The organism is Synechococcus sp. CS-1328, from assembly GCF_025128095.1.
GTDB lineage: Bacteria > Cyanobacteriota > Cyanobacteriia > PCC-6307 > Cyanobiaceae > CBW1002.
This window is the reverse complement of the sequence record NZ_JAHLYT010000031.1, coordinates 1-106,747: the sequence shown is the minus strand read 5'-3', so window position 1 is coordinate 106,747 and position 106,747 is coordinate 1. Positions and strand designations below refer to the sequence as shown.

Sequence of the window (106,747 nt, the reverse complement as noted above, 5' to 3'; positions counted from 1 at the left end):
CGGCGCAGCAGGCGCCGCGCGCTGGCAGTGGCATTCATCGCATCGGTGAAGTATTGAAAGGTGTTGCCGCCCTGGCTCTTGATTCCGTACATCGCCGCATCGGCGGCGCGCAGAAAGTCGTCCACCGTGGTGGCGTCTTTGCCATAGATCGCCACCCCCACACTGGTGCCCACCTTGAGTTCCACATCCGCCGCCAGAATCGGTCGACTCAGTTCCAGCATCAGACGTTCCAGGATGGCGTCGAGTTCGTGCTGGTCGGCATAGCCGGCGATGATCACACCAAATTCATCGCCGCCCAGCCGGCCCACGTAATCCTTGCCGCTGCGGATTTCTTTCTGCAGGCGGGTGCCGATCGCGCACAGCACCTCATCGCCAGCGGCGTGGCCGTATTGGTCGTTGATGTCTTTGAAGTGATCCAGATCCACCCAGGCCAGGGCCAGGGGCAGCATCTCCCTGGAGGCCCTGGCGATCTCGCGATCGAGGGCTTCCGAGAAGCTGAGTCGGTTGAGCAGTCCGGTCGCGCCATCAAAGCGGGCCATCTGCTCCAGTTGCAGGGTCGATTCCCGCAGGCTGGTCACGTCCTGCAGGATCACCAGAACCACGGCCGTGGCGATGGTTCGCGGCAGCCGCCGCACCTCGGCGGTCACCCAGGGGGTGTCGCCATCCTTGCCCTTGAGCTGCAGGGTCCGGGTGGCGGCAAGGTCGTTGCCGCTGAGCACGTCTGCGGCGGCGGAGACAATCTCCTGCTCAAACCCCGGTGAGGAGATCAGGCTGATCGGAATGCCCTGGATCAACTGGGAATCCAGATTCACCAAGCTGCAGAGCGCTTCGTTGCCCATCACGACGCGATGCTGGTCATCGAGGATGGCTACACCGAAGACCTGGGTCTGGAACACCGCTTCGAAGATCGCGGACATGTCATGGGCCCGTTCTTCGGTGGCGCGCTGTTCGCTGATGTCGGCCAGGGTGCCCACCACGAAGGCGCTGTGATCGGGATTGGGGGTGTTGCTGGGGGCGTCCTTGCTGCCGGCGGCCTGCGGCTCAGCGTTGATCACCTTGGCTGTTTCGAGCACCCAGAGGGGCTGGCCATCGCGCCGGATCAGCTGATAGCGCACACTCCACTCATCGGGCGCTTGCCTGGCCTGGCTGACGCGGTCGCGGTCGGCTGGATCGATCGCCTCATCCAGCCGTTCAGGCTGCTCGAGCAGCTCGGCCATGCTCCAGCCGGTGAGGCTCTGCATGCGCTGGCTCACATAGCGAATCTCCTTCATATTTTGACCTCGCTTCCACACTGCCTCCTGCAGGGCATCGGTGAGCTGAGTGAATTCCTGCAGCGCTGATTCAGCGCTCTGGCGCAGAGAAACCAGCTCCGTCACATCGGTGAGCGTCACGATGGCGCCATGGCGGCCGCCGCGGTGGTCCTGATAGGGGAGGATCTGGGCGAGGTAGGCGATGCTGTTGCCTCGGGCTTCAATCGTCTCCCTGACGCCTCCATGGATCACCCGTTCAAGCGCCTCGCGCAGGTTCGGCAGGGGCACCGTGGTGGGAACACCGGGCAGCATCTGGCCGATGTCGCTCTCCACCAGGGCGAACACCCGCACGGCCAGCGGTGAGAAGCGGGTGACGCGCAGATTCTGGTCCACGATCACCATCCCCTGGCTCAACGACGACTGGATGTTCTCCATGTCGCCGTTCACCGCCTGCAGTTCGTCGGTGCGGGATCGCAGCTGCTGGTTGAGGATCCCCAGGGCCTCATTGGTGGCCTGCAATTCCTCGTTCGAGGCCTCCAGCTCCTCATTGGAGGATTGCAGCTCCTCCGACGACGCCTGCAGCTCCTCGGAGGAGGCCTCCAGCTCCTCGTTGGCGCTTTCCAGCTCGGACAGGGAACGGCGCAGCGAGTCCTGGCTGCTGAGCAGCTCGTTCTCCAGCCGCTCCACCTCTTGATCGAAGCTGGTGTCCCGTTCGATCAGGCGGCTCGGCAGCGGAGCCATGCTGCTGTCGGCGGGATTGTCCGCGATGAAGCTCAGAATCGTGAGGTTGCGATCCCCCGCCGTCAGGGGGCGGGCCTCGAGGCGCACCTTTCCCTCCAGTCCCTCCAGCTCCAGCGCCTGGCCGGTCACCGGCACCCCGTCGGCGCGGACGATCAGGAACAGGGCCCGCGCTTCAGCCTGCAGCTCCGGCCTCAGGTAGGAGCTGGCGGCGGTGGTGACCTGCCCCTCCGGCAGGCGGCAGTAGGGGGTGACGTTCCCCTGCACCTCCACCAGGTCGTGGTGTTCGTCGAGGATGAGGCAGGGATGGCACAGCTGGCGGAGCATGGCCTCCAGCAGGGTGACGTGCTGCTCCGGCACGTTCTCCCGCATGATCGCGACCCGGTTGCCGGCCGCGCCGCTGAACGCGGTCAGCACCCGTGGCTGGGTGCTACTGGTCAACGGCGGCAGCAGCCGCGTTGGATTGTCTCCTTCCTGCGTACGTCGATAGAGGTGCTGTTCGGCGCTGGCCACCTCAAAGCCAGGGGTGCGGCTGCTGAGCGATTCGGAGTTCCCCAGAAACAGCAGGCCGCCGGGCAGCAGGCCGTAGCGAAACAGGCTCAGCACCCGATCCCGCAGGGGGGTCGTGAAATAGATCAGCGTGTTGCGGCAGCTGATCAGGTCCAGCCGCGGGAAGGGTGGATCTTCCCCCACGTTGTGACGGGCGAACACGGCGCATTCACGCAGCATTTCGCTCAGCGCCATCTCGCCGTCGGAGAGGGTCAAGAACCGCTTGCAGAGGTCTTCCGGGATCGCCTTGGAGGCTGAGAGCGGATAGGTGGCCCGGCGGGCGATCGAGAGGCTCGCCTCATCGAGATCTGTGCCGAAGATCTTCAGATGGCGCGACAGATCGGCGGGGTGATCCAGCACCTGGCTCACCACCATGGCGATGGAATACACCTCCTCTCCGGTGGCGCAGCCCGGTACCCAGACGCGCAGGGGGTAGCCATCCACCTGCTTGGCGAGGTAGTGCCGCAGCTGAAGGCCGAGCTCGTTGAAGGCGTCGGGGTCCCGGAAAAACGCCGTCACCGTCACCAGGAGGTTTTCCGCCAGGGCGTGCGCCTCCAGCGGATCGGAACCCAGCAGGGGCAGGTATTCCTCGATCGAGCTCACCTGCCGGATCGCCATGCGCCGCCGCACCTGCCGGCGCAGGGTGGATTCCTTGTAGCGGGAGAAGTCGATGCCGATGGCGTGTTTCAGCTGCCGGCTGATCGTCGAGAGCATCACCGGCTCCGGCTCCGGCAGGGAGCGGCCGATCCAGTCGGCGCCGCTGCTCACCAGGGCGGCGAGGCGCTGGCCGATCTCGCGGGCGCTGAGCACCAGCTCGGCGCCACCGAGGGAGATGGCGGCCCGTGGCATGCCATCGAAGCGGGCGTTGTCCAGGGTCTGCACCAGGGTGAGCCCGCCGGCGGCCCGCACCGCCCGTAGCCCGCGGGCGCCATCGGAGCCGGTGCCGGAGAGCACCACCCCCACTGCCCGCTCCCCCCAGTGCTCGGCCAGGGATTCGAAGAGAACGTCCACGCTGGGGCTGGGCCCGAAGCGCGGCAGCGGGGCGGTGACGACCAACCGGTTCTTCTCCACCGCCACGTCGTGGTTCGGCGGACAGATGGCAATCGTGCCGGCCTGCAACGGCATGCCGTCCTCGGCCGCGACCACCTTGAGGGTGGTGGTATGGGCGACCAGATCCACCAGGAGGCTGCGGTGGTCGGGGGCGAGGTGCTGCGCCACCACGTAACTCACGCCCCCGCCCACCAGCAGGTACGTCACCAGCTCCTGCAGCGCTTCGAGGCCGCCGGCGGAGGCGCCCAGGCCCACCACGTAAGCAATCTCCTCATTGGCTGGCGCGGGCGAGGCTCCTGGAGCCTCAGGGGCGTCAGCGTTCTCCGGAGTGTCGGGCGTGGACGACGATCCAGGCAGATCAGGCTGCTCAGCTGGCTGCTGGTGGGAGGTTGGGTCGGCTGGCTGCTCGGATGAGGTTGGGTCCTCCTTGGGTTCGGATGTCTGCCTCGATCCCACTGAACCCGCCTCTTTCACGAAGCCTATGCAATGTTGCCATGGCTGGCATGGGGTTGTTGCAGACACTCAGATCTGGCCGGCGCTGAGTTGTGGTCGGGCAAGCAAGGCTCAGATCAGAGCCGGATCGGCGCCATCGGGGCGTTCGGCCAGCGGCAGATCAGCCAGCAGGTTGAAATCGGCGAAGTCGAATCCCGGTCCCACGCTGCAGTAACTGAGGCTCCAGTCCCCCATGCTGCGCGCCGCCTGCCACCAGTCGGCTGGGATCAGCTGCACAGGCTGCTGCTGGGGGTCTGCTGCATCGAGGCGGCCCAGCCGCAGGTGCTCGGTGCTGCCGCCCTGGGGCGGCAGGCGCAGCAGGTCGAGCGGTGCGCCGCCGCCGTGATACCAGAGCTCATCCGCCTGGCGGACCCGGTGCCAGCGACTCGATTCGCCCGCCTGCAGCAGGAAGGCGATCAGCGTGAGGCCGGCCCGCGGCTGGCCGTCGTCCTGCCGCACCACCCCCACCGCGGAGCGGTGCAGTTCCCGGTACCAGCCCCCCTCCGGATGGGGCTGCAGCTCCAGCTGGCGGATCAGTCGTGCCGGATCGGATGCCATGGGCGCCGTGGTCTTGCCCTGCCTAGCTTGCCGCTCAGGCCCCAGGTTGCAGGAGCGTTCCATGCCAGCACTCCCCCTTGCTGCTCGGCGGCCTCACGGCCCCCCTGCTGCGGTTTCAGGGGCCGTCGCTCCGATCACCAGGTGGTCTGAGGTGTCGGAAGGTGGCCTGGATTCGTTGCGGCGGCTGGGGATTGTGCTGGGGCTGGTGGGCCTGGTGGCGCCGCTGGCTGGTGCTGCTGCGGCTTCAGCGGCAGTGGCTTCAGCGGCAGCGACTTCAACAGCTCCGGCTGCACTGGCGCCGGTTTCAGCGTTGCCCATCTCAACGGTGCGGCTGGACCTGCCGGCTACCCCTTCCGGCTCCCATCCGGTGCTGGCTGCAGCACTCGCAGCCACAGCTCCCGTAGCCGCAGCGCCTGCAACGGAAGCCCAGGCGCAAGCGCAAGCCCAGGTGCAAGCCCAGGCCCAGGTCCAGGCGCAAGCCCAGGCACGCCTGGTGGCCGCCCTGGCTCGCCTCGATTCCCTCGCGGCCGACACGCTGCGGCGCACCGGCGTGCCGGGCCTGGCGATCGTTGTGGTGGCCGATGGCGAGGTGGTGTTCGCCAAGGGCTTCGGGCTGCGCCAGGTGGAGCGGCCCGATCCGGTGGATGCCGACACCGTGTTCCAGCTCGCCTCCCTCTCCAAGCCGCTGGCCAGCACCGTGGTGGCCGCCCTGGTGGGAGAAGGGCGCCTCTCCTGGGATGCGCCCGTGCGGCGCTATGTGCCGGAGCTGCGGCTCGGCCCGCCGGCCATCGCCGATGCGGTGACCCTGCGGGATCTGTTCAGCCATCGCAGCGGCCTGCCGGACCATGCCGGCGACGACCTCGAAGACATCGGCTTCGGCCGGATCGCCGTGATCGAGCGCCTGCGGTTCCTGCCCCTGGACAACCGCTTCCGCGCCAGCTATGCCTACACCAACCTCGGCTTCACCGCAGCGGCGGAGGCCGCGGCCCGCAGCGCCGGTCGCTCCTGGGAGGAGATCTCCGCCGAGCGGCTCTACCGGCCCCTCGGCATGGACCGCACCAGTTCCCGCCATGCCGACTTCCTGGCCCAGCCCAACCGGGCTTTGCTGCATGTGCGGCAGGGGGAGCGGTGGCAGGCCCTGTTCGACCGTGATGCGGATGTGCAGTCGCCGGCCGGCGGGGCGAGTGCTTCGGTGCGGGATCTGGCCCGTTGGATGGCGCTACAGCTGGCCGATGGACGCTTCGCGGGCCAGCAGGTGGTGGCGACCGAGGCGCTGGCCGACACCCATCGGCCCCAGATGGTGAGCAAGGCGCCGGCCGATCCCGCCCGCGACCATGCCGGCCTCTACGGACTCGGCTGGGGTGTGGGGTACGACGACCAGGGCCAGGTGCAGCTGAGCCACTCCGGTGCCTTCTTCCTCGGGGCCGCCACCACGGTGGTGCTGCTGCCGGCGCAGAAGATCGGCATCGTGGTGCTCAGCAACGCCCAGCCGGTGGGGGCGGTGGAAGCGTTGGCGCGCAGCTTCGTGGATCTGGTGCGGACGGGCACGATTCGGCGCGACTACCTGCCGGAGTTCGGCAAGGCCTTCGCCGCGATGATGGCCCAGCCCTATCCAGCGGTGGTGATCCCCCAGCGCCCGCAACCGGCGCGGCCGCCAGAGGCCTACACCGGTAGCTACGCCAACGATTACGTGGGCACCGCGGTGGTGCGTCTGGCAGGCAACGGTGCGGCGTCTGGTGGTGCCGCTGGCGCAGGCCGCGACCTGGTGCTGGAGCTGGGTCCTGCCCGCCGGCCCTTTGCCCTGGAGCACGTCAGCGGCGACACCTTCCGCTATCAGCCCACCGGTGAGAACGCCGACGGGGCCAGCGCCGTGGTCTTTGCGCCCGGACCCGGCGGCCGTGCCACCAGCGTGCGGATCGACAACCTCAACCTCCAGGGTCAGGGGACCCTGCGGCGCCAGGATCCCTGAAGAGCCGCGCCCAGCCGCCGTGACCTCCTCCTCCGTTCTGCAGGGTCCGCCCCTGGCCTGCCACACCCCGCTGGAGCAGTTGCTGCACCGCGGGCTCCAGCACCCTGATCCCAAGCGGCCGGCCCTGATCAGCCGACGGGGGGTGATCGGCTGGCAGGAGCTGGATAGCCGCAGCGCCCGCCTGGCCAGCCACTACCTCCACCTCGGCCTGCAGCGCGGCGACCGGGTCGCGTCGCTGCTGCCAAACCGGCTGGCGGTGATGCTGCATCTGCTGGCCTGTCTGCGGGCCGGCCTGGTGGCCACCCCGCTGAACTACCGCTACACGCCGGCGGAGCTCGATTACGCCCTCGAGCTCAGCGGCGCCCGGCTGCTGCTGTTCCATGCCGAGCGGCTCGCCGATGTGGCCGCCAGTGTCCAGGTCGCTGCCCTGCCCCTGGGCACTCTGATCTATGGCGCGGAGTCGGCTGGGCTCGGTCGCGGTGGGGGCGACGGTGGCGGTGGCGAGCCGCTGGTGGTGGCGGGTCTGAGTCGGCCGCCCCGTTGCTTCGAGGATCTGCTGCCCCCTTCGCCGGCTGGCCTGCAGCCGGAGGTCGCTGGGGCAGGTGCGCCGCCGCACGACGACGACCCGGCCATCCTCTATTTCACGTCCGGCAGTACGGCCCGGCCCAAGGGCGTCACCCACAGCCGCCGCAGCCTCGCCGCCGTGCTCTCCAGCACCGCCCAGGGCCTGGGCTTCACGCCGCACGACACCTACCTGGCCGGCACCTCCATGGCCCACATCGGCGGCTCCACCAGTGCCCTGGCCGCCCTGCTGGCGGGCAGCACCGTGGTGCTCGCCCGCAGCAGCGACAGCGAAGAGATCCGCTGGCTTCTTGACCAGACCAGCCCCACGGTGCTGAAGCTGCTGCCGGCGGCCCTGTTTTCCCTGGTGCGCGATCCGGCGATCCGCCCCACTGATTTCACGGGCCTGCGGCTGTGCGTATCCGGGGGGGATCACATCCCGTCGGAGCTGCAGACGGAGTTCCGCGCCGTGGCCGGTTTCCCGGTGAATGAGCTCTACGGCATGAGCGAGGTGGGCATGGTCATCCTCAATCCGCCCGGTCAGGCCCTGCGGCCCGGCTCCCTCGGCAGGCCCGGTCCTGGTGTGGCGATGCAGCTGCGCCGGCCCGATGGCAGCTCCTGCGCCACGGGGGAAGCCGGCGACCTCTGGATCCGCACCGACGGTTGCATGAGCGGCTACTGGAACAATCCCGAGGCCACCGCCGCCGTGCTGGTCGACGGCTGGCTGGCCAGCGGCGACGTGATGCAGGCAGACGCCGACGGCTACCTCTGGTTCGACGGCCGGCGCAAGCAGATCATCGTGCACGACAGCTCCAACATCTGCCCCCAGGACGTGGAAGACGTGCTGCTCGAGCACCCCGCCGTGGCCGGCGCGGGCGTGGTGGGGATCCACGATCTGGTGCACGGCGAAGACGTGCGCGCCTACATCTGCCTGCGCGGCCCCGTCGCCGATCAGCAGGCCCTGGAGCGGGAGCTGATCGGCTTTGCCCGCGACCGCATCGGTTACAAGGCTCCTGAGCAGATCGTGGTGCTCGACGACCTGCCGATCAACGCCACCGGCAAGGTGGACCGCCTCGCCCTCAAGCGCCTGGCGGAATCCGAAGCCAACCCCCGATCCGAGGCCACCCCCAGATCCGGCGCCACTCCCATCGATCAGGTCGCGCCGACGGGCCTAGCCTCCACCTAAACGCCCCCTCCATGCGGTTTCTGGCCCTGGCCATCCTCCTGGCATTGCTGGCCTTTTTTGCTGCCGGGGAGCTGGCCCTGATCCGTCTGCGGCCCAGCCGGGTGCAGCAGCTGATGGAGGCCGGTGAGCCGGGCGCCGCCGCGGTGGGGCGACTGCAGCACCGGTTGCGCCGGGCGCTGGTCGCCACCCAGCTCGGCACGGCTCTGGCCCTGGTGGCCCTGGGCTGGACCGGCCGCGATCTGGTGGATGGGATGCAGCCCTTCGCCTCCGCTGCTCCGGAGCTGCGGCCCTGGCTTCTGGCCGTGGTGTTTCTGGTGCTGGTGCTGCTGGCCACCCTCCTGGGCGGCCTGGTGCCGAAGGCCTGGGTGCTGCATCAGCCCGAGCTCTCCGCCCTGCGCCTGGCGCCGTTGCTGGAATCGGTGAACCGCACCCTGGGGCCGCTGCTGCTGCTGATCGAGCGCCTCGGGGGCCTGCTGCTGCGCCTGTTCGGCCTGCCCCGCAACTGGGATGAGCTGGTGCCGGTGCTGTCGGCCGGGGAGCTCGAGACCCTGATCGAGAGCGGCAGCGTCACCGGATTGCAGCCCGATGAGCGCAACATCCTCGAGGGGGTGTTCTCCCTGCGGGACACCCTGGTGCGGGAGGTGATGGTGCCCCGCTCCGGCATGGAGACCCTGCCGGTGGGCGTCACCTTCGGCGAGATGATGGATGCGGTGCATGCCACCCACCACGCCCGCTTCCCGGTGATCGGCCAGTCGCTCGACGACGTGCATGGCCTGCTCGACCTGCGGCGCCTGGCCGAACCGATCGCCCGCGGGCTGCTGCAGCCCGATTCGCGGCTGGATCCCTTCGTGGTGCCCGTGCAGCTGGTGCAGGAAAGTGCCTCCCTGGCCGATCTGCTGCCGCTGATCCGCAGCGGCCATCCGCTGCTGGTGGTGGTGGATGAGCACGGCGGCACCGAGGGGCTGGTCACCGTGGCCGATCTCACCGGCGAGATCGTGGGGGAAGAGGATGGCTCCCAGGCCGATGCCAACGACCTGATGCAGCTCCAGGACGACGCCTGGTCGGTGGCGGGAGACCTGGAAATCTTCGAGCTCAATCGCCAGTTGGGGCTGCGCCTGCCTGAGGCGGAGGGGCATCACACCCTGGCGGGCTTCCTGCTGGAGCGGCTCCAGCACATTCCCGCCCCCGGCGAGGGTCTGGGCTGGAAGGGCTACCAGTTCACCGTGGTCACCATGGATGGCCCTCGCATCGACCGGGTGCGGATCAACCGGCGCCCCGGCTGAGTCCCGGATGCCCTGCGATGATCCCGCTGTGGTGAGGCCTGCCGACATGAAGCCCGTCAAGGTTGGTGTGATCGGCATCGGCAACATGGGCTGGCATCACGCCCGTGTGCTCAGCCTGCTGCGCGACGCCGAACTGGTGGGGGTGGCCGATCCTGATGAGGCCCGCGGGCAGCTCGCCGTGGAGCAGTTCGGTTGCCGCTGGTTCGCGGATTACGCCGACATGATCGAGCACGTGGAGGCGGTCTGCATCGCCGTTCCCACCCTGCTGCACCACCGGGTCGGTCTCACCTGCCTGGAGGCGGGGTTGCACGTGCTGATCGAGAAGCCGATCGCGGCCAGCCAGGAGGAGGCGGCTGAGCTGATCCAGGCCGCCTCCGCCACGACCCGCCTGCTGCAGGTGGGTCACATCGAACGCTTCAATCCCGCCTTCCGCGAACTGCTCAAGGTGGTGGCCAACGAGGAGGTGGTGGTGCTGGAGGCCCGCCGCCATAGCCCCAACGCCGATCGGGCCAATGATGTGTCGGTGGTGCTGGATCTGATGATCCACGACATCGACCTCGTGCTGGAGCTGGCCGGTGCTCCGGTGGTGCGCCTGGCGGCGGCCGGCGGCCGCAGCGCCGATGGGCCGATCGACTACGTCAACGCCACCCTCGGCTTCGCCAATGGCGTGGTGGCCAGCCTCACGGCCAGCAAGATGGCCCATCGCAAGATCCGCAGCCTCAGCGCCCACTGCCGCCGCAGCCTGATGGAGACCGACTTCCTCAACCACAACCTGCGCATCTATCGCCGCTCCCACGGCTCGGTGAGCGCCGAACACGGCGAGCTGGTGTATCGCAACGATGGCTTCATCGAGGAGGTGAGCACCACCTCGATCGAACCGCTCTACGCCGAGCTCGAGCACTTCCTCCAATGCGTGCGGGGCGTCGAAACCCCTGCAGTCGATGGCCTGCAGGCTTCCCGCGCCCTGCAGCTCGCCGATCTGATCGAGCAGTGCGTCGAACAGCCCAACCTCTGCATGGCGCTGGACGCGCCGATCTGAGGCTCAGGCTGGCTGTTGGGCTTCAGAGGGCTTTTCGCCTTCAGAGGGCTGTTCGGCCTCAATCCTCTGTTCGGCTTCGGTGAGTTCCCGCAGGGCCTGCAGCTGCCAGCGCCGGCAGGCGGCCGGCGAGGCGTTGTAGAAGCGATCCCAGGCATCGGCCTTGTGCAGGCCGTAATCGGTGGCGGGCACATCGGGATGGTTCTGCTGCCAGCCGACACGCACCGCGTGGCCGATCACCACATCGAGGGCGAGGGCGTCGTCGAAGTGAACCTGGGGGTTGGCCCCCACAAAGGCCATCAGGGTGATCAGGGTCTCGATGCAGAGGCGCCGGTATTCAGTCGCCTCGATCTTGCTGAGCAGGTGTTCCACCAGGGTGGCGAAGTTCCGTTCGCCCGGGGTCTTCTCGCTCAGCAGTGGGGCGCTCTCCAGCCGGTTGCGGCGCTCCAGCTTGTCGCCGATCACCAGGCCGTCGCAGTGGTGCAGCAGATCCCAGATGCCGGCATAGAAATCGCGCGGCACCCGCTGCAGCGTCCCCATCCGCTGGCGGTGTTGCAACCAGCTTCCGCCCTTGGGCAGCTCCTCGAGCGGATCGGGCGCTTCCCAGCGCACGCGGCCTCGCACATGCAGGTGTTCCTTGCGTTGCAGGGAGGCGCGGGCGTGCTCCACATCGGCGAGCAGATCCCGCAAGCGGCGACGCAGGCTGTGGGGCGGCAGGCTGCAGAGCGCCTCGAAGGCATCGCTCTGGTTGAGCTCGTGCTCCGTGGCCAGCTCGCCGGTGAGCAGCAGCAGCAGCTGGCCCAGCTGCAGGGTGAGGCTGCCGCTCAGCAGGGTCGGCTCCAGCCGTGCCAGCCCGTCGAGGGCGAGCAGCAGTTCCTGCTGCAGCATCCATTCGCGGCCGTCGTCGCCGCTGTAGCGGCGGATCCGCTCGCCGATCACCAGGCTGCTGGCCGGTTCGGTGATCAGGGAGTCGTGGGTGTAGTTGCGCCCCACCACCAGCTGCTTCTGCCGCACCAGCAGGTCGGTGAGGGCATCCTCGAGCTGGGGATGCACCAGCCCCATCACGCCGGCGCAACGGCGCACCACATTCCAGTTGCCCTCGGCCAGGGCCCGCCTGTACACCTCGTCCACCAGCAGCGGCAGCCGCAGGGGCGCGCCGCGGCCAGGCCCCTGCAGCACGGCGTGATTGCCGAGTCGCCGCACCAGCTGCTCCAGCACTTCGCTCTGCTCCTCCAGGGAGGTGCTGGCCCAGAGCCGCTCCGCCAGGCTGGAGATCGGCGTCTGCTGCAGTTCCAGCTCCTGCTCCTGCTGGGCGGTGAGCGGCTGCCGGCTGGTGCTGGCGCGCAGGGGGAGCTGGCTCGGGGGCGCCGGTGCCAGGGGGGTGGGGAGATCGGCGGGGAGCTCCACCAGGTTGAGCTGGTCCAGCACGGCCTCCAGGGGAGCGAGCTGTACCGGCACCCCCTCGATCTCGCCCGACTGGAGGGCGCGCCCCAGCCGCAGGAAGGCCTCCGGGTCGCGGTGGAAGGGGCCGGCGGCGACAGGCACCAGCAGCAGCGGCAACCGCTGGCTGCGCCAGTTGCGCTGCAGCAGCCGCAGCTCGCTGCACACCGCATCGGCCAGCTGCTCGGGATCATCGGCCAGGTAGAAGGTGCCCTCCTCCAGCACGGCCGGCAGGTAGGCGTGCAGCATCCCGGCCTGGCGGTAGAGCCGGGCCGTGGCCATGGTCTCGATCCGCACCGGCGGATGGCCGCTCAGCCCCAGCTGGGGGTTGGCGCCCACCGCCGCCAGCTGGCGGCCCAGCTCCCGCGAGCTGCCCAGCCGCACGCTGTCGTTGCTGCGGGTGATCGGCAGGCCCGCCTGCTCGAGCGCGGTCGCAATCGTGGCATCGGCCGGCACCAGGCTGACCAGCACCCGCTCGGCTCCGAGCGGCTGCGGCTGGCGGCGGCCGCTGGGGTCGAGGTCTGCGGGGGTGATCAGCCCGTGCAGCAGCAGGTCTCCCAGCCAGGTGAGGCTCTGGGTCCAGAGCAGCGGCACGTTCTCGTTCGGTTCGCGTTCCTGGCTGCCGGGGATGGCCCGTTCGGCCTGGATCGCCTGCTTCGGCACCAGGTAGAGCTCCGGCAGCAGCAGCACCCCGTCCACCTCCACACTCACGGCCCGCAGGCGCTCACGCCAGCTGCGGGCCTCCTCCCAGCGGCCTTCGCAGCAGGCCGTGACCAGCTCGTAGGCGAGGAACAGGGGCCACTCGGATTCGATGTGCTCGAACTGGGCCAGCTCCTCGCGTTCGTAGTGCAGGCGGGTCACGTCTTCCACCACCGTCTGATGGCCGTCGCGGCGAAAGCGCTTGTAGCCGTAGGCGCCGCCCAGGTCGCGGCGGATGCGATGGCGGGTCCGTTCCACCAGGTCTGGATCTTCCACCGCCCAGGCGGGATAGCCGATCACCGACAGGCAGGCGCTGTCGGCCTCCTTGCTGGCGGATTCGCGCGGCAGCAGGTTGAGCAGCGCCTGACGCAGGCGCACGATCGCGTCGTGGGGAATGGTGAGGCGGCAGCTGCCGTCGCCGTGCGGACCGTACAGATCGAGATCCTCCAGGGCTTCGAGGGCCGCCTTGACCAGGCCGATCGAGCTGGCGTTCCGTTCCGGCAGGCCGTGATTGCCCTTGTCACCCCGCTCCCAGATGCCGTAGTCGGCCACGCGGTAGGCCCGCGCCACGTAATACACCAGGTTCTGGATGAAGTCGCGCTCGTGGCTGGTCTGCACGATCACCAGGCCCGAGCGGGTCAGCTGGGCCAGTTGCAGCAGAAACAGGGCGGTGGCGTCCAGCTGCAGATGGCCCCAGCCGTCGTCCGGCACCACCGGCTCGCCGCTGTTGGTGTCGAACTTGGCGTGGATGGCGTCGAACCGGTCGAGGCTGGTCTTGAAGCGCTCCACTTTTGCCGCCTGCCGCAGCATCACGTTCAGCAGGCCGCGCATCAGCTGCAGCACCCGTTGCTGGAGTTCGTGGCTGCGGCGGCTGCTGCCGTGCAGGCGCTGGTGGGCCAGGGCCAGTCCCCAGACGCACTGGATCGAATAGACGCAATCGCGCACCCAGGCATCGCCGTAGTTGCCGTGCACGGTGTTGGCGGTGCTGGCCGGCAACAGTCCGGTGATCGGATGCTGGCGGCGCAGCACCACCTGTTCGATCTGCTGATCCAGTTCCTTGAGAAAGGCCTGAGCCTCCAGGCTGGCCTCCTCGCCGTTCGCGTTCGGCGGCAGGGGCTCTGGCATCAGGAGCCGGTCGGAGGAGGCGCTGGAGATCGTCATGCTGGGCCCTCAGCGGGTGCCGCCTCTGAATCCCCACAGGTGGGTTTCAGGCGTGAGCCATAGATTCTCTCGCGCAGCGAACCAGGCCCATGGCAGCGAAGGCGACCGATCCCCGCCGCACCCGGGTGCTGGACGTGCCGGTGGATGTGTGCCCGGATGTGTTTGAGGCGGCTCTGGCGCTGCTGCCGCGGGGCGGCGGCCAGATCGTCACCCTCAATGCCGAGATGACGATGGCGGCCCTGGCGGATCCGCAGCTGGGGGCGGCGATCGAGGCGGCGACGCTGGTGATCCCCGATGGCGCCGGCGTGGTCTGGGCGCTGGGGCGCCAGGGCTTGCGGGTGCGCCGCGCCCCGGGCATCGAGCTGGCCCATCGCCTGCTCGTCCACGCCTCCACCCATGGCTGGCGGGTGGCTCTGGTGGGCGCCAGCCCGGAGGTGATGGAACGGCTGTGCGAACGGCTCCGCCGCGACCTGCCGGCTCTGCAGCTGGCCTTTTCGGTCCATGGATTTCAGAGCGCTGAAGCGTGGCCGGGCCTGCAGCAGCAGTTGCTCGACGCCAGGCCGGATCTGGTGCTGGTGGCCCTGGGGGTACCGCGCCAGGAAACCTGGATCCAGCACGTTCCAGGCCGCAGGGGTGGCCTGTGGATGGGCGTCGGCGGCAGTTTTGATGTCTGGGCCGGGGTCAAGACACGCGCACCCCAGTGGATGGGAGCGCTTCACATCGAATGGCTCTACCGGCTGATTCAGGAACCGAGCCGCTGGCGGCGGATGCTGGCGCTGCCGGCCTTCGCATGGGCCGTGCTGCGCCATGGAGTGAAGCGGCCGCCGGGGTACTGAACGCCCGTGGCGATCTGCTCAGTGGCGATCCGTTCAGTGTCGATCCGCTGGATCAGCGGAAACCCACCGAGGCTTGCCACACGAAGGCAAGCAGCAGGAAGAACAGGGGGATGATCGGCAGGATGTCCACCAGGGGGCCGAACGCCTGGTAGGCCTCGGGCAGCTGGGCCATGGTGTGGAGGGCGGAGCCGGCCAGCAGCGAGGAGAGAGCCATCCCTGAAACAGTGTGGTGGTCGGAACCTACCACGTGTGTGCGGCCGGGGAATTCGGCTCCCACGGAGCGAAATCCTCTGCAAAACAACCGTCCTGGATCGCCTGCGCCATGGCGGAGGTGAAGCGGATCAAGGTGGTGATGTTGTGCAGGCTGAGCAGCGTGCGGCCAAGCATCTCGCCGCTGCGGATCAGGTGGTGCAGATAGGCGCGGCTGTGTTGGCGGCAGGCCAGGCAGCTGCAGCTCGGATCGAGGCGGGTGTGGTCGTGGCGGAAGCGGGCATTGCGCAGATTCCAGCGCTCGCCCCCCACCAGGGCGGTGCCGTGCCGCCCCAGCCGGGTGGGCAGCACGCAGTCGAATAGATCGAAGCCGTGGGCCACCGCGATCGCCATTTCCCGCAGGCTGCCCACGCCCATCAAGTAGTGGGGCTTGGCTTCCGGCAGCAGCGGCGCCACCAACCGCACGATCCGGTGCATCTCCTCGGCCGGCTCGCCCACGCTCACTCCGCCCACGGCGATGCCGGGCAGGTCCATCGCCGCCACCACCCGGGTGGATTCCTGGCGTAAGTGCGGGTAGCAGCCCCCCTGGGCGATGCCGAACAGGGCCTGATCCGTTCGGTTGTGGGTGCTCAGGCAGCGCTCCAGCCAGTGGTGGGTGCGGCGGCAGGCCGCGGCCACCTCGGTTTCACTGGCCGGATAGGGAGGGCACTGGTCGAAGGCCATGGCCACGTCGGCCCCCAGGGCCATCTGGATCTCGATCGCCCGCTCGGGGGTGAGCTGGATGCGGGCGCCGTCGCGGGGGGAGCGAAACACCACGCCGCTGTCATCGATCTTGTTGATCGCCCCGAGGCTGAACACCTGAAAGCCGCCGGAATCGGTGAGCAGGGGGCCGTCCCAGGCCATGAAGCGGTGCAGCCCACCGGCCTCGGCCACCACCTGCTCGCCCGGCTGCAGGTGCAGGTGATAGGTGTTGGCCAGCACCATCTGGCTGCCGGTTGCGGCCAGCTGGGGTGTGGTGACTCCCTTCACGGTGGCGGCGGTGCCCACCGGCATGAACCGGGGCGTCTCGACGACGCCGTGGGGGGTGTGGAAGCGGCCGCAGCGGGCCCGGGTGCACGGGCAGCGGGCGGTGATCGCGAAGGAGAATGGGGGCTCGATGGCGCCGTGGTGGTGCTTCGCCGACGCTACGTGCCGCGTTCTTCACCTCCCGCCTCGGCACCACAACCCAACCCCGCCGGACGAGATGGCTGGCTGGCGGATCTGGCCGGCGCCTGGATCTTCTATTCGGTGTTGCCGGCCTGGCCCTGGCTGCGGCCCAGCTTCAGCCGGATCGCCCGCTTCGCGCCCTGGATCGGACTGGTGCTGGGCGGGCTGCAGGCGATGGTGTGGCTGCTGCTGGCGGGGCGGGCGCCGGCCCTCACCCAGGCGGCCCTGGTGATCGTGCTGGGCCTGGCGCTCAGCGGCGGCCTGCACAGCGATGGCGCCATGGACACCGCCGATGGGCTGGCCGCCGGCGATCGCTGCCTCGAGGCCATGGCCGACAGCCGGGTGGGGGCCAGTGGCGTGCAGGCCTTTGCCCAGCTGCTGCTGGTGCGGCTCGCCGCCCTGGTCTGGCTGGCTGCCGCCGCCGCGGCCGCTGCCCCGGCCGCCCTGGTGTGGGCCGCCTTCTGGGCGCGGCTCTCCCCCCTGATCGCCATGGACCGCTTTCCCTACCGCAGTGCCCGCGGCACGGGTGCGTTCCACCGCCATCACTGGCGCGGCCTGGCGCTGGAACTGCGGCCGTCGCTGCTGGTGCTGGCCGGGGTTGTGCTGTTGTTGGCGGCCGCTGGGGCGGCGGGAGTCAGCCCCGGCGAGGCCCCGCACCCCTGGCTGCCCCTGCTGGCCGGAGCGGTGGGGGTGCTGCCGGCGGTGCTGGTGCCCCTGCGGCTGGGCCGGCGGCTCGGCAGCCATAGCGGCGACAGCTACGGCGCCTGTGTGGAGTGGGTGGAGGCCCTCAGCCTGCTGCTCACGGCTGCGCTGCTGGCGCTTCTGCCGCTGCGGGCAGGCTGAGCCGGAAGCCGTTGCCCTGCGGCGGCAGGGCTGGATCGACACGGCACGGAGGGATCAGCAGCTCCAGGTCGCCGCCGATCTGGCGGGCCAGGTCCTGGCCCAGGGCCAGGCCAAGCCCGGTGCCGGGGAGTTGCTGGCCGGCCTGGCCGCGCACGCCGCGCCCGAAGATCGCCTGCCGCTCCGGCTCGGGAATCGCGGGGCCGGAGTCCCACACGGTGAGGCTGAGTCGCCCGTCGCTCCGGCCGACATGCAGGCCCACGGCCGCTCCGGCGGGGCTGTAGCGGAAGGCGTTTTCCAGCAGGTTGGCGAGGATTTCGGCCACGGCACCGCTATCTCCGCGCCAGCTCGGCAGCGACGTCGGGCCCTGCCAGGGCCGCTGCTGCAGTGCCGCCGTGGCGGCGGCCCGCTGCAGCAGCGGCTCCAGCACCTCCTCCAGCGGCTGGCCTTCCGGTCCGGCGAGCCCAGGCGGCAGCAGCAGGGGCGTGGTGCCGCTGCTGCCTGCCAGGGCCTCCGGTGGCGCCAGGGCACTGATCGCTTCCACGTAGCGGTTCAGTTGGCGTTCCTCCGCCAGCAGGCCGTCCACCAGGGGGCGGCTGCTGCTGTCCTGCTCAAGCCGGCGCCGCAGCAGCTGGGCGAAGGTGCGCAGGGCGGCGAGGGGATTGCGCAACTGATGGATCAGCAGCCGCAGCTGTTCGTCCTGGCGCTGCTGGCGCTGCAGAAGATGTTGCCGTTCCAGATCGATCCGCAGGGCTTCGGTGAGGCAGTGGGCCACCGCCTCGAGGCGCTCCACCAGCGGCATCGGCCAGCTGAGGCTGCGACTCTCCACCTGCAGGGCCCCAAGCAGGGCCCGGTCGTGGCGCAGGGGCAACCAGCGGCGGCCTTCGGCGGGCATCTGCAGGGTGCGATCCGAGGCCACCGCCGGCAGGGCTCGGCCATCGCGGGGCCATTGGCCCACCGGCATCAGGCTGAGGCGGCCGTCTGCCCCGGGCAGGGCCAGATACACCACCACGGACCGCAGGTCGTCCCGGTCGGCGAACTGGGCCAGCTGGCTGGTCAGCAGGGCCAGAAACCGCTCGGAGACCTGCATTAGCAGAGGCGGCGAGGGGGTTCGCGGAAGAAGTCTGGGAGGGACGTTGAAAATCCCAGAAAAAGTCTTAAGATCCTGGTATCGACCAATACTTCCCAGTCCGCGAGCGGACGGTAAGTCGCAGTCGTCACAGCCAACATGTTGCGCTTCTCCGCAAATGAGGCTACAGCAGAGCCAGGTTCGCCTCCCTCTCCTGGTCTGAGCTCCGCCGCCGCGGGTTCAGGCGTTGTTGATGACGCGACCATTGCAGGCGTTTTCCCGAAAACGTCTGCGGTGATCCGTTCCGGACGACAGACGTTTGGGCGTCTTCCGTGGCTTCCTCTTCGGAGCCGCGGATGACACGGTTCAGCTCGGCTTGCCGGCTGGATCTGTCGTCCCTCCTTCCCTCCTCTCTCAGCCTCCCGCCCGCCGGGAGCCGTGTCATGTCGAAAAAGCGCAAGCGGATCAGCCGTCGCCGCCTCGCCGGCCAGCGTGTTCTGGCCCATGTCTCCACCCACAACCTCGAAACCGGCTCCCACAAGCCGGTCACCGCGGCGCGTCGCTACATCGCCGAAGTGGGACTGGAAGCTCCGGCCATCCTCAACGTGCGCCGCAACGAGCACACCACGGACCGCTTCTTCTGGGGTGAGAAGGGCCTGTTCAGCGCTCAGTACGCCGAAGAGAACCACTTCCTCTTCCCCTCCCTGCGTCTGATTGTCGATCAGATCGGCGAGGAGGTGCTGTTCGAGGGTCTGGAAGCCATGGCCTCCGACGACTGGGAGGAAATGGAGGAATACGAATACGCCTTCGTTTGAAGGTTGCCCGTGCACGTGGCCATTGAAGCTTGCCCGCTGATTCGAACCATTGGCCCCTGAGGGCTAGCGACTGCTGAGGCCCTCCCTGGTGGAGGGCCTCATGTTGCTTGGGGGGACTTCGGTTTGCTCTGGGCACCAGTTTGAGTTTCGCGCTCTTCCCAACAGGCTTGCTCGGAGCGGCCGGCGCCCTCGCTTATTGGCGATGCGGCTCCCTTGAAGCCTCCGCTTCTGCTGGGGCCCTGGATGCTCGCGAACCGGGGTCGGAGCATCAATCGGTTGTTGAGGGCTTGAGGTGCTGGGCCAGGAAGGCACGGATCCGCGGCAGTAGGTCTGCCTCGATCGTGTGACCGCCGACGAAGGCCAGGCGCCGCACCGGCTGCGTTGGCTGGGCCACCCGGGCAAGCTGCCGTTCCAGTTCGAGGCTGGCCGCGAAGGGCACCACCGGGTCCTGTTCGCCATGGGTGAGCAGCACAGGCGTGTGCAGAGGGCCTGGCTGCCAGCCGGGATGGGGATAGCCGCTGCAGCTCACCAGCGCCGCCAGTGGCAGCCCCTCGGTGCTGGCGCTGGTGGCCACATCGATCGCCATGGCGGCGCCCTGGGAGAAGCCCAGCAGCGCGGTGTTCGCCAGGGGAACAGTGGTCGCCAGTTGCTTGAGCCGCTGGCGCAGATCGCTGCGGGCCTGGGGCAACTGGGGCCATTCCGGTTGCTGCAGGTCGTACCACTGCCGCCCCTGGCCAGCCGGATGAGGGTCGGGCGCCCGCAGCGCCACCACGCTCACCTCCGGACCCACCAGCAACTCGCCCAGATCGAGCAGGTCGTCGGCATCGGCCCCCCAGCCGTGCAGCAGCACCAGCCGCGTGGCCGCCTGCTCCGGGCCGAGGCGGAGCTGCTCAGGGTCAGAAGAGAAGGGGCTGGTCATGGCGGCGGCGGCAGGAGCGTTCCAATCATGCGGAGAGGCCATGCACTGCTGCCTCTGCGTAGGTTGGGCCTTACGCCCCCTCCCCTGCCGCCATGGCGCCCACGGCCCTCCTGAGTGTGTCCGACAAGCGGGATCTGGTGCCCCTGGCTCAGGGCCTGCTGGAGGCGGGCTACCGGCTGATCTCCAGCGGCGGCACCGCCGCGGCCCTGGCCGCCGCTGGCCTGAGCGTCACCAAGGTGGCCGAGCACACCGGCGCTCCCGAGATCCTCGGCGGGCGGGTCAAGACGCTGCACCCCCGCATCCATGGCGGCATCCTCGCCCGCCGCTCCGAGGCCTCCCATCTGGCCGACCTGGCCGCCCACCACATCGAGGCCATCGATGTGGTGGTGGTGAACCTCTATCCCTTCCGCGAAACCGTGGCCGATCCGGCCGTGGCCTTTGAGACGGCGATCGAGAACATCGACATCGGCGGGCCGGCGATGGTGCGCGCCGCTGCCAAGAACCACGACGACGTGGCGGTGCTGACCGATCCGGACCAGTACCCCAGCTTCCTGGAAGCCCTGGCCGCCGGCCGGGTGGACCGGGCCCTGCGCCGGCAGCTGGCCCTGGCGGCCTACCGCCACACCGCCGCCTACGACGCCGCGATCAGCACCTGGCTGGCGGAGCGTCTGGCGGCTGAGGAGCTTGCGGCAGCGACCTCTGGCACGAGCGAGCCTGCGGCGGCCGCGCCCCTGCGACTGGACCTGCCAGCGCGCCAGAGCCTCCGTTATGGAGAGAATCCCCACCAAAGCGCCACCTGGTACAGCGCGCCCGCTGCCGGCTGGGGCGCGGCAAGCCAGCTGCAGGGCAAGGAACTCAGTTACAACAACCTCATCGACCTGGAGGCCGCTCTGGCCACGGTGCGGGAGTTCGGCTACGGCGAGCAGCGCCAGCAGCCGGCGGCGGTGGTGGTGAAGCACACCAACCCCTGCGGTGTCGCCACCGGCAGCAGCAGCGCCGAGGCCCTGCTGCGCGCCCTGGATGCCGATCGGGTGTCGGCCTTCGGCGGCATCGTGGCGCTGAACGGCCCGGTGGATGGCGCGGCCGCGGCCCATCTCACCGGCCTCTTCCTGGAGTGCGTGGTGGCACCGGCCTACGACGCCGAGGCCCGCGCCGCCCTGGCGGCCAAGGCCAACCTGCGCTTGCTGGAGCTCAGCCCGGCCGCCATCGCCGCCGCGCCGCGTCAGCAGTTGCGCAGCGTGCTCGGTGGCGTGCTGGTCCAGGCGTTCGATGATCAGCCCGTGGAGGAAGACGCCTGGCAGGTGGCGAGCCGCCGCCAGCCCACGGAGGCGGAACTCGACGACCTGCGCTTTGCCTGGCGGGTGGTGCGCCATGTGCGCTCCAATGCCATCAGCGTCGCCCGTGGCGGCCAGAGCCTCGGCATCGGTGCCGGTCAGATGAACCGGGTGGGATCGGCGCGGCTGGCCCTGGAGGCGGCCGGCGAACGGGCCCAGGGTGCGGTGCTCGCCAGTGATGGCTTCTTCCCCTTCGACGACACGGTGCGCCTGGCCGCGGCCCATGGCATCAGCGCCGTGATCCAGCCGGGCGGCAGCGTGCGGGATGGCGACTCGATCAGCGCCTGCGACGACCTCGGCCTGGCGATGGTCTGCACCGGCCGGCGTCACTTTCTGCACTGAGTTGGCGGTGAGTTGTAGCTTCGCTGCCATCCCCCGAGCCGCCCCTGAGCGGCCGACTTCCGCCATGCCCATCGCCCTTCCCAGCTCCCTGGCCTTCGGCCTCAACTTCCTGCATCCCCTGTTGATGTGGGGGCTGCTGGCCCTCTCGGGCTACGCCATGCTGCTCGGCATCAAGGCCAAGAAGACCCGCACCGCCGCCGCCGAAGATCGCAAGGAACTGATCAAGGGGCAGTTCGCCCGTCGCCACTACCAGCTGGGCAGTGTGGTGCTGGCCGTGATGGTGCTGGGCACCTTCGGTGGCATGGCCGTCACCTACCTCAACAACGGCAAGTTGTTCGTGGGGCCGCACCTGCTGGTGGGGATCGCCATGACCTCGCTGATCGCGCTGGCTTCGGCGCTCTCGCCGCTGATGCAGCAGGGCAATCTGATCGCCCGCAAGGTGCACGTGGGTCTGAACATGAGCGTGATGACCCTGTTTCTCTGGCAGGCGTTGAGCGGCATGCAGATCGTCAACAAGATCTGGACCAGCCGCTGAACGCTGAGCCGTTGCGATGCCGCCTCAGAACTGGGCGCGGCGCCGCGGCGGACAGTCGAGCCCGTGGGTGGCGTGGAAATCCTCCTGCACCTTCCAGGTGAGCCGACGTGAGATCTGCCGCACGATCTGGCGCAGCAGATGGTCGCCGCTGCTCTGCACCAGGGAGTCGGGCAGCAGGCTGATCACCTTGGGCAAGCGGATCCAGACACTCAGATCCAGCTCCCAGCGCACCAGGGTGAGTGGGCCCTCCTCCTCGGTTTCTGGCGAGGTCTCATCCAGCCGCAGGGCTGCGTTGAAGTCGACGTCGTAGAGGCCCTCCAGCCCCGTTCCGGCCGTGACCTGCGGCAAGGTCACGATCCGGTAGACGCCTTCAGCCTGGGGAAGCAGTTCCAGGCCGATCGTGGGCTCCACCTCGAAGCCGAAATTGCCGAAACGCCCCAGGGTGAGCACATAGCCGTTGCTGCCGTGGGGCTGAACGGTCATGGGGGCGGCGCAACGCCGGAACCAGCCTTCGTGGCGATCCAGGTAGCGGCCCACCTGCTCGGCAGGAGCGCGCATTTCCATCAGGTCGGCGAAGGTGGAGGCGTAGCGCCGCACCCGATCGTCGTCGCCATCACGCAAGCTCACCCCTGGGACCATCGGCTCGGAACCCTCGGCGGCAGCTCCGTCGCTGATGGGGCTGGAGTGGAGATCGCTCAGGGCGGTCGTCGTCAAAGCGGGACAGGCAACGGACGAAGCGGCAGCCCCACCGGCCAAGCCATCAAACAATGTAAAGGAATCCTTGCCACGAAGGCCCTTCTGCGGTGGTTTCCCGATTCAGGGGCCGCTGCAGCACGCTGATCGAGTGATCAGGTGATCAGGTGATCAGGCCGGTCAGGAGGTCAGGCCGATCAGCCGCTCGATCACGTCTTCCACCACCCGGTCTGGCGTGGAGGCGCCTGAGGTGATGCCCACCCGGATCGGCCCGTCCGGCAGGAACGGATCCTCCACCGCCAGCTCGGCGCCGAGGGGCATGTGCTCGATCCGGTTGCCCGGTCCGATCCGTTCGGGGGTGTCGATGTGAAAGGAGCGGATTCCGCGGCTCACCGCGATCTCCTGCAGGTGGGTGGTGTTGGAGGAGTTGTAGCCGCCGATCACCACCATCAGATCGAGGGGCTCATCCACCAGGGAGAACATGGCGTCCTGCCGTTCCTGGGTGGCGTCACAGATGGTGTTGAAGGCGAGGAAGTGCTCGTTCAGTTCCACCGGACCGAAGCGCTCCAGCATGGTGCGCTCCACCAGGCGGCCGATTTCCTCGGTCTCGCTCTTGAGCATGGTGGTCTGGTTGGCGACCCCCACCCGGATCAGGTCACGGTCGGGATCGAAGCCGGGGGAGCAGGCCTTGGCGAAGCGGGCCATGAAGGCGTCGCGGTCGGCGGTGCCGCGGCCGAGGATGTAATCGCAGACCATCTGGGCTTCGGCCAGGTCGAGCACCACCAGGTAGGTGCCCGCAAAGGAGCTGGTGGCCAGGGTCTCCTCGTGCTTCACCTTGCCGTGGATGATCGAGGTGAAGGCGTGCTTCTTGTGTTTCTCCACCGTGTTCCACACCTTCGACACCCAGGGACAGGTGGTGTCCACGATGTGGCAGCCGCGCTCGTTCAGCAGCTGCATCTCCTGCACGGTGGCGCCGAAGGCGGGCAGGATCACCACATCGCCACGGGCCACATCGGAGAAGTCCTTGACGCCGCCCTCGACCGGGATGAACAGGACGTTCATCTGGCGCAGGTGATCGTTCACCGAGGGATTGTGGATGATCTCGTTGGTGATCCAGATCCGTTCGCTCGGATAGTGGCGCCGGGTCTCGTAGGCCATGGCCACGGCCCGCTCCACCCCCCAGCAGAAGCCGAAGGCTTCGGCCAGCCGCACCGTCAGGCGGCCGCGTCGCAGGGTGTGGCCGCTCTCGCGCAGGGTGGCGATCAGATCGCTCTGGTAGGCCGTCTGCAGGCTGCCGGCCACCTCCTCGCCGAGGCCGAAGCCGCGGCGGTTGTAACGCTCCGAGTGATGCAGTGAGCGTTTGAAGGCGCGGGTATCCACAGCGGCCTGGCACGGGGGGCCCAACTCTATGGGGGCTGCCGCTGCCCCGGTGGGGCCGCGGACTTGTGGGTCGACTCAGAGGGCGACGTCGCCCCGGTCGCCTGTGCGGATCCTCACCACGGTGTCCACCGGGGTGACGAAGATCTTGCCGTCACCGATCTCGCCGGTGCGTGCCGCCTCGGTGATGGCGGCAATGGCCGCCTCCACCTTGTCGTCGGCCACCACAGTGGTGATCCGCATCTTCGACAGGAATTCCACCTTGAATTCATTGCCGCGATAGCGCTCCACCTGGCCCTTCTGGCGGCCGAAGCCCCGGACGTCGTTGATGGTCATGCCCACCACATCGATGGCGACGAGGGCGGTCTTGATGGCATCGACCTTGGAGGGACGCACCACCGTTGTGATCTGTTTCATGGTTGTTCGTTCCTCAGAATCAGTAGGTCATGGGGTCGTAGGCCTCTTCGCCATGGACCACGAAGTCGAGGCCGCGTTCTTCGGTCTCTGGGCTGACCCGCAGGCCCACGATGGACCCCACGAACCAGAGAATCAGCGCCGTGCCGAGCCCCACGAAGCCGTAGGTGATCACCACAGCCTTGAGCTGAGCCAGGAACAGGGCGCCGTTGCCGCCATCGGCAAGGAGCTGGGCGGAGACAGGAAAGTAATCGGCCGGCACCAGGGCCGGCACGGCGAGCAGGCCGGTGAGCAGGGCGCCAACCGTGCCGCCCACACCATGCACCATGAAGGCATCGAGGGAATCGTCGATCTTCATGTGCGGCTTGATCCGTACGGCCGCGAGGCACGCGGCCGAGACCACCGCACCGATCAGCAGCGCCTGGGGGATGTAGACGAAGCCGGCGGCGGGGGTGATGCCCACCAGGCCGGCGACGGCTCCAGTGGCGGCGCCCACTGCCGTGGGTTTGCCGTCCTTGAACCACTCGATCAGGCACCAGGTGAGCATCGCCGCCGATGCTGAGGTGGTGGTGGTGAGGAAGGAGAGGCCGGCGGCGCTGGCGGCGAAATAGCTGGCGCCGTTGAAGCCGAACCAGCCGAACCAGAGCAGGCCGGCACCCAGCAGAATGAACGGCACATTGTGGGGTGGCCGGTTGCTTTCGGGCCACTGGGTCCGAGGCGCCACGATGGCGGCGGAAACCAGGGCGGCAACCCCGGCGGCAATGTGGACCACGGTGCCGCCGGCGAAGTCGATCGCTCCCAATCCGAGAGGGCCAAGAAAGCCTCCGCCCCACACCATCTTCGCCATGGGGCAATAGATCAGCAGGCTCCAGAGCAGGGAAAACCAGAACCAGGCCTTGAAGTTAATGCGCTCCACCAGGGCCCCTGAGATCAGGGCGGGGGTGATGATCGCGAACATGCCCTGGAAGAGGGCAAAGGAGGTGGCGGAAATAGCAAAGCCATCAGCAAGCGGGGCATCACCCAGTTCGCCACCCAGGCCCGTGAGCCACATGGCGCCAAGTCCGCCGATGAAGGGGCTCTGGAAGCCGGTGTCGAAGGCGAGGCTGTAGCCGATCACCACCCACACCACTCCGATCAGCCCCATCAGGAAGAAGCTCATCATCATCGTGTTCAACACGTTCTTCGCCCGCGTGAAGCCGCCGTAGAAGAACGCCAGGCCGGGGGTCATCAGCAGCACCAGGGCTGAGCCCATCAGCATCAGCAGAGTGTCGGCGCCATTGGTGGGAACCTTCTGCAGGGCGGCCTGGGCGGGGGAGGCGAACAGCGGCAGCAGCCCTGCACCGGCGGCCAGCAGCACCAGGGCGGAGCGGCGCAATTGTGGTTCGTGAACACCGGCGAGGATCCGGCTGCGGACGTGATCGAAGACGGCGGTGGGGGAGGATGCCCCCCGCGCCCCAGGAACATGGGCCATGTGAAGGAGAATCCTCTCCAGCGATCTTGCTTACCTTGACGCTGGCTGGAAGCGTCGACGGTAGTGATCGGTACCGAGTTGATTCCCGTGGGCAAAAGGTCATAAAAGCCCGCGAATGATTAAGGTTTCCCCCTCGTCAGTGGCGCACTCCACTGAGGGATTGACGAATTGCAGGGGCAGATTATTGAAGGTTGGTTTATCTCCTGACGGATGACATGTTGGCTTCGCCTGAGTCGGGGCTGCCCGTCTCGGAGCCGCCCGCCTGGGGCGCGCCATCCAGGGCCTGTTGTGCTGTTTGCCCCGGATTGCTATCCCCGGACTGAATGTTCCCGGAGTGTTGGCCTCAGGGTTCGGGGCTGGCGCCCGGTGCTCACTCCCCGGCTTCGCTGCTGGGCTGCACCGCGGCCAGGCCGCGCCAGCGCACGCCATCGGCCTGGATGTCGTAGATGCAGGGCAGCACCTCCACCCCCGCGGCCAGGGCCTGGCGGAACAGCTCTCCGTAACGGGGATCGGCTGAATCGCCCGGGGCGAAGCGGCGCACGTCGGAGCGGCTCAGGCAGGGCAGCAGCACGGCCCGCGCCGCGGGCAGCACCCCGATCAGTTCCTCCAGGTGCTTCTGGCCCCGCTCGGTCACGGTGTCGGGGAAGAGGGCCAGATCGCCGCGGGTCCAGGTGGTGTTCTTCACTTCCAGATAGATCGGGCGGGGATCGGCGCTGCCCTCAGCCGGGCTGAGCAGCAGGTCGATGCGGCTGCGCCGCCCCTGGCCGTAGGGCACCTCGGCCCGCACCGCCCCGATCGGCCCCAGCCAGGGCTCGAGCAGGCCGGCTTCGATCGTGGCCCGCACCAGGCGGTTGGGCAGGGCCGTGTTGATGCCCACCCAGAGCGGCGTTCCATCGGCGCCGGGCACCTCGGCCTGCTCCCAGGTCCAGGCGAGCTTGCGGCTGGGGGACGGGGCATAGCGCAGCCGCACCCGGCCACCGGGAAGGAGCACGCCGGTCATCGGGCCGGTGTTGGCGCAGTGGGCCGTGACCACCGTGCCGTCGTCGAGTTGCACGTCCGCCAGGAAGCGCTTGTAGCGCTTCAGCAGCACCCCCTCCCGCAGATCCTCGAAGGGCAGCACCAGCTGGTCAACTCCCCGCGTTGGCAAAGCAGGCGAGGTGGCGGGCGCCAGGGCAGGCGACGTGGCCTTCGACACCGATTGCTTCGAAGTCAAGGGTTGCGCTGCGATTGCCCGGATTCTGTGCCGGCCCCCTTGCCGGCGCGGCCCGGGGGGGTGCCGCAGGACAGCGATGGAGAATCCCGAGCAGTTCTGGCCGTGGATCGAACCGGATGGCGAAATCCCTGCGCCGCATCGCCCTGATCGTGGCCGTGGCCACGGCCCTGAGCAAAGTGGCGGGGCTGGTGCGGCAGCAGGTGATCGCGGCCGCCTTCGGCGTGGGGGCCGCCTACGACGCCTACAACTACGCCTATGTGCTGCCCGGCTTCCTGCTGATCCTGCTGGGCGGCATCAACGGACCCTTTCACAGCGCCATGGTGAGCGTGCTGGCGCGCCGGCCCCGCCAGGAGGGGGCGCATGTGCTGGCGGCGATCAACACGCTGGTGGGTGTGGGCCTGCTGGCGGTGACCCTGATTCTGGTGATCGCAGCCAATCCTCTGATCGACCTGGTCGGGCCGGGGCTGGAGGCCACCCGCCACGACATCGCCGTGCAGCAGCTGCGTTGGATGGCGCCGATGGCCCTGTTCGCGGGTCTGATCGGCCTCGGCTTCGGCGCCCTGAACGCCGCCGATGAGTTCTGGCTGCCGGCGGTGAGTCCGCTGCTCTCCAGCGTGGCCGTGATCGGCGGCATCGGCCTGCTCTGGTGGCAGCTGGGGGCGGCGATCACCCTGCCGGCCACGGCCCTGATCGGCGGCATCGTGCTGGCGGGCAGCACCACGCTGGGGGCGGTGCTGCAGTGGTTGATTCAGCTGCCTGCCCTGGCCCGTCAGGGCCTGGGCCACTTCCGGCTGGTGTGGGACTGGCGGGATCCGGGCGTCCGCGAGGTGCTTCAGGTGATGGGGCCGGCGACCCTCTCGTCGGGGATGCTGCAGATCAATGTGTTCACCGATCTGTTCTTCGCCTCCGGGATCGTGGGGGCCGCGGCGGGCCTGGGGTACGCCAACCTGCTGGTGCAGACGCCCCTGGGCCTGCTCTCCAACGCCCTGCTGGTGCCGCTGCTGCCGGTGTTCGCCCGGCTCACCGCTCCCTCCGACCGGACTGAGCTGATCGCCCGCATCCGCCAGGGTCTGATGCTTTCCAACGCCAGCATGCTGCCCATGGGGGCGCTGATGGTGGCCCTGGCGGGACCGATCGTGGCGTTGATCTACGAGCGCGGCGCCTTCGATGCCGGTGCCGCCGCCCTGGTGGGCGGACTGCTGATGGCCTACGGCGTGGGCATGCCGGCCTACCTGGCTCGCGATGTGCTGGTGCGGGTGTTCTATGCCCTGGGCGACGGCACCACCCCGTTCCGGTTCTCGATGGCCGGCATTGGCCTCAATGTGGTGTTCGACTGGCTGCTGGTGGGTGGCCCCAGCCCCTGGGGACTGCAGCTGCCGGCCCTGAACTTCGGGGCACCGGGCCTGGTGCTCGCCACGGTGGCGGTGAATCTGATCACCAGCGCCGGCCTGCTGCTCGCCCTGCAGGCGCGGCTGGGGGGGATGCCGCTGCGCCTCTGGGCGAGAGACACTCTGCTGTTGCTGCTGGCGGCCCTGGCTGCCGCTCTGGTGGCCTGGGCCCTGTCTGCGTGGGTGACCTGGCCGGCGGGCCTGCTGGGACGCCTGCTGCAGACCTGTCTCTGCGCCGGGCTGGGGCTCGCCATTTATGGACTCACGGCCAGTGCCGCTGGGGTGCCGGAAGCGCGCCAGTTGCAGCGCCAGCTGCTGGCGCGCCTGCCCGGTGGTGGGGCCCGTTGACGCTCAGTCGGGATCCGGCAGCCGCACCTGTCGCTCCTCGCGCACGTGCAGGGGGATCTCCAGGCGGGAGCGCCCCACCATCTGGGGCCCGTCGATCGAGAAGATGCGCGCCTCAATGCCGAATTCCTTGAAGGCGGTTTCCAGTTCCTGGATCAGTACCTTCTCCACCTGGGCCTCGGCATCCACCACCTTGCCGATCAGGCGGCTTCCGAGGCGGCCGATGCGCTGTCGCACCACGTCGCGGGCGTTGGTGACCTCAATGACCAGCACGTCCCGTCCGCAGGAGCGGCAACCCTATCGGCCTCGGCTGGATCAGCCAAACTCCTGCAGCACCTCTTCCAGATCGCGCAGCTGGCCGGGGGGGATCAGGCGGGCCAGGGGCAGGCGGGTGCTGCCGCCACCGATCGGCACCTGCACGGCCTCCAGGGCCTGGCGGGCACAGACACCGGGCCCCTGCTCGAGCCGGGCCACGCATTCGATCGCCAGGGTCTCGGCCAGGCCCGCATCGCCGAGATAGAGGTGCCAGCCGGCCACCTGCAGGTAGAGCCGCTCGGACAGAGCCTCTGTGAGTTGTCGGATCGTGGCGGCGTCCATGCCCATGGCGGTGTGCGGCGATGTGGGGAATCGGTGGCGGGGTGAAACAAACGCAGCCGCTGAGGGCGCTCAGGCCGGGTCCTGGTGGGGTGGTCGCAAGGCGATCACCACGGCGCCATGCACCAGCAGCATGGCGCCCCAGGTGAGCGTCACCAGATCGAGGTGGGTGAAGGGATGGCGCAGCTCCTGCAGGAACCAGAGACCACTGTTCACCGCCGCGAACACGGCGCCATGCAGGGTGATATTCACGATCCGCTCGAAATGGCAGTAGGTGGGATCACCCGGGTCGGCGGGGCCGTACCAGCGGATCGGCATGGGTCTGGGGGAGGGCGAAGTTCCGCCCTGGTGGGTCGGAACGGGATGGCCCGATTCTGGTGGTCGCCCTTGCGCCCCGCTCCGGCGCCTCGGCGGGGCGGCTGGTTGGGGGAGGCTGCTTGGGGGCGCTTGGTTGGGGGCGCTTGGTTGACGGAGGGGCCCCCTGTGCGGTCAAAATGCCTGCACACGCGCTTGTAGCTCAGCGGATTAGAGCATCTGACTACGGATCAGAGGGTCGGGAGTTCGAATCTCTCCAGGCGCGCTTCTTCACCGTCCCGAATGGGGCGGTTTTTTTTGGCCGGGCTCCGGTCTGGCTGGGGTCTGCCGCTGCAGGTCTGCCACTGAAGGTTTGCCGCTGCAGACGAATCCCTCCGTTTCATTACGATGAGCAACCCCCGCATCCGGCCCATGGCGGACACCTCGGCAGCGCTCAACCAGCCCCTGGTCGCCGGGGATCCGGCCGTGGCGGCTCTGATCGGCAAGGAGCTGCGGCGCCAGCAGACCCATCTGGAGCTGATCGCTTCGGAGAACTTCGCCTCCCGCGCCGTGATGGAGGCCCAGGGCTCGGTTCTGACCAACAAGTACGCCGAGGGTCTGCCCCACAAGCGCTATTACGGCGGCTGCGAGCACGTTGACGCGATCGAGGAGCTGGCGATCGAGCGGGCCAAACAGCTGTTCGGTGCCGCCTGGGCCAACGTGCAGCCCCACAGCGGCGCCCAGGCCAACTTCGCCGTCTTCCTGGCCCTGCTCCAGCCCGGCGACACGATCCTGGGCATGGACCTGAGCCATGGCGGCCACCTCACCCACGGCTCGCCGGTGAATGTGAGCGGCAAATGGTTCAAGGCGGTGCACTACGGCGTCGACCCCGAGACCCAGCAGCTCAACTACGACACCATCCGCACCCTGGCGCTGGAGCACCGGCCCAAGCTGATTGTCTGTGGCTATTCCGCCTACCCACGCACGATCGACTTCGCCGCCTTCCGCGCCATCGCCGATGAGGTGGGTGCCTGGTTGCTGGCGGACATGGCCCATATCGCCGGTCTGGTGGCGGCCGGCGTGCATCCCAGCCCGGTGCCCCATTGCCATGTGGTCACCACCACCACCCACAAGACCCTGCGCGGTCCGCGGGGCGGCCTGATCCTCACGGGCGATGCCGAATTCGGCCGCCAGTTCGACAAGGCCGTGTTCCCCGGCAGTCAGGGAGGCCCGCTGGAGCATGTGATCGCCGCCAAGGCGGTGGCCTTCGGTGAGGCGCTGCAACCCGAGTTCACCACCTACAGCCAGCAGGTGATCGCCAATGCCCAGGCGCTGGCGGAGCGCATGCTCGAGCGTGGCATCGATGTGGTCAGCGGCGGCACCGACAACCATCTGGTGCTGCTGGACCTGCGCAGCATCGGCATGACCGGCAAGGTGGCCGATCTGCTGGTCAGTGACGTGCACATCACGGCCAACAAGAACACCGTGCCCTTCGATCCCCAGTCGCCCTTCGTGACGAGTGGCCTGCGGCTCGGCACCGCCGCCTGCACCACCCGTGGCTTCGATCAGGAGGCCTTCCGGGAGGTGGCCGATGTGATCGCCGATCGCCTGCTCAACCCGGAGGATGGCGCCATCGAGCAGCGCTGCCGCGACCGGGTGGCGGTGCTGTGCGATCGCTTCCCCCTCTACGCTTCCGAGCGTCAGCTGCAGCACGCCTGAGCACGGGCTGCGCCCATCAGGTGGCCCGCGAAGGCCCTTTTCTGCCACCCCCACAGGCCCCGCTGCTGTGACCCTCGCCTACAGCCCCAACGCGGCGGCCCTGCTCACCTTCTTCGCGGCGTCGGTGCTCACGGCTCTGCTCGTGCCCGTTGTGCGGCGCCTGGGTCTGCGCTGGGGACTCACCGATCAGCCGGATTCGCGCAAGCAGCACACCACACCGATGGTGCGCCTCGGTGGCATCGGCATCGTGGCGGGCTTCAGCCTCGGCCTCACCCTCACCTGGGCTTTCGGTGGCTTCGCCGAACTGCCCGTCAGCAAGGACACGGCGATCTGGACCACCCTGGCCGGCTCGCTCTGCTTCTTCGTGATCGGCCTGGCGGACGATCTCTTCGCCCTGCCGCCCCTGCCGCGTCTGGTCGGTCAGGTGGCCGTGGCCACGGTGGTCTGGGGGGAAGGGGTGCGGATCGGCACGATCGAGCTGCCCTTCGGCTTCGGCGATGCCCTGGCGCCGGTGCTGGTGCTGCCCGAACCGCTGAGCCTTTTGGCCACCGTGATCTGGCTGGTGGGGATCACCAATGCGATCAACTGGCTGGATGGCCTCGACGGCCTGGCCGCCGGGGTGAGTGGCATCGCCGCCATAGGCCTGCTCTCGGTGAGCTTCAGCCTGCATCAGCCGGCGGCGGGTCTGCTGGCCGCGGCCCTGGCGGGGGCCTGCCTCGGCTTCCTGCGCCACAACTTCAACCCCGCCCGCATCTTCATGGGCGATGGCGGCTCCTACTTCCTCGGTTTCGCCCTGGCGGCGATCAGCATCGTGGGCCCGGCCAAGGGCCTCACCAGCGTCAGCCTTTTGCTGCCTCTGCTGATCCTGTCCCTGCCGCTGGCCGACATGTCGGCCGTGATCATGGGGCGCCTCAGTGAGGGGCATTCGCCCTTCTATCCCGATCGCCGCCATCTGCACCACCGCCTGCTCAGGGCCGGCTTCAGCCATCGCCGCACCGTGGTGCTGATCTATGCCTTCACCCAGTGGCTGGCCTCCCTGGCCCTGGTGCTGGCCAATGCCGAGCTGCGCTTCCTCTGGCTGGCCCTCGCCACCGCGATCCTGATCGGGGTGGTGGTGGCCAGCCGCCGCCTGCAGGAGGAGCCGTGGGATGGGGCGGAGCCGGGCGAGCCCTCTTCTCTCCCCGAGCATCCTCCCCATGGCCAGCGCTGAGGTTCTCTGCGTCGGGACTGAGCTGCTGCTCGGCAACATCACCAATGGCAATGCCCGCTGGCTGGCCGAAGCCCTGGCCGGCCTGGGCATCCCCCACTTCCGCCAGGGGGTGGTGGGCGACAACAGCGAGCGCCTGATCGCTGCGGTGCAGGAGGCGGCGGGTCGCTGCCGGTTGCTGATCACCACCGGGGGGCTCGGCCCCACCCCCGACGACCTCACCACCGCCGCGATCGCCGCCGCCTTCGGGGCGCCGCTGGTGGAGCATCCCGAGGTCTGGGCTGACATCCAGGCCAAGGTGGCCGCCCGGGGCCGGCCCTTGTCTGACAGCCTGCGGCGCCAGGCCCTGCTGCCCCAGGGGGCAGCGGTGCTGCCCAATCCCACCGGCACCGCGCCGGGGATGATCTGGACCCCCGATCCGGCCAGGCTGCCGTTCCCGGTGCAGCCGGGTTTCACGCTGCTCACCTTCCCGGGGGTGCCCAGCGAGCTGCACGCGATGTGGGAGCAGACCGCCATCCCCTGGTTGCGGCAGCAGGGCCTGGCCGCCGGGGTGTTCGCCAGCCGCCTGCTGCGCTTCTGGGGGATCGGTGAATCCACCCTGGCCGAGCAGGTGCATGACCTGCTGGCCCTGGAGAACCCCACGGTGGCCCCCTACGCCGGCACCGGTGAGGTGAAGCTGCGGCTCACGGCCTGCGCTGCCACGGCCAGCCAAGCCGAAGCGCTGCTGGCGCCGGTGGAGGCGGAGTTGCGCCAACGCACCAGCACCCTTTGCTACGGCGCCGACAGCGACAGCCTGGCTTCGGTGGTGCTGGATCTGCTCCGTAGCCGCGGCGAGACCCTGGCCGTGGCCGAATCCTGCACCGGCGGCGGGATCGGCGCGGCCCTGGCGGCGGTGCCGGGGGCATCTGAGGCCTTCCTGGGCGGGGTGATCGCCTACGCCAATCGCGTCAAGCAGGACCTGCTCGCGGTGCCGGCCGCCTCGCTGGAGAGCGATGGGGCGGTGAGCGATCCGGTGGCGATCGCCATGGCCGAGGGGGTGCGCCGCGCCACCGGGGCCACCTGGGCGATTGCCGTGAGCGGCATCGCCGGTCCGGGCGGCGGCAGCGCCGACAAGCCCGTCGGCCTGGTCCACATCGCCGTGGCCGGACCGGATGGCAGCAGCAGCGAGGGGGTGCGGTTCGGCGCCAGTCGCGGCCGCGGCTGGATCCAGGCGCTCACCGCCGGCGAGGCCCTGAACCGTCTGCGGCTGCGGCTGGAGCTGCCGGGGGGTAGAGCCAGCGCTTCAGCAGGCGCGTGAGCCGGGGCATGACGCCATAGGTGAGCAACAGCACGGTGAGGCCGCTGGTGATCAGCAGGGCCAGCCAGGCCGGCAGGGGATGGAGCAGCGGGGCCAGCACCTGGCTCAGCAGGCGGATCAAGGTGTACACGGCCACCCAGGTGACCAGGGCCATCTTGTGGCGGGGCGGCGGCGGCAGCACCTCCCCCGGCAGGGAGAACCAGGCCTCCAGCCCCCAGATGTGCCGGATCTGGGGATCGCTCGCCACCAGCGGCTTGGCCCGCTCGATCCAGCACCGGCGCGCCTCGGAGGTCATCCAGGCGCGGAAGTGGTCGTAGGTGTCGAAGCGGAAGATCACCACGTACTCCGGCCGCACCCCGGGCTGGGGCCGGATCACGTGGGTCCCCATGTGGCCAGTCCAGGCGCTGCTCTCGCGGATGATCCCGCTGATCCAGGCCTCGTAGTCGTTCTCCCGACCCGGCCGCACCCGCTGGGCGATCACGGTGGTGATGGGGTCCTGCGGCTGCACCGGCAGGCGGCTCCGATGACCAGTGGAATTGCGGCACCGTACCGCGACAGACTGGGGGGCAACTGCCCTTGGAGCCCTTGGAGCGCTGATGGACAGTCCTTCGCAGCGCTTGGTCCGCTGGCGGCATGGATGGGCCCCCTGGGCCCTGCTGCTGCTCTTGCTGCTGCTGGTGGCGCTGATCCTGCTGACGCTGCAGGGTGCCGCTCGGGCCGGAGGGCCGCAGCCACCTGCAACGGCTGGCCCAGGCCCGCCGCTACCTGCATTTCGATCTGATCGGCACCGCTGCCTTTGCCCTCGCCGGTTTCCTGCGGGCGCTGCAGCGCCGCTACGACCTCTGGGGCAGCTTCGTGCTCACCCTGTTGCCGGCCGTGGGCGGTGGCGTGATCCGGGATCTGATGATCGGTGGGGATCGCCTGCCGCTGGTGCTCTTCCGCGAGCCCATCTATCTGGTGATCGTTCTGCTGGTGCTGCTGCTGGGCACCGTTCTCTCCAACCTGATCAGCCCGAGGCGGTTGGCGTCGCCCGTCTGGAATGCCGTGTTCACCGTGTGCGACAGCATCGGCCTGGCCAGCTTTGCCGTGATCGGCACCCGGGTGGCGCTGCTGGCCCAGCTCGACTGGTGGTGGCTGCCCCTGTCGGCGGCCCTCACCTGTTCCGGCGGCGGCGTGATCATGGATGTGGTGAGTGGCCGCGAACCACGCAGCTTCCAGGGTGAGCCCTACGAAGAGCTGGCGATCCTCGGCAGCCTGGTGCTGATCCTGCTCTGGTCCTTCGCCGGCCGCTTCGAGCCGCTCACCTGGCCGATCACCGCGGCGATGGGCTGCACTTGGTGGCTGGTGTTCCTGTTGCGGTTGCTGGTGGTGCGCTTCGGCTGGCGTTCCTGGCGTCTGGGGCCCAGCCCCTGATCCTGCTGTGTTCCCCAGGATCCCCCAGGCTTCCTAGCGTCGAAATCCTTCTGTCTTCTCCATGCCGCGCGTTTCCCTCCGCTGGCCTGGCCGTTCGGTTGACCGGCTCCCTTGTCCTGGGCCGCGGCTGCTGGCGGCTTCGCTGCTGGCCAGCTCGCTGCCAGTGATGGTCGCCCTGCCCAGCCAGGCGGTTCCCCAGCCAGCGCCATCAACGGTGATCCTGCGGGGGCTGCAGAACGGCGATCGGGCCTGCTACGCCGAACTGGAGGACGGCAAGGGCGTGCGGAGCAGCGCCGAGGCCGCGTTCGAGCTGTGTGAGCGCACCGACCTGATCGGTCGGAAGGTCCGGCTGGTGCGCCGCACCGCCCGGGTGCAGGCCATGTCCTGCCAGGGCGACCCCACCTGCAGCCGCAGCGATGTGGTGGAGCTGATCGTGGAGTTGGTGCCGCTGCCCTGAAGGCTGCACCCGCCCGTCTTAGGCTGGTCTTTCTATGGAAACAGGCACACCCTTGAGCGCCGGCACCCTCTACGACAAGGTCTGGACCCTGCACCAGGTCGCCGAGCTGCCCGGTGGTTCCACCCAGCTGTTCATCGGTCTGCACCTGATCCATGAGGTGACCAGCCCGCAGGCTTTCGCCGCCTTGCGGGATCTCGGCCTGGGCGTGCGCCATCCGGAGCGCACCGTCGCCACGGTGGATCACATCGTGCCCACCACCTCCCAAGCGCGTCCCTTCGCCGATCCGCTGGCCGAGGAGATGCTCGCCACGCTCGAGCGCAACTGCAGCGACTACGGCATCACCCTGCATGGCCTCGGCAGCGGCCGCCAGGGAATCGTGCACGTGATCGCTCCGGAGCTGGGTCTCACCCAGCCCGGCATGACCGTCGCCTGCGGCGACTCCCACACCTCCACCCACGGTGCCTTCGGGGCGATCGCCTTCGGGATCGGCACCAGCCAGGTGCGCGATGTGCTGGCCAGCCAGAGCCTGGCGATGGGCAAGCTCAAGGTGCGCCGGGTCTGGGTGGATGGAGCCATGCAGAACGGCGTCTATGCCAAGGATCTGGTGCTCCACATCATCCGCAGCCTCGGCGTCAAGGGCGGCGTGGGCTACGCCTATGAATTCGCCGGCCCGGCGATCGCGGCGCTCTCGATGGAGGAGCGCATGACCCTCTGCAACATGGCGATCGAGGGCGGCGCCCGCTGCGGCTACGTCAACCCCGACGCCACCACCTTCGCCTACCTCCAGGGCCGTCCCTGCGCCCCGAGCGGCGAGGCCTGGGAGCGGGCCGTGGCCTGGTGGAGCTCCCTGGCCAGCGGGCCTGATGCCGTCTTCGACGACGAGGTGCGCTTCGATGCCGCCGCCATCGCCCCCACGGTCACCTGGGGGATCACGCCGGGCCAGGGCATCGGCGTGGATGAAGCGGTGCCCACCCTGGAGCAGACCGAGCCCGACGAACGCCCCCTGGCGCAGGAGGCCTACCGCTACATGGACCTCACCCCCGGCGCCCCGATCGCGGGCCTGCCGGTGGATGTGTGCTTCATCGGCAGCTGCACCAACGGTCGCCTCAGTGATCTGCAGGCCGCTGCCGCGGTGGCGAAGGGACGCCACGTGGCGCCCGGCATCAAGGCCTTCGTGGTGCCTGGCTCCGAGCAGGTGGCTGCCGCCGCCGAGGCCGAGGGCCTCGATCGGGTGTTCCGCGAGGCGGGCTTCGAGTGGCGCGAGCCCGGCTGCTCGATGTGCCTGGCCATGAATCCCGACCGGCTGGAGGGTCGCCAGATCAGCGCCAGCTCCAGCAACCGCAACTTCAAGGGCCGCCAGGGCTCGGCCTCCGGGCGCACCCTGCTGATGAGCCCGGCGATGGTGGCCGCCGCCGCCATCAGCGGCCGGGTGAGCGATGTGCGCACCCTGCTGGACGCGGCCGGCGCCACGGCGCCGGATCGGGCACCGGTTCCGGCGGCCGCGGGCTGAGGGGATCCGGCCGGAGTGCTGCCGAGCCGGCCCGCTCCAGCCGCCTCCCCTGCTGCCGCTGGCCGTTCTCCTGTCCCGACGGCTGCCGCCCGGTCGCTGCCCCTGAGCAGCACCGTTCCTCCTTTCCCTGCCTCCAGGCCTCTGGCCGGCACCCTTGCTCCGCCCTGTTCCGCTTTCGCTCGCTTTGCCTGCCGCCATGACCAGCCCCAGCGCCCCCTTCCCCTTCGGAGCGATCGCCTCCGTGGTCGGCACCGCCGTGGCGGTGCGCGGCGACGACATCGACACCGACCGGATCATTCCGGCCCGCTTCCTCAAGTGCGTCACCTTCGACGGCCTGGGCGAGCAGGCCTTCGCAGACGACCGCGCCGAGCTCAACGGTGCCCATCCCTTCGATCACCCCGAGCATCAGGGGGCCACGGTGCTGGTGGTGAACCGCAACTTCGGCTGTGGCTCCAGCCGTGAACATGCGCCGCAGTCGCTGATGCGCTGGGGGATCCGGGCTGTGATCGGTGAGAGCTTCGCCGAAATCTTCTACGGCAACTGCCTGGCCCTGGGGATTCCCTGCCTCAGCGTCAGCCACGCCGACGCCCTGGCACTGCAGGCCGCAATCCAGGCCGATCCCGCTGCCAGCGTTGTGGTGGAGCTCGAGACCCTGCGGGTCAGCCTGAACGCTGCTGCCGACTCCGCTGCGGTGGGCTCAGCAGGCGCTTCCTGGCCCCTCACCCTGGCCGATGGACCCCGCCGCATGCTGCTCAGCGGCCAGTGGGATGCCACCTCCCAGCTGCTCGCCCACGATGGCCAGCTGCGGGCCACCGCAGTCCGGCTCCCATATCTCACGGCCTTCTCGGCGGTCTGAGCGCCCCTGGCTTGGCTCGGCAAGCTGCCTTTGCTCGGAAAGCCCCTCCGCAGAGCGAGCTGCCCTTGCTTGGCGATCAATCTTTGCTCCGCGAGCCGTTGTTGCTCGGTGAGCCGGTGTTATTCAGGCGATCAGCAGTTCAGGCGATCAGCATCAGCAGCTGGTAGGCGGCGTGAATCCGCTGGAAGGAATCGGCGTTGCCGCCGCGATCGGGGTGATGGGTCTTCACGAGGCGGCGGTGGGCCTGCTTCACCGCTTCGCGGCTGGCGCCCCACCCCAGCCCCAGCAGCTCCAGGGCCTCAGCCCTCTGCCGGTCAGAGGTCCGATTGCCCACCGGTTGCCTCTGCGTCTGTTTCTGTCCCTTTTCAGGCTCTGCCTGCTCCTGCTCCTTCTCCTTCTCCTTCTCCTTCTCCTTCTCCTTCTCCTTCTCCTTCTCCTTCTCCTTCTCCTTCTCCTTCTCCTTCTGCGCTTGCTTCTGCTCCTGCTTGGTCTGCGTTTGCTCCTGCCGTCGCGCGTTCTGCTTCTGCCTCTGCGACTGTTCCTGCCTGTCCCCATGCCGCTGCGTCTGCTGCTGCTTGGTCTGCGTTTTCTCCTGCTGCCCTGTGCGCGCGGTGGCCTCCAGCCTGGTGATCCGATCCAGCAGGTCGTCCACCACCCGCATCGGGGCTTCGTTGAGCCACTCCGGCGCGCGCACGCCGTAGAGAGCGAAGGCGGCCTTCACCGCCAGTCGGGCCTTGCTCTGGGGCCCACGCAGGGCCTGGTGCAGCTCGGTGCCGAGCCCTGGGGAGCGGCGATTGAGCTCCTGCTCCAGATCGGCGCGGGGATTCTGCCCGTGGCGGCGACGCTCCTCGATCAGGCCCCTCAGGCCGCTGAACACCAGCGTGTCGGCCTGGCGCAGAGAGGTGCCGACACGCAGCTCGCTCCAGCGGGGATGGCATGCCATGGCCTCACCCCAGCGCCGCACCTGCTCCACCGTGAGGCGGGCTGACGGTCCGGTGGTCACCTCCGGGCGGGATGGATTCACCCCGGAGCGGAACCCCCGGGTCTGCAGCTGGGCGAGCTGCTGGCGCAGCAGCAGTACCTCCTGCCGCAGGGCCTCGTTCTCGGCCAGCAGGGAGTCGATATTGCAGGTGACCTGACGGCCCGGAGCGGGTGTGCGGGCCCAGCTGCGTGGATCGAAGCCCATCGCTCAGGGTTGGTGGGTGGCGGTGGCGGTGCGGGGAGGCGCTGACAAGCTGTGCTGAAAGGCGGGGCTGAATGGCTCTGATGGCCGGCTCTGATAGGGCGGATCCGCTGGCCGGCGCTGCGGACGGGATCCGTGCGGTGCGGACGGGCTCAGAAGGGTCTGCGCGGAATGGCCTGGGCTGGATGGAAGGGCACGAAGGGGGTGCCCGGGCCCTTGAAATTGAAGTCGTTCAGCTTGACGCGGATGCCGCCGAGCTGTTCGTAGGGGCTGTAGAACACGCCGATTTCGTAGGCGCGGCGTTGCCAGCGCAGCTCCACATAGGACCCGGTCACATCACCGTAGAACTCGGAGTTTGGATCCACGTTGTAGCCAATTCCTCCACTCAACACCAAGGGACCGACAATCTGCTGGGTGAGGCCGATGCCGAGCGTTCCCAGGTCCACCGCCCGATCGAAGCTGAGCGGGCTGACCCCTTCGCGCAGGGTGCCACCACCGGTGATCGAGAATTCGGTGTAGTCGAAGAAGGGCTTGCTGAAGTGGCCCAGGGTGAGGGTGGGGCCGCCTGAGAGGCTGATCGTGTTCTGGTTGCTACCGTCGCTGAAGTACGCGACCGTGCCGGTCAGGTTGGTGTTCAACCTCAGCCCCGGCACCACCGGCACGGCGGAATACTGATTCGCCTGGCCCGGCAGAGGACCTGGGGGCAGCGGCTTGCCGGTCCACAGGGGCAGGCTGGCGTTGATCGCGGCGATCGCGTTGCCGCGCCATAGGTCGGCCAGGTTGCTGGTCTGGAACACGTTGCTCTGATAGCGCCCCACGCCGAAGCGCCAGAAATAGTTGCCGCTCAGCTGTCCCCAGGCAGGCAGCATGCCCTTGTCCTCCAGAGAGATGCCGTAGGCGCTGTAGATGTCCTGCTCCCCCAGCGATCCATTCCAGATGCGGTAGCGGTAGGCGCCGAACAGTCGCAGCGTGCTCTCGCCCAGCAGCGGCAGGGTGAGCTTGCGGTTCAGGTCACCCCAGCTGCGGGTGCCATCGGCGATGTTGTCGGGGTTGAAGGTGGAGATGTCGAGATTGGCATTGGCCTCAAAGCCGCCAATCCGGCTGTTCAGTATGGCTTCGAGTCCGAACATGTCGGCCCCGGTGATGTTCTGCTCCTGGGGCGAGGCCCCTGCAGATTCGCCCGGGAGGGGATAACTGTCTGTCCGGCCCTCGATCGCACGCTGCATCAGGAACTGGGGCTGCAGTTCCAGGGTGGTTCTGGATCCGATCTCGATCGGTTGGATCTTGTAGCCCACATAGAAGCCATCGCGATCCTCGCCGTCGTTGCCCAGCACCCAGCGGTTCTCCACCTCTTCCTCCTTCTGGATCCGCGTCTGGCGCGTCACCGGGATCGGCAGCCGGTCTTCGAGGATCAGGCGGTTGCGATCCGCCTTGATCAGCGTGTCGCCGTTCGGTTGCAACGTGGCCACCACACCCTCCGAGTCCATCCAGTTCTGGGCCGGCGTGTAGGGGTCGTTGGTGAAGCTGGCCCGATCGGCCCGCAGTTCGCCCGGCGCCAGCTGCACCTTTTTGGCCTGAAACCGCCAGCGGCTGATGGTTCCCTTCACCAGCTGGCGGTTGCTCCTGGCGTTGAGATCCCGGAGCTGCACCGGCCGCACCGCGCCGAAATCATTCACCAGATTGGGTGTGTCCGGGTTGCTGGTGCCGGCACCGCGGCGCCGCTCCGCCGACAAGCTCTGCTGGAATTGCACCTCACGCACCCGCTGATCGATGCCGGCGATCACCCGGCGCCGCTCCGCCTCCCGTTGTCGAGCCTCCTGCCAGACATTGGCCGGCGCCTTTCGGTTCAGCGGCGTGGCAGCGGTGTTCTCGGGAGTGTTGCCTTCGAGAGTGTTGCTTTCGGGGGCTGTGGCGTTGGGATCGGTGGCGCCCACATCCTTCACCTGGGTGGTGCCCATGGCCACATCCTCGAGGCTTTCGGCCAGTCCCGGCGATTGATCGCCACTGGGCGGTGCGCTACCGGGGCAGCCCAGGGAGGGCGGCATCGGCACATCCAGCCGTGCGAACTGGCGGGAGGGATCCCGCTGGCCGAAGCGATAGCGGAAGCCCAGCAGGTAGGCGTTGCTGCCCTCCTTGACGCCGCTGTAGGTGCCGTAGGCACCGGAGCGGTGGTGGATCCGTCCCACCACCGACCAATGGGGATTGATCAGGGCTTCCGCCTCGAAGGCGAGGTAGTTGAGGAACTGGGCGTAGTTCTCGCGGAAGGTCTTCTCGTAGTTGCTGGCGCTCGTGTTGAGGCTCACCCCCTCCACGAAGTAGAGGTTCAGCCAGGGCTGCAGCCAGAAGCGCAGGCCGATGCCGGCCGTGATCTCGCCGAAGCTCTGGGAGGGCGTATCGGCGAAGGGCACAGCCTGGTTGAAGCCGCCGCCCGGCTGCTGGGAGGCGCGGTGGCCCATCAGGTTGGTGTCCAGCTCCAGGGCCAGCGGCCCGCCATCCAGCAGGCGCCGCTGCAGCCCCAGGCCCACGAGATACTCCGGCCGCCAGTTGCCTTTGAAGACAAAGGTGTCGCCGAAGTTGGCATTCACCATCTGGCCTCCCCAGGCGGTCACGGCCCAGGGGTAGGGGTGCCAGTCCGGCAGCGGCGGCATCTGGGGTGAGCAGCTCACCGGCTCCGCCGGCGGCAAGGGTGCAACTGGCGGCGTCTCCAGGTCGAGATCCTGCTGGCTGCTGTCGAGATCGAGCACGCCGTACACGTCCTCCAGATCGCCCACCAGTTCCAGCAGGTTGTATCGCAGCCGGCTGGCCTGTAGATACTGTTGCCCGCGCTGAAAGCGGACGCTGCCGATCGCGTAGAGGGTGCGGCCGTCGATGTCGTATTCGATCCGATCGGCCAGCACCCGGCCTCCGGCGATCAGGGCGCGGGCGTTGCCGATCGCCACGAAGCGGTTCAGTCGGGAGTCGTAACCCTGCTCATTGGCGCTCACCTGCAGTTCAAGGGGAGGCTCCTGGTCGGCAGCGGCTGGGCCGTCGATGCGAGCGGGGCCTGGGGCGGCCGCGGCGGGAGGCGCCCCGATTGCCTGGACTGCGGGAGCCGGGCCAGCGGCCGCCTCCTGGGCGGCAGCGGGCTCTTCGTCACCGCCAGTCAGGAGGGCGCCGGATTGTTCGGGGGCCTGCCCAACTGGCGCGGCCGGCACCACCATCTTCTCAACTGCCTTCGCCATCGGCTCGGCCGGAAGCGCCATTGGCTCGGCTGGCAGCGGCGGGCTGGCGGCTGGTTCAGCGGCCAAGGCGGCGGGCAGGCCGGCGCTCAGCCACAGAACCACCGCACCGCTGGCGCCACGGGCCCATTGCACTGGCCGGGGGGTGGGCGCCACGGGGTATTGCGAAACGGGGCAGATCCTGACACGGGGGAGCGGTCGCTCAGGCTGCGCGGCGGCCGGTTGGTGTCACGGCAGGAGGAGCGGCCCCAGGGCTCGCCTCAATCCTCGAGGTCCTTGCGGCTGGGGGTCCGGCTGGGATCACTCGCCAGGAAGCCGAACACGAAGATCCCGATGAAGAAGAAAACGACGGAGTAAACCGAGATCTTGAGGGCGAGCATGGGCTGACCTGCTGGGGCAGGGGCGAGGGAGACGACGGGTGACAGGGAGTGACAGGCTCCGGGAGGTGCCTCGCAGGCCCTGCGGCAGCCGCATCATCCTATGGGTCCTGGCTTGCTATCCAAAATGCCCGAGGGCCCTGAGCAACAGGAATCCCCCCGGATTGAAACGTTTCAGTCACGTTCGCGCCGGGAGCTCCAGCCCCTCTGGCTCTGCCCCTGGCCCGATGGCTCCGAAGCCCCGGCCCTCACCCATCCGTGGGCGCCGCAGGCACGGCCCGATTGGACAGCCCGCGGCCTGATCGTCTGGCCGCGGGGCCAGCAGTGGTGGCGGCTGCGGCTACGCCTGAGCTGCCCCTCCGCGTGGGGCGATCTGGCTGGGGCAGCCGAGGCCCGTCTGGTGTTGCGCTGGTGGGCCGATCGCGCCGAGCTGTGGGTGAACGGCAGCTGCCGGCACCGCGGTGACCTGTTCGACACCGCCTGCCGCTGGGTGCTGCCGCACTCCTGGTGGCGGGGCGAGCCGCTGGATCTGGAGTTGCGGCTGCGCAGCCCCCTCCACGACGACGGCGCCCTGATGCACAGCCGCCTCGAACTGGAACCGACCGACCCGGCCGATCCCCTGGGGCTGCTCGCCGAGACGGCTGCCGCCCTGGTGCGGCTGCGTCAGGATCAGCCCTTGTCGCCTGTCGCCGCGCCTCCCCTGGCGGCGGGCCAGCCCAGGTTTCATGTGCTCGGTCATGCCCACCTCGACCTGGCCTGGCTGTGGCCCGTGGCGGACACCTGGCAGGCGGCTGAGCGCACCTTCGCCTCGGCCCTGGATCTGATCCAGCGCTTCCCGCAGCTGCATTTCGGCCATTCCACGCCTGCGCTCTACGCCTGGCTGGAGCGGCACCGCCCGGCCCTGTTCGAGCGCATCCGCGCCGCGATGCGGGCCGGCCGCTGGGAGCCGCTCAACGGTCCCTGGGTTGAGACCGACTGCGTGCTGGTGAGCACGGCCTCCCTGCTGCGCCAGTTCCAGGAGGGGCAGCACTACAGCCAGGCCACGTTCCCCGAGTGGGAGCACAGCCTCGCCTGGTTGCCGGACAGCTTCGGCTTCGGGGCCGGTCTGCCAGCGGTGGCGGCCGCCACCGGAGTGCGCTGGTTCTGCACCCACAAGCTCGCCTGGAATGCCACCACTCCCTTCCCCCACCGACTGTTCCGCTGGCGCAGCCGCGGCGGCGCTGAGGTGCTGGCGCTGATGACAGCGCCGATCGGCACCGATGGCGATCCGGAGACGATGGAGCGCTACCGGTTGGAGTGGCAGCAGGCCACTGGCCTTGCGACCGCCCTGTGGCTGCCGGGGGTGGGCGACCACGGCGGCGGCCCCACCGCCGAGATGCTCGAGCAGCTGGCCCTCTGGCAGGCCCAGCCCGAGGCGGCGCCCCAGCGCCACGGCAGCCTGCGCGAGTACCTGGCGGATCTGGCGTCGCTGGCGCCGACGCTGCCGGTGTGGCGCGACGAGCTCTACCTGGAACTGCACCGTGGCTGCCCCACCAGCCGGCCAGACCAGAAGCGCCACAACCGCAGCCTGGAGCGGTTGCTGCGGGAGGCGGAGCTGGCCCAGGCGCTGCTGCAGGGAGGCAAGGTAGACAGAATTCAGGCAGAGAGAGGCCAGCTGGAGGGGGACGAGACGGACCGGCCCGACTGGCGCGATCTGCTGTTTCAGCAGTTTCACGACATCCTTCCCGGCAGCTCGATCCCGGAGGTGTTCGAACAGGCGGAGCCCCAGTGGCGCCGCGCCCGCCGCAGGGCGCGCCGGCAGCGGGATCAGGCCCTGGAGCGCTGGCTGGGGGCTGCAGTGGCGGGGGATGCTGTTGGGCTTGTCGGCTCGGCCACTGGAGCAACGAGTCAAGACTCGGCGGCAGCCGGCCAGAGGGACGACCAGACGGCCGGCCAGACCGATGACCAGAAGAATGACCAGCCGGCTGACCAGAGGTGGTGGATCGCCCAGCTCCAGCCCCTGGCGGCGGCCTCCTGCACTGTTCGGTTGCCTGCGGGCCAGTGGAGCCTGCTTGCCCCGGCGGGCGATCAGCCCCTCGCCAGCCAGCCGGCCGCGTCCGGTGGGGTGTGGGTGCAGCTGCCCGTCCCGGCGGGCGTGGCGGCCCTGCCCCTGCGGCGAAGGCCACCGGGGCGAAAGCCACCGGGGCGCAGCACGATCGGATCGGACACCGCCCCGAGCCCTGGCGCCTCCGGTGGCGAGTCGCTGCCCCTGCGGGATCCCGTACGGCTGGAGCCCGATCCGGATCGGGGGCACGACATCTGGCGGCTCTCCAATGGACTCCTGAGTGTGGCGATCGGGCCCGCGGGTGTGGAGCAGCTCTGGGATGCCAGCGGCGTCGCCCAGCTCGCTGCGCCGCTGGCCTGGCGGCACTACGGCGATCGCGGTGAGTTCTGGGATGCCTGGGATCTGGTGGCCGACTACCGCGACCATCCCCTGCCCTGGATCTGGGACGGGCCGCCGCAGTGGCTGGAGCGGGGGCCCCTCTGCGCGGCGTTCCGCTGGCGGGGCCGCTGCGGCACCAGCCCGCTGAGGCTCGATGGGCGCCTGCGTGCCGGCAGCCCCTGGCTGGAGCTCAGCCTCGCGGTGGACTGGCGCCTGCGCCATGAACTGCTGCGACTCGAGGTGCCGCTCGCCTGGCCTGCCGTTCGCTGGGCCACCGACACCAGCGGCGGCGTGATCGAGCGTCCAGCCGAGCCCCAGACCAACCGCGAGCGCAGCCGTTGGGAAGTGGCGGCGATCAGCTGGCTGGCGGCGATCGGTGCATCGGCTGATGGCATGGCCGAGCCTGGGCTGGCGGTGCTCCTCGATGGACCCCAGGGGGTGTCGGCCAGCCCGCAGGCGCTGGGGGTGTCGTTGCTACGGGGCCCCACCTGGCCCGATCCATCCGCCGACAACGGCTGGCAACGCCAGCGGCTGGCCCTGATGCCCTGCGCCGGTGGCTGGCGCCCTGGCATTGTGCCCGCGGCGGCTCAGCGTCTGCGCGAGCCCCTCTGGCGGCGTCCCACCGCTGCGATTGGAGCCGCCCATCCGCTATCCGGCTTCCCTGCCCTGGCCGAGGATGTGCAGCTGATCTCCATGGCGCCGGATCCCGAGCCCGGCGTGGTGCGCCTCACCTTGCAGAACCTGGGCCCTTGCCGGCGGCCTCTCGAGCTTGGAACCGGCTGGCAGCTGCTGGAGCGGGTCGACGGTCTGTTTCAGCCGCTGTCGCGGCAAAGAGGAGGTTCTCAGGCGGCAGCGGTGCTGGGGCCCTGGGAGTTCGGTTTCTGGCGGATGTGCCGGCGTGCCTGAGCGTCACGGGTCCCCCGGCGGACTGCGTTCGCTACAGGCCTGGTCGCCAGCTCCCTTTGGCGATGTGCCAGGACCGGTCCGGTGCACCCGATCCAAAGCATTGCGCCAAACAACCTTTCAGCGTTGTTTGGAAAGGATTCGAGAAGCCGCTCAGTCCTCGTGATCGTCGAAGGGATCGGTGAGCTGCTTCGAGGGCGGCCCGAAGGCCTGATAGACGCCGAAGCCGGTGAGGGCCAGCAGCACCGCCAGCACGGCGAGGGCAATGGAGAGGGCGGGCGAACCTGTGGATTCCATACAAGTGTCGACAGCTGTCGCAGGCTGCCCAGGCGTGACGTTTACAGTAGACGCCACGCTTCCTTGATCGAGAGGATCGAGCTCCATGGCCCAACGCACCCCCCTGGGAAATCTGCTGCGCCCGCTGAATTCCGAATACGGCAAGGTCGTTCCAGGCTGGGGCACCACCCCGGTGATGGGGGTGTTCATGCTCCTCTTCCTGGTCTTTCTGCTCGTGATCCTGCAGCTCTATAACAAGTCGCTGCTGCTCGAGGGCATCACTGTCAACTGGAATGGCGCCGGCTGATTCCTGACCCAGCCGCTTCTCCTGCATGAATTTCTTCGGTATCGGTTTGCCCGAACTGGCGGTGATCGCCGCCATTGGACTCCTTGTGTTCGGGCCCAAGCGGCTGCCTGAGCTGGGTAAAACCCTGGGTCGCACGCTCAAGGGTTTCCAGTCGGCCTCCCAGGAATTCGAGAAGGAGTTCCGCTCCGCCATCGCCACCGAGCCGGAGCCGGTGGCCACCCCTGTGTCACCGGTTCTGCCTGAGGCCGCTGCGGCGCTGGAAGCTTCAGCCCCATTGCCTGCGGCTGTTTCTGAAGCGGGTACTGGAGAGGTTGTCTCTGCGACAGCCATTGGCGAGCCGGCCACCCCAACGACCTGAAGCCTCACCACTCCTTTTCACAAGGCTTTCGAAGGGTTTCGACGCGATTGAAAGTAGCTGAGTCGTGTTGCCCAGCGCCCGCGCCTTAGCCTCGGGCAGTCCTTCTCGGGTGATTTTTCCCTACAGCCCGTGAGCCCAACGCCTCCGGTGACCACTGAGATCCCCCTACCTGGAGTGGACCTGCGGCTGCTGGTCGGCCTGGGCAATCCCGGCTCCAAGTACGTCGAGACGCGCCATAACGTGGGCTTCATGGCCCTCGAACGCCTGGCTCGCGAGCTGGGAGCCGGGTTTCGTCAGCAGACGAAGCTCCATGGCCTGCTGGCAGAGGTGGGCCACGGCGATCGGCGCCTGAGGCTGCTCATGCCGCAGACCTTCATGAACGACAGTGGCCGCTCGATTCGTGCCGCCCTGGACTGGTTCGACCTGCAACCCTCCCAGATGCTGGTGGTGGTGGACGACATGGATCTGCCCTTCGGTCGTCTGCGCCTGCGTGCCAGCGGAAGTGCTGGTGGCCACAACGGCCTGCGCAGCACCATCCAGCACCTCGGCAGTCAGGAGTTTCCGCGGCTGCGCATCGGCATCGGCGCTCCGGCAGAGCATCCCGTCGAGCGCCGCGCCCGCACGGTGTCCCACGTGCTGGGGCGCTTCTCGGCGGACGAGCAGCCTGGCCTTGCGGCCGTGCTCGATGAGGTGGTGGGCGGCATCGACCTGATCCGCCGGCTCGGGATCGAGCGGGCCGGCAATCGCCTGAACAGTTTTTCGCTTCAGGCTGCGGCAGCCTGATCTCTGCCATGGGCTTTTGTCAGCCTTGATCTGCTTGTCGTGAGCCCTTCGCCGTGATCCATCCCTCGTGAGCCGTCTGCCCGCCACCACCGCCCAGCTGCGGGTCCTGCGCCAGAGCTTCAGCCAGCGGGTGCTGGAGGGTGAGGTGTCCGCCGGCGGGTTCCAGTGGACCTTCTGCTGGGCCTTCGATCGTGGTGAACTCAACGTGGAGCCCTCCCTGGGCCGCGCCCTGATCCAGGACGCTCTGCTGCGCTTCCTGCTCCAGGCCGATTACCAGCTCGAAGCCGGCGGCGACTACGCCTTCACCGTGCGAGCCAGCCTCTGAGATCGGGCTGGGCAGCGCGGGCTCGGCGCGGAGTCGGGCCTGCTGTTCTGGCTCAGGGTCGCGGCAGGGTTCGCCCCAGGAACCGTTCCAGCAGCAATTGCGCCACCACATCGTCCCAGTCGCGCGGGGGTTGTCGCAGTCCGCGGGGCAGGCAGCGCCGCCAGCCCCGCGGCGGGAACAGCTCCCAGTACCGCTGCCGCGCCGCCAGGGTGCTGCCTCGCTCATCCACCAGATGCACGGCCGCGATCGGCGCGAGTCTCGTCTGCCAGCGCTGGCTGCCGGTGCCGTTGCCCAGCACGATGTCCGCCACCAGGCCCTCGGCGCACCATGCGCTCAGCTGCTGCCAGGCCGCCTCCGGGGTCAGCACCGCCGCTTCCACGATCCGCTGGCCCGTGGCATCGGTGCGCACCAGGCCGCACTTGTTGCGGCCCGGATCCAGCCCCGCCAGCCCGGCTCGACGTGGCGGTGCATTGCCGTGGGGGAATCGATCGCCCTGCTCGGGTGAGGCGTGGGTGGCCATGGCACGGCGTTCAGGGGCGTCCGTTGCGCGGCCGGATCCAGCGGAGCTCCACCACGATCGGATCCGGGGTGTCGGCATCCTGCACGGCCACGGCTTCCAGCTGGGCCGCCTGATCCTCCGGGCGCTCGCTCAGGGAGCGGGCCAGCTGGTTGAGCAGGGCCGCATCGAACTGCAGGCCATCGGTGATCGAACCCAGGCGCTGCACCTTGGCGTAGGCGGCAGCCAGCAGCAGGTTGAGTCGGCTGTTGACCTGCTGGGGGTTGTGCACCTCCGGCTCGAGGCTGGTGGTGGCCAGCACTTCGCCTGCCCGGGCCACCGTGCGGTTCGGCCGCAGGTCCGGAAAGGCCAGCACCTGCTGCTCGCCGCGCAGCACGTTGGCGGCCGAGAGCAGGCTCACCACCCAGGAGCCGGGGCGGGCCAGCAGGGTCTCCAGCTTGGCGATGTCGTTTCTCGGCACCAGCAGGATCTGGCGGTTCGGCGGCTCCCCCGGCAGCACCCGCTGGAACGCCAGCCGGTTCGCCTGCTGCAGCAAGGTGTTGATCACATCCCTGGCCTGCTCGGGCCGCTCCAGGGTCACCTTGGCGGTGGCCAGGGGCTGGCCGCTGCTGATCACCACATCGCCGCGGCGCAGGGCGATGATCTTGGTCTCAAGGCCCTGGAGTTCCTTCTCCCCCTCCTTGATCTGACCTTGCACCGCCGCCAGGGCGGTTTCGGTGCGGCGGATCTCCTGGTCCCGGTTGGCCACATCACGGCTGAGCCGATCGCGTTCGGCCTCCAGCCGGGCACGCTGCTGCTGCAGGGGCAGCAACTCGCGGCGCAGTTGCTGCAGTCGCTTCTCCGCTTCATCCCGCTGGGCCTGGGCCCGTTTTCGCTCTCCTTCCACCCGCTTGGTGGCCGCCTGGGCGCTGCGGCTGGCCTGCTGAGCGGTGGCGCTGGCGGTCTGGGCACCGACCAGGTCGCGGCGGCTGCGCGCCAGATCGTCGCGGCTCTGCTGCAACCGCTGCTCGAGCTGGTCGAGTTCGAACAGGCCCACCCGCAACCGTTGGCTGACCAGCAGCATCAGCCCCAGGGACATGGCACTGATCAGCGATCCGGTGAGCACCGTGATCAGCACAGCGGTGCGGCGCGGTCGCAGGTTGAACAGGCTGAGGCGCGCCTTGCCCACGCGGCTGCCGAGCCGATCCCCGAGGGTGGCGAGCACGCCGCCCAGCACCAGCAGGACCAGGATCAACAACCAACCCGTCATCGCTGCCTCGCCACGCCGTCGTTCTGCTGTCAGGGGCCGGATCCCGCAGGCTTCCGGAGGCTGCATCCTGCAGCACAATCCCCATCGTCCGGCGCGATGCGGACAGTCTGGGGAGGCGTCCCGCCGGTCTGCTCCGTCGTCCTGTGCCGGGGGGCCTGGTGGAGCGGACGTCCCAGGGTCGTTTAACCTCCGGTCCGCCCGGCTTGCGCCTCGATGGTTCCCGACTTCATGGTGATCGGGGCGCAGCGTTCCGGCACCACCTGGCTGCATCGGGTGCTCAGTCAGCATCCGGATCTGTGGCTCACGCCGGTCAAGGAGCTCCACTACTTCGACAAGCCCCGGATCCGGTTTGGCGTGCTCGACGCCGATGAGCGACGGCGCGCCAAGTTCTGGGACCTGAAGCGCTTCGGCCGCGATCCCCGCTGGTACACCCGCTACTGGTTCCTGCCGCGCAGTGATGCCTGGTACGGGCGACTGTTTGGTCAGGGGCTCCGCCAGGGCAAGCGGGTCGGCGAGATCACCCCCGCCTACGCCACCCTGGAGCGGCCAGTCTGGGAGCGGATGCAGCGTCTGGCGCCGGAGCTGAAGCTGGTGTTCGTGATGCGCGATCCGGTGTTGAGAGTCTGGTCGGCGATCCGCAACCGGGTTCGCAAGGGCCAGTTCGATGGTGATGCCGCCGTTGCTGCGCTGCTGGAGCAGGCCCGCCTGCCCGGGGCCGCGAGCCGTTCCGACTATCTCCGCACGATCGAGACCGTCGAGGCGGTGTTCCAGCCCGCTCAGCTGCACTGCTGTTTCTTCGAACAGCTCAGCAGTGAGCCGGCCGCCCTCGCCGACGACCTGTTCGGCTTCCTGGCCGTGCCGTCCTTGAATGAGGGGCTGCGTCTGCCGCCGGCCGTGAACGTGGCGGCCGGTGGCCATGAACCCCCCCTGGCCTTCCAGCGGGAGATGGCGCGCGACTACCTGCCGATGGTCGACCGTCTGGCGGAGCGCTTCGGTGCGGTGCCGCAGGGCTGGCTGGAGCGCTACCGCAATCTGCTCAGCTGAGCGGCTGAGCTGAACCGCTCAGCTGAAGCGTTTGGCCAGGGCGATCGGGTCGAAGACCGTGATCTTCTTGCGATCCACCTGCACCAGTCCGTCGTTGCGCAGGTCGCCCAGCAGCCGCGTGATCGTCACCCGGGTGGAGCCGATCGCCTCGGCGATCGCCTGGTGGGAGAGGCGCAGGTCGATCGTGATGCCCTCCTGGCTGGGCACACCGAAATCACGGCAGAGCACCAGCAGGAAGCTCACCAGCCGCGAGGACATGTCGCGATGGGTGAGGGTTTCGATCATGGTTTCGGTCTGCAGGATGCGGGAGGAGAGGCCCTGCAGCAGCAGCAGACCAACGCTGGCATCGCGCTCGATCGCCTGGCGGACCGAGGTGGCCGGAGCCGTCACCATCTCCACGCGGGTGAAGGCGATGGCGTGATAAAAGCGATCGGAGCGCTGGCCGGTGAGCAGCGACAGCACCCCGAACAGGCTGTTCTCCCGCAGCAGTGCCACGGTGATTTCCTCCCCGGATTCGTAGACCCGCGATAGCCGCACGGCGCCGCGGCGCAGCAGATAGACCCGCTCGGCTGGGTCTCCGGGGAAGAAAATCGTCTTGCCACGCTCCACGGTCTCGACGCTGCTGCCGCCGAGACCCCGCATGACATCCAGCAGGGTGGCGCCGGCGTTGCCGGACACGCCCGTTCCGGAGCCAGCGGAGCCGCCGGGAGGTGGGGGGGCGTAACGGCTGAAGCCGCGAGTAGCGCCGACCATGACGGCGGGGCAGGAACTGGGAAGCTACGGAGCGACCCTGCTCTTTCTTGTAGCAACAAACACGGTTGCTGTCAGGGGCTCCGCTTCCGCTCCCGCTCGCCGGCCTCCTGGCCCCTGGTGCCGCGCGGCTGTTGACGCCTGCCACAGCCTGCGCGGCCATGGCCAGTGAACTCTCTGTTCCCACCAGGGATGGTGTGCATCGCTTGTCCAGGGCGCCGATGCCGCTACATTCAGGTTCCAGCGCAGCATCCGATCCCGTCGCTTCGGTGCCTGCGCCGGCCGGCCGGCTTGATCTGCTCGCCCGGTCCCATCGCCCTCCGGGATGTCCATGACCGCCAGCCTTGTCAGTCCCCAGGGCAGCCATCGCCCCTCCCAGCGGAGTGAGAGCTCTGGGCGGGGTCAACGGCTGGAGACGCGGCCCGATCTGCGCTCTGATCTGCGGCCCGATCCGCGATTCGAACCGGTTTGCCCAGCGGCTCGGGCTGTGGTGCCACTGCGGCCCGTTCCCCTGGCCGAGGGGCTGCTGCAGGTGCACACCGCCCCCTTCCGCGGCAGCTTCGGCGCCGTGTTCAGCCAGGCCCTGCGCACGGCGGGTCTGGGCAGTCGTGTGCTCGTAAGCCAGTTTCTCAAGGGTGGCGTGGACCAGGGGCTGGGCCGCAGCCTCTGGCTCTGCGGCCGCCTGCAGTGGCTGCGGCCGGCCGTGCCCTCCTGCCTCTCTGCCCCCCTGCAGGCCGAAGCCGAGCCGGAGCTGGCCCTGGCGGCCGTCCGGGAGGTGTGGGACTTCAGCCGCCAGCAGCTGTTGACCGGGGCCGTGGATCTGATGGTGCTCGATGAACTGGGGCTGGCGATCGAGCTGGGTTACCTGTCGCTGCTGGATGTCACCGAGGTGCTGGAGCAGCGGCCGGCGCAGTTGGATGTCATCCTGACGGGCCCGGCGATGCCGGCCGCTCTGATGGCCATGGCCGATCAGGTCACCCAACTGCGCCGCGGCTGATGCTCAAGAACGACCGCTGGATCAAGGAGCGGGCCGAGGCCGGCATGATCGAGCCCTTTGAGGCCCGTCTGGTACGGCATCTCGAACCCGAGACCGCCAGCGCGCCGGTGCTCAGCTTCGGATGTTCCTCCTATGGCTACGACCTGCGTCTTTCGGCGCAGGAGTTCCTGATCTTTCGCCATGTGCCCGGCACGGTGATGAACCCGAAGAGGTTCAATCCGGCCAACCTGGAGCCGGCCCCCCTGCACGAAGACGGCGATGGCGCCTATTTCATCCTGCCGGCCCATTCCTATGGCCTTGGCGTTGCCATGGAGAAGCTGAAGGTACCGGCCAATATCACGGTGATCTGTCTGGGCAAGAGCACCTACGCCCGGCTCGGCATCATCGTCAACACCACCCCTGCCGAAGCGGGCTGGGAAGGCCATCTCACGCTTGAGTTCAGTAATTCTTCCGGCGCCGATTGCCGGATTTATGCCAACGAAGGCATCTGTCAACTGCTGTTCTTCGAAGGCGATCCCTGCGACACCACCTACCAGGATCGCGCCGGTAAGTATCAGCATCAGCCGGAGCGGGTCACGCTGGCCAGGGTCTGAACCGTCGTCCCTCTGCGTTGGCAAGCCTCTGAGTCAGTAACGCCAGCCTCTGGTGTAGGGCCGTCCGCCCAGTCCCATGGCCCGCTGCAGCACTCCGAGGCAGGGAAGGCCGCTGCTGCACAGGGGTACGGGACGGTCGTTGATCACGAAAGCAGCCACTGCTCCCGTGGCGGGCGCACCAGCCGCCCCTGAGCCAGCCGCGACAGGGTTGCGGCCCCCGCCTGAGTCTGCGGTGGCTGGAGTGCCGCCGGGTGCCGTCCCGGATCCGCCGGACAGGCGCTGGCGGGTCTGCTCCAGCAGCTTGCCGTAACTGGCTCCACTTTGCTGCTGCAGGCTGTTCTGCACCGATCCGGCCGCCGCCGCATCCAGCAGCATCTGGGCCCGGCCCGCCGGTGCGGTCAGCCCGCCGGCGGCCACAGCCGCCCCGATCAGGCTCAGGAGCAGCGAGGCAGGGGCGGCAGGGAACACGGGGAGCGCCAGGTTGTGGCATGAAGACAGGCCCCAGCTTGCCGAAAGATCGGCGCTCAGGGGGCCAGGCGGGCCTTGTGCAGCCGGCTTTTGGCGTACCAGTCCGCAAATTCCGGCGCCCAGTGCTCCAGATGGGGCCACATCAGATCGCAGAGGGCGCGGATTTCCTGTTGGGCATCGAGCTTGGCGCGCAGGTCGAGAAAGTGCAGGAAGGCCCGCAGCGAAAAGCTCACCACAAAGTGCTGGCGGTAATCGAACGGCAGGATGCCGCGGGCATGCTCCTCGGCAAAACCAGCCGCCAGCAGATCGCGATAGCGCTCAGCGGCCTGCTGGCAGAGCTGCAGATCGATCGCCCGCTGCTCCTCGCTGTAGAGGTAGCGCTTGCCCTGGCGGTCGCTGTAGGAACCCACCGGCCGCAGGTAGAACACCTCCTCCAGCTCCATCGCCCCATTGGCGGCGCGGCAGATGCGCTCGCCCGTGTAGCGCATCGATTGCACATCGAAGCTCACACCCACCCGATGGGTGCGGGCCTGCTGCATCACCGAGTGGGGGAACCAGCCCACATTGAGCACGATCTGCGCATGCTCCAGCGGTCCGAAGTGGCCGCGCTCGCCGGCCAGCAGGCGCTTGATGCAGATCTCGCCGGCCTTGGCTTCCTGCGGCCAGCTGCTGGGGTCGGCGGCGACGAAGCCCTCGCTGTAGTCCTGATGCATCGCCGCATAGATGCACCGCTGCGGCTCGGGAGTGGCGGCGATCAGGGCGACCCGGAAGCGGGGATCCATGGGCAGGGGAGTGGATGCGTGGGTGGGAAGGGCGTCAGCCGTGGCTGCGGGGATCGGCCATCACGGCCGGCGCCTGGGCCGTGTCGGCCAGGCTGCTCACGGCGCCGACACCGGCCAGGCGCGGCAGCGGCGTGCCATCGATCAGCGCCTCGACCAGGGCGTTGAGCTCAGGGGCGCTGCGGGCTCCGAGGGAGCGGCCCACGGATTGGCCGGTTTTGTCGAACAGTTCCAGCTGGGGAATGCCGTTCACCTCGTAGCGCTCGATCTCCGGCAGCCAGCGCGGATTGTCGACATTGAGCAGCACCACGTTGAGGCGATCACGATGCTGCCGCTCCACCGCCTCCATGGCCGGCGCCATCGATCGGCAGGCCTCGCACCAGTCGGCGTAGAACTCCACCAGGCTGGGGCGGCCGTTGCTCAGGGCCACCGGCAGATCCAGCGACCGGCGGGCCAGCTGCTCCAGCGGTGCCTCTGGATGGAGCCCTCCTCGCAACCACACCAACGCCACCGCCAGCGCCGCGGCGATCATCGCCAGCAGCACTCGCTCGCGGCGGCCCAGGGGGCTCGAGGGCGGGGAAGGATCGCTTGGGTTCGCCATCTGCCGCAGGGAGCCGACCGGCACTCTGGCAGTTCCGCGTCAGCCCTGACCTGTAGAGCTTGCTAGCGTCCGACTCGGAGGATGCGGCACCGTGAAACGACGTCTCACGCTGCATTTCCCCCGGGAAGCGGTGCACCAGCCGATCACCTACCGGCTCGCTGTCGACTTCGACATCGCCGCCAAGATTCTGCGGGCCCAGATCGCGCCCAACCAGAGCGGCACCATGGTGGTGGAGCTGTCCGGTGACATCGACGAACTCGAGGCCGCTGAGGTCTGGCTGGAGAGCCAGGGACTGGCGCTCAACCGAGCCCCCGGAGAGATCCGGATCGATGCGGAACGCTGCGTCGATTGCGGCATCTGTACCGCCATCTGCCCCAGTGGAGCCCTGCGCTGCGAAGCGCCGGCCTGGAGGCTGCAGTTCGAGGCGGATCGCTGCCTCGTCTGTGAGCAGTGCATCCCCAGCTGCCCGCTCGATGCCATCGCCCTGGTGCTGGATCAGCCATGAACCTGGATCAGCCATGAACGATGTGCTGCGCCTGATCTCGATGCCGTTCCGGGCGCCCCTTGTGCTCCTGCTGATCGGGGTGAGCGTCTATCTGGGGATGCACTGGACCCTCACCCTGCCGCAGCTGAGCGAGCGCTATTCAAGCCCCGGCCATTTCATCCTGCTGGTGGAGTACCTGCACGCCGTGGTGGTGGTGGTGATCTGCACGATGCCGGATCTGCTCCTGTTCCGTCTTTCACAGCTCATGGCCGCCAGTCGGGTGGTGAGCCTGGTGGTGAGCCTGCTGCTGGTCACCCTGGCCGGCCTGTACCTGCTGCACCTCAACATCCTGGCCAACGTGCTGATCCTGGCGCCGGCCGTGCTGCTGGCCCGTCTGGATCTGGTGCGGATCCGGGTGGTGCCCTCCTCGTTGACCATGGTCCTGGTGTTGAACATCCTGGTGTTGGGCGGGCTCATGGCAGGACGCTGGCTGGGCAGCCACGGTTAGGCGATGTGGGCGCAGGCGTGATCGGAACGGGTGCCTGGCTGTAGCTCCAGAGGTTGCCCAGCACCTTCTTCACGTAAAGCCGCGTTTCCGGATAGGGGATCGCCTCCACCCAGAGTTCCGGCTCGTCGCGCAGGCGACGGCGTGCGGCAGGCTCGGCCAGCCAGCCGGTCACGGCCCCCGGGCCGGCGTTGTAGCTGGCCACGATCGGCAGGAGCTGCTGATCCCACTGGCGAGCCAGTTGGTGCAGATAGAGGGCGCCGAGACGGGCATTGAGGCCGGGATCCTCCAGCTCCCGGCTGCTTGTGGGTCGGCCAGCCAGCTCAGAAGCGGTACTGGGAAGCAGCTGCAGCAGTCCCACGGCGTCGGCGGGAGAGTGCACCGTCGGCGTGAAGCGTGATTCCTGCTTGGCCACCGCCAGCAGCAGGCTCACCGGCAGCCCCACGGGCGCTGCCGCCTTCTGGAACTCCGGCAGGAAGCGCTGGGGGTGGAGGCTGCGCTCCAGCAGGGGCTGCAGCCCGCAGGGATCCGGGGCAAGCCGCAGCGAAGCCAGCTCCAGCTGCCCCAGGCCGGTCCAGTCATCGCCGACTCCCTGCCGGAGTCGCCCCTCCACCAGCAGGGTGGCGCTGTCGCCGGGCGGCACGTTGCCACGCCGCTGGCGCCACTGCTCCCAGGCCTCGAGCCGTTGATCGAGGCGCCAGAGGGTATCGAGCCCGGGATCGCCGCTCTGCAGCGGCCACCAGGGCTCGCCGCTGGCGGCAGGTTCGTCGGGGTTGGCAGGGGCGATGGCCTGTTCTTCCAGCAGGGTGTCGGCGGCGGGATCTCCCAGCTGCACGGCGGCCCGCCAGGCGTAGTAGCCCCCGGGCCACTGCCGACGCAGCTCCTGCCAGCGGCTGAGCCCCGCCTGGCGGTTCCCCTGGCGGACCTGGGCATAGGCCAGCCAGAAGCTGGCCCGGGCCGCCAGCGGTGCCGGCAGGGTTTCCGGGGTGATTGTGCTCAGCAGCTGGCTGGCGTCGGCCCATCGCCCCGCCAGCAGGGCGGAGCGGGCCAGCTCCCACTGCAGATCCCAGCTGGCCCGATCCGTGGGCCAGCGCTGCAGCACCGCCAGGGCGCCACGGCCTCCCCCTGCCAGGGCCGCGTGGGCCTGCACCGGCGCACTGGAGCGCCAGCGGGGTGGCAGCTGCGCCAGCAACGCGTCGGCCTGCGGCTGCAGGACCAACAGCCGCACGGCTTCATCGGCCTCGGGGACCTCCGGGGCGCGGCGGACCAGTTCCAGCAGGCGCCCCTGGCCCAGGGCGTTGTCGGCGGCAGTGCCCTTCAGAAGGGCCTGGGCCAGGCTCAGCTCGGTGGCGTTCGAACCGCGGCCACCCCTCAGGCAGGCCAGGGCGGCCTGGCCGTCGCCCAGCTGGGCGAGGCCGGCGGCAAGCTGATCCCGCTGGCCCGCGTTCGGCGCTGGATCCTTGAGGGCACAGGCCGCGCGGATCGGCTGCATCGCGCCGGGCCAGCGGGCTCCCCAGCGGGCCAGATGGCTGGCGCCATCCAGCAGGGCCTGGCCCTGATCGCCGGCCTCGAGGGCGGCGGCCAGGGCGGCTGGATGGGCGGGGAAGCGCTGCCGCAGCCGTTGCCGCTGGATCGGTTGCTCCCTTCCGAGGGCGTAGAGGGCATCGGCGCTGCTCGGCGCGTCGGGGAAGCGGCGCAGTTGTTGCTGCCATAGCTGGGTGGCGGCGGTGCTGTCGCCCAGGGCTTCGGCGGCCAGGGCGTCCTGCTTGAGCACCACGGCGGCGAGGGGATCGGCTCCCCAGCCCTGGTGACGCAGGAGCTGCCGCCGTTGGCGTGGCTCCTCGCCGAGGCGGGCGTGCAGCAGCAGCGCCGCGTCCCGCCGTCGCCAGGGATCCGGGTCCCAGCGTGCCGCCCTGGTCAGTGCAGCACTGGAGACGGCGGGAGTCAGGGGGGGGCGCAGCCACTGCAGCAGGGCGCCGCCACCGAGGAGCGCCGCACCGGTCCCCAGGGTGGTCGCGGCGATCAGCAGGGGGAAACGGGGCACGGCGTGCGGGCCAGGTGCCGGCATTCTGGGGAGCCCTCCGCCGCCGGTGCCGCCGGCTCGGTCGATGCCGCGGTTGCCGTCCCTGCCGCCCTTGCCGCCGTTGCTCACCACCCTGCCGGGAGCGGCCCAGCGCCGCCGCACTCTGCAGATCTGGGCGGCGGCAGGGGTCGTCCTGCTGCTGCGCCCCTATCCCCCCTTCCGCTGGTTGCCGGGCTGGAGCGTGGGCCTGCTGCTGCTCTGGGCGGTGGTGGAGCTGCTGCGCTGGGCCTGCTGGCCGCGGCGCTGGCGCTGACACGGCGCTTAACCTGCTGCCCGCCATCGATTGCGTTGCCATGCCCGGGCCGCTGCCCCCTCCGATCGGTGCGCCCCTTGGTGACGCCGTCACCGGATTCGGCACGGACGGCATCCGCGGTCGCGTCGGCACCTGCGTGACCCCGGCCCTGGCGCTGCAGGTGGGCTACTGGTGCGGGCGGGTGCTGCGCACCGCCGGCCCGGTGGTGATCGGCAGTGATTCGCGCACCAGTGGGCCGATGCTGGTGGCGGCCCTCACCGCCGGTCTGACCGCCGCGGGTCGGGAGGTCTGGAACGTGGGTCTCTGCCCCACGCCGGCGGTGCCCGGCACGATCCGCCGCCTCGGCCTGGCCGGTGGGCTGATGGTCTCGGCCAGCCATAACCCACCCCACGACAACGGCATCAAGGTGTTCGGGGCCTCCGGCGCCAAGCTCAGCCGCGACCAGCAGGAGGCGATCGAGCGCGGTCTGCGGGGCACGCCCGAGCCTGAGGCCGGAACTCCGATCGGCGGCAGCAGCGGCAGCGGCGCCGCTGCGAGTGCCTCCCGTGCAAGCGGCAGCAGCGCCGGCGACTTCCAGACGTTCGGCGCTGCCTACGAGCGGGGCGACCTGCTGGAGGTCTATCGGCAGGGTCTGCTGGCCAGCGTGGACGGGCGACGACTGGATGGGTGCCCGGTGGTGCTTGACCTCTGCTGGGGATCAGCCGCCGCCTGTGGGGAGGCGGTCTTCCGTGACCTCGGCGCCGCAGTGACGGTGCTGCACGGCGAGCCGGATGGCCACCGCATCAACATGGGCTGTGGCAGTACCCATCTCGAGCCGCTGAGACAGGCCGTGCTCGCCAGCGGTGCCGCCATGGGATTCGCTTTCGATGGCGATGCCGACCGCATGCTCGCTGTCGATGGCCAGGGCCGGGTGGTGGACGGCGATCAGATCCTCTACCTCTGGGGCACGGCCCTGCAGGAGGCCGATCAGCTGCCCCAGAACCGCATCGTGGCCACGGTGATGTCCAACCTGGGCTTCGAGCGTGCCTGGCAGGCCCGCGGCGGGGTGCTGGAGCGCACCGCCGTGGGGGATCAGTACGTCCACCAGGCGATGGAGGCGCTGGGGGCGGGGCTCGGTGGTGAGCAGTCGGGTCACATCCTCTCGGCCCGCCATGGCATGAGCGGCGATGGCCTGCTCACCGCCCTGCAGGTGGCCACCCGCCTGCACCAGGCCGGCCTGAGCCTGGCCGATTGGCTCGAGAGCAGCTTCCGGCCCTACCCCCAGCGGCTCGTCAACGTGACCGTGCCCGATAGGCAGCGGCGGCAGCAGTGGCAGCAGTGTGAGCCGCTGCGTCGTGCGGTGGAGGCGGCCGAGCAGGCGATGGAGGGTCAGGGACGGGTGCTGGTGCGGGCCAGCGGCACCGAGCCCCTGCTGCGGGTGATGGTGGAGGCGGCCGAACAGGGGCAGGTGGATCACTGGACCCACCACCTGGCGGCCCAGGCCGAAGCGCACCTCTGCGCTGTCTGAGGGCTCAGGCCGCCTGATCCGCCAGCTGCTGGGCGAGCTGGAGGGCACCGGCGCAGGCATCGCCCTGCGGGTCCACCAGATGGGCGCCGCCCAGCCCCTCCTGCAGCCGCTGGGCGAAACGCTGGTGCAGGCCCTCCAGGTGGCGCAGGGCCCCGCCGCTGGTCACCACGGCCGGGTTCTGCAGCTCCAGGGCCGCGGCCACCGCCACGACCATCGCCGCCAGGGCGGCGGCGTTGGCCTCCAGGATCGCCGCCGCCTCGGCATCGCCGCGCCTGGCCAGGTCGTTCACCACCGGCGCCAGGGCGGCGAAGCCAGCGGCGCCGAACTGCGGCTGCACCACCAGGGTCTTGATCCGCTGCGGTGCCTGGGGGTCGTCCACGCCCAGATCCAGGGCCTGCCACAGGGCCCGGCGCAGATCGGAGTCCGGGCTGCGGCCATCGGCCATGCGCAGACTCAGGGCCAGGCCGTCCCGGCCGATGTCCATCGCCGAGCCGGCCCCATCGAGCAGCCAGCCCCAGCCGCCGCAGCGGTGGCTGCGGCCCTGGCCGTCCTGGCCCACGGCGATCGTGCCGGTGCCGCTGATCACCAGGATGCCGGCCCCACCCGCGAAGGCGCCGTGCAGGGCGGTGCGCTCATCGCCGGTCACCTCCAGCCGTTCCAGGGGCAGTTGCAGGGCCCTGGCGGCGAGGCGTCGCCCCTCCTCCTGCACGGCGGTGCCCTGCTCGATCCCGCTGGCGCCGATCGCCGCTGCAAGGAGGGGCTCCGGACCTGCCTGGGCCTGCGCCTCTGCCGGCAGCCGTTCCAGAGCGCTCTGAAGGCTGAGCTGCAGGGCCGCCCGGAAGCGCTCCGGACCATCCGGTGCCGCCAGGTGGCAGACGCCCGGCCCCTCGCCTTCCGCTAGGACCACACCCGCTGCCGGATGGGGCAGGGCAAGGCGGCAGCGGGTGTGGCTCTGGCCCGCGTCGAAGCCGGCGATCAGGCCCTGAGGCTGCGGCGCCGCCGCTGCTGGCGAGCCGGTCATCAGGGGCGATCCGTGGCCCGGCTCGGCCGCGGCGCGGCCGCGAGGGTGGCGAGGCAGAACCAGGCGATCAGCTGCACCTCCGGCCGGAAGAAGATCGTGTCGGTGAGGCCCTGCACGATCAGCCCGGCGATCACCGCCACCGAGGCCAGGCAGGGCAGGGCCAGCAGGCCGGGCTGGCGCCACTGGGCCAGCCCGGCCCTGATGCCCGCCAGCGCAAGGCCGACGCCGGCCAGCAGGCCGGGAATCCCCGCCTCCACGGCAAGCTCCAGGGGGATCGAGTAGGTGCTCAGGGCGTTGAACTTGGGTTGCTGATAGAGCGGGTAGATCAGGTTGAAGGCCGTGTTGCCTGGCCCGATCCCCAGCCACGGCCTGTCGCGGATCATGTCCAGGGCCGCCATCCAGACGTTGATGCGGAAGTTGTTGGAGCTGTCCTCGCGGCCCACCAGCAGGCTCATCGCCCGCACCCGCAGGGGCTCCACCTGGGTGACGAGCAGCACCAGAATCAGCGCCCCGCCGCCCAGCAGCAGCAGCGGAAACAGGCGCCGCCACAGCAGGGGCCAGGTCTGGGTCTGGCGGATCGCCAGCAGCATGCCGATCACGGCCATGGAGACGACCATCCCCATCCAGGCGCCGCGGCTGTAGGTGAGCACCAGGGCCGCAGCGCCCAGCACCAGGGAGGCCAGGGCAAAGAGCTTGCGGGCCAGGCCGGGCCAGCGCAGCAGGGCCACGATCGCCAGGGGCAGGATCGGCAGCAGGTAGCCCCCCAGCAGGTTGGGGTTCTCCAGGGTGCTGTAGATCCGCACCGTGCCGCTGGCCACCGAGTTCGGATCGGCCCAGCGGGCCAGTTCGCTGGTGTTGGCATAGAGCTGCCGCAGGCCGATCACGCTGGTCACCAATCCGCCGGCCAGCAGCGCTGCCACGATCCGGTCCCACCACACCGGCGCGGCGGCCAGCAGCTGGCGCATCAGGGCATAGACGGCCATGTAGCTGAGCAGTTTCAGCAGCCCCTTGGCCGCGGCGGCCGGCACTGGCGAGAAACCCGTGGCCAGCACCGCCAGGGCCAGCACCACCAGCAACCAGCCATTGATCGGGCCCAGGCCCTGCGCCGGCGTGCGCAGGGCCCACACCAGCCAGAGCAGGCCACTGGCCAGGATCAGCAGGCTCAGACCTTGGCGGGTCACCAGGGGCAGGCCGGCCATCAGGGCGCAGAGCACCACCCCGGCCACCAGGGGCAGCCGGCTGCTGAGGGGGCCGGCGGGGGTGTTGGCCAGGACCCCCTGCCAGCGCAGCAGCCAGGGGGTGGGGGCAGGGGAGGTCAAGGGGCTGGTGGCTCCGCGGCGCAGGAGTCGGTGGTGCTCACCGGCTCAGTGGCGGGATTATCGGCGGCCAGCGCCACCAGCTCCTCCAACCCGGGGGCGGGCGTCAGGGCGCGTTGATAGAGCACGCGGTAGACCGGAAGCCCCTGCTCCAGCACCAGTCGCTCCCGTTCGGTCGGCACCGGCAGGGGGTTGTGGTCGCGCCAGGGGCGCCGGTCCTGCGGCGGACGGCTGAAGCAGGCACTGGCCTCGATCAGGGCCACCATCGGCTCGATCACGGCCAGCACGTCGCTCTGGATGAACAGCTCCCGGCCCGGCGCCAGGGCGGCCGCGATCGCGTGCAGCAGGGCGGGCTGCAGCACGCGTCGCTTGTGATGCTTCGTCTTGAACCAGGGATCGGGGAACTGGATCGTGACCCGCTCCAGCCTCCCCTCCGGCAGGGCCCTGAGCCAGTCCTGCAGGCTCACGTTGGCGTTACAGAGCAGGTAGTGCAGGTTGCTGAGGCCCAGGGCCTTGCGGTCGGCTTCGGCGGCCTCCACCAGGGGCCTGCGGATCTCGATGCCGAGATGGTTGCAGCCCGGATCCGCCTGCGCCAGGGCCTGCAGGAAGCGGCCGCGGGCCGAGCCGATGTCGAGCCTGAGCGGGAGAGCCGGATCGGCGAACAGCTCGTTCAGCGGTGGCAGGGGCCGCGGCAGCAGGTGGCGGCGGCTGAGGGGATTGACGTGTTGACGCACCATGGCGGCAGTGTCGCTCCCGGCGTTCAGGCCGCGGCTTCGGCTGCTGGGGCGGGTGGGTCCACGGGCTCCTGGGGCACGAGGAAGCCGATGCTGGCGGTGTAGCCATGCAGGTGGGTGTTGCCTGCCACCGGCCCGATCTCGCCGTTGCAGAACGCCCCGGCGATCGGCACCGTCGCGAAGGCGGCGCGACAGAGGCTCACATCCCCGTCCGGGCGGCCGTAGAGGCCCTGGCCCCGGCCCAGGCAGGCAAAGACCAGCGCCGCCAGCGGCTCCGGCTCCCGTTCAGCCTGGTTGGCCAGCAGCTGGCGCAGCTCCTGGCTGGAGGCGGCGGCATCGCGCAGCTGGAATTGCACCTGCTGGCCCACCCGCATCCGCTCCGCCACGGCCACGGCGCCATTGCGGGGATCGACGCCAATCAGGTTGCGCACCAGGAAGGCGGCAGAGTCTTCGCTGCTGCTGCTGAGGCTGAAGTTGCTGCGCCCCACACCCAGGAACAGGGAGTGCTTGACCAGCTCCCGCTCCTCTGGGGTGAGGGCCGTCAGAATTTCCTGCAGGGCGGCCACGGGGGTGTTGCGCCGCTGGCCGAGGCTCACTTCCAGCACCACATTGCGCTGGGCCTGCTCCACTTCGAACACCGGGCCGATCGGCCGGCAGCCCTGTGCGACCACCGCATCGAGCCGCCAGGCTCCATCGATCAGGCAGCCCACTGCGCCGGTGCAGACCGCGCCGTCGAACAGCAGGGAGCCATGGCTGGCGCTGTGCTGTCCGGCGATCCCTCCCACCTTGTCGACCCCCGCAAAGGCGTAGTCGAGGCCACTGATCAGGTCGTTGATGGCCGGACTGGAGGGATCCACCAGCAGCAGCATCGAGGCCGACGCGCCTGCGGCCGTGCCGACCCGATCGATCCAGGGTTCAGCGGGGCCGTCCAGATCCGGCAGTTGGCTCGTGTCGATCTGGAATGGATGCAGCCGGGCACCGGGCAGGCGCAGCAGGGTCACGCTCAGGGCCGGCTCGCGTTCCAGCTCCCGCGGCACCCCGGCAGGGTCGGTGCCCACCACGCCGCCGCCGACACAGCCGAGCCAGTGGCTGGAGCGAAGGCGTTGGCTGAGCAGCGGCAGCAGGCGCGGCAGGTCACTGGCGTAGGCGCTCGAGACGAACACCAGGGCCAGATCCGCTTCCTCCTTGCTGCTCAGTTGGCCGGCGACGGCCTCCACTGCGGCCTCCAGGGAGGCCTCCTGGGAGAGCGCGCTGCGACACCAGGCAGCCGGCTCAGCTGGCTCGAGCCAGCGCAGGAATGGAAATGCGGCCATGGGCGGACCCTATCGCCTCAGGCAGGCTGCGGATAATGGCGTCTTCCCGTACCGCCGCCGTGTTCGAGTCCGATCTCCTGTATCGCTCGCTGGTGTGGCTGGATGTGAGGCTCGCCAGTGTGTTCGCCCTGGGTCTGCCGCTGGTGCTGCTGATCTGGGCGGCCCTGCGTCGGGAGGCGGCCCTGGTGCGGCTGCTCACGATCTACTGGAAGGTGGCCAGCTTGCTGCTGGTGGCTCTGCTGCTGCTCACCGATCGCCGTCCGCTCGGCTACGCCCTGCTGGTGATTGCACCGCTGTTGATCGCGGCGTCCCTGTGGTTCTGGGTCGATCTGAACGAGGAACTGGCCGACCTGCCGCCCTGGCGGCCCTTGCCGCTCACCCTGCGCCTCTGGCGCTGGAGCCTCACGGTGCTGGCCCTGCTCGGGGCGGGCCTGGCGGCAACGGCGCTTCCCTGTCTGGGGGGTGGCGTGGCTCTGGAGCGCACCCTCTGCCGTGCCTGGCTGGAGGCGCCGCAGGGCATTCATGGGGGCGTCGACCGGGTCTTTGACTTCGTCTTCGGTGCCGATTGGACGCCGGTGGTGGCGGCCTTCGTGGGCTACCTGGGCCTTGTGGGCTATGGCGTGGGGATGTTGCAGTGGCTGGTGGTGCGGCTGCCCAAGCAGGGGAGGGTGGCCGGTGAGTTCTGAGACGGGCGCTGCCGGCTCCCAGGTGCTGGCCCGGCTTGAGGAGATCAGCCGGGACCGGCCCGATCGGGTGCTGCGGCTGCGGGGTGTCCTCGGCGAGGACCCGCTGGAGTTGCTGGTGTTCCGCGGCTTCTCCAGCAGCACCACCCACCCCACGGAGGTCGATCCCGACCAGTCGGTGCTGCCACCGGGCGCCCGGATCGAAGCTGCCGAACTCCTGGTGGGACCATTGCGGCCCGGTGCCGAGCAGGTGCTGGTGGGGCCGGTGCCGATGGATCAGTTTCTGGATCCGGGCTGCTGGTGCTGACGCGCCTGGCGGGCTGACCGCAACCCGAACTCAGGGGGTCAGCACCGCCACGCAGCGGCCGCAGAGGCTGGGGTGCCGCACGTGCTGGCCGATGTCGGTCTCGTAGTGCCAGCAGCGCGCGCACTTCTCGCCCTCGGCCCTGGCAATCCGCACCTGGAGGCCGCCTGTGCTGGCCTCGGCCAGCACCGCGTCAGGGGGAGCACCGCCCAGCTGCAGAGCCGAGACCAGCAGCCAGTCGGCCAGGTTGTCGACGCTTGGCGCGGCTGAATCCGCCAGCCAGTCGAGGCAGGGTTGCAGGGCCGCTGCGGCCTCGCCGTCGCTGAGCTCCAGGTGCACCTGGGCCTCGAGGGAGGCACCGAGCTTGCCTTCGGCGCGGCAGCTCTCCAGCTGGCGGTTCACCAGGGCGCGCAGCTCGAGAATCCGCTCCATGGAGCTCTCCAGTTCGGGTGCGGCCCAGTCCGGTGGCGCCGTGGGCCAGCCCCGCTCAAACACCGAGACCTCGGCCACGGGGTAGGGAAGGTTCTGCCAGATGTCTTCGGCCATGTGGCAGAGCACCGGTGCGATCAGGCCCGCCAGACGCTCCAGCACCAGGCTCAGCACGGTCTGGCAGCTGCGGCGGCGGAATTCGGCAGCGCCGCTCACATAGAGCCGATCCTTGGCGATGTCGAGGTAGACGTTGGAGAGATCCACCACGCAGAAGTTCTGCAGCGCCTGAAAGAAGCGGTAGAACTCGAAGCGCTCGAAGTCGCCCGTCACCGAATCGATCAGAGCGGCGGTGCGCTGCAGCATCCAGCGGTCCAGCAGCGGCAGCTCGGCGTAGGCGATCGCATCGCCGCCCTCGGCCACGGGCCGCGGATCGAAGTCGTGGAGGTTGCCCAGCAGATAGCGGGCCGTATTGCGCACTTTGCGGTATACATCCGCCAGTTGCTTGACGATTCCCGGACCGAGGGGCACGTCGGCCGAATAGTCGACCGAACTCACCCACAGCCGCAGCACATCGGCGCCATAGGCGGGATCCTGCTTGGCGTTCTTGCCGCCCTCGACCAGCACCGCCGGGTCAACCACATTGCCCAGGGATTTGCTCATCTTGCGGCCCTTCTCATCCAGGGTGAAGCCGTGGGTGAGCACCCGCCGGTAAGGGGCGTGGCCATGGACAGCCACCGAGGTGAGCAGGCTGCTCTGGAACCAGCCGCGGTGCTGGTCTGAGCCCTCCAGGTAGAGGTCGGCGGGGTAACCCAGGGGCGAGGCCTCCGCCGGTTCGTCAGCGGCGACGAGGCCGCCAAGCACTCCGGCCCAGGAAGAGCCGGAATCGAACCACACATCCATGGTGTCGCTTCCCTTGCGCCATTGATCGGCCTGGTCCGCATAGGCGGCTGGCAGCAGGCCGGCCTCATCGCGCTCCCACCAGACGTCGGAGCCGTGCTCGGCGATCAGGGCCTGGATGTGGTCGAGGGTGTCGGCGTTGAGCAGCACCTCACCACTGCTGCGGTGATAGAAGACGGGGATCGGCACACCCCAGGTGCGCTGGCGCGAGATGCACCAATCGCCCCGATCCCGCACCATCGCCTCGATGCGGTTGCGGCCGCTCTCGGGCAGCCAGTCCACGGCGGCGATCGAGGCGAGGGCCTGGTCGCGAAAGCCGTCCACCGAGGCGAACCACTGTTCCGTGGCCCGGAAGATCGTCGGTTTCTTGGTGCGCCAGTCGTAGGGATAGCGGTGCTCGTAGCGCTGCTCCGCCAGCAGGGCGCCGGCATCCCGCAGGGCGGTGATGATCGCCCCGTTGGCCTCTTTCAGCACGTTCAGGCCGGCGAATGGACCGGCTTCGGCGGTGAGGTTGCCGGCCTCATCGACCGGGCAGAGCACCGCCAGGCCGTACTTGCGGCCGGTGTTGAAGTCGTCCACGCCATGGCCGGGGGCGGTGTGCACCAGGCCGGTGCCTGCCTCGGTGGTGATGTACTCGCCGCCGATCACCACCGGGCTGCTGCGATCCAGCAGGGGGTGCTGGTAGGTGATGCCCTCCAGCTCCGCGCCCTTGACCTGCAGGATGGGTTCGAGACTCAGCCCCAGGGTGTGCTCCAGGCTGGCCGCCAGATCGGCCGCCACCACCAGGTGGGCAGCACGGTGTTGGCTCCCCCCTCCGCCCTGGCCGATGCGGCAGATGGCGTAGTCGAGGCGGTCGTTCACCGACACCGCCAGGTTGGCCGGCAGGGTCCAGGGCGTGGTGGTCCAGATCGCCACCGCCAGGGAGCCAGCGCCTTCGAGGGTCACGCCGGCGCCGTGCAGGCGCTGGCGCAGCGGCTCGGGCAGCTCCACTACCGGAAAGGCGACGTAGACGCTCGGGGAGGTGTGCCCGTCGGGATACTCCAGCTCGGCCTCCGCCAGGGCGGTGCGGGAGCTGGGGCTCCAGTGCACCGGTTTGAGCCCGCGGTAGATGTGCCCGGCCAGTACCATCTGGCCGAACACGCCGATCTGGGCCGCCTCGTACGCCTTGTGCAGGGTCAGGTAGGGCTGGTCCCAGTCGGCCCAGATGCCCCAGCGGCGGAACCCGGCCTTCTGGCTTTCCACCTGCTCGAGCGCATAGGCGTGGGCCTTGCGCCGCAGCGCGATCGGCGTGATGGCCTGGCGTTCGCTGCTGCTGAGGCTCTGCAGCACCTTCAGCTCGATCGGCAGGCCGTGGCAGTCCCAGCCAGGCACGAAGCGGCAGCGCTTGCCCTGCAACAGCGCCGTTTTGTTGATGATGTCCTTGAGGATCTTGTTAAGGGCGTGACCCACGTGCAGGGCCCCATTGGCGTAGGGCGGCCCGTCATGCAGGGTGAAGCGTTCGCCCGGGTTCTCGCGGCTGAGACGCTCGTAGATCCTCTGCTCGGCCCAGAAGCGCTGCAGCTCCGGCTCCCGCACCTTGGCATTGGCCCGCATGCCGAAGGGCGTCTGCAGCAGGTTGAGGGTGTCCTTGTAGGACACCTCTGCGGTGGGGCCCGCGGCCGCAGCCGGATCGGAGGGCGAGGAGGAGGCCGGGCTGGCGGTCACGACGCCTCGGTGCAGCAAGGCGCGATTATCCCGTCCCGCTGCATTCGCCCCTGCGTGAGGGCGTCTTCGGCGTCAGGGCGCCTCTGGCGTTGAGCGCAGCAGCGCGTCGACATCGTCGAAGCTGCGCACCACTGGGGCCGATCCACTCTCCGATTCGCCTACTTCGCCTTCGCGAGCTTCGGCTTCGGCTTCGGGAGCTTCGGGGCCGGCTTCAGCTGCTGGTTCTGCCGGCGCCTGAATCGAAGACTGGTCCTGAACCGAAGCAGGCTCTGGAACCCAAGCTGTCTCCGGAACGGAAGCAGCCTCCGGAACCGAAGCAGGTGTCTGGGGTTCTGAGTCCTGTTGCGTGAGCTCGGAGGGGTTCAGGCCGTCCTCCGGGGCAGGGCTGGGCGCTGCCGCTGTCCCCGCCGGCAGGGTTTCGGCCTCATCCCTTGGGGCAGTCCGCAGAGGGCTCGATCTTTCTGGCTCGGGGCTTTGCTGGGGCGCGGACTCGAGGCTCGACAGGGAATCAGAACCGGGCTCCAGCTGGTCCCCTGGGTTGGATCCTGTTTCGGCCAGGGCTTCCCTGTCCGTCCCTGGCTCTGACTGGACCTCCAGGGGTGGCTGTCGTTCGGAAGCTGGTTCTGGATTGCCAGCAGCGGCTTCACCCCCGGCCGCTTCAAGGCTTGCAGCGACTGTAGTTTCAGGGTCAGAACTGACCTCTGAGCTGTCCGTGGCCGCAGGCTCCTGACGCACCCAGCGCTTGGTGACGCTGCGCGGTTGGCGCCGCTCCTGGATCCAGCTGGCCAGTCCCGTTGCCAGGCCCGTCGCCAGCTCAAGCAGCTTGCCGACCGCGACCAGCAGTTGCTCCAGGCTGGTGCGCCACCGCTCCAGCGACCAGAGCCGCTGCTGCTCCTCGGGGGTGAGCTGACGCCAGCGCGCCTGGCCCACCTCGCTGCCGAGGCGGCCGATCAGCAGACCGCCGCAGAGCACGGCCACCATCGGCGCCCCCACCAGGCGGTCGGCGCTGGTGACCAGCACCAGCCCCAGCAGCAGCACCACGGCCCCCCACACCGTGTCGCGGGGGCGGCTCAGCTCCTGGGCCAGCAGCGGCAGCAGCAGAACAGCCAGCCCCAGCAGCAGGGCCAGGCTTCCCCCCAGGGTGGCGAGCATGGCGGTGTGGCGAACGGCCCCCATTGTGGAAGCTGTTCCCCGACACTCCCTAGAGTTTCCAGACGCCCACCTGGCGGAATTGGTAGACGCGCTGGGTTTAGGTTCCAGTGGCTCAGGCTGTGGGGGTTCAAGTCCCCCGGTGGGCATCCCCAGTTTTTTAGGCTGGGTCGACCTTTTGGCCTCAGATGCATCGGCAGGGGATGACGGACGTTGCGGTTGCGCCTGAAGCGCTTTCCATCCAGCCCCCCGCCGGCCAGGTGCTGAGCCGTTCCCCTTCCAGTGCGGTGCCGCGCCGGTTCCTGGACCCGCCGGATGCCTGGAATCCAACCGTGGGGTTGTTTCTGGGGGGCTATGCCCTGGCTGGGCTCACCATCTGGGGCTGGTTCGGCGCGGGTTGGCCCCTGCCGGTGCTGCTGGCCCTCGGCTTCCTGGCCCTGCATCTCGAGGGCACCGTGATTCACGATGCCTGCCACAATGCCGCCCACCCCAGCCGCTTCTGGAACGCGGTGATGGGCCATGGGGCAGCGTTGCTGCTCGGCTTCAGCTTTCCGGTGTTCACGCGTGTGCATCTGCAGCACCACGCCCATGTGAACGACCCCAAACACGATCCCGATCACATCGTGTCCACTTTTGGACCGCTGTGGCTGATCGCACCGCGTTTTTTCTATCACGAGGTCTTCTTCTTCCGGCATCACCTCTGGCGCCGCTATGAATTATTTGAGTGGGGCCTGGCTCGCGGTATCTTCTTCGCGATCGTGCTGGCGTCGTTCAAGTATGGCTTCCAGGATTTCGTCTTCAACTGCTGGTTCGCGCCGGCGCTGATGGTGGGTGTCACGCTTGGGCTGTTTTTTGATTACCTGCCCCATCGGCCCTTTCAATCGCGCAACCGCTGGCACAATGCCCGCGTTTATCCGGGCAGGTTGATGAATCTGTTGATCATGGGGCAGAACTATCACCTGATCCACCATCTCTGGCCGTCGATTCCCTGGTTTGAATACCAGGGGGCCTATCACGCCACCCGTCACATTCTCGACGCCAAGGGATCACCTCAGCGCCTTGGCTTGTTCGAGACCCGCACGGATGGGCTCAATTTCCTCTACGACATCTTTCTCGGTGTCCGCAGTCATAAGAAGCGTCGCAGTCGGCTTAGGCCTCTGGCTGCTCTGATGCCGACCCGCCATGCCCGACGCAGGGTGCTTGAGCTGCTGCATCGAACCGCGGTGTCGCCGGTCCGCTGAGGGGTTACTCGGCCAGGATGCGCGGCACCCGGAAGAAGTCGCCTTCGCGCTGCGGGGCAAGATCCAGAAGGTTCTGCCGCTCCGAGGTGACTTCCACCGCATCAGCCCGGGTCACATTCACCACTTCCACGGCCCGGGTGGTGGGCTCAACGCCTTCGGTGTCCACCTGCTGGAGATGGGCGACGTAATCGAGGATGCGCTCCAGCTGACCGGTGTACGTGGTGATCTTCTCCTCGGGGAGATCGAGGCGGGCCAGGTGGGCCACCTTGCGCACATCGTCGGCCGTGATCCTGCTCATCGCTGCACCCGGGTGGGGGGGAAGGCTGGAGGCGAACCTACTCGGCCAGGAAGGCGGTGAGATCCTCCGCCAGGGCCGTGGCCGCCAGATCCAGGAAGGTCTGGCCGTGGTCGGCACGGGCAAGGAAGGGATCGGACCCCATGCGGCCATCGGGATGGCGCCGGCGGAAATCGGCGGGCCCATGGATCGGGCCTGCCGGCGCCGCTTCGGGCAGGGGCCGCTGCTTCTCGGCCAGGCTCGGCTCCAGGTGCAGGGTCAACGCGATTTCGCTGGGGGTGGCGTGATGGCCTTCCCGTTCGCCATAGCGCTGCCTGGCTTCACGCATCACCGGTGCGGCGGTGAACCAGTTGGCCAGGCGGCAGCGCAGCCGTTCCGGGTGGGGTAGTCCCCGGGCGGCAGCGGTGCCGTAGGCCTGGGCGAAGGCGGCCCGGGCCGTGGCGATGTTGCCGCCGTGGCCGTTGATCACGAAGATCCGCTCAAAGCCGTGGCGCGCCAGCGACAGCACCACGTCGTGGAGCACAGCCAGCAGCGTGGCCGGCTGCAGGCTGATCGTGCCGGCGAAATCGAGGTGGTGCTCCGCCATGCCGAAGGCCTGGGTCGGCGTGACCAACACACCGGTGCGGCGGCCCACCTCCAGGGCCACGGCTTCGGCGGTGAGCGCATCGGTGCCGATGGCCCCGGTGGGTCCGTGCTGCTCCGTGGAACCGAGCGGCACGATCACCCCCTTGCAGTGCTCTAGGTAGGCCTCCACCTCCGGCCAGCTGCGCAGCTGCAGGCGAATGGCTTCGGTGCTGGGGGAGATGGTCATGGTGAACAGCGGCAACCTGGATGGATCTGCTTAGGATCAATGGGCCTGCAGCCCGGAGGGACCATGCTGCACCGCAAGCTCCAACAGTTTTGCTCTGAGAAGCGCCCGGTGTGGGTGTTTCTGCGCGATCAGCAGCGCTGGATCGAAGAGGCGCGCATCCTGGAGATCGACGGCGATCTCGTCACCCTGCGCTACGACGCCGAAGACGACGACGAGCTGCACAGCTGGGAGGAAAGCGTGCGCCTCGATTCGATCGGCGCCGTCAGCACCCGCCTGGCCTACGTGTGCCGCACCAACACGGCCGACGATCTGCTGACCTCCGAGGACTGCCCCGAAGCCGAACGGCTCGGCAGCCAGGGCTCCTGAACAGCTCCCAGGTGTGGTCAGTGGGCCGTTCCGTTGCCGTCGTAGGCATCGGTGTCGTAGTAGCCGCCCTTGGTGCCGAAGAACAGGGTGGTAAGGCAGAACAGCACGCTCACGACCAGCACCACGATGGCTGGGTTGAAGCCGGAGCTCGGATCGGGCACGGGGGCATTCACTCGTTGATGGCCCCAGTCTGTCGACAGACGCTGCCGCTGTGGGGCCTCCGGTCAGGATGGTGGCGTCTCCTGACCTCGCGCCTGTGATCCGGCTGCCGGCACCCCTGTCCCAGGGGTTCTTCGCGCGCCCGGCCGAAACGGTGGCGCCGGAGCTGATCGGCACCCTGCTGGTGCGGCACCTGCCGGATGGAACCGTGCTGCGGGGGCTGATCGTGGAAACGGAGGCCTACTGCCAGAGCGAGCCGGCCTGCCACGGGCATCGCCGCCGCACGCACAGCAACGACACCCTGTTTGGTGAGCCTGGGCGGTTTTATGTCTATCTCACCTACGGCCTGCATCACTGCGTCAACGTGGTGACCGGCCGCAAAGACTGGGCCAACGGCGTGCTGTTGCGGGCGGTGGCGCTGCCTGGCGAACCGGAGCGGCTTGCGGCTGGTCCCGCCCTGCTGGCGCGCCGTTTCGGCCTCGATCGGGCACTGGATGGCTGCTCCGTGGCGCCGGAGTCGGGGGTGTGGCTGGCGCCGGTTCCCCCGCGGCTGCAGGGCTGGCTCGATCAGTGCCGCAGCCGTGGGGAAGACCCGCTGTGCCAGTGCCCCCGCATCGGCATCTCCTCTGCTCAGGAGCTGCCCTGGCGCTGGTATCTGCGCGCCAGCCGCAGTGTCAGCCGCCGGGTGCGCGGTGATCGGAGGCCGCCGCTGGCGCTTGCCCTCGATCCGGCCGTCCTTCTGGACGGCTGAGCCAGGCTGGTCGGCTGAGCCCTACCTTGTGGAGTGTTCTGCGCGACCGCGGCCCCTTGAGCGGCTGGAACCACCGCCACGTGATCGACCTGGCGGCGTTTTCGCTGCAGGATTTCGCCACTGTGCTGGAGCTGGCTCAGCGCTTCCGTTCCCTGCCTGACGCCGGCGCTCGCAAGCTGCCGGCTCTGCAGGGCCGGTTGATGACCACCCTCTTCTTCGAGCCGAGCACCCGCACCCGCAGCAGCTTCGAGTTGGCCGCCAGGCGCCTCTCCGCCGACGTTCAGAGCTTCTCCCCCTCCTCTAGCTCGCTCAGCAAGGGCGAGAGCCTGCTCGATACCGCCCGCACCTATGTGGCGATGGGGGCCACGGTGCTGGTGGTGCGCCATCGCTGCGCCGGTGTGCCTGCCTGCCTGGCGCGGGATCTTGATGGGGCCGGCGAGCGGGTGGCGGTGCTCAATGCCGGCGATGGGCTGCACAGCCATCCCAGCCAGGGTCTGCTGGATCTGTTCACGCTTGCCCGCTACTTCGATCCTCGGGCCCCAACACCCGAGAGCCTGCGGGGCCGGCGGGTCGTGATCGTGGGCGATGTGGTGCACTCGCGCGTCGCCCGCTCCAACCTCTGGGCCCTCACCGCCTGTGGCGCCGATGTGGTGCTCTGTGGTCCACCCACCCTGGTGCCCGAGGCCTTCGCCGATTTCGTGGCGGCCCCGCCCCCGGGCCAGCCTGAGGATCCCGTGGCCCGGCGTGGTTCGATCCGGGTGGTGCGCTCCCTGGAGGAGGCGCTGCCAGGGGCCGATGCGGTGATGACCCTGCGCCTGCAGAAGGAGCGGATGCAGGAGCAGCTGCTGTCCAGCCTCGACACCTACCACCGTCTCTATGGCCTCAGCCGCGATCGCCTGGCCCTGTGTGGCCAACCCGTGCCCCTGCTCCATCCCGGCCCGGTCAACCGTGGCGTGGAAATGGCCGGCGACCTGCTCGACGATCCCGGCGCCAACCTGGTGGAGGAGCAGGTCCGCAACGGTATCCCGGTGCGCATGGCCCTGCTCTATCTGCTGGCCGCTGGTGAGGCCGCCGCTGCTCAGAACAGCTTGAAGCCGTCCAGCAGCAGGCCGTAGAGCAGGCCGATCCGCCCCATGTCCAGCAGTTCCAGCCCCAGATGATCGCCGCGCTGCCGCAGCAACCAGCGGCGGGCCCGGATGGCGAATTCCATCGCGATCACGCAGAACAGGGCCGCCAGATGGTCGATGAAGGCAAGGGCGCCGCAGATGGTGCCGACGCCACCGCCGATCACAAAGCCCAGCAGCAGCACGATCAGCAGCAAGGCCAGCCGCCGCCAGGGATTACTGGCCCAGCGGCTCAGGGCTGCGCCGGAGTCGACCACCTGGCGTTGCAGGCGCGTCGGTTGTGGCTGTAGCGACCCTGAGCCGAGGGCGGGCTCGATGGGCGGGGACGGGTTGGCGCGGCGAGCCGGAAAGGGAGTGCGCATCAGGCGGCCGGTGCCAGGGCCAGTGAGCCGGAGCCCAGTGAACCGCACGGCGGAGCTGGAGGACAGCCGTCGCGCGGGCGGACCTCAGGCTTGGACCTGTCCTGCGTGCTGACGGGCTTGTCGCTGGAAGCCGGGAATCAGCCCTCGCTGTCTTTCTTGCGGGAGCCCTTGCCTTCCAGCAACTCAAGCAGGGCCTCCATCTGGGCCATCACGCCCCGCACCTCACCGGCTTCGGGCAGGAGTCCGTCTTCCATCACACCCTGGTGCATCTCGCGCAGTTCCTGGCGGATGTAGCGCAGATGACTGACCACCTGTTCACGCTTGGACTGCGACATCGCAATGGTAGGGAACGGATCAGACCTCTCTTTTACCCCATCGCCCTTCCAAGCCCGGCTCGGCGTGAGGGAGCCGGGATCGGATCAGCGTGGGCGAGGGTCCGCTCACTTCTGCCCGAACTGGGCCTTGGCCTGCTCGTAGAAGGCCAGGTCGATCCGCTCCAGACCCGCATCGCCGGCCAAGCGTTCAATGCGTCGACGCACCGCTGGCCGCACGAAGAAGGGGACCTCCTTCAGCTTGGTTTCGGCGTCGCTGTTCCATTCCATGCAAGCCAGTCTGACTGACTGAATGCTGGCTGGGAGCGGGCCACGCCACAGCGGATGCCCTCAAGAGACCGTCGTTAAAAGAAGGGTTGCGCAGGGAGGTTCAATCGTTAAGTCTTACCTGATAGCCCCACGGCCGCTCCCGGGGCTGACTTGACGCGGACTGGCTCAACGGGAATCGTGGCAACGACAATGTTAATGGAGGGGCTGATAATGATGTCGTTCGAGGCGGCGACGACGTCGATAATCTTTCCGGCGAGGCGGGGGACGACATTCTTGTCGGTGATCTGGGCAAGGATTTCTTGGCTGGTGGAACAGGGAATGACCGCTTTGTGCTGCGGACTGAGGCTGGCAACACCTCGGCCAATGCTTCCGAAGTTGATGTGATCACTGATTTTGCCATTGCCGCCGGCAATAAGGACAAAATCGTGCTGCCCGGCGTGACCGCCTTTTCGCAGCTTGATTTCACGAACACCACGATTGACGGGTTTGCCGGGACATTGATCAGTTTCGTTGGGGGGGGATCGCATCGGCTTCGTTCGCAATATCACCGCTGCAAACCTCAGCGCCGGCGGCGGTTCCAACTTGGTGCTTGGCGCAACGGCAGACGATTTCTACTCAAAAATCACTCCCGATTTCTTCCTGCAGAACCCGACCATGGCCACGACACTGATCCCCGTCTGAACCTGCGCGGCGAAGCAGGGGGTGTTCTGGTGCCCCCTGCCCAGCTCAATGTTGCAATGGAGAATAGGGGACTCGAACCCCTGACCTCTGCGGTGCGATCGCAGCGCTCTACCAGCTGAGCTAATTCCCCGTTCCGCACCCTCAGGGTGTGCGGCATTGGTCGGTGATCGCCTCACAGCGGTCACCGATACCAACAGTTTTACCATCGCCGGCTGCGGGATCCCTGGCAGGATCACGGAGTCGATTTGTTTTGCGCCATGGGCCCGGCTTCGATCACCCACGAGCAGCTCGAGGCTTTCGACGAGGTCGGCATCGCTGAGCTGGCCCGGCGCCTCGAGGAAGACGACTACCCCACGGCCTTTGCGGGCCTCGGGGACTGGCATCTGCTGCGGGCCCTGGCGATCCATCGCCCCGAGCTGGCACGGCCCTACGTGCACCTGGTGGATCAGGAGCCCTTCGACGAGGAGTGAGCGCCTCGACTGTCGCTTCTGTCTGCGTCGTGCTGCTCCACCCCTGTGCCGGCCCCCTTCCCCCACCCCGCCGTGGCTGCGCTCCCAGGGCTTGACCCGCTCGAGGGTCGCCGGATCCTGGTGCTTATTAGCGGGAGTATCGCCGCTGTGAAGCTGCCGCTGGTGGTGAGTGCCCTCGCCAAGCGGGGCGCCCAGGTGCGCTGTGTCTTGAGCCCCAGTGCAGCCCAGCTGGTCAGTCCTGTGGCCCTGGCCAGCCTCAGCCGTCACCCCTGCTTGCTCGAGGCCGATGCCTGGAGCCACCAGTCCTCCCGGCCTCTGCACGTGGAGCTGGCCGAATGGGCGGAGCTGGTGCTGTTGGCTCCCCTGAGCGCTTCCAGCCTGGCCCGCTGGGTGCACGGCCTCGGCGACACCTTGCTCTCCAGCGTCCTGCTGGCCTGCGAGGCGCCGGTGGTGGCCGCTGCGGCCATGAACACGGCGATGTGGGGTTCTCCGGCGGTGCGGCGCAACTGGGAGATGCTCCAGGGGTTCGAGCGGGTGTTGCCGTTGGGCCCCGCAGCCGGTTTGCTCGCCTGCGACCGGGTCGGTGACGGGCGTATGGCCGAACCGGCCCAGCTGCTGCTGGCGCTTGAATCGCTGGCCCTGCATGGGTGGCGGCGTGACTGGCAAGGCCGCCAGCTGCTGGTGACCGCCGGCCCCACGCGGGAGTTTCTCGATCCGGCCCGCTGCCTCACCAATCCCAGCACCGGCCGGATGGGGGTGCTGCTGGCCCAGGCAGCCCGTCTGCGGGGGGCGGCAGTGACCCTGCTGCATGGTCCGCTGGCACTGGATCCGCAGCTGCTTGATGGGCTCAACTGCCGGGCCATCACCACCGCCGCCGAGCTGGAGCAGGAACTGGCGGCTCTGCAGGCCAGCCATGACGCCATTGCCATGGCGGCCGCCGTGGCCGATCACCGCCGCGCCCAGCCCCTGGCGGACAAGCCGGCCAAACACGAGCTGGAGGCGCTTCTCCAGGGCGGCTGGGAACCGGTGCCTGATCTGCTGGCGGGCCTGGTGCAGCGGCGCCAGGAGCTGCGGCCCGATCGGCAGCCGATTCTCGGCTTCGCGGCCCATTCCGGCGATGTGCTGCCCCAGGCCCGAGCCAAGTTCGCCCGTAAAGGGTGTGAGCTGCTCTTTGCCAATCCGATTGATCAGTCCGGTGCCGGTTTCGGCTCAGCCACCAATCAGGGCTGGCTGCTGGGCCCGGGCGAGGCGGTCACACCGATCGGACCCGCCGGCAAGCTGGCGGTCGCCCATCGGCTGCTGGATGCCCTGGCTGCGCTTCTTGCGCCGCAACCAACCAATCGGTAAGGACTCCATCCGCCAGGCCTCAAGCCGCCAGGGGATGCTCCTCCTCAGGACGATCCTGTTGCAGTAGATCCATGAAGGTGCGCAGCTGCAGGCGGGGGATGTAGGGCCAGCCGCCGGTCTCCTCCATGCGCTTCAGCACACCGAACAGCCTGTTCCGATCGGCCGGCAGGCTGCCGCGGAACGGACCGTCCTGAATCGAGCGATGGGTCTGCTCCAGCTGGCGGAGCAGATCCAGCAGGGATTCGGGGTCGTTGCGCAGCTCGTCGGCCATGGTTTCGAGAGCAGCCAGCTGGGTGCGGAGGTGGTCCTGCTGCTGGCTCGTGAGGCTCATGGGGTGACGCTTGTGGGCAAAGAAGACGGCTCCCCCATACAGGTTGTTGAGAGCCCGGTGATGCTACCGGGAATGCGGGTTTGCCACCGGTAAGATCCGCCTCGGCGCTTCCTGTTCTCCTCTCTCCCGCCTTCCATCCCCCGCCCCTGCGGCTTCTCCCGATGCGTTTCCGTCCCCTGCTGGCCCTCGGGCTGGCCCTGTGCCTGACCCTGGTGACCGCGTGCAGCGGTGGGGCCAAGGCTGTTGATCGGGCCAACCTCACCTACGACGACATCCACAACACGGGTCTCGCTAACAATTGCCCCACCCTGCCGGATTCAGCCCGCGGCTCGATCAGCCTCGATGCCGGTACGAAGTACCAGCTGCGTGAGATCTGCCTGCACCCCACGGAGGTGTTCGTAAAAGGCGAGCCGGCCAACAAGCGGCAGGAAGCGCAGTTCGTGGCCGGCAGGATCCTGACCCGCTACACCTCCAGCCTTGATCAGGTCTACGGCGATCTCTCCGTGGACGGCGACAAGCTCAACTTCCAGGAGCTGGGTGGGATCGACTTCCAGGCCATCACCGTTCTGATGCCCGGCGGTGAGGAAGTGCCCTTCATGTTCTCCAGCAAGGAGCTGCTGGCCCAGGCCGATGGCGCTGCCATCAGCACCAGCACGGATTTCACCGGCAGCTACCGCGCCCCCAGCTACCGCACCAGCAACTTCCTCGATCCCAAGGGTCGTGGTCTGACCACCGGCTACAGCAGCGCCATGGGTCTGGTGCCGGTTGGCGACGACGAGGACCTGCTGAAGGAGAACGTCAAGCGCTACGTCGACGGCACCGGAACCATGGAGTTCTCCATCACCAAGGTGGATTCCTCCAGTGGTGAATTCGCCGGCGTGTTCACGGCCATCCAGCCCTCCGACACCGACATGGGCGGCAAGCAGGCGGTGGACGTCAAGATCAGCGGCGAGCTCTATGGCCGTCTTGAGCAGGTCTGATCCCCTGCCCAGCTGATTGATGCGAGAAGGGGCCTTGAGGCCCCTTTTTCATGGCCATCCCCGGAGCCGCCTCGGGCTGGTCTGGGAGAATCGTGCCAACGTTTTTTGGGGTCTCCATGTCGGTTGCCGAGTCCGCAACTCCCGCCGCCCAGGGCCTGATCGTCCCGCATGGCGGCAGCCTGGTGGATCTGATGGTGCCGGCGGCCGAGCGAGAGGCGCTCAAGGTGGGCGTGGATCGGGTGCTGGAGTGCAGCGACCGCAACGCCTGCGACGTCGAACTGCTGGTGGTTGGAGGCTTCTCGCCCCTGCGCGGCTTCATGCACCAGGAGGATTACGACGCGGTGGTGGAGCAGCACCGCACCACCAGTGGTCTGCTGTTCGGCCTGCCGATCGTGTTCGACACCAGCGATGCCTCGATCGCCGTGGGTGATCGGCTGCTGCTCACCTATCGGGGCCAGGACCTGGCGGTGCTCACGGTTGAAAGCCGCTGGGAACCGGACAAGGTCAAGGAGGCCAAGGGTTGCTACGGCACCACCTCCCTGGAGCACCCGGCCGTGCGGATGATCGCCACCGAGCGTGGCCGCTACTACCTGGGCGGTCGGGTGCAGGGGCTGGAGCTTCCGACCCGCGTCTTCCCCTGCAAGACGCCGGCTGAGGTGCGCGCCACCCTGCCGCTGGGCGAAGACGTGGTGGCGTTCCAGTGCCGCAACCCCATCCACCGGGCCCACTACGAACTGTTCACCCGGGCCCTGGAGGCCACCAACGTCAGCAAGGGCGGCGTGGTGCTGGTGCACCCCACCTGCGGGCCCACCCAGGACGACGACATTTCCGGTGCGGTGCGCTTCCAGACCTACGAGCGGCTGGCGGCGGAGGTCAACAACCTCCGGATCCGCTGGGCCTACCTGCCCTACTCGATGCACATGGCCGGCCCGCGGGAGGCCCTGCAGCACATGATCATCCGCAAAAACTACGGCTGCACCCACTTCATCATTGGCCGCGACATGGCTGGCTGCAAGTCGTCCCTGAGCGGTGACGATTTCTACGGTCCCTACCAGGCCCAGGATTTCGCCCGCGACAATGCCTCTGAACTGGGGATGGAGACCGTGCCGTCGCTCAACCTCGTCTACACGGAGGAGGAGGGCTACGTGACCGCCGAGCACGCTGAGGCTCGCGGCCTGCACGTGAGGAAGCTCAGCGGCACCCAGTTCCGCCAGATGCTGCGCGGCGGCGAGGAGATCCCCGAATGGTTCGCCTTCCGTAGCGTGGTCGACGTGCTGCGGTCGGCGGCCGGCTGAGGTCCAGGCTCCGAAAGGCGCCCACAACCGCCCGATCCTGAGGGCGGTTAACATTCCTTTACTTCCTAGAGCGGAGAGTCGAGTGGCGAAGAAGGGTTGGCGCAATGCGGGGCTCTACGTCCTGCTGGCCGTGGTGGTTATTGCGGTGGGCACCGCCTTCCTGGATCGCCCCGATCCGGCCAATGCGCCCCGAACGCTCCGCTACAGCGATTTCGTCGAGGCGGTTCAGGGCAACGAGGTGTCGCGCGTGCTGATCTCCCCCGATCGGGGCACCGCCCAGGTGGTGGAGAACGACGGCCGCCGCGCTGTGGTCAACCTCGCCCCCGACAAGGACCTGCTCAAGCTGCTCACGGATCACGATGTGGACATCGCCGTGCAGCCCAGCCGCGAGCCTGCGGCCTGGCAGCAGGCCGTGGGCAGCCTCATCTTCCCGCTGCTGCTGCTCGGTGGTCTGTTCTTCCTGCTGCGCCGTGCCCAGGGCGGCGGCGGCAACCCGGCGATGAGCTTCGGCAAGAGCAAGGCGCGGGTGCAGATGGAGCCCCAGACCCAGGTCACCTTCGGTGATGTGGCCGGCATCGAAGGGGCCAAGCTCGAGCTCACCGAGGTGGTCGACTTCCTCAAGAACCCGGATCGCTTCACGGCCGTTGGCGCCAAGATTCCCAAAGGTGTGCTGCTGGTGGGCCCTCCGGGCACCGGCAAGACCCTGCTGGCCAAAGCCGTGGCTGGCGAGGCTGGCGTGCCCTTCTTCTCGATTTCCGGTTCGGAATTCGTGGAGATGTTCGTGGGTGTCGGCGCCAGCCGCGTGCGCGACCTGTTCGAGCAGGCCAAGAAGAATGCCCCCTGCATTGTGTTCATCGACGAGATCGATGCGGTGGGCCGTCAGCGCGGAGCCGGCCTCGGCGGTGGCAACGACGAACGCGAGCAGACCCTCAACCAGCTGCTCACCGAAATGGACGGCTTTGAGGGCAACACCGGCATCATCATCGTGGCGGCCACGAACCGTCCGGATGTGCTGGATCAGGCGCTGATGCGTCCCGGTCGCTTCGATCGCCAGGTGGTGGTGGATCGGCCCGATTACTCCGGCCGCCTCCAGATCCTTGCCGTGCATGCCCGCGGCAAGACCCTGGCCAAGGATGTCGACCTCGACAAGGTCGCCCGCCGCACCCCCGGCTTCACCGGGGCTGACCTGGCCAATCTGCTGAATGAGGCGGCGATTCTGGCGGCCCGCCACCAGCTCACCGAGATCTCGATGGATGAGGTGAACGATGCGATCGAGCGGGTGATGGCCGGTCCGGAGAAGAAAGACCGGGTGATGAGCGAGAAGCGCAAGCGGCTGGTGGCTTATCACGAGGCTGGCCATGCCCTGGTGGGTGCGCTGATGCCGGATTACGACCCGGTGCAGAAGATCTCGATCATTCCCCGTGGCAACGCCGGCGGCCTCACCTTCTTCACCCCCAGCGAAGAACGCATGGAGTCTGGCCTCTATTCCCGCGCCTATCTCCAGAATCAGATGGCGGTGGCCCTGGGTGGCCGTGTCGCTGAGGAGATCGTCTACGGCGAAGATGAGGTGACCACCGGAGCCTCCAACGACCTGCAGCAGGTGGCCCGGGTGGCCCGCCAGATGGTGACCCGTTTCGGCATGAGTGATCGGCTCGGCCCTGTGGCCCTGGGCCGCAGCCAGGGGGGGATGTTCCTCGGTCGCGATATTGCCGCTGAGCGCGATTTCTCCGAAGACACCGCTGCAGCGATTGATGAGGAGGTGAGCGAGCTGGTGGGTGAGGCCTACCAGCGCGCCAACGCAGTGCTGAGCGCCAACCGCCCCGTTCTCGATGAGCTGGCCGAGATGCTGGTGGAGAAGGAGACTGTGGACGCTGAGGATCTGCAGGAGTTGCTGGTGCGTCGCGACGTGCGCGTGGCCGAATACGTCTGACCGGCATCAGTCGATGCGTTGCGGTTGACCGCTATCTGTTGACCCGTCTCGCCGTGAGTCTCCCTTGAGGCCTTCCGCTGCGGTTGCCGCTGATCCCGCTGGGTTGATTGCCAGCCTGCGGAGGCAGCCGCTGCTGTTGGTTCTTCGACCCCAGACCCCGCTCGACGCCGCTCCACTTCTGGAGCGGCTTGTCGAATTGGGGCTTCGTCATGTCGAACTGGCCTTCCAGGAGTCGCCGCACTGGCGGCCTCAGTGCCGTGAGTTGATCGCTGCCTTTCCAGGTCTGCGTCTTGGGGCGGCCTCGGTCTGCACGGTCGAAGCCCTGGCTGCATGCTCAGCGGCGGGCTTTTCCTACGTGGTGTCGCCGATCCTGGATGGGGAGCTGGTGCAGCATGCGGCGGCGGCCGGCATCACCCTGGTGCCTGGCGTGATGAGCCCCACCGAAGTGAATCAGGCCCGCTTGCTCGGCTCTCCGCTGGTGAAGCTCTTTCCGGCGAAGGCCCTGGGCCGCGGCTACTGGTCAGGCCTGCGCGCCCCGCTCGGTGCCTTGCCGTTCTGCATTGCTGCGGGCGGCTTGTCGCCTGCGGATGTGATCCCATGGCTGCGCAGCGGCATCGATGCGGTGGCACTGGGCTCCTCACTCGCCCTGGATCGTTCAGACGACTCGCCGTCCCAGGCTGAGCAGGGTGACCGGTCTTTCGAGCCTCTCGAGCCCTTGAGGCGCCTGCTTGTCGAGCTGGGCCACACCTGGCCGGTCTCAGAATCGGCGACGGCTGCAGACTGAACCGCGCCTGATCTCCATCCTGGCGCTGCTGCGGTCACCAGAGGCTGCACTGGCCCTGCTGGCGCAGCAGGTGATCGGCCAGCACCAGGGCCACCATGGCTTCCACCATCGGCACCGCCCGCGGCAGGACGCAGGGGTCGTGGCGCCCCTTGGCGGCCAGGGTGGTGGCGGCGCCGCTGGCGTCGATCGTCTGTTGCTCCTTGCGGATCGTGGCGGTGGGCTTGAAGGCCACCCGCAGCACGATGTCCTCACCGTTGCTGATGCCGCCCTGGATGCCACCGGAGTTGTTGGTGGCCGTGTGGAGGCGGCCGTCGTCGCTGGGCAGGAACGCGTCGTTGTGCTCGCTTCCCCTGAGCAGGGTGCCGCCGAAGCCGGAGCCGATCTCGAAGCCCTTGGTGGCGGGCAACGACATCACCGCCTTGGCCAGGTCGGCTTCGAGCTTGTCGAACACTGGCATGCCGAGCCCCACCGGGGCCTGGCGCACGACGCACTCGATCACGCCGCCGCAGGAATCACCGTCGCGCCCGATCGCTTCGATCCGATCGATCATCCGCGCGGCGCTGTCGCCATCGGGACAGCGCACGATGTTGGATTCCACGGCCTCAAGGGTCACCGCTGCCGGATCGATGGACGCCTCGATCGTGTGGATCCGCTGCACCCAGGCCAGCACTTCGGTGCCATGGCAGTGGGCCAGCAGTTGCTTGGCAATGGCGCCGGCGGCCACCCGGCCGATGGTTTCCCGCGCCGAGGCCCGGCCACCGCCGCTGCGGGCCTGAATGCCATATTTGGCCTGATACGTGGCATCGGCGTGGGACGGCCGAAACGCCACCGCCATCTCGTTGTAATCGCCGGGGCGTTGATCCTTGTTGCGCACCACCATGGCGATGGGGGTGCCCAGGGTCACACCGTCCAGCAGGCCGCTGAGGATCTCGACCCGGTCCTCCTCCTTGCGGGGTGTGGTGATGCGGCTCTGCCCCGGTTTGCGCCGGTCCAGTTCCGCTTGGATCGCCTCCAGATCGAGCGGCAACCGCGGCGGGCAGCCGTCGACGATCACCCCGACGCCGCCGCCGTGGGATTCACCGAAGGTGCTGATCCGAAACAGGGTGCCGAAGCTGCTGCCCATGGCGGCGTCACGTTGACGCGAGCGTAGGGGACGCTCCTGCCCCTGCTGCGAATGAGACGGGACGCTTTGCTGCGGGCCGGTTGGGTTCAGCCTTCGCTCTTGGGCAAGGTGCTGGCATTGCCGTTGCGGATGGCGTGATAGCCGGGCGAGAGAATCTCCACTTCGGCGGCCGCGAAGCAATCCTGCAGCGCTGCCAGCACATCGGAGAGGGTGCGTCGGTAGAGATCCACATCTTTGACGAAGGCCGTGAGCTCATAACTGATATGGAAGTCGTTGAGCGCGGTCTGCAGCACGAACGGTTCGATTTCCTCTGAAATTCCCGGTGCACTCCTGGCGGCCGACAGCATCAGCTCGTGCACTTTCCGCCACGGCACGTCGTAGCCGATAGTGATCGTGGTCGAGAGGGCAACAGGAGTGCTGAGTTCGCGGCGGGAAAAGCTGTAGTTGGTCACGGAGGCGGCAATCACTGCGGCATTGGGAATGCTCACCAGCTCATTGCGTGGTGTACGAATTCGGGTCACCAGCAGACGCCGTTCCTGCACCAGTCCCACCACACCATCAATCATCACCCGATCCCCCTCGGTGAAGGCGCGGGTGTAGATCAGCATCAGGCCACTGATGATGTTGGAGGCGATGGCGCTGGAGCCGAGGGCAGCCAGCACGCCCACGAACAGGCCAGCACCCTGGAAGGCCTTGGTGCTGGTGCCGGGGATGTAGGGATAGGCAATCACCAGACCGCCCACCAGGATCAGCACGGCCGCGATCCGGCCCGTGGGCCGCGCCCATTCGGGGTAAAACCAGGCGAAGTGCAGCTGGCCGCGCTCCAGGGCGTTGAAGCAGAAGGTGCTGAGCCGCATCACGCTGATGGTGAGGGCCAGGATCAAGGCGATGGTCAGTAAATCGGGAATGGAATTCACCACCCCCGCCAGCACGGCGCTGATCACGCTGAGCAGTTGTGCCCGCAGGCCTTCGGCCATGGCGCTGGTGGGCGGGAACAGGCCGAGCAGCAGAGGAATCAGCAGGTAGCTGAGCAGCAGCAGCAGACTCCAGTGGATGATGCGCAGGGCCGCGGCCAGAATCCGCGTGAACTGGCCGGCACTGAGAAGAGCATTGTCGCCGATCTGGAATCGGCCCAGCTGGATTTCATGCAGTTGGGAGATGCTCTGCTGTAGGCGTCTATGCAATGCCGATTGCCAGCGGATCCAGAGCACGTAAATCCCCAGCACCAGGAGAGCCAGTGCTGTGCCCCGCAACCAGCTGGAGAGACTGTTGTTGCTGCGGTAAGAGCTGATGGCGCCACGGATTTGATCGCGGTAGCGGGTCGCTAAGGCCTCGCGGGTGAGGTCAAAACACTGAGCAACGCGATCATCGATGGCCAGAAGCCGGATGAAGTTATCCGGCTTGGCGCCCTTGATCCCGATCAATGTATAGGGATCATCTTGGAAGAGTTCGATTTGTTTGGGCTGAATCGTGTTGTCTTTCGCCACCCGCAGTAGCGCTGCGCTGCCTCGGCGGACAACCTCGTTAAGGTCCTGCGCTCCGATCGCTGAGCGCATCTGCAGCACTTGGCGGCCTTCCAGCGTGAGCCAGGCAGGTTTTGCACTGCACCATGGTTTGGCTTCCGCCGTTGAAGCCGCTCTCGTGTTGGCGGTGACGAGCCCCTCAAGCCCCCCCCATACGAGCAATCCAACCAGGAGTCCTGCCGTCAGAGCAAGGAGACCGGCTGGCCCTGGCCGGCGCCGCGTCGAGCGGGATGGAGCTCGTGGACGCAGGAGGCCTCGCCACTGCCGAAGTGGATGACGCAGCCAAGACCTGGCCATGGTCGGTTCTGGGGGGGGAGTGTGTTGGCCCCGGGTCCAACAGGTTTAGGGGAGTGGGGGGCACAGGGACCTGCTTGTTACGAATGGGCAACAGCTGGAATGCGGACCTGGCCCGTGGGGAAAGAGTGATACTTGATCGAAAGCTTCTTTATCAGCCAGTAAGATCATCTGCTTGGCTTTTCGTTCGAGTTTTGGCTTGGGCTGAGCCATCTCCCATTCATTTTTGCCCTATGCAGCCTGACGTCTCTTCCCTCGTCGATCGCCTGGCTTGGCGCCGCGTCGTGAGGCAGGTGATGGATCCTTTGGGTTGGTGTTGTGTGGGGGCGGGCCTGATCGCTGCCGGATCGCCCGGGTGGAGTGAATCTGTGCAGGACCTCCAGGTGGAGGCGGCTCCCGCAGTAGAGGCTCCCGCGGCAGAGGCTCCAGGGCCGATGGCTGAAGACGTGCAGGTCGAGGCGGATCCGCGGGCATGGGCAAGCACGGTTGAATTGTATGGATTTCTGCCGATTCGGCTCACCGGCACCACAACGATTCGGGGGTTTTCGGCCGATACGGATCTTGATCTTGGCGACGTGCTCTCACGCCTCCAATGGGCCACGTCTGTGCGTGGCAGCGTGGAATCTGGCCGCATCGGTCTGCTGACGGATCTCAGTTATGCCCGGGTGGGAGATCAGGCAACGCGCACCACCAGTCGCGGGCGTTTCACCGGGAATGGAGCGCTCACGGCCGTTCAGGGGATGTATGACCTGGCCCTGCGCTATCGCTTCGGAGCACCGGAATCCGCGCTCGGCAAGCCAGGGCAGTTCAGTGTGATCCCCTACGCCGGGATTCGGCTGCTCCAGGCCAGGCTGGATGCCTCGGCTCAGGTCCGGGGCAATGGCGATCGTGGGCTGCGTGTGGAACGGGAAGGCAGCTTCGGTCGAACCTGGGTGCAACCTCTGGTGGGTACCCAGGCGACCGTGTTTCTCTCGCCGAAGTTGCGTGCTTTCGCCCGCGCTGACGTGGGCGGCTGGGGATTGTCCGGTGCCCGGGATCTTTCCGGGAATGCCCAGGTGGGGCTTGGTTATGCGGTGGGCAACAACACGGATCTCAACCTCTCCTGGCGGTATCTGGGCATCGAGTATGACAATGGTTTGTCAGATCGACCCAGTGGATACACCAGTTATCAGAATGGTGTCGAGCTGGGCCTGAAGTTCTTCTTCTGACCAGGTTGATGGCTGGCTCGCGCCTAGCTTGCGCTGCTCTTGGGCTGTTCCATCGACACGCGGGCTGCCAGTAGCTTCAGAACAATGATGGAGACTACGGTGCTGATCAAGGTGTAGGACAGTACGGCAGGAATCAGGCCCTTGATCGAGGCGCCGTAGACCACGGCCAGCTGAGCGGCCAGCCCCAGATTTCTTGTGCTCGTCACCAGGGCCACCGTGGGACGGTCACTCGGATCTGGACCTGCCAAGCCATAGCCGATGCCCAGACTGATCGCCACCATGGCGGTCATGACCAGCAGTCCGAAGAGGTTCTGGCTTAGGAACGGAATCAGCTGACTGGCGGTGATCGCCAGCAACACCACGACCATCACCACCAGCAGCGCCGTGGCCACCTGGTTGATGGTGCTGGTCCAGCGCTCGGCCCAGCCTGGTCGCCAGGTTTTCACCAGCAGCCCTGCGGCCAGCGGAATCAGTTGAACCCGGGTCACCTGGAGGGCGATGTCCAGTGGACGAATGTCCCAGCCACTCACCGGCCTGACCAGGGTGAACAGCTCCGCCAGCAAAGGGATCGAGAGGATTGCCAGCAGGGCTGCCGACACCTGAATGCGGGCGGCCAGTCCGGAGGCCCTTTCCGGTGAGCTCGTCCGACGGAGGGCCAGCGGGGCGCTGGGGCAGATCACCATCAGGGCGATGGCGAATCTTACGGGCACAGACAGCTTGGCCGCCAGTGGAAGCTCCAGCAGCAGCAGTCCAGCCAGGGGAACCAGCAGGCAGGTGCCGATCAGAATCCGGCCGAGCACTGCCGGTTGATGGCGGCTCAGGGCGAACGTGGATCCCCGTAGCCCCAGACCCAGGGCAAACATGACCGTAAAAATGGTGAAACTCACCAACAGGCCAATGATCGGCGGCATAGGAAAGGGGGCGGATTCAATGACGTGGTTGTGTGGTGGTCTGTGACTTCAGCCCACTATCAGGAGCTGGAGGCTCCGACAAGGAGTAGTGCTAAGGCTGCAATCCCAATCAGTGTGAGTGCGATGGCTGTGAAGATGGCGATTGATGATTGGCTGATATAAGCGAAATCGTCCCGTTGTAGCCGTTTGAGCACGCGGAGGTGTTGGCGTGTTGCCGCTGCCATCGCCAGAATGCCTGTGAGAACGAATCCGATTGCAATCAGCCGCACGCTGATTCCTGCATGGGAACTGCCTTCGAAGCGTGAGCGCTCGATAGCGCCGATGATCTTGTCGAGGCCGAATCCGAAACTGATCAGGGAGAGGCAGGTGCGGATCCAGGCCATCATGGTGCGCTCGGCCGCTGCCCGGCTGCGCTCTTTGGCCAGTTCGTTGTTGAGATTGGTCATCGCCGTACTTCCCTGACAGGGCTAGCGGAAAGGTTCGTGATGTCGTCTTCCAATTCTGTTCGGCTTCCAATTCCTTGGCCAGAAAGAGATTCAGCAGGGTGCGGATCACGGCAATGGTGGCTAGCTGGATCAGATTCTGCTCCGAGGGTGAGGCGGTGGTGGAAACGATGTCGGCGCCCAGCTGAAACTCCAGTGCCATTGACAGCCAGGTGCCGAAGGTGAGTCGGCTGCGATGCCAGAATCCTTGCAGCAGCGTGATCACCAGGCCAATCGCGACACACAGCAGCGAAAGAAACTCCAGGCACAGCCGAAGTGGCTCGGCGATGTGCTCCATCCCCAGGTCCATCAGGGTGGCCAGGCCCATCGATCAGCTCCGCACGATGCAGCGAAATCCCATGTGGCAGGTGGATGTATCAATCCCCTGGGCCATGCGTGCCGACGGTCGGTAGCGGCGTCAATAGCTGGGAGTACAAAGGAACGATCCTCCTTTCACAACCTTGCGGGGCATACTCTGGTGCTGGGAGGTGGGGTCGATGTTGGCCTCACGGGAGCCTCCCCGGGGATTGGGGATGGGGCAGCAGCCTGTCTCGGTCTGGTCCTGATGGCGCTGAACCTCGGCATCGGCGCCATGGTGCTGATACCAGTCATCGGTCCACTCCCACACATTGCCGATCATGTCGAGCAGGCCGTATCCGTCGAGCAGGCTGTTGTGGTGGGGGAAGTCACCCTGAAAGGTGTTGGCCATGGGCCGGCCGCCGGGGTGGAGTTCCTCCCCCCAGGCGAACTCAACCCCCTCCACCCCGCCCCGGGCGGCCCGCTCCCATTCCGCTTCGCTGGGCAGCTGTTTGCCGGCCCAGGTGGCGTAGGCGACGGCATCCTCATGGGCCACATGCACCACGGGATGGTGGTTGCGGCTCTTGATCGAGCTGCCGGGCCCTTCGGGGTGGCGCCAGTTCGCCCCGCTCAGCTACTGCCACCAAGCGGTAGGGGTCGCCCGTGCCGATCGGACCCGGCGGTGGCACGAACACGATCGAGGAGGGCGCCAGCAGCTCCGGCAGGGCATTGGGGTAGGCCGCCGGATCCGCCCGCCGCTCGGCCAGGGTCACGTGACCCGTGGCCTTCACGAACTTGCGGAACTGGGCGTTGGTCACCGGGGCACGGTCGATCCAGAAGCCCACCACCGCCTTTGGCCGGTGACGATCCACCTCGGCCCGCATCCTGGTGAGAACGCCATGGGCATTGGCGAAGAACAGGCGCCCCTCGGCACGGAGCAGCAGCAGCCCATGCCAGGTCTCATCGTGGGGATGCCGGGCTGAGAGAGGTCGGAACACATCAGTGCCGCGCTTGCGGCCGATGGCATACACCGGCGGGTTCACCTCCTGCTGCACCAGCGCCAGCAGGGAGAGGATCACGGCCACCAGGATGCCCTTGAGGGTGCCCAGGAACGCCACCCCGAGGAAGGCCACCACAGCCCAGTTGAATTCGGCATGGCGCACGCGCCGGATCGCGAGGAACTCCCCGGGGGCGATCAGCTCGAAGGAGTACACGATCACCACTACGGCCAGGGCCGTCAGGGGCATCAGCGCAAGCCAGGGGGCCAGCAGCAGCAGGGTGACCAGCGCGGCCCCCGCCGTGACCAGCTCGGCCATCTGGCTGCGGGCGCCGGCCTGGCGGTAGCAGGCTGAACAGTCCGGCCGAGGGCAGGAGCGTGGCGATCGAGGTTCGCGGGATGTCCCCCAGCAGGGCTGCCAGGTCGCGGAAGAAGCCGGCCTTCTCCACATGCAGCCCCAGCAGCTTGGGCAGCTGATCCACCACGATCACCAGCCCGATGCCGGATTTGAAACCCACCAGCACCGATTCGGAGATGAAGTTGGCGATGAAGCCGAACCGCAGCAGGGCCGCGCCGCAGAGCATCGCTCCCACCAACACGGTCAGAGTGGCGCTGGCTGTCATCAAGGCGCTGGGCTCAGCGTCAGGCGTCAGCCGATTCAGCTCACTGCCCACCAGGATCGCCAGGGTGGTGGTGGTGCTGACGCTCAGGGGCTGGAGCTGCCCAGCAGGGCATAGACCGCCATCGGCACCAGAGCCGTGTACAGCCCCACCTGCACCGGCAGACCGGCAATGGTGGCGTAGGCCATCGCCTTGGGCAGCACCACCGCGGCGGCGGTCAGGCCGGCGGCCAGATCCGCCTGGCCCAGTCCCTGCCCAAGCCTCTGGCTGTAGCCGCTCATCAGCCGCTCATTCCACCGGCGATCAGCAGCACCAGGGCAACCAGGCCGATCAGGGTGAGGGCCAGCGCCGTCGCCATCGAGACCGAGGCCTCGTCGATGTAGACGAAATCGTCCTGCTTCAACCGCCGCAGCACCTTGCGGTGTTGGCGGGTGGCGGCTGCCATGGCCAGGATCCCTGTGAGCACGAATCCGATGGAGATCAACCGCACGCTGAGCTGCGTATGGGCACTGCCCTCCAGGCGGCTGGCCTGGATCGCCCCGATGATCTTGTCGAGACCGAAGCCGAAGCTGATCAGGGACAGGCAGGTGCGGATCCAGGCCATCAGGGTGCGCTCGGCAGCCGCCCGGTTGCGCTCCTTGGCCAGTTCGTTGGTGAGGTTCATCGGGTTGCCGCAAGCAAGGGCTGGCTGCTCAGGATTTCGGTCGCAGCTGGCGATCCTGCCCCAGCGCCTGGGGCACGGCCTCGGGTGATTCACACCAAGGCATCTAAGGGATCACGAAGGGCACCTGCTGCTTCTGGCGCTGCCAGCGCAGGAAGGGAATCGAGAGCAGCACAGTGATCAGCAGATAGGCGAGCACGGCGAGTTTCAGGCCAGGGATGTCGGCGCCGTAGGTCGTGGCGAACAGCAGCGCCAGCCCTGGGTTGCGCATTGAGGTGACGAGGGCGAGCGTGGTGCGCTCCCGGGGGTCAGGGCCAGCGATCCCATAGCCGATGGCCAGGGCCGCCAGCACCATCACGGCCATCAAACCCAGAGCCACCAGGTTGGTGGCCGCGAAGGGCAGCAGCAGAGGCAGCGACTTGACCAGCACCAGCACGATCAGCAGCAGCAGCAGGCCATTACCCAGCTTCTCGAGCGGACCCGACAGCCGGTTCGCCCAGAGCGGCCGCCAGCGCCTGAGCCCCAGGCCCGCCAGCAGGGGCAGCACCTGGGCCTTGCCCACCTGGAGGGCCACCTCCTTCGGGCCGATGTCCCAGCCTGAGATCCCGAAGGAGGACCGGAACAGATCCACGATCAGTGGGATTGAAACGATCGCGGCCACGGCCGCACAGGCCTGGAGCACCGCCGCCAGCTCGCGGTCTCCGCCCATTTTGCCGGCCTTGCGCAGGGTGAGGGGAGCGCTGGGTGAGATGGCCATCAGGGCAATGCCGTATCGGGCGGCCTTGGAGAGGGCCAGGTCCGGAGTCAGCTTCATCAGCACAAGGGCCACCAGAGGGACCAGCACACAGGACGCAATCAGTACCCTGATCACCAGGGCAGGCCTGCGGCGCAGCTTGACGATGGCCTCTCCCTTCAGGCCAACACCCAGGCCGAACATGATCGTGAACAGGGTGAGGCTGACGAGCAGCAGGGTTGCCTGGGCCATGGCGTCGGGGTCGGGGGGAGGTGTCGGCTGGAGATGGGGCTGGACAATCGAGGCGGATCAGGACCGCTGCCTGGGCCCCCTCGGCGGCGGCCGATTCAGCAGATGGGTCAGCCATCCAGGTACGGAGAGCGTGGCCACCAGGATGGTCAGGGAGGTGCTGAGCCGGCTGGAGAAGGTGCGAGCCGTATCCAGGCCGGAATGCAGAAAGGTGAAGGTGACCAGCACAGCGAAGATGCCGGTGGTGAGTGCACTGGCCGAACGCAGCAGGTCCCTGGGGTGGCGGGCGGAACCGCCAGCGGCATCACGGCTGAGGTTGTATCCGGCGATGCAACCGGCAAGGGCGAGAAACCCGAGCAGCACGGCCCTGCTGGAGAGATCTGACTGCGGTTCGCTCTGTTGGAGTTTCGCCGCCAGCACCACGGCGCTGCCCAGAACCGAGCCGCAGGCGGTGCCGAGCAGGGCCCACCACCGCAGCGGGTTTTGGATCCGACCGATGAACGTGGAGGTGGCGGCCAGGACCAGGGAACTCAGCAGTGTGGCCGGCAAGAAGGGCAGCTGGCGGGTGATTGCATATCCGGCTGCAATGCCGACGAAGGCCCCGGCGAGCCGGCTCATCTGGGCATGGGGTGCGCTGGAGTCAGCAGCCGGGGGATGGGGAAGTTTTTGGATCACCATGACAACTGATCGAATCACGGGCGATCGATCGAGGCTGCAATGCTCCGATCGATCTTTGTTCCCCCCAGATCAGCATCCTGGAAGACGGTGCCGGTCAGGATTGCACCGCTGAGATCGGCATTGGTGAGGATGGCTCGGGTGAAATTTGCCTGAGTGAGATCGGAGCCGGCAAGATCGGCTCCGGTGAGATCAGCCTCCGTGAAGTTGGCCCCCTTCAGATCCGCACCCTGGAGATTGGCCTTGCACAACACCGTGTTGGCGAAGTCGCAACCTCGCCAACGACTGAATGGAATCCTCAGCCCCTCCAGGTTCGTGCCCTGCAAATCGAAGTCGTCCTGCCAGATGCCGTCTGAGCTGAGATCCTCGATGGCTCTGATACGCCCCAGGCTGTATTTTACTCCAGCCTCTTGTTGCGCTAACAGCAAAGTAAGTTGCTCGTGATGTTCTCTTTCCTTGCGACGCCCCGCCTCAAGGATGTAGACGAAGCCCGCTGTGACGATGCTGAACGATTCGACATTGCCAATGCTGATGACATCTAGAAAGTTACTGGTCAGGCAGTTCTCTCTTGGGTTGGCTCCATTGCAGTTGTCGAAGCGATTGACGAGTGAAAGCAATGCAAAGGACATCATTGCCGCGATCAGCACCCTGAAGCCGAAGGAGCGATCCAGCAGCAGAAAGAACGGGGATGCGCGGCGGCGCTGCTGACGGGTCAGCCAGGTTTGTCGATGTGAGTGAGTCATGGCTTCAGAGGCGCACGATGCAGCGAAAGCCCATGTGGCTTGTGGAGGTGTCGATGCCCTGCGCCATGCGTGCCGCCGGCCGGTAGCGGCGGCAGTAGCTGGGGGCGCAGAGATAGGAGCCGCCCTTCACCACCTTGCGCGGCATCGTTCCGTGCTGGCTGGTGGGGTCGATGCTGGCTTCACGGGCGTCAGCCGCTCCGGCGCAGCAGCCGCTGCTTCCCTCAGCCGCTAACTCCTCATCGGCTTGGCGCGGGTGGTGGCCATACCAGCTGTCGGTCAACTCCCACACATTGCCGATGGTGTCGAACAATCCGTAGCCGTTCGCCGGAAAGACACCCACTGGCGAGGTGCCCGCGTAGCCGTCCAGCAGGCTGTTGTGGTGGGGGAAATCGCCCTGGAAGGTGTTCGCCACCGGTTGGCCGCCCGGGTGCAGCTCCTCCCCCCAGGCGTACTCGGCGCCTTCACGGCCGCCCCAGGCGGCCCGCTCCCACTCCGTTTCGCTCGGCAGCTGTTTGCCGCTCCAGGCGGCATAGGCCGCCGCATCGGCATGGGCCACATGCACCACGGGATGGTGGTCGCGGCTCTTGATCGAGCTGCCAGGGCCTTCGGGATGCCGCCAGTTGGCGCCGGCAATGTATTGCCACCAGCGATAGGGATCGCCGGTGCCGATCGGTCCGGGCGGCGGCACGAACACAATCGAAGACGGCACCAGCAACTCCGGCAGCGCATCGGGATACTGGGCCGGATCGGCGGGCTGCTCGGCCAGGGTGACGTGTCCGGTGGCCTTCACGAACTTCAGGAACTGGGCATTGGTGACCGGTGAGCGGTCCATCCAGAAACCGTCGATGCTCACCATGTGGGCGGGCGCCTCTTCCGGGTAGTGGAGGTCTGAGCCCATCACAAACCTGCCACCCGGGATCCACACCATGTCCCGCGCAGGGGGGCGGCCAGGCCCCCGCGGGGCGGCCGGCTTCAAGGTGGCCCTCACGGCTGGTGAGCTGGATGCAGAACGGGACATCGAAAGGATCGTGGGTTCAGGGCCAAACACAACATGATCATCCGCTCCCGCATGAGCTTGAGAGATTGAAATGGAATGTAATCGCAGCGACTCGGGTGAATTCAGGCTTCCCTCATCAAGAGGCTGTTGTGTTGGTGCTGGCGTTTCCAGCACATGTGCGAGGAGATCCAGAATAGGCCTGAAAGATTATGGTTCCGGTCCGGCATTCCCCGGTAGCATCGAGTGCCTCGTAGAAGAATCTGAGCCCGCCTGACAGCCGCCACTACGGGCGCCGTTACGGGCTCCGGATGTCTCTGTCAACGCCTGCTGAATAAGGTTCAGAGGATCTCACTAATGACCACTGTGGCGAAGATGTTCGTGAAGGGCTCTCGGCGCCGTGGTCCATGCGGATCATCGGCTTTGTGGCGGCTGCCCTGCTGGCGCTGCTGCTCACGGCGACACCGTCCGGATCGGTGGAGCCAGGGCCGGCTCAGGCCACGAATGCCCCCGAGCAGCCTCCGGCTTTCGTGACCCTCGACGGCCGCAAGGTGATCGAGATCCGCGCCGCCGTCGGCGCCCAGACCCCCCAGCAGATGGCACGGCGCGGCAGCCAGAGCCTCGCCCAGATCGCTTCCGACTACGCGATCAGCCCCGACCAGCTCGTGGTTCGGGAAGCCCCTCCTTACCCCGAGATCGGCCTGTTCAGAGGCGGCCGGTTCGTCGCCAAAGTGGCCGTCGACGAGCGCAACGCCAGCCTGTTCCAGCTGAGCCGCCAGGAGCTGGCCCAGCGCTATCTGGAGCAGATCCGGGCCTCGATCAAGCGCTACCGAAGCACTCACCGGCGCCAGGACTGGCTGCGGGGAACGGCACTTGCTCTGCTGACCCTGGGGGGCTACGTCCTCTGGCTGCGGGGGCAGCTGGCGCTCAATCGCCGTCTCGCTGCCTGGATTCACGCCCCCGCCAACCCACGACTGGGCGGGGAGTGAACGCGGTGGTGCTGGCGGTGGTCAGCTATCTGTTCATCCCCCTGGTCCTCGGGTTGTTCCCACCGACCCAGGCCGTTTCAGAAACTCTGCAGGCGCAGAACCTCGCCCTGATCAGTGGCGCGCTCGATGCGTTCGTGGCCGCGATCCCCGATCTGATCCCCTGGCCTTGATCCTCGCCTTCACCGTCGTGCTCGTGAGGGCCAGCAATGCCTGGTTCCGTTCGATCGAGCTGCAACGGCTGCGCCTCAGCTGGTTCTACCCGGAGTGGGCCCGGCCCACCGCCCGACTGGTGGCGATCATGATCCTTCTGGGTGGGCTGGTGTTCGCCTATCCCTATGTGCCGGGGACCAGCTGCAAGGCTTTTCAGGGGGCCGGTCTGTTTCTGGGGGTGCTGGCGGCCCTGGGCTCGAGCGCCGTGGCCTCCAACCTGATCGGCGGCCTGATGCTCACCTACACCCGCGCCTATCAGGAGGGTGATCGGGTGAAGATCAACGACACGATCGGCATCGTCGAAGACACGGACTTGCTGACCACGCGCCTGAGAACACCCTGGAATGAGCTGGTCAATATCCCCAACGCCACCGTGCTGGGGGCCTCGATCGTCAATTACACCCTCGCCAGACGGGAGCTCGGCAAACCAGTGGTGATCGCTGCCACCGTCACCATCGGCTACGACGTGCCCTGGCGGCAGGTGCACCAACTGATGCTGGATGCGGCCAATGCCACCGCCGGCATCAGCCAAGAGCTGCCGGCTTTCGTGCTGCAGACCTCACTCAACGACTTCCACATCAGCTACGAGCTCAATGCCTGCGTAGAAAATGTGGATACCTACCGTCTCACCTTCTCGGGCCTTCTGGCGGCCATCCAGGACCAGTTCGCGGCCGCCGGCGTGGAGATCCTCTCTCCCGGCTATCACGCCATTCGCAATGGCAACCGCAGCACCGTCCCGAAGGTCACCGGCGAAGGCGGCTGATTGGGCAACCGAGAGGTCGTCGTCGGAGCGATTTGCTGATCGGAATCCCGCTGACAAGCAGGAAAACGCCACGACGCCACGACGTAGTGCTAATTGGCTAGTTCGTTGTTGAGGTTGGCCATCAGATGGGGGTGATGGAGATGTTGGAATTCTGCTGGGACTGGGCCTCTTCGAGCTTCTGTTCCGCTTCCACTTCCCGGCCGAGAAAGACGTTGAGAAAAGTTCTAATCACAGCGATCACCCCCAGCTGGATCAGGTTCTGACTGGATGGTGCTGTTGTGGTGGCAACGATATCTGCAGCCAGCTGAAACTCCAGCGCCATCGACAGCCAGCTGCCGAAGGTGAGTCGGATGCTGTTGAATCGCCGGCCCCGGGGTTGGCCGCTCCGGCGCAGGCGAAGCGTCTGGCGCACAGTGGCCAGGAACCCCAGCGCCACGCACACCACCGAGACACTCTCCAGCACTAAGCGCAGGCCAACGGCGAAAACTTCCAGCCATTCCAGAAGGGGGATCTCAGGCACGGGTCAGCTCCTCACGATTCAGCGGAAGCCCATGTGGCCGGTGGAGGTGATTCTCCCCTTCACCACCTTGCCAGGCAGGGCTCCTGGCTTGGCGGCCGGATACCCTGGCCGATCGGCCGGGACCACCCGGAGGTGTGAGGCCAGAGCCCAACGCTGCAGACCACATACGCTGGATCTTGATATTAGTGGGCCATCTGGCTCCAGTACTCACGCCACCTTGAGGTGACATGACAGCCACTACCTTGAAGTCAGCTTCTATGGTCGTGACAGATCGAAACACCATCCTTTGTAACCGCATGGCTATTTAATCAGCAGATTCTTGCTTTCATTCTTTAGAAACTGGATGGCACTCTCTTTTGACCTGGGAACGTAGATGCGCAGCAGGGCGCTGAAGGGTGAAGGCGTCTCGACGTTGTTCGGGCTGCCCGGAGAATTGAACCGCATCGTATATGTTCCGTCTGGGTTGGGAGTTGCCTCAGAATTCGATAGGGCGGCTTTGTCCCTGGCCAGCCAGCCTTCACTGTTGTAAGTGGTGATCGACCAGAAACCGCCTCGTTCAGCATCGATTTCCGGCGGCATGAAGGTGATGCTCGATGGCAACGCCTTGCCCTCCTTGATCTCCGTGCGATTCGCGATCGGAGCGTAGGCTGCATGTTCGACCGAGAGGCCACCCCATCCGTAGGCGGTGGCGTAAAGATGATCCTGCGGGTCGGTATCTGTCGCACCACCCTGGGCCCTGCTGGTGTCAGGCAGTTTTCCAGCCTGAACGTCCTTGATCAGCGCCATACGGATCGCCTCCATCTGCTTCTGATCGATCACAATGTCGGGAGTTAGATAGGGAACGGCTGAGGCCGCCTCGATGGTTGCCATCCCCTGAAGTGTGTGGGTGGCAGTTAGCCCACCTTCTGAATCCGGCAGCTTTCGGATTCGCATGTTGAGGTAGACGTAGTTGCCGTATGTCAGATCATCGAGGGTAATGGCGAGAGCCTTGCCGGGATACACCACACCAACGATGTAGTTCTGCTGGTCGATGATCTCGATGATGTGATAGGTCTTGCTTGCCGGCACGGAGAGTGTCGCTCCGTTCCGGACATCAACGACGGCGCTCGAATAGATGACATCCTGATTCTCCCGGATGACCTGCTGTGTCTTGACGTCGCTGACATCACGCTGATGCGCCCACGCATTGATACCTGCCTTGGCAAGACTTCGCTTGATGTTGAAATCAGTCTCCGAGACTTTGTAAGCAGTGTCTGTCACTCCAAAATCGACTGGTGAAGCGAACATTGAGTTTGTCATCTCTGCTCACTGAATGGGGGCTGCTTTAGGCATCTTGTAGCTTCCGTCCAGAACAGACGGCCCTGGACGGTACACCCGCATCAGGAAGCTCCATCCCTCGGTCACATCCAACCGGTTGGAGACGTCGCCACAAACCTCCTTCGATCCGAAAGACACGGTGAACGTGCCATCGGCATTCAGCTTCACATTCGAGGAATTGACCAGACTGTTCTCTTTCTTGATGAAGCCGTCGTTGCCGTAAATCAAAATGGACCAGAAGGCTTTGTTCTCCGGCACGGCGTAGGTGGCTTTGTGGCACACCTTTGGATCATGGCCCCCGCTGTAGTTCAGGTAGGTGGCGTCCCATTCGGGGAACAGCCCCCAGGCCGCCGCAGCAGCAATGTGACGGGTCTTTTCATCAACCTTGCCGCGCGGCCCCTGCATTCCCTTCCAGCTGCTGTATTGCGCCGAATCCTTTTCATACTGTGCGGTCAAGGTCTTCAGCGATGGTCGGTCCCACTTGAGCGCTGGCAGTGGATCGGCGCTGCCAGCCTTGATGACGAACTGATCCTGCAACTTGTTGATCAAGGCGATTTCGCCTGGGTCTTTCGGATTGAGCACCTGGATGCGTACTCCGATGGCCAGATATTTGGTGTCTTTCGGCAGTTCGTGAGTTCCTGCAGTGTAGATCACGAAAGGTGTGTAGTGGTCGTTGTCCACGAGATACACCGATGCGTAGCGATCTTTTGGCAATTCAGGGACAGTAATCGTTGCGCTCTTGGATGTATCGACAACGCCCATTGAGTAAAGTGTATCGCGGTTCATCCTCACGACGTTCTGCTTATCGAGCGGGGTGGGAGTGCGGAAGTGATAGAAGCGATTGATGCCCCCCGCCATTTTCACGATCTCGGCGAACTGCCGATCGGTTTCGGCCCGGATGTAGGTTTTTGGCGTCACCTTGACACCGGCTTGAGGAGGGCGTGGTTGCGTCATGGTCTGCTTGGGAACGGGGCTTTGCGCGCAGACCGGCTGTGCGACGGTCGCCCCACATAGCGCCATCACAACGCCAGCGAAGTTCAAGGCGCTGAAGGTGGTGCGATTCATCCTGATCTCTCCTTATGGTTTCATGAGCCTGCTTCATTGAGCCAGCTAACGCTCTAGTTCAGCTGGCCAAATGAGAACGACCTGGAGCGGTCTCAATCCCCCTTGGGTGTGAGCGACTTCATGGCTTCGTCGATATCGAAGTCCAGGCTCGCCATGCGCGGCGGATACTCCTTGAGCGACTGCATCAGCTCGCCGACCTGAGCGAAGGCAGGCGCATAGGTCCAGGCGTGGTTCTCCTGCCATTCGTCAAAACCGCGTGCCTCATGCATGCGCTCGAACGGATCAAGCTTCAGGTTGGTGACCAGCGGCGTCAGCATGTTCTGCTGGACGCCGTTGAACCACTTGTCTTGCTTGACGAAGAGGAACTTCCAGTCGCCGTAGCGGATGCCGTGGAGCTTGGTTTCTGTGAAGTAGTAGAACTCCTTGCGCTTGGACTTTCCCTTGCCGGTGATGAGCTCAGTCTGGTCGTACCCATCCAGGTGGATATGGGTGTAGGTCTGCTCGCCGGCCTGGTAATTGGTGAGGAGTTTCTCCTTCACGTTCGGCTCGCCGGCGGCGGCCATGAGGGTGGGAATCCAGTCCTGCATGGTCATGAACTCACCGGTCGTCTGGCCTGCGGGGATCCTGCCGGGCCACTTCACCAGCATCGGGACGCGGAAACCGCCTTCCTTGCCGCCGACGCCTTTCTCACCGCCGAACGGGGTGTTGCCGCCATCGGGCCAACTGTTCATGGCCGGACCGTTGTCGGTGGAGAACATCACGATTGTGTTGTCCGCGACGCCCAGGTCGTCGAGCTGCTTGAGGAGTTCGCCGACTGTGTCGTCGAGTTCCATCATGCCGTCGGCATAGAGGCCATAGCCACTCTTGCCCTCGTACTCGGGCGACAGGTTGGTGCGGTAGTGCATCCGCGTGGTGTTGTGCCAGACGAAGAACGGTTTGTCTGACTCAACCGCGTCGTTGATGAAGCGCTTGGATTCCACAAGGATTTCAGCATCCAGCGTCCGCTGGCGCTGCTGCCCGAACGGGCCTTTGTCTTCAATCTTCTGCGTGCCATCCGGATTCGCCCAGGAGTGAATGACGCCGCGCTGGGCGAACTGCTTGGCGACCTCGGGGTCTTTCGGAAAGTCGTACTGCTCCGTATATTCCCCGGCATTGAGGTGATACAGGATGCCGAAGAACTCATCGAAGCCGTGGGCGGTGGGCAGGTGCTCATCGCGATCGCCCAGGTGATTCTTGCCAAACTGCCCTGTGGCGTAGCCGAGCGGCTTGAGCAGGCTGGCCAGCGTTGGGTCAGCCTTGTTCAGGCCCTGTTCCGCACCCGGCAGGCCGACGGTGGCCAGACCAACCCGGATCGGATACTGCCCCGTGATGAAGGCTGCGCGTCCCGCCGTGCAGGAGGCCTCGCCGTAGTGATCCATGAAGGTCATGCCCTCCCTGCCGATCCGGTCGATGTTCGGCGTGCTGCCACCCATCATTCCGCGGTGGTAGGCGCTGATGTTCCACATGCCAACGTCGTCGCCCCAGATGATCAAGATGTTGGGCTTGTTGGTTTTTGTCATGTGGAACTGCTTTGTTGATGGTTGAGGTCTATCCAATACAAAGTTGCTCCCAGCTGATGCTGGGAGCAACGGTCATCGGGAGCTCAGCCTGCTCCCCCTGCGGAGATCATCTTCTCGAGCACATCGCCCACCGTGAAGCTGGCGGCCTTCTGGCGGGGGGGGTAGTCCTTGAACGACGCGAGGAAGTCGGCCACGAAGGACTGTGCTGGGACCAGCATGAAGGCATGGTCGAGCATCCAGTCCCAGTAGGTGTTGGAGGTGATGTCGGCCCGCTCGTAAGGATCGGTGAGCAGGTTGAAGATCTTCGGCACCCGCAGGGCGGTGAAGGGTTCGGCCCACACCTGCAGCGTGCCGGCGGCGCGCTGCTCCATGAACACGAATTTCCAGTTGTCGTAGCGCAGGCCGGTGAGATCGCCGTCGTCGGAGAAGTAGAAGAACTCCACCCGCGGGCTCTTGTCGGTTTTGCCCGTCCAGTAATCGAGCATGTTGTAGCCATCGAGATGGATGTGGAAGTTCTTGCTTCCCACCTGATGGCCATCGAGCAGCTTCTGCTTGATCTCGGGCTCGCCGGCGGCGGCCAGCAGCGTGGGCAGCCAGTCGAGATGGCTGACGACGCCCGTGAACAGGGTGCCGGGCTCGATCTTGCCCGGCCAGCGCACCAGGGCGGGCACCCGGTAGGCCCCCTCCCAGTTGGAGTTCTTCTCGTTGCGGAAGGGGGTCATGCCGGCATCGGGCCAGCTGTTCATGTGCGGGCCGTTGTCGGTGCTGTACATCACGATCGTGTCGCCCGCGATGCCCAGCTCATCCACCAGATCCAGCATCTGGCCGATGCAGTTGTCGTGATAGATCATCACGTCGTGATACTCCGACTGCCAACGCCCTGACTGGCCCACATCCTGGGGCCGCGCATGGGTGCGGAAGTGCATGTGGGTGGTGTTGAACCACACGAAGAAGGGCTCGCCCGAGGCCACCGCATCGCGGATGAAGCGCTTGGCTTCAACAATGAACTCGTCGTCGGCGGTTTCCATCCGCTTCTTGGTGAGCGGGCCGGTGTTCTCGATCCGCTGGGTGCCGTCGCCGTTGGCCCAGCAGTGCAACACGCCGCGTGGGGCGAAGCGCTTGCGGAAGTTCGGGAACTCCGGATCATCCGCCTTGGGATAGTCGCGAAGTTCGGGTTCCTCCTCGGCGTTGAGGTGATAGAGGTTGCCGAAGAACTCATCGAAGCCGTGCATCGTCGGCAGATGCTCGTCGCGGTCGCCGAAATGGTTCTTACCGAACTGGCCGGTGCGGTAGCCCAGCGGCTGGAGCAGCTCGGCGATGGTGGGATCCTCAGCCTGGAAACCCACCGGAGCGCCGGGCAGCCCCACCTTGCTCAGGCCGGTGCGGAACACGCTCTGGCCGGAGATGAAGGCGGCCCGGCCGGCGGTGCAACTCTGCTCGGCGTAGTAGTGGATGAAGCGGCCGCCCTCCTTGGCGACGCGGTCGATGTTGGGGGTCTGGTAGCCCATCAACCCATCGCTGTAGCAGCTCAGGTTGCTCTGGCCGATGTCATCGCCCCAGAGGATCAGGATGTTGGGTTGTCCGTTGGGCATGGCTGTCGCGGAGGGGCTTGGGAGGGGGCGTGCAGGACACCACCCGACCATAGTGATGAGGGTGGCAGGCTTGGACCACTCAAAAAGTGCAATCCTTGCGATGGATCGGCTGTGGTCGTTCGACGGCGTTGAGCAGCTGGCCCTCCATCTCGTCGAGGCCGGCCTGGATCTACAGCCCTGCCAGCTCTCCGGTGGTGAGATGTGCGGTCAGTTGGCCGTGAGGGCGCTCGGGCCCCTGCGCTTGTTGCGCTTGCGGGTCAACCGCAGGCTCCACATCACGGGACCCAAACCCGCCGATCAACAGATGGTGGCCCTCGTGCTCAACCCTGGGCAGCAGCAGGCCAGTGCGCCGCTGCGTGCCCATGGCGTGGCAGTGCTCCCGGACATGTTGTTCGGTCTCACGGTCTGTTCGGATGTTCACCTCTCCACGCCGGAGGTGCTCGATCTCGGCGTGATCATGCTGCAGCGCAGCCGCCTGAAGCGCTTCAGCAGCGAACTCGGCTGGGCTGATGTCGAATCCAATGCCCTCACCTCCAATTGCCTCAGCATCAGTCCCGAACGGCATGGGCGCCTGCGCCGATTTCTGTTGACCCTGCTCTCCAGCTCCGCTGCGCCCCCGGAACGGCTGAGGCACGATCTGCTGCCTCTGGTGCTGGAGGCCATGGTTCACGGCACCAACAGCCATGCCAGCCTCTGCCCAGCTCCCACCCGGTTCGAACTGGTCAAGCAGGTGCAGCAGTGGGTGCAGGAGCATCCCCGGGAACCGATCACTCTGGAGGCCCTCTGCCGCCAGATCCACGCCGGCCGCCGGAGCCTGCTCCAGGGCTTTCGCGAGCATCTCGGGATGGGCCCCATGGCCTACATCAAGCTGCATCGGCTCCATGGGATCCGCCGGGAGCTGCTCGCGGCGGATCCACAGACGGTGTCCATTGTGGAGCTGGCCCTGCAGTGGGGCTTTCTGAACCCGGGGCATTTCGCACGCGACTACCGCCGTCTGTTCGGCCAACTACCAAGCCAGACCCTGCATCGCGGCCGTCAGGGGCAGGCCTGCGAGGCCGCTGCCGCATCCAGCTCCGGGAACACCTGCGCCCAGTCGTCCCGCATGCTCACCACGGTCCAGCCACGGCCGGACGCCTCATCGAGAGCCCTGTCGAGTCTGCCGAAGGCCGAGCGCCTGTCGTAGGCCACTTCCCGCTCGGCGTCGTCGTGATGGATGAGCATGCCCAGCCGTGCCCCGGGAAACGACGTGGTCCACGCCAGCATCTCCCGATCTCCATCGGAGTTGCCGAAGGCCGCGATCGGAGGCCGGCCGATCACGCGCTCGATCAGCAGGGGCTTGGTGGGGCCATCCGTCAGCACCTCCAGCCCGGCCTCCCGCAGGATCACCGGGCGACCGTTCTGCAGGGCATAGCGGGTTCGGATGCTGGAGCCGATCACCTGCTCCGGTGGAATCCCGTAGAGCTCCTCGCTGATGACCCGCATGAAGGCGGAGCCGCCGGCCGAAACGATGTAGGTGCGGAAGCCATTGGCGCGCAGCAGGTCGAGCAGCTCCCGCATGGGGGTGTAGAGGAGGGAGGTGTAGGGCCGCCGCAGGGTGGGATGGCAGGCGCTGCGGATCCAGGCGCGGGCCAGGTCGGTGAAGGCGTCGGTGCTCATGCCGGCGTGGGTGAGTCCCACCAGCTCCAGCAGCCCCTCCATGCCCAGCGTCCGCACCCTGGCTTCGCCATCCGGGCCGATGGCGGCGGCCACGACCGGATGGGCCGCCAGTTCAGGCCGCTCCAGCGCCAGCAGGCGGGCGCGCTCGATGGCAAAGGCCAGCTGCACATACATCGGCTGCTCCGACCAGAGCGTGCCGTCGTTGTCGAAGACGGCGATCCGTTCCTCGGGTGGGACGTAGCCCTCTCCCCCCTCCATGGTGACCGTGCGCAGGAAATCAAGCAGACGCTCGCGGGCGGGGCCTTGGCGCCAGGAGGGCAGGGAGGCTGACGCGGATGCCTCCCCAGATCGTTGCTCCGTTCGCGCTGGAGCGGCGGTCAGGCTCAGCGATGCCGCGACGAGAAGGGCGGAAGCGAGCCGGAACCAGGGGCGGACTGCCATCAACTAACTGTTCTCTGTCTCCTGGGCTGGCTGACGGTTCAGCGCCTGCAGCAACGGAATCGACAGCACGACCGTGACCAGCACGTAAACAAGGATAGCAATCTTGATGGCTGGCAGCTCAGGGGCATAGGTGCCGGCAAACAGCAGGGCCAGACCCGGATTGCGCATCGAGGTCACCAGGGAGACACTGATCCGCTCGTGGCGCGCGGCTCCCGCGAGTCCGTAGCCCAGCCCCAGGCAAAGCGCCACCAGGGCCGCCATCAATCCCAGTGCGATCCAGTTGGCGGTTACGAAGGGAAGGAGCAGGGGGCCTGTGGTGACCAGCACCACGGCCAGCAGCAGAACCAGGAGGGCGTTGGCGAGCTTGTCGAGCGGTCCTTGCCACTGCTGTGTCAATTGGGGCGATCGCTGGCGCAACAGCAACCCCAGCAGCAGTGGCAGCACCTGGGACAGGCCCACCTGTTGGGCCACCTCCTGTGGCCCCAGATCCCAGCTTTGAACCGCGAAGGCGGCCCGATACACATCCGCCAGAACGGGGATCGAGACGATCGCGGCCATGGCCGCGCCGACTTGCAGCACCGCAGCCAATTCCCTATCGCCGCCTTTCTTTCCAGCCTTGCGCAGGGTCAGGGGCGCGCTCGGGCAGATCGCCATCAAGGCGATGGCCAGACGAGCCGGTGTGGAGAGGCCGGCGCTGATCGGCAGCAGCAGCAGCCCGAGGGCGATCAGCGGCACAACCACACAGGAGCCCACCAGCACACGGGCAAACAGCGCCGGTCGTTCACGCAAAGACCCGAAGGACTGAGGCTGCAAGCCCAGCCCCAGGGCGAACATGATCGTGAACAGGGTGATAGAGGCGATCATCCAGGGCCAGCGGCGGGATGGCCGAGGGCGATCGGCATCGGTGTCAACCTAAATTCCCCACCCCTTCCTGCCGAGCAGAAAGCAACGCGTCAGACTCCAACCAGCGGTGATCCGTCGATGGCTTCGAGCTCCCGATCCGAGCCCAAGACACAAAAAAGCCCTTCTCTTGGAGAGAAGGGCCAGAAAGGTGATCGATGATTCGAACGCCTGTTGGGTTGAGGGTTGACCTCAGCCGATCGCAGGAGCCATCAGAGCCACGGGGGTGGCTTCAGCGGCGGCCAGATCGAGCGGGAAGTTGTGAGCGTTGCGCTCGTGCATCACTTCCATGCCCAGACCAGCGCGGTTCAGCACATCGGCCCAGGTGTTCACCACACGGCCCTGGCCGTCGAGGATCGACTGGTTGAAGTTGAAACCGTTCAGGTTGAAGGCCATCGTGCTCACGCCCAGGGCGGTGAACCAGATGCCGACCACGGGCCAGGCAGCCAGGAAGAAGTGGAGGCTGCGGCTGTTGTTGAAGGAGGCGTATTGGAAGATCAGGCGACCGAAGTAACCGTGGGCAGCCACGATGTTGTAGGTCTCTTCCTCTTGGCCGAACTTGTAGCCATAATTCTGGCTCTCGCTCTCGGTGGTTTCACGCACCAGCGAAGAGGTCACCAGGGAGCCGTGCATGGCGGAGAACAAGCTGCCGCCGAACACACCGGCCACACCCAGCATGTGGAAGGGGTGCATCAGGATGTTGTGCTCAGCCTGGAACACCAGCATGTAGTTGAAGGTGCCCGAGATGCCGAGGGGCATGCCGTCAGAGAAGGATCCCTGACCGAAGGGGTAGATCAGGAACACGGCGCTGGCAGCTGCCACAGGGGCGCTGTAGGCG

At 67.6% G+C, this 106,747-nt stretch carries 105 protein-coding genes, 3 tRNA genes and 5 pseudogenes; 49 read left to right on the top strand and 64 right to left on the bottom strand.

Features of this window, described 5'->3' with window-relative positions:
- The 3 genes from KQ310_RS05435 to KQ310_RS05425 form a co-directional block, all read right to left on the bottom strand.
- Nucleotides 1–3,845 (bottom strand): chemotaxis protein CheB (locus KQ310_RS05435; protein WP_259720742.1); only part of this gene is annotated, 3,845 nt, incomplete at its 3' end.
- Nucleotides 3,846–4,151: 306 nt separating this feature from the next.
- Nucleotides 4,152–4,700 (bottom strand): cupin domain-containing protein, encoded by a 549-nt coding sequence (locus KQ310_RS05430; protein WP_311134704.1) that lies wholly within the window; start codon nt 4,698–4,700, stop codon nt 4,152–4,154.
- Between the two features lie 30 nt (nt 4,701–4,730).
- Complete coding sequence (locus tag KQ310_RS05425) at nt 4,731–4,955, bottom strand: hypothetical protein (protein ID WP_259720741.1); 225 nt, start codon at nt 4,953–4,955, stop codon at nt 4,731–4,733.
- Here KQ310_RS05425 and KQ310_RS05420 point away from each other — a divergent pair.
- The 4 genes from KQ310_RS05420 to KQ310_RS05405 are packed head-to-tail and all read left to right on the top strand — an operon-like array spanning nt 4,948 to nt 10,675.
- A complete protein-coding gene (locus KQ310_RS05420; protein ID WP_311134703.1) occupies nt 4,948–6,606 on the top strand; it encodes a serine hydrolase in 1,659 nt (552 codons plus the stop codon). The genes KQ310_RS05425 and KQ310_RS05420 overlap by 8 nt on opposite strands.
- A gap of 19 nt (nt 6,607–6,625) precedes the next feature.
- Nucleotides 6,626–8,353 carry a class I adenylate-forming enzyme family protein gene (locus KQ310_RS05415; protein ID WP_259720740.1) on the top strand — a complete coding sequence of 576 codons (1,728 nt, stop codon included), beginning with the start codon at nt 6,626–6,628 and terminating at the stop codon, nt 8,351–8,353.
- 11 nt (nt 8,354–8,364) lie between these two features.
- Nucleotides 8,365–9,636 (top strand): hemolysin family protein, encoded by a 1,272-nt coding sequence (locus KQ310_RS05410; RefSeq protein WP_259720739.1) that lies wholly within the window; start codon nt 8,365–8,367, stop codon nt 9,634–9,636.
- Nucleotides 9,637–9,682: 46 nt separating this feature from the next.
- On the top strand, nt 9,683–10,675 hold the full coding sequence (locus KQ310_RS05405) for a Gfo/Idh/MocA family protein (RefSeq protein ID WP_259720753.1): 993 nt from the start codon (nt 9,683–9,685) through the stop codon (nt 10,673–10,675).
- 3 nt (nt 10,676–10,678) lie between these two features.
- On the opposite strand, the gene KQ310_RS05400 is transcribed toward KQ310_RS05405, so the two are convergent.
- The gene (locus KQ310_RS05400) at nt 10,679–13,972 is read right to left on the bottom strand and encodes a glycoside hydrolase family 15 protein (RefSeq protein ID WP_259720738.1); all 3,294 of its coding nucleotides are present in this window, start codon (nt 13,970–13,972) and stop codon (nt 10,679–10,681) included.
- Nucleotides 13,973–14,061: 89 nt separating this feature from the next.
- Here KQ310_RS05400 and KQ310_RS05395 point away from each other — a divergent pair, with 89 nt between their 5' ends.
- On the top strand, nt 14,062–14,808 hold the full coding sequence (locus KQ310_RS05395; protein ID WP_259720737.1) for a WecB/TagA/CpsF family glycosyltransferase: 747 nt from the start codon (nt 14,062–14,064) through the stop codon (nt 14,806–14,808).
- A gap of 52 nt (nt 14,809–14,860) precedes the next feature.
- Here the strand turns inward: KQ310_RS05395 and KQ310_RS05390 are convergent, their stop codons facing one another.
- Both KQ310_RS05390 and tgt read right to left on the bottom strand, forming a co-directional pair.
- Nucleotides 14,861–15,022: a photosystem II reaction center protein K gene (locus KQ310_RS05390; protein ID WP_370594667.1), complete on the bottom strand. Its 162-nt coding sequence runs from the start codon at nt 15,020–15,022 to the stop codon at nt 14,861–14,863.
- 26 nt (nt 15,023–15,048) lie between these two features.
- Nucleotides 15,049–16,176, bottom strand: a complete 1,128-nt coding sequence (gene tgt / locus KQ310_RS05385) for a tRNA guanosine(34) transglycosylase Tgt (protein WP_399237711.1) — start codon at nt 16,174–16,176, stop codon at nt 15,049–15,051.
- Nucleotides 16,177–16,206: 30 nt separating this feature from the next.
- On the opposite strand from tgt, the gene KQ310_RS05380 reads away from it, so the two are divergent.
- Nucleotides 16,207–17,067 (top strand): adenosylcobinamide-GDP ribazoletransferase, encoded by an 861-nt coding sequence (locus KQ310_RS05380; protein ID WP_259720736.1) that lies wholly within the window; start codon nt 16,207–16,209, stop codon nt 17,065–17,067.
- On the opposite strand, the gene KQ310_RS05375 is transcribed toward KQ310_RS05380, so the two are convergent.
- Nucleotides 17,024–18,154 carry a sensor histidine kinase KdpD gene (locus KQ310_RS05375; protein ID WP_259720735.1) on the bottom strand — a complete coding sequence of 377 codons (1,131 nt, stop codon included), beginning with the start codon at nt 18,152–18,154 and terminating at the stop codon, nt 17,024–17,026. The two genes, KQ310_RS05380 and KQ310_RS05375, sit on opposite strands and share 44 nt — an antisense overlap.
- Before the next feature lie 422 nt (nt 18,155–18,576).
- On the opposite strand from KQ310_RS05375, the gene KQ310_RS05370 reads away from it, so the two are divergent.
- Nucleotides 18,577–18,948, top strand: a complete 372-nt coding sequence (locus tag KQ310_RS05370) for a DUF3155 domain-containing protein (protein WP_197157360.1) — start codon at nt 18,577–18,579, stop codon at nt 18,946–18,948.
- Nucleotides 18,949–19,216: 268 nt separating this feature from the next.
- Here KQ310_RS05370 and KQ310_RS05365 read toward each other — a convergent pair whose 3' ends face one another.
- Entirely contained in the window at nt 19,217–19,909 is a 693-nt protein-coding gene (locus KQ310_RS05365; protein WP_259720734.1) for an alpha/beta hydrolase, read from the bottom strand.
- Between the two features lie 50 nt (nt 19,910–19,959).
- Between KQ310_RS05365 and purH the strand changes: the two genes are divergently transcribed.
- Together purH and KQ310_RS05355 are read left to right on the top strand one after the other, a co-directional pair.
- On the top strand, nt 19,960–21,543 hold the full coding sequence (gene purH, locus KQ310_RS05360; protein ID WP_259720733.1) for a bifunctional phosphoribosylaminoimidazolecarboxamide formyltransferase/IMP cyclohydrolase: 1,584 nt from the start codon (nt 19,960–19,962) through the stop codon (nt 21,541–21,543).
- A gap of 64 nt (nt 21,544–21,607) precedes the next feature.
- Entirely contained in the window at nt 21,608–22,078 is a 471-nt protein-coding gene (locus KQ310_RS05355; RefSeq protein WP_259720732.1) for a DUF4079 domain-containing protein, read from the top strand.
- A 24-nt stretch (nt 22,079–22,102) separates the two neighbouring features.
- On the opposite strand, the gene KQ310_RS05350 is transcribed toward KQ310_RS05355, so the two are convergent.
- The 5 genes from KQ310_RS05350 to sfsA all read right to left on the bottom strand — a co-directional run bounded on the left by KQ310_RS05350 (nt 22,103) and on the right by sfsA (nt 27,204).
- The gene (locus KQ310_RS05350) at nt 22,103–22,717 is read right to left on the bottom strand and encodes a DUF1997 domain-containing protein (protein ID WP_259720751.1); all 615 of its coding nucleotides are present in this window, start codon (nt 22,715–22,717) and stop codon (nt 22,103–22,105) included.
- 234 nt (nt 22,718–22,951) lie between these two features.
- Complete coding sequence (locus tag KQ310_RS05345; RefSeq protein ID WP_259720750.1) at nt 22,952–24,151, bottom strand: 4-hydroxy-3-methylbut-2-enyl diphosphate reductase; 1,200 nt, start codon at nt 24,149–24,151, stop codon at nt 22,952–22,954.
- 75 nt (nt 24,152–24,226) lie between these two features.
- Complete coding sequence (locus KQ310_RS05340) at nt 24,227–24,565, bottom strand: P-II family nitrogen regulator (protein ID WP_259720731.1); 339 nt, start codon at nt 24,563–24,565, stop codon at nt 24,227–24,229.
- Between the two features lie 19 nt (nt 24,566–24,584).
- On the bottom strand, nt 24,585–26,033 hold the full coding sequence (locus tag KQ310_RS05335; protein ID WP_259720730.1) for an ammonium transporter: 1,449 nt from the start codon (nt 26,031–26,033) through the stop codon (nt 24,585–24,587).
- 370 nt (nt 26,034–26,403) lie between these two features.
- Nucleotides 26,404–27,204, bottom strand: coding sequence for a DNA/RNA nuclease SfsA (gene sfsA / locus KQ310_RS05330; protein ID WP_399237708.1), 801 nt, complete (start codon nt 27,202–27,204; stop codon nt 26,404–26,406).
- 158 nt (nt 27,205–27,362) lie between these two features.
- On the opposite strand from sfsA, the gene murJ reads away from it, so the two are divergent.
- Nucleotides 27,363–28,982, top strand: coding sequence for a murein biosynthesis integral membrane protein MurJ (murJ, locus tag KQ310_RS05325; protein WP_259720729.1), 1,620 nt, complete (start codon nt 27,363–27,365; stop codon nt 28,980–28,982).
- Nucleotides 28,983–28,985: 3 nt separating this feature from the next.
- Here the strand turns inward: murJ and KQ310_RS05320 are convergent, their stop codons facing one another.
- The 3 genes from KQ310_RS05320 to KQ310_RS05310 all read right to left on the bottom strand — a co-directional run bounded on the left by KQ310_RS05320 (nt 28,986) and on the right by KQ310_RS05310 (nt 29,891).
- Nucleotides 28,986–29,252 (bottom strand): cytochrome-c oxidase, encoded by a 267-nt coding sequence (locus KQ310_RS05320; RefSeq protein WP_259720728.1) that lies wholly within the window; start codon nt 29,250–29,252, stop codon nt 28,986–28,988.
- A gap of 42 nt (nt 29,253–29,294) precedes the next feature.
- Nucleotides 29,295–29,582 (bottom strand): DUF3181 family protein, encoded by a 288-nt coding sequence (locus KQ310_RS05315; protein WP_259720727.1) that lies wholly within the window; start codon nt 29,580–29,582, stop codon nt 29,295–29,297.
- Between the two features lie 63 nt (nt 29,583–29,645).
- On the bottom strand, nt 29,646–29,891 hold the full coding sequence (locus tag KQ310_RS05310; protein WP_259720726.1) for a hypothetical protein: 246 nt from the start codon (nt 29,889–29,891) through the stop codon (nt 29,646–29,648).
- A 188-nt stretch (nt 29,892–30,079) separates the two neighbouring features.
- Between KQ310_RS05310 and KQ310_RS05305 the strand changes: the two genes are divergently transcribed.
- The 4 genes from KQ310_RS05305 to KQ310_RS05290 all read left to right on the top strand — a co-directional run bounded on the left by KQ310_RS05305 (nt 30,080) and on the right by KQ310_RS05290 (nt 34,090).
- A tRNA-Arg gene (locus KQ310_RS05305) sits at nt 30,080–30,153 on the top strand.
- Between the two features lie 146 nt (nt 30,154–30,299).
- Nucleotides 30,300–31,586: a serine hydroxymethyltransferase gene (gene glyA / locus KQ310_RS05300; protein ID WP_259720748.1), complete on the top strand. Its 1,287-nt coding sequence runs from the start codon at nt 30,300–30,302 to the stop codon at nt 31,584–31,586.
- A gap of 67 nt (nt 31,587–31,653) precedes the next feature.
- Nucleotides 31,654–32,796, top strand: a complete 1,143-nt coding sequence (locus KQ310_RS05295; RefSeq protein ID WP_259720725.1) for an MraY family glycosyltransferase — start codon at nt 31,654–31,656, stop codon at nt 32,794–32,796.
- A complete protein-coding gene (locus KQ310_RS05290; RefSeq protein ID WP_259720724.1) occupies nt 32,783–34,090 on the top strand; it encodes a competence/damage-inducible protein A in 1,308 nt (435 codons plus the stop codon). Before KQ310_RS05295 ends, KQ310_RS05290 begins: the two co-directional genes overlap by 14 nt.
- On the opposite strand, the gene KQ310_RS05285 is transcribed toward KQ310_RS05290, so the two are convergent.
- Complete coding sequence (locus KQ310_RS05285) at nt 34,008–34,598, bottom strand: antibiotic biosynthesis monooxygenase (RefSeq protein WP_259720723.1); 591 nt, start codon at nt 34,596–34,598, stop codon at nt 34,008–34,010. The two genes, KQ310_RS05290 and KQ310_RS05285, sit on opposite strands and share 83 nt — an antisense overlap.
- A gap of 197 nt (nt 34,599–34,795) precedes the next feature.
- Here KQ310_RS05285 and KQ310_RS05280 point away from each other — a divergent pair, with 197 nt between their 5' ends.
- From KQ310_RS05280 to KQ310_RS05265, 4 genes are all read left to right on the top strand, one after another.
- Nucleotides 34,796–35,503, top strand: a complete 708-nt coding sequence (locus KQ310_RS05280; protein WP_259720722.1) for a trimeric intracellular cation channel family protein — start codon at nt 34,796–34,798, stop codon at nt 35,501–35,503.
- Nucleotides 35,504–35,669: 166 nt separating this feature from the next.
- Nucleotides 35,670–35,960, top strand: a complete 291-nt coding sequence (locus KQ310_RS05275; RefSeq protein WP_259720721.1) for a hypothetical protein — start codon at nt 35,670–35,672, stop codon at nt 35,958–35,960.
- Between the two features lie 52 nt (nt 35,961–36,012).
- Nucleotides 36,013–37,470: a 3-isopropylmalate dehydratase large subunit gene (leuC, locus tag KQ310_RS05270; protein ID WP_259720720.1), complete on the top strand. Its 1,458-nt coding sequence runs from the start codon at nt 36,013–36,015 to the stop codon at nt 37,468–37,470.
- 196 nt (nt 37,471–37,666) lie between these two features.
- Nucleotides 37,667–38,326, top strand: coding sequence for a 3-isopropylmalate dehydratase small subunit 2 (locus tag KQ310_RS05265; RefSeq protein ID WP_259720719.1), 660 nt, complete (start codon nt 37,667–37,669; stop codon nt 38,324–38,326).
- A gap of 139 nt (nt 38,327–38,465) precedes the next feature.
- Here KQ310_RS05265 and KQ310_RS15835 read toward each other — a convergent pair whose 3' ends face one another.
- From KQ310_RS15835 to KQ310_RS05245, 3 genes are all read right to left on the bottom strand, one after another.
- Nucleotides 38,466–39,512: a J domain-containing protein gene (locus KQ310_RS15835; protein WP_311134702.1), complete on the bottom strand. Its 1,047-nt coding sequence runs from the start codon at nt 39,510–39,512 to the stop codon at nt 38,466–38,468.
- Nucleotides 39,513–39,661: 149 nt separating this feature from the next.
- The gene (locus tag KQ310_RS05250; RefSeq protein ID WP_259720718.1) at nt 39,662–42,883 is read right to left on the bottom strand and encodes a DUF3769 domain-containing protein; all 3,222 of its coding nucleotides are present in this window, start codon (nt 42,881–42,883) and stop codon (nt 39,662–39,664) included.
- Nucleotides 42,884–42,987: 104 nt separating this feature from the next.
- Entirely contained in the window at nt 42,988–43,107 is a 120-nt protein-coding gene (locus KQ310_RS05245) for a photosystem II reaction center protein I (RefSeq protein ID WP_006172424.1), read from the bottom strand.
- Between the two features lie 124 nt (nt 43,108–43,231).
- Between KQ310_RS05245 and KQ310_RS05240 the strand changes: the two genes are divergently transcribed.
- Complete coding sequence (locus KQ310_RS05240) at nt 43,232–46,432, top strand: alpha-mannosidase (protein ID WP_259720717.1); 3,201 nt, start codon at nt 43,232–43,234, stop codon at nt 46,430–46,432.
- Nucleotides 46,433–46,582: 150 nt separating this feature from the next.
- Here the strand turns inward: KQ310_RS05240 and psbN are convergent, their stop codons facing one another.
- Nucleotides 46,583–46,726: a photosystem II reaction center protein PsbN gene (psbN, locus tag KQ310_RS05235; RefSeq protein ID WP_259720716.1), complete on the bottom strand. Its 144-nt coding sequence runs from the start codon at nt 46,724–46,726 to the stop codon at nt 46,583–46,585.
- Nucleotides 46,727–46,811: 85 nt separating this feature from the next.
- On the opposite strand from psbN, the gene psbH reads away from it, so the two are divergent.
- The 4 genes from psbH (at nt 46,812) to KQ310_RS05215 (ending at nt 48,478) form a co-directional block, all read left to right on the top strand.
- Nucleotides 46,812–47,012, top strand: coding sequence for a photosystem II reaction center phosphoprotein PsbH (gene psbH, locus KQ310_RS05230; protein WP_259720715.1), 201 nt, complete (start codon nt 46,812–46,814; stop codon nt 47,010–47,012).
- 25 nt (nt 47,013–47,037) lie between these two features.
- A complete protein-coding gene (locus KQ310_RS05225) occupies nt 47,038–47,370 on the top strand; it encodes a TatA/E family twin arginine-targeting protein translocase (protein WP_259720714.1) in 333 nt (110 codons plus the stop codon).
- A gap of 147 nt (nt 47,371–47,517) precedes the next feature.
- Nucleotides 47,518–48,153 (top strand): aminoacyl-tRNA hydrolase, encoded by a 636-nt coding sequence (gene pth / locus KQ310_RS05220; protein ID WP_259720713.1) that lies wholly within the window; start codon nt 47,518–47,520, stop codon nt 48,151–48,153.
- Between the two features lie 67 nt (nt 48,154–48,220).
- Nucleotides 48,221–48,478, top strand: coding sequence for a DUF3146 family protein (locus KQ310_RS05215; protein ID WP_197157320.1), 258 nt, complete (start codon nt 48,221–48,223; stop codon nt 48,476–48,478).
- A gap of 52 nt (nt 48,479–48,530) precedes the next feature.
- On the opposite strand, the gene KQ310_RS05210 is transcribed toward KQ310_RS05215, so the two are convergent.
- Nucleotides 48,531–48,998, bottom strand: a complete 468-nt coding sequence (locus KQ310_RS05210; RefSeq protein WP_259720712.1) for a resolvase — start codon at nt 48,996–48,998, stop codon at nt 48,531–48,533.
- 10 nt (nt 48,999–49,008) lie between these two features.
- A complete protein-coding gene (locus tag KQ310_RS05205; protein ID WP_259720711.1) occupies nt 49,009–50,244 on the bottom strand; it encodes a DUF3084 domain-containing protein in 1,236 nt (411 codons plus the stop codon).
- Between the two features lie 213 nt (nt 50,245–50,457).
- On the opposite strand from KQ310_RS05205, the gene KQ310_RS05200 reads away from it, so the two are divergent.
- On the top strand, nt 50,458–51,288 hold the full coding sequence (locus tag KQ310_RS05200) for a sulfotransferase (RefSeq protein WP_259720710.1): 831 nt from the start codon (nt 50,458–50,460) through the stop codon (nt 51,286–51,288).
- 18 nt (nt 51,289–51,306) lie between these two features.
- Here the strand turns inward: KQ310_RS05200 and ntcA are convergent, their stop codons facing one another.
- Nucleotides 51,307–52,041 (bottom strand): global nitrogen regulator NtcA, encoded by a 735-nt coding sequence (gene ntcA, locus KQ310_RS05195; RefSeq protein WP_259720709.1) that lies wholly within the window; start codon nt 52,039–52,041, stop codon nt 51,307–51,309.
- Between the two features lie 328 nt (nt 52,042–52,369).
- Here ntcA and KQ310_RS05190 point away from each other — a divergent pair, with 328 nt between their 5' ends.
- Nucleotides 52,370–53,035 carry a cob(I)yrinic acid a,c-diamide adenosyltransferase gene (locus tag KQ310_RS05190; protein ID WP_259720708.1) on the top strand — a complete coding sequence of 222 codons (666 nt, stop codon included), beginning with the start codon at nt 52,370–52,372 and terminating at the stop codon, nt 53,033–53,035.
- Complete coding sequence (gene dcd / locus KQ310_RS05185) at nt 53,035–53,628, top strand: dCTP deaminase (protein ID WP_259720707.1); 594 nt, start codon at nt 53,035–53,037, stop codon at nt 53,626–53,628. The genes KQ310_RS05190 and dcd overlap by 1 nt, the downstream gene beginning before the upstream one ends.
- Before the next feature lie 33 nt (nt 53,629–53,661).
- Here dcd and KQ310_RS05180 read toward each other — a convergent pair whose 3' ends face one another.
- The 3 genes from KQ310_RS05180 to KQ310_RS05170 are packed head-to-tail and all read right to left on the bottom strand — an operon-like array spanning nt 53,662 to nt 55,476.
- Complete coding sequence (locus KQ310_RS05180) at nt 53,662–54,096, bottom strand: hypothetical protein (RefSeq protein ID WP_259720706.1); 435 nt, start codon at nt 54,094–54,096, stop codon at nt 53,662–53,664.
- Between the two features lie 56 nt (nt 54,097–54,152).
- Complete coding sequence (thyX, locus tag KQ310_RS05175) at nt 54,153–54,878, bottom strand: FAD-dependent thymidylate synthase (RefSeq protein WP_259720705.1); 726 nt, start codon at nt 54,876–54,878, stop codon at nt 54,153–54,155.
- A gap of 34 nt (nt 54,879–54,912) precedes the next feature.
- Complete coding sequence (locus tag KQ310_RS05170; RefSeq protein WP_259720704.1) at nt 54,913–55,476, bottom strand: thioredoxin domain-containing protein; 564 nt, start codon at nt 55,474–55,476, stop codon at nt 54,913–54,915.
- Between the two features lie 91 nt (nt 55,477–55,567).
- On the opposite strand from KQ310_RS05170, the gene KQ310_RS05165 reads away from it, so the two are divergent.
- Both KQ310_RS05165 and KQ310_RS05160 read left to right on the top strand, forming a co-directional pair.
- On the top strand, nt 55,568–55,981 hold the full coding sequence (locus tag KQ310_RS05165; RefSeq protein WP_259720703.1) for an NIL domain-containing protein: 414 nt from the start codon (nt 55,568–55,570) through the stop codon (nt 55,979–55,981).
- A 13-nt stretch (nt 55,982–55,994) separates the two neighbouring features.
- Nucleotides 55,995–56,468, top strand: coding sequence for a hypothetical protein (locus KQ310_RS05160; protein WP_259720702.1), 474 nt, complete (start codon nt 55,995–55,997; stop codon nt 56,466–56,468).
- Here the strand turns inward: KQ310_RS05160 and KQ310_RS05155 are convergent.
- The gene (locus KQ310_RS05155; RefSeq protein ID WP_259720701.1) at nt 56,434–58,509 is read right to left on the bottom strand and encodes a lytic transglycosylase domain-containing protein; all 2,076 of its coding nucleotides are present in this window, start codon (nt 58,507–58,509) and stop codon (nt 56,434–56,436) included. The genes KQ310_RS05160 and KQ310_RS05155 overlap by 35 nt on opposite strands.
- A 64-nt stretch (nt 58,510–58,573) precedes the next feature.
- Here KQ310_RS05155 and KQ310_RS05150 point away from each other — a divergent pair, with 64 nt between their 5' ends.
- Together KQ310_RS05150 and KQ310_RS05145 are read left to right on the top strand one after the other, a co-directional pair.
- On the top strand, nt 58,574–58,801 hold the full coding sequence (locus KQ310_RS05150; protein ID WP_259720700.1) for a hypothetical protein: 228 nt from the start codon (nt 58,574–58,576) through the stop codon (nt 58,799–58,801).
- Between the two features lie 40 nt (nt 58,802–58,841).
- Nucleotides 58,842–60,308: a phosphoglucosamine mutase gene (locus tag KQ310_RS05145; protein ID WP_259720699.1), complete on the top strand. Its 1,467-nt coding sequence runs from the start codon at nt 58,842–58,844 to the stop codon at nt 60,306–60,308.
- Between the two features lie 4 nt (nt 60,309–60,312).
- Here the strand turns inward: KQ310_RS05145 and KQ310_RS05140 are convergent, their stop codons facing one another.
- From KQ310_RS05140 to KQ310_RS05125, 4 genes are read right to left on the bottom strand one after another with little or no spacing between them, the layout of a single operon-like run.
- Nucleotides 60,313–61,329 carry a BadF/BadG/BcrA/BcrD ATPase family protein gene (locus tag KQ310_RS05140; RefSeq protein WP_259720698.1) on the bottom strand — a complete coding sequence of 339 codons (1,017 nt, stop codon included), beginning with the start codon at nt 61,327–61,329 and terminating at the stop codon, nt 60,313–60,315.
- A complete protein-coding gene (locus tag KQ310_RS05135; RefSeq protein ID WP_259720697.1) occupies nt 61,329–62,648 on the bottom strand; it encodes an IctB family putative bicarbonate transporter in 1,320 nt (439 codons plus the stop codon). The genes KQ310_RS05140 and KQ310_RS05135 overlap by 1 nt, the downstream gene beginning before the upstream one ends.
- Entirely contained in the window at nt 62,645–63,379 is a 735-nt protein-coding gene (gene trmB, locus KQ310_RS05130; RefSeq protein ID WP_259720746.1) for a tRNA (guanosine(46)-N7)-methyltransferase TrmB, read from the bottom strand. The genes KQ310_RS05135 and trmB overlap by 4 nt, the downstream gene beginning before the upstream one ends.
- A 26-nt stretch (nt 63,380–63,405) precedes the next feature.
- Complete coding sequence (locus tag KQ310_RS05125; RefSeq protein WP_259720696.1) at nt 63,406–64,692, bottom strand: FIST N-terminal domain-containing protein; 1,287 nt, start codon at nt 64,690–64,692, stop codon at nt 63,406–63,408.
- 35 nt (nt 64,693–64,727) lie between these two features.
- Between KQ310_RS05125 and KQ310_RS05120 the strand changes: the two genes are divergently transcribed.
- The gene (locus KQ310_RS05120) at nt 64,728–65,378 is read left to right on the top strand and encodes a DUF3177 family protein (RefSeq protein WP_259720695.1); all 651 of its coding nucleotides are present in this window, start codon (nt 64,728–64,730) and stop codon (nt 65,376–65,378) included.
- Nucleotides 65,368–65,682: a hypothetical protein gene (locus KQ310_RS05115; protein ID WP_259720694.1), complete on the top strand. Its 315-nt coding sequence runs from the start codon at nt 65,368–65,370 to the stop codon at nt 65,680–65,682. The genes KQ310_RS05120 and KQ310_RS05115 overlap by 11 nt, the downstream gene beginning before the upstream one ends.
- A 30-nt stretch (nt 65,683–65,712) precedes the next feature.
- Here the strand turns inward: KQ310_RS05115 and ileS are convergent, their stop codons facing one another.
- Nucleotides 65,713–68,598 (bottom strand): isoleucine--tRNA ligase, encoded by a 2,886-nt coding sequence (gene ileS, locus KQ310_RS05110; protein WP_311134705.1) that lies wholly within the window; start codon nt 68,596–68,598, stop codon nt 65,713–65,715.
- A gap of 183 nt (nt 68,599–68,781) precedes the next feature.
- The gene (locus KQ310_RS15830) at nt 68,782–69,861 is read right to left on the bottom strand and encodes a hypothetical protein (protein ID WP_311134701.1); all 1,080 of its coding nucleotides are present in this window, start codon (nt 69,859–69,861) and stop codon (nt 68,782–68,784) included.
- A gap of 64 nt (nt 69,862–69,925) precedes the next feature.
- Here KQ310_RS15830 and KQ310_RS05100 point away from each other — a divergent pair.
- Both KQ310_RS05100 and crtR read left to right on the top strand, forming a co-directional pair.
- Nucleotides 69,926–70,007: transfer RNA gene (locus KQ310_RS05100), tRNA-Leu, on the top strand.
- Between the two features lie 54 nt (nt 70,008–70,061).
- Entirely contained in the window at nt 70,062–71,099 is a 1,038-nt protein-coding gene (crtR, locus tag KQ310_RS05095) for a beta-carotene hydroxylase (RefSeq protein WP_259720693.1), read from the top strand.
- A 4-nt stretch (nt 71,100–71,103) separates the two neighbouring features.
- Here crtR and gatC read toward each other — a convergent pair whose 3' ends face one another.
- Together gatC and KQ310_RS05085 are read right to left on the bottom strand one after the other, a co-directional pair.
- Nucleotides 71,104–71,397, bottom strand: a complete 294-nt coding sequence (gene gatC / locus KQ310_RS05090) for an Asp-tRNA(Asn)/Glu-tRNA(Gln) amidotransferase subunit GatC (RefSeq protein WP_259720692.1) — start codon at nt 71,395–71,397, stop codon at nt 71,104–71,106.
- A gap of 37 nt (nt 71,398–71,434) precedes the next feature.
- On the bottom strand, nt 71,435–72,205 hold the full coding sequence (locus KQ310_RS05085; RefSeq protein ID WP_259720691.1) for a creatininase family protein: 771 nt from the start codon (nt 72,203–72,205) through the stop codon (nt 71,435–71,437).
- 63 nt (nt 72,206–72,268) lie between these two features.
- On the opposite strand from KQ310_RS05085, the gene KQ310_RS05080 reads away from it, so the two are divergent.
- On the top strand, nt 72,269–72,571 hold the full coding sequence (locus KQ310_RS05080; RefSeq protein ID WP_259720690.1) for a DUF6679 family protein: 303 nt from the start codon (nt 72,269–72,271) through the stop codon (nt 72,569–72,571).
- 17 nt (nt 72,572–72,588) lie between these two features.
- Here KQ310_RS05080 and KQ310_RS05075 read toward each other — a convergent pair whose 3' ends face one another.
- Entirely contained in the window at nt 72,589–72,744 is a 156-nt protein-coding gene (locus KQ310_RS05075) for a hypothetical protein (RefSeq protein ID WP_259720756.1), read from the bottom strand.
- A 56-nt stretch (nt 72,745–72,800) separates the two neighbouring features.
- Here KQ310_RS05075 and KQ310_RS05070 point away from each other — a divergent pair, with 56 nt between their 5' ends.
- Together KQ310_RS05070 and KQ310_RS05065 are read left to right on the top strand one after the other, a co-directional pair.
- Nucleotides 72,801–73,481 (top strand): DNA-3-methyladenine glycosylase, encoded by a 681-nt coding sequence (locus KQ310_RS05070; protein ID WP_259720689.1) that lies wholly within the window; start codon nt 72,801–72,803, stop codon nt 73,479–73,481.
- Nucleotides 73,482–73,537: 56 nt separating this feature from the next.
- Nucleotides 73,538–74,596 carry an aspartate carbamoyltransferase catalytic subunit gene (locus tag KQ310_RS05065; protein ID WP_259720688.1) on the top strand — a complete coding sequence of 353 codons (1,059 nt, stop codon included), beginning with the start codon at nt 73,538–73,540 and terminating at the stop codon, nt 74,594–74,596.
- Here KQ310_RS05065 and KQ310_RS05060 read toward each other — a convergent pair.
- The 3 genes from KQ310_RS05060 to KQ310_RS05050 all read right to left on the bottom strand — a co-directional run bounded on the left by KQ310_RS05060 (nt 74,560) and on the right by KQ310_RS05050 (nt 75,569).
- On the bottom strand, nt 74,560–74,967 hold the full coding sequence (locus KQ310_RS05060; RefSeq protein WP_259720687.1) for a DUF565 domain-containing protein: 408 nt from the start codon (nt 74,965–74,967) through the stop codon (nt 74,560–74,562). The two genes, KQ310_RS05065 and KQ310_RS05060, sit on opposite strands and share 37 nt — an antisense overlap.
- Nucleotides 74,968–75,104: 137 nt before the next feature.
- Nucleotides 75,105–75,302, bottom strand: coding sequence for a hypothetical protein (locus tag KQ310_RS05055; protein WP_197157265.1), 198 nt, complete (start codon nt 75,300–75,302; stop codon nt 75,105–75,107).
- A gap of 105 nt (nt 75,303–75,407) precedes the next feature.
- Nucleotides 75,408–75,569 carry a PCP reductase family protein gene (locus tag KQ310_RS05050; protein ID WP_259720686.1) on the bottom strand — a complete coding sequence of 54 codons (162 nt, stop codon included), beginning with the start codon at nt 75,567–75,569 and terminating at the stop codon, nt 75,408–75,410.
- 197 nt (nt 75,570–75,766) lie between these two features.
- Here KQ310_RS05050 and KQ310_RS05045 point away from each other — a divergent pair.
- Nucleotides 75,767–75,847: pseudogene (locus KQ310_RS05045) on the top strand (hypothetical protein); the annotation flags it as partial.
- 460 nt (nt 75,848–76,307) lie between these two features.
- Here the strand turns inward: KQ310_RS05045 and KQ310_RS05040 are convergent.
- Nucleotides 76,308–76,380: transfer RNA gene (locus KQ310_RS05040), tRNA-Ala, on the bottom strand.
- A 127-nt stretch (nt 76,381–76,507) separates the two neighbouring features.
- Here KQ310_RS05040 and KQ310_RS05035 point away from each other — a divergent pair.
- Nucleotides 76,508–76,720, top strand: a complete 213-nt coding sequence (locus tag KQ310_RS05035) for a DUF2555 domain-containing protein (RefSeq protein ID WP_259720685.1) — start codon at nt 76,508–76,510, stop codon at nt 76,718–76,720.
- Between the two features lie 45 nt (nt 76,721–76,765).
- A complete protein-coding gene (gene coaBC, locus KQ310_RS05030) occupies nt 76,766–78,067 on the top strand; it encodes a bifunctional phosphopantothenoylcysteine decarboxylase/phosphopantothenate--cysteine ligase CoaBC (protein WP_259720684.1) in 1,302 nt (433 codons plus the stop codon).
- Between the two features lie 19 nt (nt 78,068–78,086).
- Here the strand turns inward: coaBC and KQ310_RS05025 are convergent, their stop codons facing one another.
- Nucleotides 78,087–78,398 carry a capsule biosynthesis GfcC family protein gene (locus KQ310_RS05025; protein WP_259720683.1) on the bottom strand — a complete coding sequence of 104 codons (312 nt, stop codon included), beginning with the start codon at nt 78,396–78,398 and terminating at the stop codon, nt 78,087–78,089.
- Nucleotides 78,399–78,559: 161 nt separating this feature from the next.
- Between KQ310_RS05025 and KQ310_RS05020 the strand changes: the two genes are divergently transcribed.
- From KQ310_RS05020 to KQ310_RS05005, 4 genes are all read left to right on the top strand, one after another.
- Nucleotides 78,560–79,378 (top strand): photosystem II manganese-stabilizing polypeptide, encoded by an 819-nt coding sequence (locus KQ310_RS05020; RefSeq protein ID WP_259720682.1) that lies wholly within the window; start codon nt 78,560–78,562, stop codon nt 79,376–79,378.
- Between the two features lie 116 nt (nt 79,379–79,494).
- The gene (sat, locus tag KQ310_RS05015) at nt 79,495–80,673 is read left to right on the top strand and encodes a sulfate adenylyltransferase (protein ID WP_259720681.1); all 1,179 of its coding nucleotides are present in this window, start codon (nt 79,495–79,497) and stop codon (nt 80,671–80,673) included.
- A gap of 82 nt (nt 80,674–80,755) precedes the next feature.
- Complete coding sequence (gene ftsH3, locus KQ310_RS05010; RefSeq protein WP_259720680.1) at nt 80,756–82,603, top strand: ATP-dependent zinc metalloprotease FtsH3; 1,848 nt, start codon at nt 80,756–80,758, stop codon at nt 82,601–82,603.
- A gap of 64 nt (nt 82,604–82,667) precedes the next feature.
- Nucleotides 82,668–83,387, top strand: a complete 720-nt coding sequence (locus KQ310_RS05005; protein ID WP_311134700.1) for a bifunctional 4-hydroxy-2-oxoglutarate aldolase/2-dehydro-3-deoxy-phosphogluconate aldolase — start codon at nt 82,668–82,670, stop codon at nt 83,385–83,387.
- Nucleotides 83,388–83,421: 34 nt separating this feature from the next.
- On the opposite strand, the gene aroC is transcribed toward KQ310_RS05005, so the two are convergent.
- Nucleotides 83,422–84,510 (bottom strand): chorismate synthase, encoded by a 1,089-nt coding sequence (gene aroC / locus KQ310_RS05000; RefSeq protein ID WP_259720678.1) that lies wholly within the window; start codon nt 84,508–84,510, stop codon nt 83,422–83,424.
- Between the two features lie 86 nt (nt 84,511–84,596).
- Nucleotides 84,597–85,997: a mechanosensitive ion channel family protein gene (locus tag KQ310_RS04995; RefSeq protein WP_259720677.1), complete on the bottom strand. Its 1,401-nt coding sequence runs from the start codon at nt 85,995–85,997 to the stop codon at nt 84,597–84,599.
- Nucleotides 85,998–86,695: 698 nt separating this feature from the next.
- On the opposite strand from KQ310_RS04995, the gene KQ310_RS04990 reads away from it, so the two are divergent.
- Nucleotides 86,696–87,535, top strand: coding sequence for a hypothetical protein (locus KQ310_RS04990; protein ID WP_259720676.1), 840 nt, complete (start codon nt 86,696–86,698; stop codon nt 87,533–87,535).
- Between the two features lie 23 nt (nt 87,536–87,558).
- Here KQ310_RS04990 and KQ310_RS04985 read toward each other — a convergent pair whose 3' ends face one another.
- The 12 genes and pseudogenes from KQ310_RS04985 to KQ310_RS04935 form a co-directional block, all read right to left on the bottom strand.
- Nucleotides 87,559–88,446 carry a bile acid:sodium symporter family protein gene (locus KQ310_RS04985; protein ID WP_259720675.1) on the bottom strand — a complete coding sequence of 296 codons (888 nt, stop codon included), beginning with the start codon at nt 88,444–88,446 and terminating at the stop codon, nt 87,559–87,561.
- 59 nt (nt 88,447–88,505) lie between these two features.
- Complete coding sequence (locus KQ310_RS04980; protein ID WP_259720674.1) at nt 88,506–88,892, bottom strand: YidH family protein; 387 nt, start codon at nt 88,890–88,892, stop codon at nt 88,506–88,508.
- 79 nt (nt 88,893–88,971) lie between these two features.
- Nucleotides 88,972–89,226 (bottom strand): annotated as a pseudogene (locus KQ310_RS04975) (DUF1622 domain-containing protein); the annotation flags it as partial.
- 120 nt (nt 89,227–89,346) lie between these two features.
- Nucleotides 89,347–89,814 (bottom strand): formylglycine-generating enzyme family protein, encoded by a 468-nt coding sequence (locus KQ310_RS04970; protein ID WP_259720744.1) that lies wholly within the window; start codon nt 89,812–89,814, stop codon nt 89,347–89,349.
- Nucleotides 89,771–90,541, bottom strand: coding sequence for an SUMF1/EgtB/PvdO family nonheme iron enzyme (locus KQ310_RS04965; protein ID WP_399237679.1), 771 nt, complete (start codon nt 90,539–90,541; stop codon nt 89,771–89,773). The genes KQ310_RS04970 and KQ310_RS04965 overlap by 44 nt, the downstream gene beginning before the upstream one ends.
- Nucleotides 90,542–90,637: 96 nt before the next feature.
- Nucleotides 90,638–90,896: pseudogene (locus KQ310_RS15980) on the bottom strand (SulP family inorganic anion transporter); the annotation flags it as partial.
- A gap of 32 nt (nt 90,897–90,928) precedes the next feature.
- On the bottom strand, nt 90,929–91,123 hold the full coding sequence (locus KQ310_RS15975) for a SulP family inorganic anion transporter (RefSeq protein ID WP_399237677.1): 195 nt from the start codon (nt 91,121–91,123) through the stop codon (nt 90,929–90,931).
- Nucleotides 91,123–91,506, bottom strand: coding sequence for a YidH family protein (locus KQ310_RS04955; RefSeq protein ID WP_259720672.1), 384 nt, complete (start codon nt 91,504–91,506; stop codon nt 91,123–91,125). The genes KQ310_RS15975 and KQ310_RS04955 overlap by 1 nt, the downstream gene beginning before the upstream one ends.
- 103 nt (nt 91,507–91,609) lie before the next feature.
- Nucleotides 91,610–92,488, bottom strand: coding sequence for a bile acid:sodium symporter family protein (locus tag KQ310_RS04950; protein ID WP_259720671.1), 879 nt, complete (start codon nt 92,486–92,488; stop codon nt 91,610–91,612).
- A 57-nt stretch (nt 92,489–92,545) separates the two neighbouring features.
- Nucleotides 92,546–93,103 carry a hypothetical protein gene (locus KQ310_RS04945; protein ID WP_259720670.1) on the bottom strand — a complete coding sequence of 186 codons (558 nt, stop codon included), beginning with the start codon at nt 93,101–93,103 and terminating at the stop codon, nt 92,546–92,548.
- 74 nt (nt 93,104–93,177) lie between these two features.
- Nucleotides 93,178–93,903 carry a pentapeptide repeat-containing protein gene (locus KQ310_RS04940; RefSeq protein ID WP_259720669.1) on the bottom strand — a complete coding sequence of 242 codons (726 nt, stop codon included), beginning with the start codon at nt 93,901–93,903 and terminating at the stop codon, nt 93,178–93,180.
- A gap of 4 nt (nt 93,904–93,907) precedes the next feature.
- The gene (locus KQ310_RS04935) at nt 93,908–94,801 is read right to left on the bottom strand and encodes an SUMF1/EgtB/PvdO family nonheme iron enzyme (RefSeq protein ID WP_399237674.1); all 894 of its coding nucleotides are present in this window, start codon (nt 94,799–94,801) and stop codon (nt 93,908–93,910) included.
- Nucleotides 94,802–95,304: 503 nt separating this feature from the next.
- Between KQ310_RS04935 and KQ310_RS04930 the strand changes: the two genes are divergently transcribed.
- The 3 genes from KQ310_RS04930 to KQ310_RS04920 are packed head-to-tail and all read left to right on the top strand — an operon-like array spanning nt 95,305 to nt 96,859.
- Nucleotides 95,305–95,886 (top strand): hypothetical protein, encoded by a 582-nt coding sequence (locus KQ310_RS04930; RefSeq protein WP_259720668.1) that lies wholly within the window; start codon nt 95,305–95,307, stop codon nt 95,884–95,886.
- A gap of 5 nt (nt 95,887–95,891) precedes the next feature.
- A complete protein-coding gene (locus tag KQ310_RS04925) occupies nt 95,892–96,056 on the top strand; it encodes a hypothetical protein (protein ID WP_259720667.1) in 165 nt (54 codons plus the stop codon).
- The gene (locus KQ310_RS04920; protein ID WP_259720666.1) at nt 96,053–96,859 is read left to right on the top strand and encodes a mechanosensitive ion channel family protein; all 807 of its coding nucleotides are present in this window, start codon (nt 96,053–96,055) and stop codon (nt 96,857–96,859) included. Before KQ310_RS04925 ends, KQ310_RS04920 begins: the two co-directional genes overlap by 4 nt.
- Nucleotides 96,860–96,980: 121 nt before the next feature.
- Here KQ310_RS04920 and KQ310_RS04915 read toward each other — a convergent pair whose 3' ends face one another.
- The 5 genes from KQ310_RS04915 to KQ310_RS04895 form a co-directional block, all read right to left on the bottom strand.
- Nucleotides 96,981–97,379, bottom strand: coding sequence for a DUF1622 domain-containing protein (locus KQ310_RS04915; RefSeq protein WP_259720665.1), 399 nt, complete (start codon nt 97,377–97,379; stop codon nt 96,981–96,983).
- 300 nt (nt 97,380–97,679) lie between these two features.
- A complete protein-coding gene (locus KQ310_RS04910) occupies nt 97,680–98,678 on the bottom strand; it encodes a DUF1254 domain-containing protein (RefSeq protein WP_259720664.1) in 999 nt (332 codons plus the stop codon).
- Nucleotides 98,679–98,684: 6 nt separating this feature from the next.
- On the bottom strand, nt 98,685–99,761 hold the full coding sequence (locus tag KQ310_RS04905) for a DUF1254 domain-containing protein (protein ID WP_259720663.1): 1,077 nt from the start codon (nt 99,759–99,761) through the stop codon (nt 98,685–98,687).
- A 92-nt stretch (nt 99,762–99,853) separates the two neighbouring features.
- A complete protein-coding gene (locus KQ310_RS04900) occupies nt 99,854–101,320 on the bottom strand; it encodes an arylsulfatase (RefSeq protein WP_259720662.1) in 1,467 nt (488 codons plus the stop codon).
- 83 nt (nt 101,321–101,403) lie between these two features.
- A complete protein-coding gene (locus KQ310_RS04895; protein WP_259720661.1) occupies nt 101,404–102,912 on the bottom strand; it encodes an arylsulfatase in 1,509 nt (502 codons plus the stop codon).
- Between KQ310_RS04895 and KQ310_RS15825 the strand changes: the two are divergent.
- Nucleotides 102,866–103,879, top strand: a pseudogene (locus KQ310_RS15825) (helix-turn-helix domain-containing protein); the annotation flags it as partial. The gene KQ310_RS04895 and the pseudogene KQ310_RS15825 overlap by 47 nt on opposite strands.
- A 68-nt stretch (nt 103,880–103,947) precedes the next feature.
- On the opposite strand, the gene KQ310_RS04885 reads toward KQ310_RS15825, so the two are convergent.
- The 3 genes and pseudogenes from KQ310_RS04885 to KQ310_RS04875 all read right to left on the bottom strand — a co-directional run.
- Entirely contained in the window at nt 103,948–105,009 is a 1,062-nt protein-coding gene (locus tag KQ310_RS04885; RefSeq protein WP_259720660.1) for an HAD family phosphatase, read from the bottom strand.
- A 3-nt stretch (nt 105,010–105,012) separates the two neighbouring features.
- A complete protein-coding gene (locus KQ310_RS04880; RefSeq protein ID WP_259720659.1) occupies nt 105,013–105,873 on the bottom strand; it encodes a bile acid:sodium symporter in 861 nt (286 codons plus the stop codon).
- Nucleotides 105,874–106,101: 228 nt separating this feature from the next.
- A pseudogene (locus KQ310_RS04875) lies at nt 106,102–106,747 on the bottom strand (photosystem II q(b) protein); the annotation flags it as partial.

What these genes read in the sequence shown, in the direction of transcription:
- KQ310_RS05430 (WP_311134704.1), bottom strand. Translation starts at nt 4,700, where the DNA reads ATGGAACGCTCCTGCAACCTGGGGCCTGAGCGGCAAGCTAGGCAGGGC.
- KQ310_RS05425 (WP_259720741.1), bottom strand. Translation starts at nt 4,955, where the DNA reads ATGGGCAACGCTGAAACCGGCGCCAGTGCAGCCGGAGCTGTTGAAGTC.
- KQ310_RS05410 (WP_259720739.1), top strand. Translation starts at nt 8,365, where the DNA reads ATGCGGTTTCTGGCCCTGGCCATCCTCCTGGCATTGCTGGCCTTTTTT.
- KQ310_RS05405 (WP_259720753.1), top strand. Translation starts at nt 9,683, where the DNA reads ATGAAGCCCGTCAAGGTTGGTGTGATCGGCATCGGCAACATGGGCTGG.
- KQ310_RS05400 (WP_259720738.1), bottom strand. Translation starts at nt 13,972, where the DNA reads ATGACGATCTCCAGCGCCTCCTCCGACCGGCTCCTGATGCCAGAGCCC.
- KQ310_RS05395 (WP_259720737.1), top strand. Translation starts at nt 14,062, where the DNA reads ATGGCAGCGAAGGCGACCGATCCCCGCCGCACCCGGGTGCTGGACGTG.
- KQ310_RS05390 (WP_370594667.1), bottom strand. Translation starts at nt 15,022, where the DNA reads ATGGCTCTCTCCTCGCTGCTGGCCGGCTCCGCCCTCCACACCATGGCC.
- KQ310_RS05375 (WP_259720735.1), bottom strand. Translation starts at nt 18,154, where the DNA reads ATGCAGGTCTCCGAGCGGTTTCTGGCCCTGCTGACCAGCCAGCTGGCC.
- KQ310_RS05370 (WP_197157360.1), top strand. Translation starts at nt 18,577, where the DNA reads ATGTCGAAAAAGCGCAAGCGGATCAGCCGTCGCCGCCTCGCCGGCCAG.
- KQ310_RS05365 (WP_259720734.1), bottom strand. Translation starts at nt 19,909, where the DNA reads ATGGCCTCTCCGCATGATTGGAACGCTCCTGCCGCCGCCGCCATGACC.
- purH (WP_259720733.1), top strand. Translation starts at nt 19,960, where the DNA reads ATGGCGCCCACGGCCCTCCTGAGTGTGTCCGACAAGCGGGATCTGGTG.
- KQ310_RS05355 (WP_259720732.1), top strand. Translation starts at nt 21,608, where the DNA reads ATGCCCATCGCCCTTCCCAGCTCCCTGGCCTTCGGCCTCAACTTCCTG.
- KQ310_RS05350 (WP_259720751.1), bottom strand. Translation starts at nt 22,717, where the DNA reads ATGGTCCCAGGGGTGAGCTTGCGTGATGGCGACGACGATCGGGTGCGG.
- KQ310_RS05340 (WP_259720731.1), bottom strand. Translation starts at nt 24,565, where the DNA reads ATGAAACAGATCACAACGGTGGTGCGTCCCTCCAAGGTCGATGCCATC.
- KQ310_RS05335 (WP_259720730.1), bottom strand. Translation starts at nt 26,033, where the DNA reads ATGGCCCATGTTCCTGGGGCGCGGGGGGCATCCTCCCCCACCGCCGTC.
- murJ (WP_259720729.1), top strand. Translation starts at nt 27,363, where the DNA reads ATGGCGAAATCCCTGCGCCGCATCGCCCTGATCGTGGCCGTGGCCACG.
- KQ310_RS05315 (WP_259720727.1), bottom strand. Translation starts at nt 29,582, where the DNA reads ATGGGCATGGACGCCGCCACGATCCGACAACTCACAGAGGCTCTGTCC.
- KQ310_RS05310 (WP_259720726.1), bottom strand. Translation starts at nt 29,891, where the DNA reads ATGCCGATCCGCTGGTACGGCCCCGCCGACCCGGGTGATCCCACCTAC.
- glyA (WP_259720748.1), top strand. Translation starts at nt 30,300, where the DNA reads ATGGCGGACACCTCGGCAGCGCTCAACCAGCCCCTGGTCGCCGGGGAT.
- KQ310_RS05290 (WP_259720724.1), top strand. Translation starts at nt 32,783, where the DNA reads ATGGCCAGCGCTGAGGTTCTCTGCGTCGGGACTGAGCTGCTGCTCGGC.
- KQ310_RS05275 (WP_259720721.1), top strand. Translation starts at nt 35,670, where the DNA reads ATGGTCGCCCTGCCCAGCCAGGCGGTTCCCCAGCCAGCGCCATCAACG.
- KQ310_RS05265 (WP_259720719.1), top strand. Translation starts at nt 37,667, where the DNA reads ATGACCAGCCCCAGCGCCCCCTTCCCCTTCGGAGCGATCGCCTCCGTG.
- KQ310_RS15835 (WP_311134702.1), bottom strand. Translation starts at nt 39,512, where the DNA reads ATGGGCTTCGATCCACGCAGCTGGGCCCGCACACCCGCTCCGGGCCGT.
- KQ310_RS05245 (WP_006172424.1), bottom strand. Translation starts at nt 43,107, where the DNA reads ATGCTCGCCCTCAAGATCTCGGTTTACTCCGTCGTTTTCTTCTTCATC.
- KQ310_RS05240 (WP_259720717.1), top strand. Translation starts at nt 43,232, where the DNA reads ATGCCCGAGGGCCCTGAGCAACAGGAATCCCCCCGGATTGAAACGTTT.
- psbN (WP_259720716.1), bottom strand. Translation starts at nt 46,726, where the DNA reads ATGGAATCCACAGGTTCGCCCGCCCTCTCCATTGCCCTCGCCGTGCTG.
- psbH (WP_259720715.1), top strand. Translation starts at nt 46,812, where the DNA reads ATGGCCCAACGCACCCCCCTGGGAAATCTGCTGCGCCCGCTGAATTCC.
- KQ310_RS05225 (WP_259720714.1), top strand. Translation starts at nt 47,038, where the DNA reads ATGAATTTCTTCGGTATCGGTTTGCCCGAACTGGCGGTGATCGCCGCC.
- KQ310_RS05210 (WP_259720712.1), bottom strand. Translation starts at nt 48,998, where the DNA reads ATGGCCACCCACGCCTCACCCGAGCAGGGCGATCGATTCCCCCACGGC.
- KQ310_RS05205 (WP_259720711.1), bottom strand. Translation starts at nt 50,244, where the DNA reads ATGACGGGTTGGTTGTTGATCCTGGTCCTGCTGGTGCTGGGCGGCGTG.
- KQ310_RS05200 (WP_259720710.1), top strand. Translation starts at nt 50,458, where the DNA reads ATGGTTCCCGACTTCATGGTGATCGGGGCGCAGCGTTCCGGCACCACC.
- ntcA (WP_259720709.1), bottom strand. Translation starts at nt 52,041, where the DNA reads ATGGTCGGCGCTACTCGCGGCTTCAGCCGTTACGCCCCCCCACCTCCC.
- KQ310_RS05190 (WP_259720708.1), top strand. Translation starts at nt 52,370, where the DNA reads ATGACCGCCAGCCTTGTCAGTCCCCAGGGCAGCCATCGCCCCTCCCAG.
- dcd (WP_259720707.1), top strand. Translation starts at nt 53,035, where the DNA reads ATGCTCAAGAACGACCGCTGGATCAAGGAGCGGGCCGAGGCCGGCATG.
- thyX (WP_259720705.1), bottom strand. Translation starts at nt 54,878, where the DNA reads ATGGATCCCCGCTTCCGGGTCGCCCTGATCGCCGCCACTCCCGAGCCG.
- KQ310_RS05170 (WP_259720704.1), bottom strand. Translation starts at nt 55,476, where the DNA reads ATGGCGAACCCAAGCGATCCTTCCCCGCCCTCGAGCCCCCTGGGCCGC.
- KQ310_RS05160 (WP_259720702.1), top strand. Translation starts at nt 55,995, where the DNA reads ATGAACGATGTGCTGCGCCTGATCTCGATGCCGTTCCGGGCGCCCCTT.
- KQ310_RS05150 (WP_259720700.1), top strand. Translation starts at nt 58,574, where the DNA reads ATGCCGCGGTTGCCGTCCCTGCCGCCCTTGCCGCCGTTGCTCACCACC.
- KQ310_RS05145 (WP_259720699.1), top strand. Translation starts at nt 58,842, where the DNA reads ATGCCCGGGCCGCTGCCCCCTCCGATCGGTGCGCCCCTTGGTGACGCC.
- KQ310_RS05140 (WP_259720698.1), bottom strand. Translation starts at nt 61,329, where the DNA reads ATGACCGGCTCGCCAGCAGCGGCGGCGCCGCAGCCTCAGGGCCTGATC.
- KQ310_RS05125 (WP_259720696.1), bottom strand. Translation starts at nt 64,692, where the DNA reads ATGGCCGCATTTCCATTCCTGCGCTGGCTCGAGCCAGCTGAGCCGGCT.
- KQ310_RS05120 (WP_259720695.1), top strand. Translation starts at nt 64,728, where the DNA reads ATGGCGTCTTCCCGTACCGCCGCCGTGTTCGAGTCCGATCTCCTGTAT.
- ileS (WP_311134705.1), bottom strand. Translation starts at nt 68,598, where the DNA reads ATGCGGGCCAATGCCAAGGTGCGGGAGCCGGAGCTGCAGCGCTTCTGG.
- KQ310_RS15830 (WP_311134701.1), bottom strand. Translation starts at nt 69,861, where the DNA reads ATGCTCGCCACCCTGGGGGGAAGCCTGGCCCTGCTGCTGGGGCTGGCT.
- crtR (WP_259720693.1), top strand. Translation starts at nt 70,062, where the DNA reads ATGACGGACGTTGCGGTTGCGCCTGAAGCGCTTTCCATCCAGCCCCCC.
- gatC (WP_259720692.1), bottom strand. Translation starts at nt 71,397, where the DNA reads ATGAGCAGGATCACGGCCGACGATGTGCGCAAGGTGGCCCACCTGGCC.
- KQ310_RS05085 (WP_259720691.1), bottom strand. Translation starts at nt 72,205, where the DNA reads ATGACCATCTCCCCCAGCACCGAAGCCATTCGCCTGCAGCTGCGCAGC.
- KQ310_RS05080 (WP_259720690.1), top strand. Translation starts at nt 72,269, where the DNA reads ATGCTGCACCGCAAGCTCCAACAGTTTTGCTCTGAGAAGCGCCCGGTG.
- KQ310_RS05070 (WP_259720689.1), top strand. Translation starts at nt 72,801, where the DNA reads ATGGTGGCGTCTCCTGACCTCGCGCCTGTGATCCGGCTGCCGGCACCC.
- KQ310_RS05060 (WP_259720687.1), bottom strand. Translation starts at nt 74,967, where the DNA reads ATGCGCACTCCCTTTCCGGCTCGCCGCGCCAACCCGTCCCCGCCCATC.
- KQ310_RS05055 (WP_197157265.1), bottom strand. Translation starts at nt 75,302, where the DNA reads ATGTCGCAGTCCAAGCGTGAACAGGTGGTCAGTCATCTGCGCTACATC.
- KQ310_RS05050 (WP_259720686.1), bottom strand. Translation starts at nt 75,569, where the DNA reads ATGGAATGGAACAGCGACGCCGAAACCAAGCTGAAGGAGGTCCCCTTC.
- KQ310_RS05035 (WP_259720685.1), top strand. Translation starts at nt 76,508, where the DNA reads ATGGGCCCGGCTTCGATCACCCACGAGCAGCTCGAGGCTTTCGACGAG.
- KQ310_RS05025 (WP_259720683.1), bottom strand. Translation starts at nt 78,398, where the DNA reads ATGAGCCTCACGAGCCAGCAGCAGGACCACCTCCGCACCCAGCTGGCT.
- KQ310_RS05020 (WP_259720682.1), top strand. Translation starts at nt 78,560, where the DNA reads ATGCGTTTCCGTCCCCTGCTGGCCCTCGGGCTGGCCCTGTGCCTGACC.
- sat (WP_259720681.1), top strand. Translation starts at nt 79,495, where the DNA reads ATGTCGGTTGCCGAGTCCGCAACTCCCGCCGCCCAGGGCCTGATCGTC.
- aroC (WP_259720678.1), bottom strand. Translation starts at nt 84,510, where the DNA reads ATGGGCAGCAGCTTCGGCACCCTGTTTCGGATCAGCACCTTCGGTGAA.
- KQ310_RS04985 (WP_259720675.1), bottom strand. Translation starts at nt 88,446, where the DNA reads ATGCCGCCGATCATTGGCCTGTTGGTGAGTTTCACCATTTTTACGGTC.
- KQ310_RS04980 (WP_259720674.1), bottom strand. Translation starts at nt 88,892, where the DNA reads ATGACCAATCTCAACAACGAACTGGCCAAAGAGCGCAGCCGGGCAGCG.
- KQ310_RS04965 (WP_399237679.1), bottom strand. Translation starts at nt 90,541, where the DNA reads ATGGCCGAGCTGGTCACGGCGGGGGCCGCGCTGGTCACCCTGCTGCTG.
- KQ310_RS15975 (WP_399237677.1), bottom strand. Translation starts at nt 91,123, where the DNA reads ATGAGCGGCTACAGCCAGAGGCTTGGGCAGGGACTGGGCCAGGCGGAT.
- KQ310_RS04955 (WP_259720672.1), bottom strand. Translation starts at nt 91,506, where the DNA reads ATGAACCTCACCAACGAACTGGCCAAGGAGCGCAACCGGGCGGCTGCC.
- KQ310_RS04950 (WP_259720671.1), bottom strand. Translation starts at nt 92,488, where the DNA reads ATGGCCCAGGCAACCCTGCTGCTCGTCAGCCTCACCCTGTTCACGATC.
- KQ310_RS04945 (WP_259720670.1), bottom strand. Translation starts at nt 93,103, where the DNA reads ATGAGCCGGCTCGCCGGGGCCTTCGTCGGCATTGCAGCCGGATATGCA.
- KQ310_RS04940 (WP_259720669.1), bottom strand. Translation starts at nt 93,903, where the DNA reads ATGACTCACTCACATCGACAAACCTGGCTGACCCGTCAGCAGCGCCGC.
- KQ310_RS04935 (WP_399237674.1), bottom strand. Translation starts at nt 94,801, where the DNA reads ATGGGCTCAGACCTCCACTACCCGGAAGAGGCGCCCGCCCACATGGTG.
- KQ310_RS04930 (WP_259720668.1), top strand. Translation starts at nt 95,305, where the DNA reads ATGCGGATCATCGGCTTTGTGGCGGCTGCCCTGCTGGCGCTGCTGCTC.
- KQ310_RS04910 (WP_259720664.1), bottom strand. Translation starts at nt 98,678, where the DNA reads ATGACAAACTCAATGTTCGCTTCACCAGTCGATTTTGGAGTGACAGAC.
- KQ310_RS04905 (WP_259720663.1), bottom strand. Translation starts at nt 99,761, where the DNA reads ATGAATCGCACCACCTTCAGCGCCTTGAACTTCGCTGGCGTTGTGATG.
- KQ310_RS04900 (WP_259720662.1), bottom strand. Translation starts at nt 101,320, where the DNA reads ATGACAAAAACCAACAAGCCCAACATCTTGATCATCTGGGGCGACGAC.
- KQ310_RS04895 (WP_259720661.1), bottom strand. Translation starts at nt 102,912, where the DNA reads ATGCCCAACGGACAACCCAACATCCTGATCCTCTGGGGCGATGACATC.
- KQ310_RS04885 (WP_259720660.1), bottom strand. Translation starts at nt 105,009, where the DNA reads ATGGCAGTCCGCCCCTGGTTCCGGCTCGCTTCCGCCCTTCTCGTCGCG.
- KQ310_RS04880 (WP_259720659.1), bottom strand. Translation starts at nt 105,873, where the DNA reads ATGATCGCCTCTATCACCCTGTTCACGATCATGTTCGCCCTGGGGCTG.